Origin of the sequence: Aureispira sp. CCB-QB1, from assembly GCF_000724545.1 — a bacterium.
In the GTDB taxonomy this organism is placed as follows: Bacteria; Bacteroidota; Bacteroidia; order Chitinophagales; family Saprospiraceae; genus Aureispira.
Genome location: NZ_JHBV01000039.1, coordinates 115,344 through 230,686 on the forward strand (window position 1 = coordinate 115,344; position 115,343 = coordinate 230,686).

General features: G+C 36.4%; 68 protein-coding genes (2 of these 68 cut by a window edge). 40 read left to right on the plus strand and 28 right to left on the minus strand.

Annotated elements, in window-relative coordinates:
- Both CG11_RS19905 and CG11_RS19910 read left to right on the plus strand, forming a co-directional pair.
- Positions 1–367, plus strand: the 3' portion of a protein-coding gene (locus CG11_RS19905; RefSeq protein ID WP_052598597.1) for a (Fe-S)-binding protein. Its footprint begins 353 nt before the window's first position; 367 of the gene's 720 nt are visible here — the last part of the coding sequence; its start codon lies beyond the left edge, outside the window; the stop codon is at positions 365–367.
- A 41-nt stretch (positions 368–408) separates the two neighbouring features.
- The gene (locus CG11_RS19910; protein WP_052598598.1) at positions 409–1,308 is read left to right on the plus strand and encodes a hypothetical protein; all 900 of its coding nucleotides are present in this window, start codon (positions 409–411) and stop codon (positions 1,306–1,308) included.
- Positions 1,309–1,310: 2 nt separating this feature from the next.
- Here the strand turns inward: CG11_RS19910 and CG11_RS19915 are convergent, their stop codons facing one another.
- The gene (locus CG11_RS19915; protein WP_081909607.1) at positions 1,311–4,595 is read right to left on the minus strand and encodes a CRTAC1 family protein; all 3,285 of its coding nucleotides are present in this window, start codon (positions 4,593–4,595) and stop codon (positions 1,311–1,313) included.
- Between the two features lie 1,307 nt (positions 4,596–5,902).
- On the opposite strand from CG11_RS19915, the gene CG11_RS19920 reads away from it, so the two are divergent.
- The 5 genes from CG11_RS19920 to CG11_RS19940 all read left to right on the plus strand — a co-directional run bounded on the left by CG11_RS19920 (position 5,903) and on the right by CG11_RS19940 (position 33,645).
- Positions 5,903–16,306, plus strand: a complete 10,404-nt coding sequence (locus tag CG11_RS19920; RefSeq protein ID WP_052598599.1) for a choice-of-anchor D domain-containing protein — start codon at positions 5,903–5,905, stop codon at positions 16,304–16,306.
- A 275-nt stretch (positions 16,307–16,581) separates the two neighbouring features.
- Positions 16,582–17,961 carry a T9SS type A sorting domain-containing protein gene (locus CG11_RS19925; RefSeq protein ID WP_197043889.1) on the plus strand — a complete coding sequence of 460 codons (1,380 nt, stop codon included), beginning with the start codon at positions 16,582–16,584 and terminating at the stop codon, positions 17,959–17,961.
- A gap of 136 nt (positions 17,962–18,097) precedes the next feature.
- Complete coding sequence (locus tag CG11_RS19930; RefSeq protein WP_197043890.1) at positions 18,098–19,561, plus strand: FG-GAP-like repeat-containing protein; 1,464 nt, start codon at positions 18,098–18,100, stop codon at positions 19,559–19,561.
- A 107-nt stretch (positions 19,562–19,668) separates the two neighbouring features.
- Positions 19,669–21,126, plus strand: a complete 1,458-nt coding sequence (locus tag CG11_RS19935; protein WP_052598602.1) for an FG-GAP-like repeat-containing protein — start codon at positions 19,669–19,671, stop codon at positions 21,124–21,126.
- A gap of 81 nt (positions 21,127–21,207) precedes the next feature.
- A complete protein-coding gene (locus tag CG11_RS19940) occupies positions 21,208–33,645 on the plus strand; it encodes a T9SS type A sorting domain-containing protein (protein WP_052598603.1) in 12,438 nt (4,145 codons plus the stop codon).
- 117 nt (positions 33,646–33,762) lie between these two features.
- Here the strand turns inward: CG11_RS19940 and CG11_RS19945 are convergent, their stop codons facing one another.
- Positions 33,763–34,821 carry a hypothetical protein gene (locus tag CG11_RS19945; protein WP_052598604.1) on the minus strand — a complete coding sequence of 353 codons (1,059 nt, stop codon included), beginning with the start codon at positions 34,819–34,821 and terminating at the stop codon, positions 33,763–33,765.
- Between the two features lie 89 nt (positions 34,822–34,910).
- Positions 34,911–35,771: a M48 family metalloprotease gene (locus CG11_RS19950; protein WP_052598605.1), complete on the minus strand. Its 861-nt coding sequence runs from the start codon at positions 35,769–35,771 to the stop codon at positions 34,911–34,913.
- Between the two features lie 477 nt (positions 35,772–36,248).
- On the opposite strand from CG11_RS19950, the gene uvrA reads away from it, so the two are divergent.
- Positions 36,249–39,068 (plus strand): excinuclease ABC subunit UvrA, encoded by a 2,820-nt coding sequence (uvrA, locus tag CG11_RS19955; protein ID WP_052598606.1) that lies wholly within the window; start codon positions 36,249–36,251, stop codon positions 39,066–39,068.
- A gap of 394 nt (positions 39,069–39,462) precedes the next feature.
- On the plus strand, positions 39,463–40,437 hold the full coding sequence (locus tag CG11_RS19960; protein WP_052598607.1) for a fatty acid desaturase: 975 nt from the start codon (positions 39,463–39,465) through the stop codon (positions 40,435–40,437).
- 131 nt (positions 40,438–40,568) lie between these two features.
- Here CG11_RS19960 and CG11_RS19965 read toward each other — a convergent pair whose 3' ends face one another.
- The 6 genes from CG11_RS19965 to CG11_RS19990 form a co-directional block, all read right to left on the minus strand.
- The gene (locus CG11_RS19965) at positions 40,569–41,486 is read right to left on the minus strand and encodes a DUF4835 family protein (protein ID WP_052598608.1); all 918 of its coding nucleotides are present in this window, start codon (positions 41,484–41,486) and stop codon (positions 40,569–40,571) included.
- Positions 41,487–41,683: 197 nt separating this feature from the next.
- Entirely contained in the window at positions 41,684–42,892 is a 1,209-nt protein-coding gene (coaBC, locus tag CG11_RS19970) for a bifunctional phosphopantothenoylcysteine decarboxylase/phosphopantothenate--cysteine ligase CoaBC (RefSeq protein ID WP_052598609.1), read from the minus strand.
- A 91-nt stretch (positions 42,893–42,983) separates the two neighbouring features.
- Entirely contained in the window at positions 42,984–43,343 is a 360-nt protein-coding gene (locus CG11_RS19975; RefSeq protein ID WP_052598610.1) for a DNA-directed RNA polymerase subunit omega, read from the minus strand.
- Positions 43,333–44,151 carry an outer membrane protein assembly factor BamD gene (locus tag CG11_RS19980; protein WP_052598710.1) on the minus strand — a complete coding sequence of 273 codons (819 nt, stop codon included), beginning with the start codon at positions 44,149–44,151 and terminating at the stop codon, positions 43,333–43,335. The genes CG11_RS19975 and CG11_RS19980 overlap by 11 nt, the downstream gene beginning before the upstream one ends.
- Positions 44,152–44,673: 522 nt before the next feature.
- A complete protein-coding gene (locus tag CG11_RS19985) occupies positions 44,674–45,009 on the minus strand; it encodes a lipopolysaccharide assembly protein LapB (protein ID WP_052598611.1) in 336 nt (111 codons plus the stop codon).
- 309 nt (positions 45,010–45,318) lie between these two features.
- Positions 45,319–45,795, minus strand: coding sequence for a hypothetical protein (locus CG11_RS19990; RefSeq protein ID WP_052598612.1), 477 nt, complete (start codon positions 45,793–45,795; stop codon positions 45,319–45,321).
- Between the two features lie 369 nt (positions 45,796–46,164).
- Here CG11_RS19990 and CG11_RS19995 point away from each other — a divergent pair, with 369 nt between their 5' ends.
- The gene (locus CG11_RS19995; RefSeq protein ID WP_052598711.1) at positions 46,165–47,121 is read left to right on the plus strand and encodes a threonine/serine dehydratase; all 957 of its coding nucleotides are present in this window, start codon (positions 46,165–46,167) and stop codon (positions 47,119–47,121) included.
- Positions 47,122–47,165: 44 nt separating this feature from the next.
- On the plus strand, positions 47,166–48,713 hold the full coding sequence (locus CG11_RS20000; protein WP_052598613.1) for a DUF4403 family protein: 1,548 nt from the start codon (positions 47,166–47,168) through the stop codon (positions 48,711–48,713).
- An 80-nt stretch (positions 48,714–48,793) separates the two neighbouring features.
- Here CG11_RS20000 and CG11_RS20005 read toward each other — a convergent pair whose 3' ends face one another.
- Entirely contained in the window at positions 48,794–49,345 is a 552-nt protein-coding gene (locus tag CG11_RS20005) for a glucosaminidase domain-containing protein (protein ID WP_052598614.1), read from the minus strand.
- Between the two features lie 672 nt (positions 49,346–50,017).
- Between CG11_RS20005 and CG11_RS20010 the strand changes: the two genes are divergently transcribed.
- The 4 genes from CG11_RS20010 to CG11_RS20025 all read left to right on the plus strand — a co-directional run bounded on the left by CG11_RS20010 (position 50,018) and on the right by CG11_RS20025 (position 55,630).
- A complete protein-coding gene (locus tag CG11_RS20010; RefSeq protein ID WP_052598615.1) occupies positions 50,018–50,698 on the plus strand; it encodes a hypothetical protein in 681 nt (226 codons plus the stop codon).
- A 150-nt stretch (positions 50,699–50,848) separates the two neighbouring features.
- Positions 50,849–52,825 carry a DNA topoisomerase (ATP-hydrolyzing) subunit B gene (gene gyrB / locus CG11_RS20015; protein WP_052598616.1) on the plus strand — a complete coding sequence of 659 codons (1,977 nt, stop codon included), beginning with the start codon at positions 50,849–50,851 and terminating at the stop codon, positions 52,823–52,825.
- 206 nt (positions 52,826–53,031) lie between these two features.
- Positions 53,032–54,051, plus strand: coding sequence for a bestrophin family protein (locus CG11_RS20020; protein ID WP_052598617.1), 1,020 nt, complete (start codon positions 53,032–53,034; stop codon positions 54,049–54,051).
- Positions 54,052–54,160: 109 nt separating this feature from the next.
- The gene (locus tag CG11_RS20025; protein WP_052598618.1) at positions 54,161–55,630 is read left to right on the plus strand and encodes a hypothetical protein; all 1,470 of its coding nucleotides are present in this window, start codon (positions 54,161–54,163) and stop codon (positions 55,628–55,630) included.
- A 114-nt stretch (positions 55,631–55,744) separates the two neighbouring features.
- On the opposite strand, the gene CG11_RS20030 is transcribed toward CG11_RS20025, so the two are convergent.
- The gene (locus tag CG11_RS20030) at positions 55,745–56,125 is read right to left on the minus strand and encodes a nuclear transport factor 2 family protein (protein ID WP_052598619.1); all 381 of its coding nucleotides are present in this window, start codon (positions 56,123–56,125) and stop codon (positions 55,745–55,747) included.
- Between the two features lie 132 nt (positions 56,126–56,257).
- Entirely contained in the window at positions 56,258–57,181 is a 924-nt protein-coding gene (gene rlmF / locus CG11_RS20035) for a 23S rRNA (adenine(1618)-N(6))-methyltransferase RlmF (RefSeq protein ID WP_052598620.1), read from the minus strand.
- Between the two features lie 186 nt (positions 57,182–57,367).
- On the opposite strand from rlmF, the gene CG11_RS20040 reads away from it, so the two are divergent.
- Positions 57,368–57,835 (plus strand): DinB family protein, encoded by a 468-nt coding sequence (locus CG11_RS20040; RefSeq protein WP_052598621.1) that lies wholly within the window; start codon positions 57,368–57,370, stop codon positions 57,833–57,835.
- Between the two features lie 58 nt (positions 57,836–57,893).
- Here the strand turns inward: CG11_RS20040 and CG11_RS20045 are convergent, their stop codons facing one another.
- The 6 genes from CG11_RS20045 to CG11_RS20070 all read right to left on the minus strand — a co-directional run bounded on the left by CG11_RS20045 (position 57,894) and on the right by CG11_RS20070 (position 64,103).
- A complete protein-coding gene (locus CG11_RS20045) occupies positions 57,894–58,628 on the minus strand; it encodes an ATP-grasp domain-containing protein (RefSeq protein ID WP_052598622.1) in 735 nt (244 codons plus the stop codon).
- Positions 58,629–58,905: 277 nt separating this feature from the next.
- Complete coding sequence (locus CG11_RS20050; RefSeq protein WP_052598623.1) at positions 58,906–59,256, minus strand: hypothetical protein; 351 nt, start codon at positions 59,254–59,256, stop codon at positions 58,906–58,908.
- A 207-nt stretch (positions 59,257–59,463) separates the two neighbouring features.
- Positions 59,464–60,693, minus strand: a complete 1,230-nt coding sequence (locus tag CG11_RS20055) for a cysteine desulfurase-like protein (RefSeq protein WP_052598624.1) — start codon at positions 60,691–60,693, stop codon at positions 59,464–59,466.
- A 185-nt stretch (positions 60,694–60,878) separates the two neighbouring features.
- Positions 60,879–62,096 (minus strand): class I SAM-dependent rRNA methyltransferase, encoded by a 1,218-nt coding sequence (locus CG11_RS20060; RefSeq protein ID WP_052598625.1) that lies wholly within the window; start codon positions 62,094–62,096, stop codon positions 60,879–60,881.
- Between the two features lie 92 nt (positions 62,097–62,188).
- Positions 62,189–63,478, minus strand: coding sequence for a hypothetical protein (locus CG11_RS20065; protein ID WP_052598626.1), 1,290 nt, complete (start codon positions 63,476–63,478; stop codon positions 62,189–62,191).
- A 133-nt stretch (positions 63,479–63,611) separates the two neighbouring features.
- The gene (locus tag CG11_RS20070) at positions 63,612–64,103 is read right to left on the minus strand and encodes a YkgJ family cysteine cluster protein (protein ID WP_052598627.1); all 492 of its coding nucleotides are present in this window, start codon (positions 64,101–64,103) and stop codon (positions 63,612–63,614) included.
- Between the two features lie 214 nt (positions 64,104–64,317).
- On the opposite strand from CG11_RS20070, the gene CG11_RS20075 reads away from it, so the two are divergent.
- Positions 64,318–65,577, plus strand: coding sequence for an exo-beta-N-acetylmuramidase NamZ domain-containing protein (locus CG11_RS20075; RefSeq protein ID WP_081909608.1), 1,260 nt, complete (start codon positions 64,318–64,320; stop codon positions 65,575–65,577).
- A 23-nt stretch (positions 65,578–65,600) separates the two neighbouring features.
- Here the strand turns inward: CG11_RS20075 and CG11_RS20080 are convergent, their stop codons facing one another.
- Together CG11_RS20080 and CG11_RS20085 are read right to left on the minus strand one after the other, a co-directional pair.
- Positions 65,601–66,380, minus strand: a complete 780-nt coding sequence (locus CG11_RS20080) for an SDR family oxidoreductase (RefSeq protein WP_052598628.1) — start codon at positions 66,378–66,380, stop codon at positions 65,601–65,603.
- A gap of 226 nt (positions 66,381–66,606) precedes the next feature.
- Positions 66,607–67,059: a DUF1569 domain-containing protein gene (locus tag CG11_RS20085; RefSeq protein ID WP_052598629.1), complete on the minus strand. Its 453-nt coding sequence runs from the start codon at positions 67,057–67,059 to the stop codon at positions 66,607–66,609.
- Between the two features lie 934 nt (positions 67,060–67,993).
- On the opposite strand from CG11_RS20085, the gene CG11_RS20090 reads away from it, so the two are divergent.
- Both CG11_RS20090 and CG11_RS20095 read left to right on the plus strand, forming a co-directional pair.
- Entirely contained in the window at positions 67,994–76,561 is an 8,568-nt protein-coding gene (locus CG11_RS20090; RefSeq protein WP_081909609.1) for a choice-of-anchor L domain-containing protein, read from the plus strand.
- Between the two features lie 480 nt (positions 76,562–77,041).
- On the plus strand, positions 77,042–81,835 hold the full coding sequence (locus CG11_RS20095) for a T9SS type B sorting domain-containing protein (protein WP_052598631.1): 4,794 nt from the start codon (positions 77,042–77,044) through the stop codon (positions 81,833–81,835).
- 157 nt (positions 81,836–81,992) lie between these two features.
- Here CG11_RS20095 and CG11_RS20100 read toward each other — a convergent pair whose 3' ends face one another.
- Positions 81,993–82,835 (minus strand): peroxiredoxin, encoded by an 843-nt coding sequence (locus tag CG11_RS20100; RefSeq protein ID WP_052598632.1) that lies wholly within the window; start codon positions 82,833–82,835, stop codon positions 81,993–81,995.
- Positions 82,836–83,098: 263 nt separating this feature from the next.
- Between CG11_RS20100 and CG11_RS20105 the strand changes: the two genes are divergently transcribed.
- The 10 genes from CG11_RS20105 (at position 83,099) to CG11_RS20150 (ending at position 92,517) form a co-directional block, all read left to right on the plus strand.
- Positions 83,099–83,638, plus strand: coding sequence for an RNA polymerase sigma factor (locus tag CG11_RS20105; RefSeq protein ID WP_052598633.1), 540 nt, complete (start codon positions 83,099–83,101; stop codon positions 83,636–83,638).
- 140 nt (positions 83,639–83,778) lie between these two features.
- Positions 83,779–85,101, plus strand: a complete 1,323-nt coding sequence (locus CG11_RS20110; RefSeq protein ID WP_052598634.1) for a hypothetical protein — start codon at positions 83,779–83,781, stop codon at positions 85,099–85,101.
- Between the two features lie 258 nt (positions 85,102–85,359).
- Positions 85,360–85,932, plus strand: a complete 573-nt coding sequence (locus CG11_RS20115) for an RNA polymerase sigma factor (protein ID WP_052598635.1) — start codon at positions 85,360–85,362, stop codon at positions 85,930–85,932.
- A gap of 185 nt (positions 85,933–86,117) precedes the next feature.
- Positions 86,118–87,122, plus strand: coding sequence for a FecR family protein (locus tag CG11_RS20120; RefSeq protein WP_052598636.1), 1,005 nt, complete (start codon positions 86,118–86,120; stop codon positions 87,120–87,122).
- Complete coding sequence (locus tag CG11_RS20125; RefSeq protein ID WP_052598637.1) at positions 87,085–89,001, plus strand: DUF4974 domain-containing protein; 1,917 nt, start codon at positions 87,085–87,087, stop codon at positions 88,999–89,001. Before CG11_RS20120 ends, CG11_RS20125 begins: the two co-directional genes overlap by 38 nt.
- A gap of 248 nt (positions 89,002–89,249) precedes the next feature.
- Positions 89,250–89,693: a DUF2141 domain-containing protein gene (locus tag CG11_RS20130; RefSeq protein WP_052598638.1), complete on the plus strand. Its 444-nt coding sequence runs from the start codon at positions 89,250–89,252 to the stop codon at positions 89,691–89,693.
- A gap of 64 nt (positions 89,694–89,757) precedes the next feature.
- Positions 89,758–90,408: a hypothetical protein gene (locus CG11_RS20135; protein WP_052598639.1), complete on the plus strand. Its 651-nt coding sequence runs from the start codon at positions 89,758–89,760 to the stop codon at positions 90,406–90,408.
- Positions 90,409–91,192: 784 nt separating this feature from the next.
- Positions 91,193–91,537 carry a 2Fe-2S iron-sulfur cluster-binding protein gene (locus CG11_RS20140; protein WP_052598640.1) on the plus strand — a complete coding sequence of 115 codons (345 nt, stop codon included), beginning with the start codon at positions 91,193–91,195 and terminating at the stop codon, positions 91,535–91,537.
- A gap of 107 nt (positions 91,538–91,644) precedes the next feature.
- Positions 91,645–91,884, plus strand: coding sequence for a Fe-S cluster assembly protein IscX (gene iscX / locus CG11_RS20145; RefSeq protein WP_052598641.1), 240 nt, complete (start codon positions 91,645–91,647; stop codon positions 91,882–91,884).
- Between the two features lie 90 nt (positions 91,885–91,974).
- On the plus strand, positions 91,975–92,517 hold the full coding sequence (locus tag CG11_RS20150; RefSeq protein ID WP_052598642.1) for an HAD family hydrolase: 543 nt from the start codon (positions 91,975–91,977) through the stop codon (positions 92,515–92,517).
- 204 nt (positions 92,518–92,721) lie between these two features.
- Here the strand turns inward: CG11_RS20150 and CG11_RS30395 are convergent, their stop codons facing one another.
- On the minus strand, positions 92,722–92,925 hold the full coding sequence (locus CG11_RS30395; protein WP_052598643.1) for a hypothetical protein: 204 nt from the start codon (positions 92,923–92,925) through the stop codon (positions 92,722–92,724).
- A 31-nt stretch (positions 92,926–92,956) separates the two neighbouring features.
- On the opposite strand from CG11_RS30395, the gene CG11_RS20160 reads away from it, so the two are divergent.
- Positions 92,957–94,003, plus strand: coding sequence for an MBL fold metallo-hydrolase (locus tag CG11_RS20160; protein WP_197043891.1), 1,047 nt, complete (start codon positions 92,957–92,959; stop codon positions 94,001–94,003).
- A 50-nt stretch (positions 94,004–94,053) separates the two neighbouring features.
- Here CG11_RS20160 and CG11_RS20165 read toward each other — a convergent pair whose 3' ends face one another.
- The 3 genes from CG11_RS20165 to CG11_RS20175 form a co-directional block, all read right to left on the minus strand.
- On the minus strand, positions 94,054–96,579 hold the full coding sequence (locus CG11_RS20165; RefSeq protein WP_081909610.1) for a DUF5686 and carboxypeptidase-like regulatory domain-containing protein: 2,526 nt from the start codon (positions 96,577–96,579) through the stop codon (positions 94,054–94,056).
- Positions 96,580–96,772: 193 nt separating this feature from the next.
- The gene (locus CG11_RS20170; RefSeq protein ID WP_052598646.1) at positions 96,773–98,113 is read right to left on the minus strand and encodes a 1-acyl-sn-glycerol-3-phosphate acyltransferase; all 1,341 of its coding nucleotides are present in this window, start codon (positions 98,111–98,113) and stop codon (positions 96,773–96,775) included.
- Positions 98,114–98,278: 165 nt separating this feature from the next.
- A complete protein-coding gene (locus tag CG11_RS20175) occupies positions 98,279–98,848 on the minus strand; it encodes a hypothetical protein (protein WP_052598647.1) in 570 nt (189 codons plus the stop codon).
- Between the two features lie 437 nt (positions 98,849–99,285).
- On the opposite strand from CG11_RS20175, the gene CG11_RS20180 reads away from it, so the two are divergent.
- The 8 genes from CG11_RS20180 (at position 99,286) to CG11_RS20215 (ending at position 107,160) form a co-directional block, all read left to right on the plus strand.
- Positions 99,286–99,747 carry a hypothetical protein gene (locus CG11_RS20180; RefSeq protein WP_052598648.1) on the plus strand — a complete coding sequence of 154 codons (462 nt, stop codon included), beginning with the start codon at positions 99,286–99,288 and terminating at the stop codon, positions 99,745–99,747.
- Between the two features lie 79 nt (positions 99,748–99,826).
- A complete protein-coding gene (gene glp / locus CG11_RS20185; protein WP_052598649.1) occupies positions 99,827–100,996 on the plus strand; it encodes a gephyrin-like molybdotransferase Glp in 1,170 nt (389 codons plus the stop codon).
- 18 nt (positions 100,997–101,014) lie between these two features.
- On the plus strand, positions 101,015–101,767 hold the full coding sequence (modA, locus tag CG11_RS20190) for a molybdate ABC transporter substrate-binding protein (RefSeq protein WP_063833153.1): 753 nt from the start codon (positions 101,015–101,017) through the stop codon (positions 101,765–101,767).
- A 166-nt stretch (positions 101,768–101,933) separates the two neighbouring features.
- Complete coding sequence (modB, locus tag CG11_RS20195) at positions 101,934–102,608, plus strand: molybdate ABC transporter permease subunit (protein WP_052598651.1); 675 nt, start codon at positions 101,934–101,936, stop codon at positions 102,606–102,608.
- A gap of 8 nt (positions 102,609–102,616) precedes the next feature.
- Complete coding sequence (locus CG11_RS20200) at positions 102,617–103,471, plus strand: sulfate/molybdate ABC transporter ATP-binding protein (RefSeq protein WP_052598652.1); 855 nt, start codon at positions 102,617–102,619, stop codon at positions 103,469–103,471.
- Positions 103,468–104,049 carry a molybdenum cofactor guanylyltransferase gene (locus tag CG11_RS20205; RefSeq protein WP_052598653.1) on the plus strand — a complete coding sequence of 194 codons (582 nt, stop codon included), beginning with the start codon at positions 103,468–103,470 and terminating at the stop codon, positions 104,047–104,049. Before CG11_RS20200 ends, CG11_RS20205 begins: the two co-directional genes overlap by 4 nt.
- A complete protein-coding gene (locus tag CG11_RS20210) occupies positions 104,033–104,272 on the plus strand; it encodes a MoaD/ThiS family protein (protein WP_052598654.1) in 240 nt (79 codons plus the stop codon). The genes CG11_RS20205 and CG11_RS20210 overlap by 17 nt, the downstream gene beginning before the upstream one ends.
- Positions 104,273–104,628: 356 nt before the next feature.
- A complete protein-coding gene (locus CG11_RS20215; protein ID WP_052598655.1) occupies positions 104,629–107,160 on the plus strand; it encodes a hypothetical protein in 2,532 nt (843 codons plus the stop codon).
- 75 nt (positions 107,161–107,235) lie between these two features.
- Here the strand turns inward: CG11_RS20215 and dapB are convergent, their stop codons facing one another.
- From dapB to CG11_RS20230, 3 genes are all read right to left on the minus strand, one after another.
- The gene (gene dapB, locus CG11_RS20220; protein ID WP_052598656.1) at positions 107,236–107,964 is read right to left on the minus strand and encodes a 4-hydroxy-tetrahydrodipicolinate reductase; all 729 of its coding nucleotides are present in this window, start codon (positions 107,962–107,964) and stop codon (positions 107,236–107,238) included.
- A 136-nt stretch (positions 107,965–108,100) separates the two neighbouring features.
- On the minus strand, positions 108,101–109,732 hold the full coding sequence (pruA, locus tag CG11_RS20225; protein ID WP_052598657.1) for an L-glutamate gamma-semialdehyde dehydrogenase: 1,632 nt from the start codon (positions 109,730–109,732) through the stop codon (positions 108,101–108,103).
- A gap of 573 nt (positions 109,733–110,305) precedes the next feature.
- Positions 110,306–111,553 (minus strand): transposase, encoded by a 1,248-nt coding sequence (locus CG11_RS20230; protein WP_052598658.1) that lies wholly within the window; start codon positions 111,551–111,553, stop codon positions 110,306–110,308.
- A 101-nt stretch (positions 111,554–111,654) separates the two neighbouring features.
- Here CG11_RS20230 and CG11_RS20235 point away from each other — a divergent pair, with 101 nt between their 5' ends.
- The gene (locus CG11_RS20235) at positions 111,655–113,121 is read left to right on the plus strand and encodes a PKD domain-containing protein (RefSeq protein WP_052598659.1); all 1,467 of its coding nucleotides are present in this window, start codon (positions 111,655–111,657) and stop codon (positions 113,119–113,121) included.
- Between the two features lie 266 nt (positions 113,122–113,387).
- A protein-coding gene (locus CG11_RS20240; RefSeq protein WP_052598660.1) for a PKD domain-containing protein crosses the window boundary here: on the plus strand, positions 113,388–115,343 show its beginning. The gene runs 2,793 nt beyond the window's last position; 1,956 of the gene's 4,749 nt are visible here — the first part of the coding sequence; it begins with the start codon at positions 113,388–113,390; the stop codon falls past the right edge of the window.

A 115,343-nucleotide genomic window follows, 5' to 3' on the forward strand; every position in this document is an offset into this window, starting at 1 on the left:
TTGTAATATAGAAAACTTAACTGTTGAGTTAGAAGGAAGGGCTATGTACCACGATGCTTGTTCTGCTCTTCGAGAATGTCAAATAAAAGAAGCTCCAAGGCTATTGTTATCCAAAGTAAAGGGATTGGAGCTCCTTGAAAATCCTAATTCAGAGGTTTGTTGTGGCTTTGGAGGTACTTTTTCTGCTAAGTATGAACCTATTTCGGTAGCAATGGCAGAAAAAAAGGTGGAAGAAGCTTTAGATCTGTCGGCAGAGTATATTATTTCAACGGATTTATCTTGTTTAATGCATTTAGAAGGTTATATAAAGAAAAAGAAAGTACCACTAAAAACATTGCATTTGGCAGATGTATTAGTAGGAGGGTAGGAGTTTAGGTTGTAACGAGGTACTTTAAGTAAAACGTACGTATGAGTAAAAAGAAGGTCGTTAAGACGAAAGAAGAATTATTAGAAGAATATCATCAACTAAAAAAGCAGAAAAATAGTTGGTGGAATGTATTGGCTAGTGAAAACAATTCTGTAAAAACAATTGTAGGTGGGTTTATTCTATATATAGGTTATCTCATTGTTGCCTCACTCGATGTCAATGCACTTTTATTGGTGTATACGGTTATTGTAGTAGGCGTAATTTGGTATTGGGTCGATATGTTGCGGGTACAATACGAGAAAAATAACAAAGAATATAAGCAAAAAATGCGCGTGTTGAGTGGAGAAATCCGCCGATGGTCTAAAAAAAAAATCGTAGATAAACACAATGATCTAAAAAGCATCGATCAACGAAGTTTTCATATCGTAAAAACGATGTTACCTTATATTTGGGGATACACTCCTGAGGCAATTCATCAGGTAGATTATTACAATTATAAAGCAGTAAATATTTCTACCATTCAAATTAAACAAGAAAAAAAAATACAAGAATATTGGTTCTTTGCAATAAGACACGAACAACAACACAGCGAAGAAAGTACGGCCTTGATTCCCAAACCTTACCAACACGATAAGTGGCAACAAGTAGAATTTAATCAACAAATAGAGCTACCTGAATTTAAGGAACAATTTACGATTAATAGTTCCTTATTTATGCATAGTTATTATTTGATTAATCGGCATTTGATTGCTCAATTTTTGTCTTTGCCTACATTGGATAAATGGTTGATTTTTAGACAAAATATTGCTTACTTGATACTGCCTAAAGCCTCTATTAGTCTCGATGTTCAGAATTTAGATCAAGTCCAAAAAGAGGCTGAAAAGCAAGCTTTGGAAGCGATAGAACTAAGTACTGTTTTCTTGCAGGCACTTCAAAAATAGCTTTATCTTATTTTTTCAAATGCTATGAGTTTTCCATTGTTAACGGCTAGAAGATAGACTTGTCGTTTCCCAATTTTTATTTTTCGAATTTGTTTGACATTATCCCAAGCAAAAAAACCAGATTCTACAGGAGATAGTGGGGCAAAGCTTCCCTTACCATTACCCAGCAAAACTGTTCCACGACCAGCGTCATATCGAACCGTTTCCACCTCGGTATCATACATATTGCCAACCAAAATTAGATCAATATGGCCATCTTTATTAACATCTTCTACTAAAATATCTTTAGTTGGTGAAAATTGTGCTTCGTTTGGTAGTTTTTTCATCGTAAACTGCCCTTTGCCATCATTTAAAAATACAGAAGTATAGAACCCACGAGCTGTTAAGTGTAGCGCTGTATCGATTTTGGGACCACATATTTCAGTGATTTCAGCAATTGCATATGCTTTGAAAGTTGGAAAGCTATCTGTGATAAATGGCATTTGCTCTGAGCTACAGTCACGACCTCTGACAGGGTAATTCTTGTCACCCTCATAACTACTCATCATCATGTCCCAAGTACCATTATCATCAAAGTCGTCTGCATAAATATTAAAAGGTTTTTCTAAATTTCCTTTAAACTTGCAGTTTTTGCCTAAGTTCCCTCCTACAAAATCTAAATCCCCATCGTTGTCTAAATCGACAGCCTTTAAGCTAAACCAAAGGCTTTCACTTTCTTGTTGTATGGGCATTTTTTCAAATGATTGCCCCTTGTTGAGAAATGTCATCATTGGCATCCATTCTCCAAGTAGTGTTAGGTCTAGGAGTCCGTCTCCATTTACATCTCCAAATTCAGCGCCTGTAACCATGCCTGGGTACATTAAATCTTGACAATATTTTTCTGTAACATCTATAAATTGCCCATTGTTGTTTTGAAGCAAGTAACTACGTGGTGCTGATGGGTATTTGCCTGGGACTAAGCGTCCTCCAACAAATAAGTCCAAATCCCCATCTTGATCAAAATCAGCTGCTTTGACTACCTGTGTGCTTGTGTGCATTTTAGGAAGATGATCTATTTTTTTGAACTGACCGTTGTTGTTTTGATACAAACGATCTTGGAAGCGATAATCGTCAATATAATATTCATTTCCCCCACTACATACGTACAAATCTAAATCATTGTCATTGTCATAGTCAAAAAATAGAGCACCAACATCTTCGCTAACACTATTGGGTTTTAATGTATGAATGATGGAAGAATCCATGATAAAAGATGCGTCTTTTTGAAGAAATAAAGCCCCTAATTGTGTGCGAGCTCCTCCTATAAAATAGTCATCTAGTCCATCGTTATTAATATCTCCAACAGCCAAGCAGGGACCTTGCGCAGACAACTTGTGAGGAAGCAGCACTTCTCGTTTAAAATCAGGGTAATAGTTTTCGGTGTGTTTAAATGGTAGTTTTAACTGGGATGATACATCTTTAAAAAAAGGATTATTCTTAGGAGATTTTACTTTTCTAAATGAAGATTTGTTATAATCAACAGTTATAGTCTTGTTGGGTTTAATATTTTTCAAAACAGTTTTTTTTGTGTCTGGCCACTGTACAACTAGTTGGTTAATTTTGTTTTGCTGACCTAATCCAAAATGTAATTTATAGTCAACAGAAGATTGAAAACCACGTGTAGGATATAATTCTAGAGTTTGAGTCATACTATCACTATATACTGTTACTTTGCTACCAATTGCAAATCGATTTTTTGGAGGACCAATTAGTTGAATACCAAGGTAATTATTGTCATTGCCATTGTTTCGATAGATACTTGCAATTGAATCTAAATTATTGACAACTAAATCAAGATCACCATCATTATCTAAGTCTCCATAGGCAACACCATTAGAATTAATTTTCTTATTAAACCCCCAATCTTCAGTCTTTTTTTCAAAAGTCAAATCTCCTTTATTTCGAAAAAGATAATTATGCTCTTTGGTTCTTGGTGAAATACTCACAGCCTTTAAAATAATTTGCTCAAAGTTTTTATCCTTGAAAGATATACTATTGTACATTTTTTTGTGTGTATCTCTATCTCTTACGTCTACTTGATAACCGTTCGTAACTATAATATCTTTAAAACCGTCGTTGTCAAGATCTGCAAATAACGCTCCCCAACTCCATTCTGTTTTTGCTACCCCTGCAAGATATGCAATATCACTAAATGTATTATTACCATTATTAAGTTGCAGTGCATTAGACATATACTGGTAATATTCTCCATTTTTAACTCGATTATAAAAAAGATTGGTAGACATACTCGGCATTTTTCTTTTAGAATCAATGTGTTTAGAAAAGGCCATATCAACTTGGAATATGTCGGGATATCCATCATTATTAAAATCTGCTATATCAACTCCCATTCCAAAATTAGGAACATGTCGTGTGAATTGTCGAACAGCATTTTCAAAAGAATCTTTTTTATTAATAAATAAATTATCACACTTCTCAAAATCATTGGATATGTATACATCAGGATATGAATCGTTGTTTAGGTCTGAAATACCTATTCCCAATCCGAAAGCATGGTTATTAATGCCTGTTTTACTAGATATATCTATAAATTTCCCATTTTTGTTCTCTAACAATCTATCCGACATACTCCTTTCTGTGGTAGGAATGCTACTATTTGGGTCAAGAATACTAGAGCCTAACTCAGATATTGGAGTATTCATGATGTAACAATCTAAGTCTCCATCTAAGTCAAAATCGAAAAATGTAGTCTGAGTAGTAGAAGATATATCTGCTAGACCATATTCTTCAGCTTTATCTGTAAAAGTTAAATCGCCATTATTTATATAAAGTAAATTTTTCTTGAAATTATCATTAGAAGGAGCTCCTGCTCTGCTAACATAAATATCTAAGAAGCCATCATTGTTAAGGTCAACCATTGTTACCCCTGTGTGCCAGCCCTCTTGCCCAGACCTAATTGCATTGTTTGTAATGTCTTCAAATAAAAAATCTCCTTTATTGATATATAATTTATCTTCAACCATGTTGCCTACGAGATAGATATCAGGCAGGTTATCGTTATTGATATCCCCAATTGCAACCCCGCCACCATTATAAAAATATCCATCTCTAAAAATATTTATCGTATCATTAGAAGTTAATTGATTATTAAAGGTAACTTTTGTTGATGCTGGTTTTAATAAGCTGAATAATGTAGGAGGAGACTGGGCAACTGATTGGGAATATAAGACGGCTAAAAAAACAAAGCATAGATATCTTTTTGGGGCTAGAAAAAATGGCATATTCATTTGTAGTTAAATGTTAAATATGTTTTTAATATAAAGTCGAACTTAGCCTGCATGTTAATACTGAAATAAATACTAAGGTAAAAAGGAATATGGAGTGATGTTGAGATGAGTATCAACAGCAAGTCTTAGAATTCACAACTAAATAAAAAAGTTGCGTAAGCTTTGAATGAGTGCTTGATTTAAATAACTGATAAGGTGTTGCTGGTTAAATCTTGCTCCTAATTTCTTTAAAAAACTTTGCAATAGCTTAATTGTAGGTTATGATTAGGTGCTAAAATTTATTGTAAATTTACTTGTCATATTATTATAACCATTCATTTATAACCCATTATGTAGAGTAATTCGACTGTAGAAAGTAAATAAGGTAAAATAATTATAGGTGAATTGTGTTATTTTATGTTGCGCAAAAATTTGAATTATTTCATTGATAAAGGTTTTAATACTTGTTAAAAAGAAGATCTATATTTTGCCTTATTTTTGTTGGAATGCAGTGGTTAAAATACTGTTAGTTTTCTATGTTTATTCGAATTTGATATTTTATTTATGTATTCAATGAGCTATTTATTTTAGATTCAAACTTACTAATTTTTATTCTTTTATTTTTGTCTAATTTTTCAATGAAGTATTACTTTAAACATCTCCAATAATATTAGTTGACGGTTAATTGCACATACATAAGTAATCGTTCAGCAAAAATTATATAAACGACGAAGTAGTAGCGCAACTAACTAAGCAAAGCGACCTCACGAGGTAAAGAACCTTCTTTTTGCGCTATTCTTTATCAGAAAAATTTGCTTTAACTCGCTACCACGAAGTAGCACCGTAGATAAAGCCGCACTTACCTTCTTCGATTAACACTAAAAATAAGGCTATTTTTTAATTATATTTTTTTTTGCCCACTTACTTAAATTTTTATCTCTTTTGTTAGTATATAACCTCAATAAGCTTTTAAAATTAGTAAAAAATGAAAACACTAGCTTTTTTAATATTTTTTGTATTGACGATATGAAAAGTACTACATCTATGACTTTTTAAATTAGATAAAAGAACAATTATCTAAGATAAATTTAAAAAAAATAAAAAATCATTTTTTTTCTCTTTTTATGATTTTTTTATAATTTAGTATAAGAATTTTGATATACTTGTAATTGGGCAATTACAAGTTTTGTTGTGTATTACATTAATACACAAAAACTTTAATTAATAAAATTCTAAAAAAATAACCTAGATACTAGCTAAAAAATCGTATTTTGTTTCGCCAAAATATGAAAGGACTTCCCATTTAAAATAGTTTAAATGTTACCACTATGCAGCTAAAATCTTTACGTTATTTTTTTTTATCTTTTCTTTTTACATCCTTTTCCTTACAAATATTTGCTCAGCCAGAAATTGATATTTTAGGTAATGGTATTTCTATAACATCAGGGGATGTTACCCCAGATCTTACAGATGATACTGATTTTGGAACTGTTTACATTGGGGGGAATGCTGTGCATACCTTTACCATAGATAATACAGCAGGTTCATCGCCATTGTCAATTAACTCAATAGTAGTTAATGGGGGGCATTCGGGAGATTTTGTAATAGGAGGAATTTCTTTACCTATTTCTATAGGAGCAGGAGCAACTATGACATTTACATTGACGTTCACTCCAAGCTCTACAGGTAGTCGAAATACGACAGTTCGTATTGATAATAATGATGCAGATGAAATGGTTTATACGTTTGCAGTGACTGGGATGAGTTCTATCAATCCATGTTTCCCTACAATTCAAAGTACCAACACCAACAACCAAAATACAACAGTTATATGTAATGGAGATCCTTTAACTTTAAGACCATCTGTTTCATTGGCAGATTGTCCTAACTGTACCTATGTTTGGAGTGACGGAACAACAGGTCCTTTTGCATTTGCTTATTCTCCTGGATCTTATACTGTTACGGTTACAGATAACTCTCCGAATGGGTGCACAGGTGTTTCTTCTTCACTTCAAGTAACCGCTACAACTTTGATGCAACCACAAATAAGTGGTGATTCATTTTACATTTGCAGACCAGTAGGTTCTTCTACAGCACCTCCAATCTCAATATCTGTATCAAACTCTTGCCCAGGTTGTTCTTATCAATGGTTCAGACATGATTCATATAATAGCCCAGATAGTTTAATGACAGGCGAAACTAATACGGTTTTGATGACAGATGTTCCTGGTGAATATTATGTGGAAGTGACTAGCCCTGGGGCGGCACCAAATTGCCGAGAGAACTCAAAAATCGTTATTGTTAAAACAACCACTGTAACCAAACCGTTTTTAACAGCTTCTACTATGGGGATTTGTGATAGTAATACATCTGTTTTGACAACGATTGACTGTAATGGTTGTAAGTATGAGTGGAATTATTATGATTATCCAGAAGAAGGAAAATTGATAATATCGGGTGTTTTTAATGGAACAAGACCTGATGGTGGACCTAATGGTGTTGAATTATATGCTATAGGGAATATCCCAGATTTAAGTCGTTATAGTTTTAATGTATGGAGAGATGGAGGTGCTGTTACAGGAGGATTAAGTACATTTTCTTTTCCCGCAAGAGCACTAGCTTCAGAAACATATATATATATAACAGATGACCAAGATGAATTTGCAGAGTTTTTTGGTTTTTTGCCAGATTATGAAGATGCTACGGCAAATATAGATGGAAATGATGTTATTGAAATTTATTATAATAATGGGGGAGCATTATCGCTAGCAGATGTTTTTGGAGATACAAATGCTGTAACAGCTGCGAATGTTTATCCTAGTGCTTGGACTTATGATACAGGATGGGCTTACCGAAGACCTAACGTCAATCCATCAACTACTTTTGTGACTACAGAATGGTTGTTCGGACAAGATCATTTTAATGTAGATAGAGATAATAGTTTTTGGGGATCGGATAGTATGCCTGTAGAAACGTATTCAACACCAGCAACTCCAGTCAATGGCTTAATTCTATCAGCTGTATTTTCAGATACTACAGGAGGTAATAAGGTTAAAGGAATAGAGTTTTATGCAACAAACTACATTCCTGATTTGAGTATTTACAGCATTAAAACTGTCTTAAATGGTGCTGGTCAAGTTACAACAGCACCATCCTATACTTTTCCCAATACTGCTGTCAATGCAGGTGCTTATGTTTATTTAACAGATGATTTGGGAAGGCTAAATTCTTTCTTCCCAAGCTTAGGTGGAGTTCAACATAGTGACCCTATTATTGATTCAATAGATGGAAATGATGCTATTCTTCTTTATAGAAATGGTACTGTTTTAATAGACTTATTTGGAGATACTACTTATACAGGATCCGTAACATGGGACTATACTGTAGGGTGGGCTAAAAGTAATGATAATCGTTCCTTTAGCCCTTCTTTTGTAGAGAGTGATTGGCTTATATCTCCAGGAGCTTGGACCAGTTGTCCTACCAATAATACTGGAAATTGTGGGCAATTAAACTCTGTTGTAGATTTAGAAGTAAAAAGTGTTGTTTTTGAAACTCATGCATCAAGTTTAATTATTTCAGGTATTTTTGATGGTAATAGACCTGGAGAACCTAAGGGAATAGAATTATACGCAATAGATGACATATCCAATCTTAGTGCTTATACTTTGGAGATATATGAAGCGGGGACAGCTACTTCTGTCTTATCGTACCCTCTTTCTGGAGGAATTACTGCTGGTAATTATATTTATATAACAGATAATAGTGCTGCTTTTACAAATTTATTTGGTTTTGCACCTACATTATCAAATGCAGGATTTAATGTATTAGATGGTAATGATGCAGTAGAAATAGTGTTTAATTCGCAAGTTGTAGATGCTGTTGGAGACAAAAATGCTATTATTCCAATAGCTCCTAATAATTATAGTATACCTTGGGCGTACCAAGATGGTTGGTTGTATAGATATAATAATACATTTCCCAACCAAGGGCTTTTTTCGGATGCTAATTGGAGATTAAGGAATCATATATATCGTGCAAGAAATAGTGCATTTACTGCCACAGGAGAATCTATGCCTATTCAAAGTTATAGTAATAGTTATGCAGGAACAGTATTGAATGTAATTCAAGGTCAAGACAGCTTTACTTATGAAACAAGTATAACAGGAGATTACATTGTTCGTGTAGAATATCCTAATGGTTGTATTGCTGAATCTGATACAGTAGGAATCGATACGCTCATTTTTACTCCTCAAATTCAGGCTTTAATTCCTAGTGCAAATACTAGTTCAACAGATACTGCTTACTTATGCTCAGGAAGTACAGTTGAGTTATATATGATTGGAGTATATGCATTGCCTCCGAACTGGTCTTATCAATGGTCTCGTAATAACATAAATATCATAGGGGCTACTGGTTATAACTATTCTGCAGCTAATCCGGGATTATATAGAGTAAAGGTAATAGACGATAATGGGTGTATAGCATTTTCAAATACTATTGTAGTGATCAATTCGACTAATGGTGCTAATCCTAGTATTTCTGCTAGTTCATTGTATCTGTGTTCTTCTGATGCAACATCTGTACTGACTACTTCTGCTTGTACAGGTTGTATTTATTCTTGGAGAACACAGGCTGATGGAATTCCTAGTTCTGCTATTACAGGAGTTAGTAATAGAACTTATACAGTTCCAGGTACGGAGTCTGGAGGGTATTTTGTTCGAGTTACAGATGATGCATCAGGATGTATATACCAATCTTCAATTATTTTAATAAAGGATACGACATATTTAGCTCCAACGCTTACGACCAATGGTGCAACTGTATGTAGTGGAACACCAATAGACTTAGTTACCTCTCCTTGTGCAGGATGTGATTATATTTGGAAAGTAGATGTAGGGGGGACGTTTGTCTCTAAAGATACTACTCAACAGTTTACGTATCAAATAGATACTTCTGGAAAATATAGACTTGAAATTATACACCCTGATGGATGTCAAACAAACTTTTCTAATACAATACAAGCAACTTTTCAAACAGTGAATGCTGCAATTGCATCATTACCTAATAGAAGCATTTGTAATGGTCAACCTGTAACTATTAACGCATTACCAAATCTAACATCTTGCCCAGATTGCTCTTATTTATTTTATAGAGATAGTGTTCCCATGCAAATTACAAGTCCGTTAGATGAACAAGTAATTAGTCTTGAAGGTAACTATCATGTTGTGGTTACGAATAAAGATAATTGTGCAGATACGTCTATAGTACAAGATTTTAAAGAAATATCAATTTCAACAGCAATCCGACAATCAACAGGAGTCGTTTGTAATCCTACAGCTTGTGTTGATTTGGAAGTAGATTCTTGTGATCAATGTACGTACGAATGGCTATATGAGGGAAGTTCAATTATTACCAATCAAGATACTTTTTATACCGCTTGCGGATATGCCTCAACTGGACGCTATAATGTAAAAGTTAGAAAATCAGGTTGTTTAGCTCAGGATTCGATTGTTTTGACTTCTGTTCCTGAAAGAACTGTAACAATTGATATTAATACTAATGTCTCTCAAACACCAACTATTTGTAGTGGTTCTATTGTTGAATTAACAGATACTTGTCAAAACTGTATCAGTAATAACCAATACCAATACCAATGGTTTATGGGAGGAAATCCAATAACAGGAGCAAGTTTTGAATCTTATCAAGTTGATACTCCAGGATTATATCATGTTTTCACAGTTGATAATAACAACTGTACAGCAGTATCCAATTCCATTACCGTACAATCATTTGCACCACCGACAGACTTTCTATTAGATTTTGATACTTTGTCGGTGCTTCCAATTACATATGGAACATTTAGTTTAGACGATTATTTATATCCGACCAGTTTGCGAAATACAGGAGGGTATACCTCTCTGACGGCTAACGGTGCTATTATAACAAATGGTATAAATGATTCCTTGAATGTAGGTGCTGCTGGGTCAGGTTATCACTATATAACCTATGCTTATACAACAGGGAATGCACAAGGAACTTGTACATTTAGCACGACAGATACAATAGAGGTTTTGGGAGCTGTAGCCATGGATATACTAAACAAAAAACAGACTTATTTGTCTATACCTGCTTCTGAAGCTTGTTTGTACGATACCTTAGTGATTACAGTAACGAATTTTACATTTATACCCAATGAAGTGATTTTTGTAGCAGGGGGAGGAAATACTATTTCAGTGCCTGTTTCTCCGTCGTTAAACCTATTTGCTGGTGTTTATACAGGGTCATTTGAAGTTATTGTTCCTGCTGGAGCTCGAACAGGCAAAATTACTTTATCGGACGGAACAGATAGTTATGAATCGCCTAATTTCTATTTGATTAATAATCCCGCTGTAACAATTAATTTGTTGACAGGAGCACAGCCTATTTGTTCTAATATAGATACAGCAGAGTTTGTAGGACTACCTTTGGGAGGAGATTTTTCAGCCCATTATCTTGGTATGTCAAATAATGCTAGTTTATTATCAGATAGCTTGTTGTTGTTAGATAGTGTGACAGGTTATGTGAATGGAATCCAGAATGTTATGATGGTGTATACTTATACGCCTCTTTATACAGGAACAACAATTGAATGTAGAGATTCTGTTGTAGACTCTTTACAAGTAGAAATTAGAGATGTCAAATTAGATAGTGTAACCTATACGCCAATATCAAGATCTCAAACTACAGAAGATTTGAGTAATTTAACGTTGATTACGCATCCTATTACAGCTCAATATTATCCTAATAATTATACAGGAACCTATGTGTTAGGTAGTGCAATTTTACCCAATACTATCCCCGATACTCTAGATGTAGATAGTATCACTTATCAGATTAATAATGGGGGATGTTTCAATGAATCAACAGATCCAATTGATATCTGGGAGGCTCCAAGAATTTTAGACGCAATTCCTTCTTATCTTTGTAGTAAAGATGACACCGTTTTCATCCAGCGAGATCTAGATAGTATATGGGTTACTTATAGAGGCAATATTATTTATAGTAATACTCTTTATAAATATACAGAAAGCCCTGTTACTACAGTTGGAAACCCTGCTGTATTGGGAGTTCGTTATGTGGAAAAAATTAATTTGATGGAAATTACAACGACTAACGGAGGCGTTGATTCTCTCAATTTCTTTGCTCCAAATGATGAGTATTATGTTGTTCCTGCAAACGTAGCAAATGGAGCAACAACATTGAATTTGAAATTTAGTTACGAACGAATTTCAAACTTTTTTGTTGGCGGTGTGCTGAGTTCGAGAGACACGACAAGTTATGTTATCGCTGAAGTTAGCAAAAACTTTATTATAGAGCAACCTCCCGTCGTAGCGATAAATCCAGTTATCTTGGCGGATACTATATTCTGTCCTATTAATAATAACAATCAGTTTTTAGGTTTGCCAGCAGGTGGACAGTATTATATTAGTGGAGTAGGGATAGGGTACGATTCCTTGCGGAATAATATATTCAATCCAACCAACTATCCTACAGGTGTTTCTTATGGATTAACATATGTTTATGAAGGTCAAGCTTGTGTCGATTCTGCGTATACAGGAATTTATCTGCCAGATCCTTTCTCTATAGGGGTATTGCCTAATAATGGAACAGGAGAGTACTGTAAAACATCTCCCAATGATTCCATTTTCTTTAGTTTATTAACACCTGTTGTTCCACCACCAACATTCGGAATCGATACAGCATCTGCACAATTCTTTATTAATAACATTCAATCAGGAACTGTATTTTCTCCAACACAAGTTGGTCCACCTGGTCAATACAATGTACGATACGTTGTATCTGATATCTATGGCTGTCAAGAAGAAGCAACAGATATTTTTGTTGTACATCCTATCCCTAACTTGGCTATATCTCCAATAGATCCAATTTATTGTTTGAATGATGATACGACACAAATTCACCTGTATCAAATTGATACAGCCAATAATACCCATACTTTAACAACTTGGGCAGGATCAGGAGGAATTGGTTATGTACAAAATGAGACAGTAGAATTCACAGGGGATGGGATTATCAATGGAGGTACCAATCCTGCTATGCCTTATTTCTATCCAAGAGACGCAGGAGTAGGAGTGCATGATATTCGTTATGTTTATGCAGATTCAAATGCTTGTGTCGATTCTATTAACTTTACGATAGAGGTACTTTCTTTACCAAATGTTTCTATGTTGAATGCTGACGGTAGTGCTTTAAAGCGTTTTTATTGTGAAAATGATTCTATTTCTTTGCAAGGTTTTCCAATTAGTCAAACTACTCCAAGTGGTTACGGTACGGATACTTCCGCTTTATACGGAAACCCTTTAATTAACTCTACTTATCCGACTAGTTTAGACTCTTTAAATAAAACATTTAAACCCCATATTAATGGACCACTTCCAGGGACACTAGATGAAGTGCTTTTTTATTATTATGAAAATCCACAAGGGTGTAGAGATACTGCTAGGTATAGAGTCACAATTCGAAACTTTACAACAGATCCAATATTTAAAGGATTTCCTACGGATCCTATTTGTGCAAGCGATACTTCTGTTCAAATTTGGGCAGATACTTCAAATGGAGGATTTGATCTAGATTCTTTAGCCTCTTTTACTTGTACTTATCCTAGTGGAATTTACCACATACCTAATACGGATACGATTTATTTTTATCCTGATTCGATGGGAATTCAATACGCAGGGAGAGAGGTTGTTATTACGATGAATTATACGGATACCTCTAAGAGCTGTTTCAACTCTATTTCCGATACTGTTTTAGTGCGGGCTTTACCACATTTGACGCTATCTGAACAAATAGTGTCTCCTTTAGCACCAGTAATGGATTTGCCTGGAGAGTTATTAAACTTGCCACAGACCGATACCTTCCACCATATATGTGAAACGGCTCCAAGAATGGCAATCCATGCTTATAACACAACAGGATTATACAATCAATCTACAGGAACCTATAATTTATTGTATACACATATTACGCCCGATACAGGAAACTATGTAATGGGTCGAGGGATTCAAGATAATGGTAGTAGTACTAATATTGCCTATGGATACATCCCTAGTAATGCTGGTTATGGAAAAGATACAATACGATATGTTTATACAGATATTAACGGTTGTACGGATTCGGTAGATCACTATATGTTTGTGGATAGCTTACCTGTCTTAGCTTTTGCAGGTTTGGAAATTGCAAATTATGACGCCGATCTAAACCGCTATGTCTATTGTGAAACCGATCCAGCACCACCTAGAATTAGTGCAACCCCTTCTGGAATTGCAGGTTCGACATTAATATTCAATGGTCAGAACATCTCTTTGGGAGCTCCATTTAATTTAATACCTGACACCCTAGCTGTGCCAGGAGTATATGTAGATTATCCAATACAGTACAATTATATAGGACAACGTTATGTTAATGGAGATGTTTGCGCTTCTTCATTGTCTGATACAATCCAAATTCGTCCAGCACCACAGTTGGCTTGGGTTAATGTTCCTACAACCTATTGTATGTTAGATACTTTAGAGCGTTTGCCATTGTCAGCAACGCCTTATGGAGGACAGTTTGTTGATGCAACCAATAATTTCCAAGTTATAGCAGGTATCGTGGGAGATTCTCTCTTTAATCCATCTGCTCAACCTGGAAAACGAGATATTTATTATTATTATTTGGATACAGTATCTGGTTGTGATGATACAATACAACATACAATATATGTTTACAGTAAACCGAGAATAAATTTCGAAATTAATGGAGGTTGTTCAGGGGCACAAGTAGAGTTTATCCCTAAAACGGCTCCATATGGTTTGGAAAATAATGGAGTAGCTATTGATAGCATTACAATGGTAATTTGGAATTTTGGAGATGGTGTATCAGATACTTTGATAGGTGCAAACTTGCCAAACACACTGGGCATTCCAGTCGATACCCATACCTATTTTCATTCAGGAATATTCTATCCTTCTTTAACCGTCGTCAATCAAGGTATTTGTGATACGACGTTTATAAGAAGAATTATTATATCCCCTCGAGTGCATCCAACAGACAGTACACCTTATGTTCAAAATTTTGACTTAGCTGCTAATGGATGGATGCAAGAGTCATCAGATACAACTAGTATTAATGGAATTGTCCAAGACTCCTTGTGGGAATGGGGATCAACTATAACCGCTAATTTTTCAGGAACAACTTTTTGGGGAACTCGTTTTAAAGGAACTAATCCTGGGTATAGACCAGAAGAAAGTGCTTGGGTATATAGCCCTTGTTTTGATCTAACTTCTTTAGATCGACCAATGATCAAAATGTCTATATGGAAAAATACTAGGAGAAGTGTTGATGGTGCCGTCTTGCAATATCATGACAACGCAACGAACACATGGCAGGTCTTAGGGCAGTCTGGAAAAGGTGTTAATTGGTATCAAGATGGTTATGTTGTCAGTAATCCTGGAAACCAAATAAACATACCTGTTGGTTGGTCTGGGTCTAGTTCTAATTTCGACTGGGAAGATGCGCGATACCGTTTGGACAATATTGGCAATGATTTAAGAACTAGAACGGATGTGCGTTTCCGTGTGGCATTTGCTTCTGCTAAAGGACCTACGCCACCTGCAGGAACTGCGTTTGCTTTTGATAGTGTTAGAATAGGAAATCGTACTCGAAATGTTTTAACAGAGCATTTCTCAGGTCATGGATATGCTGCAATAGCTCAAATTGAGGATCAACTGTATCATACTATATTTAACAATTTATATGGACGAGATGTGAGTTTGGTTCAATATCATTTGAATATACACGCCAATGATATTTATTATAATTACAATAACATGGGCATTATTAACGATACTCGAAAGTTGTGGTATGGAGTAGGAGATGTAAACCGTGTGCGTATAGATGGCAAAAACCTAGTTAGTAAAACGAGCGATTTGTTGAATTACCCTCAATTGGAATACTTAGACATAGAGTCGTTGCAGGATCCTTTATTTAAATTAGAATTTGTGGGAGTTCCAGCAATTCGATTTAATGGAGCGTCTGGTTTAGAAGCAACAGTTCGAATTACAGCATTAGAAGATTTGCCCATCAAGAACTATGCACTACATGTCGTGGCAACAGAGGACTCTTTGACTAGTAATGGACATACAAGAATGGCTGTGTTGCGTGACAAGCATATTAATGCAACAGGGCAAACTTATCCTCAAGCTTGGACAGCAGGAGATAGCTATGATTTGGTAGTGCAATTGCCAAATATTAATATCAATAACAACCCTATTCTTTCTAGAATACAGTTGGTAGCTTTTGTTCAAAACATGGGGGATACCTCCTCTGTTAAGGAAGTATACCAAACCATAAGCTCTAGAAACTTAACGGTATTTAATGGACCTGTAGATACCTTAGATGTAAGCGTAGATAATATAGAAGATCAACTGGGGTACGAAGTAGCAACACTAAAACTTTACCCAAATCCAACACAACAACTATTTAATGTAGAGTTTGAAGCAGCTTTAGAAGATGATTATGAGTGGCAATTGGTTGATGTAGTAGGACGTGTCTTGAAAAATGGAAAGGTAGAGGCAGGAACTTCTTTAATGCAAGTCAAAACAGAAGATTTAACAGCAGGAATGTATATTTTTATTGTTAAAAATAAAAATGTCTATACCCAGCGAAAAGTCATCGTACAGCAATATTAATCTAAAGGTTAGGTATTCAGTAGTTTATGTCGGCTACTGAATGCCTGCGTTTATATCAACTAATAGAAAATTTGTTCTGATAGACCCTTTTAGGAATATTGAAAAAAACGCTGTATCTTAGATATGTTATGATTATTTGAAATATAAGTAATAATAGTGGTAAGAAATGAATACTTATTACTATTAAGAAACGTCCCCTTATTTAAAAGCATTTATTTTACAAACCAAATTTAGGGATGCAAGACAATATTTTACTGATTAAACCAATAAAAAACATGAAAAAACAAACTATGTACAATCGCTTAAAACAAGAATACACCAAATTGAATCAACGGATTCAAAAAGCCATGCAAACGGGACGTTTTTATAGATATACGGAGTTTAAGCAGCAGCAATTATTGGGGCGTTTGAAGCGCTTCTCTTTTCAAATAAAGCAACTAGGAGCTGGCGTAGCAGTAGTGACTGCTTTGGGAATGGCAACGCCTGCTGTTGGTCAGGTAGCGAATCTCGTGGAACGGACAGGAGCAGATAATCCCTTTGATGGTTTGTATGGGATGCAAACTTATATTAGACCTAGTTTTGTAGATATAGATGGAGATGGAGATTTAGATATGTTTCAGAATAGCACCGCATTAACAACTGATCCACAGTTTTTTAGAAATACTGGTTCGGACACCAATGCTGTTTTTAGTTTGGTGACAGCTGCTAATAATCCTTTAGTTGGTTTACATGCAGTTATATATAATTCTTTTGTAGATATAGATGGGGATGGTGACATGGATCTATTTGCAGGGAAGATTAATCATTATTATGGGGATAGGATAGAATATTATGAAAATATAGGAACTGCCTTGGTCCCCCAATTTACAAAAAAGACAGGCGTAGATAACCCTTTAGATACTGTAATGAGCCTTACGCTTACTATGACAACGCATCCATTCTTTGTGGATATAGATGATGATGGTGATATGGATTGTTTTGTTGGAGGAACAGAAAATTATAAAGCAGACATACTTTTTTATGAAAATGTAGGAACGGCAACAGCACCTTCTTTTTCTATTCAAACAGGAGTAAATAATCCATTGGATGCATTTACAGACACAACTAACGGTAGCGCAATATCAATTCAGTTTGAAGATATGGATAATGATGGGGATAAAGATGCTTTTATAAATTCACCAGCAGTAAATAATAATATTTTTCAGTACTACGAAAATACAGGAACGGCTACCAATCCTGTTTTTTCTATGAATTTAACTACTCCATTGGACTCTATACCATCTATCAATTCTAAATTTGCTATAGCGTTGGTCGATATAAATGGCGATGGGGATATAGATGTGTTAGAGAGTACAACTTCTTTTCAGAACAATTCCTTTGGATTTTATGAGAACTGCGATATAAAATTAGATTTGGTTAACATAAAAGAACAAAAACTATTAATATATCCCAATCCTTCTAAAGGTGTCTTGTATTTTGATAAGCCATTAACAGGAAACTGTGAATTGATGACAGTAGATGGCAAACAGTTATTTACCCAAGACCTAGAGAATGCCCAACAAATAATACTACCCAAATTGAATGAGGGGGTATTATTTCTAAAAATAGAAACAGAAAATAAACGAATTGTAGAGAAAATTTTGATTAGAAATTAGAAGTATATTTATTTAATAAATAAAGTTTAAGAGTAAAAATTACAAAAATAAACGTCCCCTTATTTAAAAGAATTTATTTTACAAACCAAATTTAGGGATGCAAGACAATATTTTACTGATTAAACCAATAAAAAACATGAAAAAACAAACTATGTACAATCGCTTAAAACAAGAATACACCAAATTGAATCAACGGATTCAAAAAGCCATGCAAACGGGACGTTTTTATGGATATACGGAATTTAAGCAGCAGCAATTATTGGGGCGTTTGAAGCGCTTCTCTTTTCAAATAAAGCAACTGGGAGCTGGCGTAGCAGTAGTGACTGCTTTGGGAATGGCAACGCCTGCTGTTGGACAATCGTATGATTTTGATCGAAAATTCGGTGCTGATAATCCTTTTAATGTTTTTACAACGTCAACTTCAATTAAAGGACTTTCCTATATTGATTTAGACGGAGATGGAGATCAAGATTTATTTGTCTTTAGTGAGCAAAATGCATATAACTTAAAAGTGGATTATTATGAAAATACAGGAACAGCAACAAGCCCTTCGTTTACCTTACAAAGTGGTTCTAATAATCCTTTAGATACGCTCACAGGGAAAAGTGATTTTTCTTTTGTAGATATAGATGGTGATGGCGATTTAGACTTGTTTACATCTACTACTCCATTTAACTATACGACGGAAGAGTTTAATTATTATGAAAATACAGGAACCTCAACAAGTCCTTCGTTTACCTTACAAAGTGCAGCTAATAATCCTTTGGATAGTGTATTAACACATGTGGCAAATTTGAATTTAGGCAATGAAGCGTTTGGATTTTACCCTTCCTTTGTAGATATAGATGACGATGGCGATTTGGATTGTTTTATGGGACTAGTTTCATATGAGATTAGTACAGGAAATTCATCACTAGTTGATGGCGATAAATTATGGTACTACGAGAATACAGGTACAGCAACAGTTCCCAACTTTCAACGTCAGAATTCCTCAAACAATCCTGCTGCTAGCCTCTTTTCGACATCAATTCCTACAACTAGAATAATGAATAAAGCTCAGTTCTATGATATTGATGCTGATGGAGATTATGATATGATCACCAATTTTGAGTTAAATCAAAATTCTGGGGATAATCAGCCTAGATATTTTCGTAATGAAGGTAGTTCAACTAGCCCTAATTTAGTCTCTTTGGGAATGACAGGAACGCCTTTAGATTCTTTATATGCTATATTCGATAAGAAGGTATTTTATGATTTTGCAGATTTAGATGGTGATGGCGATTTAGATGCTGTTGGGAATGTAACAGGATTTGGATTCTACTATTATGAAAATCTAGGACCTGTCGTGGGGATAGATTTAATACCTAATATTGCAGAAGCTATAACTGTTTCCCCTAACCCTACAACAGGACAGGTGGCATTAGAAAAAGCACTAACAGGACGATTACAGATCTTTAATAGTGCAGGACAAGAGGTTTATTCTAAGGAATTGGAGCAAGAAAAAAATCTAGATTTATCTGATCTAGAAACAGGTTTATATTTGTTGCATATTAAAGAAGGAAAAAGAAACCTCCAACAAATAATTATCATTCAAAAATAAGTTTTAACAAAAAACAAACGTCCCCTTATTTAAAAGAATTTATTTTACAAACCAAATTTAGGAATGCAAGACGACATTCCTACCTGATTAAAAATCAAGTAAAAAACATGAAAAAACAAACTATGTACAATCGCTTAAAACAAGAATACACCAAATTGAATCAACGGATTCAAAAAGCCATGCAAACGGGACGTTTTTATGGCTATACAGAGTTTAAGCAGCAGCAATTATTGGGGCGTTTAAAGCGCTTCTCTTTTCAAATAAAGCAACTGGGAGCTGGCGTAGCCGTAGTGACTGCTTTGGGAATGGCAACGCCTGCTGTTGGGCAGTCGTATAATTTTGCATGGAAACAAGGTGCTGATAATCCTTTTGATGGTTTTACAACGTCAACCCAAATTAAAGGTCTTGACTTTGTTGATTTAGACGGAGATGGGGATCAAGATTTATTTGTCTTTAGTTATCGACCATCTAGTACTAATATTCAGTCAGATTATTATGAGAATACAGGAACAGCAACAAGTCCTTCGTTTACACTGCAAAGCGCAGCTAATAATCCCCTAGATACTCTTTCAGATAAAAATACTTTTTCTTTTGTAGATATAGATGGCGATGGCGATTTGGATTTATTTACCTCCTTGAGTCCATTTAACTCTGCTACAGAGGAACTTAACTATTATGAAAACACAGGAACATCAACAAATCCTTCGTTTACATTGCAAAGTACTGCTAATAATCCTTTGGATAGTGTATTAACACATGTAGCAAATTTGAATTTAGCCAATGAAGATTTTGGATTTTATCCTTCCTTCGTAGACATAGATGGCGATGGCGATTTGGATTGTTTTATGGGGATATACTCGTATAGTTATTCTATGGGGGGAGCTCCAGCTATATCGGACAATGATAAATTATGGTACTACGAAAATATAGGTACAACAACAAACCCTGTTTTTCAGCGTCAAAACTCCTCTAATCATCCTGCTGCCAGCCTTTTTTCAACTTCAATAGTAACTGGTAAGGTAATGAATAGAGCTCAGTTCTATGATATTGATGCTGATGGCGATTATGATATGATTACCAACTTTTTTAATACTAGTAATCAGCCTAGGTATTTTCGTAATGAAGGTACTTCAACCAGTCCTAATTTAGTTTCATTAGGAATAATGACTGGTACACCTGTCGACTCTCTATACGCCGTATCTTATAGCAATACGTATTGGGATTTTGCAGATTTGGATGGTGATGGAGACTTAGATGCAATTGTTAATCGGGGGTTTACTCTTCAGTATCTTGAAAATCTAGGACCTGTCGTGGGGGTAGATTTAATACCTAATATTGCAGAAGCTATAACTGTTTCCCCTAACCCTACAACAGGACAGGTGGCATTAGAAAAAGCACTAACAGGACGATTACAGATCTTTAATAGTGCAGGACAAGAGGTTTATTCTAAGGAATTGGAGCAAGAAAAAAATCTAGATTTATCTGATCTAGAAACAGGTTTATATTTGTTGCATATTAAAGAAGGAAAAAGAAACCTCCAACAAACAATTATCATTCAAAAATAACTACCCAGCCTAAAGTATGTAATTTACATACTTTAGGTTTGTTTTCGAATCCTCTATTACAAGTTTTACAACCTATTTTGTATGAAATATCTAGACAATTTACATCCCACCTTATTCTTTGTATTTGTTCTAATCTTTTTTTCAAAAGACATTTTAGCATCAAATTTTACGTATGAAATAGAAATTGGTGGTGTCTATCAAGATTTAGTAAAAACTAATACTTTATCTATTTGTCCCAATACGAATTATAATATTAGAATCAAAACAGCTACAGCAGGTCAAATAGGGCATTTTGTGTCTAGTAACCCAGGAGCAATAGAGTTTAGTAATAATGGAGGAGTAACATTTAGTACTGGGCCTCTTTGTACAGATGGGGCAACACAGGAAATAATGGTGGTTCGTTTCTTAAGTGCAGGTTCTCAAGGGATTGTGATTTATGATTATACGGGGGGGCCAATAGGTGACTGTGCTAGCCTAGGAACTGGAACTTTAGGAACTGGATCGACATTTAATTTTACCGTGCAAGAACCTGTTTCACCTGTACTAGATACGGATATAGATGCCTGTGTCAATAGCGGTGATTTAATTATTACAGGAGGGTGCTTAGCAACGGGAGCTCTTTGTACAGGTAATACGGTTACTTATGAATGGTTTCAAGGTGCTTCTTCCCTTGCTGGACCAAGTACAGCAGCAAGTTCAGGAAATGAATTTACAGTAACAGCAGGTACTATTAGTGGACTTACAGCAGGAACAGGAAATTTTACGTTGACAATGGTTATCTACAAAGACCATACAGGAATTGTTTGTGCTGATCAAGCTGATATTACTGTTCATCGTAGAGAATTACCCGCTTTAAGCAGCTTAACCTTTGATAAAAGCATGGCTGCTGGAAATGCATCGAATGCTTATACCTCTAACAGTACAAGTCCTGCAACAGAAGCAGAAATATGTTTAAATGAAGATCAAGATGTTTCAGTAACTTGTACGGGAGCTTGTCCTCCTAACGCATCAGTAAATGGAAGTAATTATGAATGGTTTATTCGCCCAAGTACAGAAACACTTTTAACAGGTCCGAATGTTCAATCAAGTGGCGCTACTAATGGAACAACAGGTTCAACAAATGCCAGTGGTACTGGGGAGTTTACAATAAACCCATCTACCTTGAGTATCAATCCAGGGATACATGATGTTCTTGTTGTAGCAACCAACGAATGGGGATGTACAGCACAACTGGAATTAGCAGATGAATTTATTGTTAATGATCTGCCAGGAGTAGAGCTTCAGCACGATGGTAGTTTGGGGGGAGCATTAACTTCTTTGGATGGTGTTACCGTCTGTCGAGGAAGGGAGATTGCGCTTTCACCTTATGTTTGCGATGCCAATAATTATACGACCAATCCAGCAACAGTATATACAAAAAACTTAACAAATAATTCAGATCCTAATAATCCCTCTTTAGCATCAGCGGGGGCTTATAACTCACCCTGTGGTGGAACTAATAATGATTATTTTGCTTATTTAGAATGGAGAGCTTTTAATGGTGCGACCCAACTAGATTTTACAGGTGGCTCAAATCCTTTTACTGCAGTAGCACCTACAGGAGGCTCTACAATTTTATTTTCTAATAACCCTAGTTCTGCAAATACAGCGGTAATTCGTACCGAAATAACAGGAACAATTACTTACGAGCTTACAGCAATAGGTCATAATGGATGCTCTAATACAGATGAAATAGATGTTGTTGTACAGGATCCAGAGATTACTTATCGAACTCCAGATGGCACTATTCACAATCAAAATGGAGTAATAAGTGCTTGTGAAAATACGACTATCGATGTAGAAGCTCTTTGTGATTTGTGCGAAAGTTCATTTAACGTTTCATGGGGTAATAATGGAGGACCCAATCCATTAAACCCAACACCAACGTCGAATGCAACTAGCAATCCCGTGACTTCAAGTACTATAGTGGTAAGCGGAGGAACCGATACAAGATATTATGCAAATATTTCAGATAGCAAAGGTTGCGTTAATCAAAATAACACTAATTCTTTTCGTTTACGAGGAGTTGAAGCACCAAGTGTCACTTCTATAACTTATGCGAACCCCTTGTGTAGTGGAGATGATTTTAGAATAGAGTTAAGTGGTCCTGCTGCAACTCCTATGGCTGGTTACCGTTATGATTTATATGACGGAGACCCTAGTGCTGGAGGAGTACTAGTTTATAGCTGTTCTGGAAATTGTGACATACAAAATGTAAATACAACAGCCAATACAGTTGACTTGGTTACAAGTGCCATAAGTGGGCAGACGGCTTATCAGCCAGTAGATGGCAAAACGTATTATTTGGTCGCCAAACAATCGGGAGATTGTGAAACTACTGTAATGGGAGCTACCGCTGTTGTTAATGAATCTCCTAATACTCTTGTTGGAACAGGTTCTGTTTTTGATAGAAATCCGAATAATGAATATTGTAACAATCAAACAGGTCGCTTATTTTTAGATTTGAATGGAGGATCTACTTCTTGGAATTTTGCATGGAGTAGAACGAATCAAACACCTGCACCTTCAGGACCTCCTACCAATATTCCTGCTGTTGATATCGCTGGATTTACGGATGGAGGGCAGTCAAGTGGTTCATTTTGGGGATTTTTAAATCCTCCAATAGGAGCTTCTATTATCAATAACCCTCCTATTTCTGGGAATTATACAGTTGATTTTGAGGTAGTTGTTACGAATGGGGGCTGTTCTCAAACCGTACCATTTACTGGTATAGAAATTATTAACTGTGAAGCTCCTGTATTGCAGGCAGAGCTTTTAGATGAATTTGGGGCACCAGTGAGTGGTTTTTCTTTGTCGGATATAGGTACACCAGCATACAATTATGTCTGTGAGGGAGGATCTTTGCGTCTTAGAGCAGAAAAAGGATCGTCTAGCTATTCTGCTATATATTCATGGAATACAGGGGAAAATACCGCTGAGATCATCGTTCCTACATCGCCTTCTAGTCCTGATACTTTTTATCGGTCAGTTTATGTAATGAGAGATCTAGGAGGAGGGGTTTTAGATACAACAGGTTTTTTGGAACATACTTTTGTCGTGTCAAGAGGTAATGTTAACTTTTACCCACAAGGAGATAATAGTAGTACGATTGACACCTCTATATGCGAAACAGAGCAGTTGTTTGCACAAGCTAATTGCCCAACCTGTTTAGGAGATTTATCATATATTTGGGATGTTAGTACAACAAATGATACCGTTCATGCAACAAATGGATCAACTTATCAATTATATGCAACGGGACCTCCTGTAGGAATGCCTCTAGCGAACTTTGATGTAAACCTGACGTTGAAACATGGAGAATTGGGTTCGTGTGAAGAAACTGTAGTACGACAGATTTCTGTTAATGACTTACCAGTGGTAAGTTTAGTTTATACTAGTTCTGCTTATAATGGAGGAAGTTTGCCAAGTCCAGCTTATTTATGTGATGGAGATGTAGCAACTCTTACTGCAAATTGTTTAGGTTGTAACCCTACTTTATCTACTTATACTTGGAATACAGGAGCAACGACACCATCAATTAATATAGCGAGTCAAGGGGGGTATTATGCCCAAATTACTAACGAGGATGGGTGTCGCCAAATAACTCAAGTTGCAGTAGTAGTTGATGCATTAGATGGTTTAAATTCTCCTGTTGTTGCTAATCCTTCTGAGATTTGTGATGGAAATCCTGTTGCTCTAGAAATTGCTCCTTGTGTAGGGTGTTCTTATCAGTGGATTGATCAAACAACAGCAGCTACTATCCCTTCAGGAAGAATTCACTCAACAGTAGATACGGGAGTATACTATGCTGTAGTGACTAACGCTCAAAATTGTACTTATCAAACAGCTCAATTACTAATTAATGAAACAACACCTGCTGTACCTAGTATATGGGGAACAACAGATTCTGTTTGTGCTAACCAAACTGCTAGACTCTGGACAAACTCAGGAACGGGCTTTCGATATCAATGGTATAAAGATGATGGTAGTGGTTTTTATCTAATTAGTGGTGCAACTGATTCTAGCTACACGACGATACCTGGCGAGATAGGTACTTTTAAGGTTGCTGTTATTTATCCTAATGGTTGTATAGAAGAGTCTAACCTCTTTATTATAAACTCTGCTACATTTACGCCTAATATATATAATAATGGTATTAATGAAATTTGTAAAGGTGCTACAGTAGAGCTCTCAACCGATTTATATGCTAACTGGCAATATCAATGGTATCGAGATGGTATCTTAATACAAGATACTTCAGCAACAGGATCAATTTATTATGCTGATTCAGCAGGTTCGTATTATGTAGAGGTAACTAATTATAATTTGTGTGTTGTTCAATCATCAACTATAAATCTAATAAAGACAACATTATCAAAACCTACTGCAACAACAACAACTCCAACAATTTGTCCTGGAGAATTGGGTAAGCTTTCTGTTTCTCTTTGTACAGGATGTAGGTACGAGTGGTTTAATACTACCCCAACTTCTTTAGCTCCTAGCTCTGTATTAGGTTTTAACTATAATAGTGTGACAGCATCAGGAGACTATTATGCTGTTGTATCCAAAGGAATTTGTTCTGAGACTTCGGATACCGTTAACATTACTGTAAATCCAGTATTTACCCCTGCAATAACCTCTTCTTCTAATGTTGTTTGTGATGGGAGAAATGCTCTATTAGTAACTCCAGGATGCACAGGTTGTTCTTATAGTTGGCTTAAAGATGGAGCACCTGTGTTGGGAGCATTAAATGACACATTCCATAACATTACTAGTATTATTGATACAGGAGATTATCAGATAGCTGTTGACTATCCAAATGGTTGTAGTGATACCTCAATTACCTTAACAGTTAGTAATGGATCTTATAATATAGATTTAGTCATAGATACTTCAAATAATAGACCTTTAGATTCTGTTATTTGTAATGGGGTAGGAGAAGTATTAACTGCTTCTACTTCAATTACTCGTACAGGAACTTATTTTTATACGTTGTATTTAGATAATACTCCCGTAACCAATTATTCCAATGTGACATTTTCTAGTTTCCCTGGAGATTCTGCTGGAATTTATACTGTACAAGCGATAGACCCATTAGGATGTAGGGCTTTATCTAATTTACTGCCTTTAAGAAAAGTAGATGTTGTACCAATATTAACTTCACGTGCAACTGCAGATCCTAACTCTGTGACTGCAAGTGCGATTTGCACAGATAGTGGAACAGTGCATTTAGATGTTTCGAATTGCACAGGTTGTGATTTTTTATGGGTACGTAGTTCTAATTTAGTAAGTGATACAATTACTTCTATAGATACTTTATTAATTGAAAATTTTGAAACAGGTACACTAGCAACAGGATGGACTCGTCTTCCTACTACAGTAAGCCTAACTACAGGAGGTTGGGTAATCGACTCTTCTCATTATTTGTCATCAACAGGATTTCCCATTCCATCAACAGGTCGTTCTATTATAGCTGCTTCGAATGATGATACTTGTAGTTGTAACATGATTGAAGATCGGATTATTACAGATGGAATTGATTTATCCATAACTTCTGTTTCCCTATTAGAAGAAGCTCGTCTTGCATATGATGGATATTATATAGGAACATCCGTTGCAACTGTAGATGTTAGTACAACAAGTGCTACAGGTCCTTGGACTACTATATCAACAGTAAATAGTAACCCAGAATGGCAAACAAGATATGTAGATTTAACAAATTATATTGATAGTGGAACAATTTGGTTATCCTTCCATCACAGCGATACAGGAGTCAATGTTATTGGTCCTAATGCAAAAGGATTTGCTATTGACAATGTATTGATAACTAGACATAAGAGGACAACCTATATTACTTCTGAAGGAACAGCTGGTACAGGAGGTTATACAGTTACAGCAACTAATGATGGATGTTCTGCTATATCAAACTTAGTTACCATTGCTGATTTAACAATTATTGCTAATCCACTGAATTCAGAAGCCAACACAACAGATACAAGTATTTGTAATGGGCAATCTGTTACTTTAGAGCATGCAGCATCCATGGGCAATCCTTCGACACACTGTTCGGGATGTTCTTTCAGATGGTTGCGTACATTAAATCCGATTAATGGGGCAAGTAATTATCAATATGTAACTAGTACACCAGGGACTTACAATTTAGAAGTAACGACTTCGGATGGTTGTGTAGATACCTCATCTGTGATCAGTATTCGTCAAGTAGATCCACCATCAGGGTTGACCTTGGATTTTGATAGCTTAGTATATGTAAGCCCCACTGTTCAAGCGACAGGAACACCGTTAGCCTCTAATGGTGATTCTATAGATATGAATAACTGGATTTTCCCTGCTTATGCAAGACATGATTTGGCAAATACCAATTTCTCAAGTTATTTTAGAAGTGCTCCATTTAACGGTGCACTGGCTGCAAATGCAGGATTGCAAGGCACGGATAGTATTAACTTTCACCCAGCAGATAGTTTGTCTGGTTATCATTTAATTACCTATTATTATGATACCTTGGGATGTGTCTTTACGGTAAGCGATGTTTTAGAGGTATTACCACCCGCAGCTATTTCTGTAACCAATCTTAACCCATCCTCAGTAGCTTATGAAGCCTGTGTAGGAGATGATTTGGTAATCAATGCCGTAAATTTAGATTTTGCTATCGATCAAGTATTCGCTTTTGATGCAGATGATAATTATCAATTAATCGGTGCGAATTCAATTACCAGTACCTCTGATACTTTTGGCACTAATGTCCGTTGGAATACAAATATTAATTTAACGGTACCTGGAAATGCCTATGCTTCTTATTTAATGTTAATAGGAGATAACTTAGTAACAGGAAGAAGGGATACATTATTTACTTCATATGTTCTGATTCATAATACTGATTTGAGCTTTACAGGGTTGCCAAATATGTTGTGCTCTAATGGAGAGGGGATTACATTATTTGGTAGTCCAACAGGAGGCTCTTTCTCAGCTAGAGATATCTCAACAGGAGCATTAATTCCAGGAGCTTTTGTTGGTGATACATTGTACCCGCAACAATTTAATCAAAGTGCCTATGTGGATGGCAATCAATATGTTGATATCTATTATAGCTATACAGAAACGTATACGAATGGTAATTTATGTCCAGATAACGATACTGTTTCCAAACGAAAAGAGGTAAAAGATGTGCGCTTGACAGACGTTCAGTTTAATACTATTTCGGTTTCTCAGACAAGAGAATTGTTAACCAACTTAGTATATCAAACAACGCCTTATGCTGCTCGTCCGAACAAACAACCTCTGTATGTAAGTACGTTTAGTGGTAGTTTTACAAATCCTGCTGGGCGTCCAACAGAGTTTTTGCCTGCCAATGCAGGAGTTGGAACACATGCATTAACTTATAGTATCAAAAGTGGTGATTGTATCAATTCGGTAGAAGATAGTATAACGGTAGTGGCTGCACCAACGCCAATACCAATGCCAGATACAATTTGTCGCAATTATGGTACAACTCCTTTTGCTAGAGAAATAGCGAGATTCCCATATAGTCCACCATCGGTATCTTATCCACCCAATACAGCAGTTGCTTCTTATACAGACGAATTAAATATAATTAATGTAACGGGAGCAGGAGTAACAGCTGTTAGTACGGTTCCTGGAAATGAAAGTTATACTTATGACCCTACACTTGTAAGTGGTAATTATGATACATTAATCATTGAATATGGGTTTTACAGAGATGAAGATACATTAGATGTTTATGGAAGTGGAAATCCTGTTGACTTTGATACATTAGAATATGTAGTGGCAAGAATTGTTAAGCCTATATACATTGAGGATTTGACACCTGTAAATATTATAGATACAATTGTTTCTCCTTTCTATTGTCAAGAAAATATCTTGCATCTATTAGCAGGAAACCCTTCTAACAATTCATTTGGAGGCGGAATATTTATGCTATATGGAGGAACGAATCAATATCAATTTGGAGACACATTATTTAATAGTGTTATTAACCCTTATGATGTTAACCACCTAGAAAATGCCATTACTACCTATGATTTAGTTTATATCTTGGATGGTGTAGTATGTAATAATTCTGATACCATGAGTATTACAATTAACAGAGGGTTAAATCCAACATTTGCTACTGCAAATGGATTAGATGAGTTCTGTGATACAGATCCTAATGTCCAAATAATACACAACGTATCGTCTCCTGATACAGCTATATGGACCATTGGAGGAGTACCGCAACCTTCATATGTATTTGGTCCAGATCCATTAGATCCAGGGCTTCACGTAGTAGAATTGCAACAACTATCAACTTATATTCAAGGAAATGATACCTTTGTCTGTTCTGCATCAGCTATTGATACATTTACAATTCATGCATTACCTGCATTGACGATGTTACCGCCTTTAGAGACTCAATACTGTGCAAATGATACAGTAGTAGATTTAACAGTATCTCCAACGCCAAGTTGTAACGTTTATGGAGCTTCTGGGCATATAGTTTTAGATGAGAAATTTAATTCAGGTATTCCGCCAAGTTGGAATTCAACCTATAGTTTTGGGGGTAAAAACTGGACAGGAGCTACGTCATTGCCACAGGGTGGTACAGGAGGAGCTGCATTTATTGATACTAGTCATGTGTTAACAGATTCTTGGTTGATAACAAAATCATTGAATCTAGTTGCAGGGCATCGATATAGATTGACATATATGGTTCGTGCAGGTGAGCTTGACTCCACTTGTTCTGGTTTCTGTGATGCAGCTTTGGTTGTTGCTATGGGACCAGCAGCAAACCCTGCTAATATGGGGGCACAGTTAGATTTACAACTTGCTATTAGTGAGGATCGGACTTATGTTCGTTATGTTGTTGATCATTATCACGATCCCCTTCTTGGTTTTACTACAGGAACTTATCATTTAGGTTTCCGAAGTGCTACTCCAGCTTATGGACGCTCTTTAAGACTAGATAACGTTAGAATGAGAGACATGACTATTGCGGACTGTTCTCTTACTGGAATTGGGTATATGGATGGACCGGGTGTACACCACGTAACAGATTCTTCTTATCAATTTAATCCTCTAGCAGTTCCGACAGGAAATGTAGAAGTGAAATATGTTTATACCGATGTTAGAGGTTGTCAAGATAGTTTAGTTTATCCAATTACAGTAGATACAGCACCAATTGTTAGCTTTACCGATTTGCCGCCAACATATTGCGAAAATGAGCCAACTTTATTGTTAACAGGTACACCTCTAGGAGGGCAATTTACTAGTACGATGGGGACGAACTTGGTACCAGTAGGTTTAGCAGTATTAGATACAGCCAACTTCCCTGTAAATTACCAAACAAATACAACAGGCAACGATATTGTTACCTACCGTTTTGAAGATAACAATGGTTGCGTGGAAATTGTACATGATACGATAGACATTGTACCATTGTTGGATAGTGTGTATATTGCTAATTCTTTAGATCCATTTGGAAATGGCCATTGTGTGGATGCAGATTCAACAATATTAGATGTGAACTTATTCTCTGGAACATTAATTACGAATGGTACATTCTATGGTGCAGGAGTTCGGAATGGAACAGCTGGTGCAGGTGGTGCAATTTTCTATCCTGATTCAGCAGAAATAGATATGGGGCATACAGGTGATGTGACAGTAGAATACATCTACAATACAACGACAGGTTGTGCAGATACAACTAGATTTACAACTAGAGTACATGCTTTACCAGATTTAACTTTTATGAATCTGCCAGATAGTCTTTGTCTCAACGCAGATTCGTTCCAAGTAGTTGCTATCAATCATGTTGTGACTGGAGCGATGGGACAAATAATGTATGCGGATACCTTGATTAATGAAGGAACATATATAGCAAGAGATACTAGTGGTAATAATTTACCAAACTTCATACAACTATTTGATACTTTGTATCCTTATACAGCAGATGGATACAGCCAAGTAAATGTTACTTATTCCTACACAGCTCCTAGTTCATTGGGATTATGTTCTAGTACAATATATGATAGTGTAAGGATAGATACGGTGCCTATTGTGTACTTTGAAGATTTGAGACCTTATTATTGTGAAAATGAGCCTCAAAGTATTTTCTTAGCATTCCCTGCATTTAGTGTGGGTTCAGGATATTTATCAATTGATTCGACACGAATTGATAGCAGCTTCTTCTGGATTGATCCAAGCACAATGGTAGGCCCAGGACAAACAACCGCTGTTTACCCTGTTTATTATACATTTACAGATACAAGGGGGTGTAGAGGCGAAGGCTATGATACCTTTGAAGTAAGACCTTATCCAAGAATCGTGTTTGATCCTATGGCGCAAGATACATTCTGTCGTCAAGTAGGGCGTTATGATTTAAGACAACTAGTCGTCGCTCCTACAGGAGGATACTTTACAGATAATTTAGCATTGACAAGTATTCAAGACAGTTTCTTTTTGAATTTGAATGCTTTGGCTGGCCCTAGATTGGTTACTTATCATTATGTAGATCCAGCAACACAATGCGAAAATCAAGATTCTATTTGGCTCTATTTGTTTAATGCCCCTGAGATTGACTTTACTGTCTATGGAGGGTGTGCTCAAATGGATATTACGTTTGATCCAGTTACTAATAATTTGGTAAATGGAATTGACTCGATTACTAGTATTTGGTGGGATTTTGAAGGAAATGGAATGATCACAAACTCTCCTTTGGATACTTCGGCAATAACAATGCCCGATATGCTATATCAATATACGGCAAGCGGCACTTACAACGTAACTTTGAATGTTCAAAATCAAGGTAGTTGTCCTGCAAGTCTTACTAAACCGTTGATAATATCTCCTTATCACGACTTAGCTTCTGATTATTTTGAAGATTTCAACAGTGGTGCTGGGGACTGGTATGATGATCAACCGATAGATGTAACTCCAAGCAATGTTTGGACTCATGAGAATAGTTTGACAGGCAATCATATTAGTAATTCCAATGGATTTTGGGTAACAATGGCCGCAGGTCCTCTTTATGAGGTCAACCAATCGGCTTGGGTTTATAGTCCCTGTTTTGACTTTACCAATTCAAGACGACCGATGATTGCATTGGATTTATGGAGAGATGCATCTCCTAGAATTGATGGTGCTGTGCTAGAGTTTTATAACAACACTAGCAACCAATGGGAGTTAGTTGGGGATGTTGGAGAAGGAATTAATTGGTATCAATATGACTTTGTTTTGAGTCAACCAGGTAACCAATTGAATATGATTAATCCCAAAGGATGGTCGGGACGTAGTAATGGTCCAGAAAGTGCACGTTTGCGTTTGGATCAATTTAAAGGACAGAGAGATGTTCGCTTCCGTATCGCCTTTGCATCGGCTTTACAATCTGTAATTGATTCTTTATCAGGTAATGATTATGAAGGTGTTGCGTTTGATAATGTATGGATTGGAGAGCGAACTAGAAATGTATTGGTAGAACATTTTGATCATGTTAATTATGTGAATAGTAATAGCATTCCTTCTTCTGTTATCAATCAATCTGTTTACAATAAGATCTTTAACTCTTGGAATGGTTTAGATGTTATTTTGATTCAGTATCAAACAGAAGATTTAAGCTTGACCGCTGATCCATTGTATTTAGATAATGAGCCTGATTTGAGCTCACGTCAGTATCAATATTCTGCTCAGCCTAATAATATTTTTATAGATGGACAAACGGTGGGAGATGGCTTGTCAGAATCATTAAGCCAGTGGCATCTAGATCATGATATGTTGCAGTTCCCTGATTTTGATATTCAAATTACGACTCCTGTTAGTATTGTTAATGGCGTATTGACTGCTGAGGCAACTGTGGAAGCATTAACAGCAAAAGATTCTAGTATTATTTATACAACACGAGTAGCTGTTATTCAAGATAGCTTTACCTATGTTGGAAACTCGCATATACTTAGTGCCTTCCGTAAAATGTTACCCAATAATGCTGGTATCAGAAAAACAAATGGTTGGCAGCAAGGGGAACAACAGCTAATTAATGAGCCTTTGACGCTCTCAACATTAGGACAACGAGTGCCTGTTGATGAAACACAGTTAGAAGTTATTGTTTTTGTACAAAATGCCAATGATAATTCAAGAGAGGTGTATCAAGCTTCTACAACACAGGATTTGAATAGGTATACTGGAACAATAAAAGTAGAAGATGACGAGGCAACAGAAATCTTTAGCTTAAATGTTTATCCAAACCCATCTAGCAATTTATTTAATGTCTCATTTGATAAAGCGTTAGAAGGGGAGTATAATTGGCGATTGGTTGATGTTACAGGACGTGTTCTCCAAACAGGACAAACGGCTAAAGGAACAGAACAATTTACAATTAATGCAGAGCGATTAGTTGATGGTGCTTACTTCTTTATTATTAACAGTGATGATAATAGAGCATACGCACAACGAAAATTAATTGTTATTAAATAATATAGCAGAAGATACCGTTTAGGTAAGAGGAGCTAGGCTGATATTTTAGTCTAGCTCTTTTTTTTTGCGTTTTACAAGATTTGTCTAAGAAATGCTCCGATTAGAAGTAAGTGCTTCTTAGCTAGATTTTGAGATTTGTCTAAAATGAATTAAAACCAACAGAAGAATATAGAGGCAAGCACTAATCGTAATCAAACCAGAGATTTGATATTGGTAAATTAAGAAGGTAACGATTAAGTTCGTGGCACCTGCCAATAAAACTAGAGGTAGTGCTAACTTTTTAAAGTGATGAGCACCAAAAGCCACCCACACAATCAAAAACGGAACTAACATAAATAAAATACGGTCGTAGAGGTAAGGCCAAAAGAAGGGAAGCAAAAACCATCCTGTAACAAAGGTTAGGAATAATGCAGCGTAAATTTGCGTCCATTGGCGAAAAGCAATGTTTTTAAACAAACCAACTAAAAAAAGAAACCAATATAAATCTATTGTATGGTAACTTTGGGCAATAAAACTTTTCCAATAAAAGGCTGGTGGATCACTATGACCAAACTTAATCCAGTCCCAAATGGATATTCCCCAAATACTGTCAATTAGGTAGTTTCCAATTAAAAATGTGCCTAAAAAAAAACTTCCAAGGACAGCATAGATTGTTATTTTTATTTTAGGAGTATGATGAGGGTGGAGGAGGATCAAAAAGAAAGTAAACATGCCTGTAATAATAATAGATTCTTTGATAAAAAATCCGATTCCCATAAATCCCCCCAAGAAAGCGATATGTCTCCAAGAGAGTTTGGGAGAACAGAAACATTTTAGGCTCCACAAAACACCCCAAAGCATCCAAAACCAGCCTAATCCATCGGTAAGAATAGCTAATCCGTAGACTGCCATAGGTTGGCATAGAGTATAAGCAAGCATTGCCAAGTAAGCCAAATAGTCTTTAGAGGTAACAAAAAAAACTATTTTATACAATACAAAAGCACTCAACCAGTAGGCTAGAAGCTGCTGAATGAAAAAGCCATATTGGATGGGGATTTCAAAGAAATAGTATAGACAAGTTGGAATGAATAAGCTAAGTGGTTTGCTCAATCGAAATAAACGATCGGGCTGAGAGGACTCCCCAAGTAATAATTCAACTGCATTAATAAAACTTGGAGAATCTGTCTGAAAAAACATAAAATAAAACAAGCATATCGAAAAGACACTTGTTCCTAATAATGTAAAAATTAGCTGCGTTTTTGATATGGTAGCCTTAGACAAAGGTTTTAGTTTAGCAAGCTCTTGAATTGAGGATAACCTCCTTCGTCAACTTCTCCACTACAAGATAAAGAATCCTTTACATCATTAAAAAGATGAGAGGCATAATCGTTTGAAGACTGAGTGCGAGGAAATAATTGATACCAGTTAAGATTACTATTTCGGTTGTGAATAAACCAATCAGAGTAAGTTTGTACATCGTACCCCAGTTCACAAATCGCCTTTTCTGCTTCATCATCCAACAACTCAACAATACTCGTTTGATACGGTTCGTTTTCTAAAACATCCAAAATAGAACAAATATCAGCCCCTGACCCTGCATTAATTTTACCTCCTAAAGCTAAATCTAGTAAAAAGTTAGTAGAAAAACGTGCTTCTAATTTTTCGATATCATAACGATTCTTAGAACAAGCCATTAGATGTGCTAAAACAGGCGCAAATTGAGCTTCATAATTAATGTTTTTCAAAAAATCCTTGTACAAGTAAATATATCCTCCAGGAACCACAAAAGCACCAGTATAACCCGCCTTGTGAATCACACGAACCGTTGGAGTCGCAGAGGGGGAGAGAGCGTTGGATTGATTGGCACCTACTGTCAAAAAACCACTAGATCCATTGATAGATTGACTAATTTGATAAATATAATTATAAATAGCTGGATGAGACTGTTGATTGAGCAGGGAGAGGTCAGAGGAGGTGTCAATGTGAGTTAACAAAGCCCGATCGATGGCACGTCCAATATTGGCGTCGTCTTCAGAAGTAATGATATGTTTGGCTTCGACAGCTTCCTTTTCGCAACTAATTGTTAATAGGACAATAAAAAATGCAATTGTAGCAAAATAGAAATTACGCGTAAAAAAAAAGTTCATACTTATAAATTAAGTCTGTTGTATTCAACAATAGTTCGTTGAAAAACTTTATTTGATTGATAATCAATAAATTGAAGATTTATTGCGTTTTGTGTTAAGGTTTTGATTATCAAATTAATATAAATGTGTTTTTTTGTCTTTTTGGTAACTGAGCTTGCGATCTCACGAGCGTAGCGAGCTAAAAAAGTAAAAAATCAACGAACTACTAATTCAAGGTCTTTTTCATTAAAAAACGACAATCAAAAAACTAATCTACAGCCTACTGATTGTATACAGAATCTTTAAAAACAATTAGAATAATTGGGAGTTTATCTCTATCATTGTGTTATCATTTGGGGTAGTTTTGGGCAAATATACTATTTTATTGATATAGTGCAAATGCTTCAATAAATATACCACCTAACAACTATTTTACATTAATTACTGTTTTAGGTGTGTACTTTAACATTTTTGCAAGTCTTGATTCTAAATTAAACAATGGAAAATTCTCAGGAATTTATACAAATTTTTGGTGCCAAAGAGCACAATCTTCAAAACATAGATTTACGAATTCCACGCAACCAAATGGTTGTTATTACGGGGGTAAGTGGTAGCGGCAAATCTTCTCTAGCATTTGATACCATCTATGCAGAGGGGCAGCGGCGTTATATGGAAACTTTCTCTGCTTATGCCAGACAGTTTATTGGGGATATGGAACGACCTGATGTAGAAAAAATTACTGGACTGAGCCCTGTCATTGCAATTGAACAAAAAACAACAAGTAAAAATCCTCGATCAACAGTAGGAACTGTCACTGAAATTTATGATTTCTTGCGTTTGTTGTTTGCCCGTGCTGGAGAAGCTTATTCTTACAACACAGGCCAGAAAATGGTTCGTTATACAGAAGAGGAAATCCAAAATCATATTTTTGAAAACTTTGAGGGCAAAAAAGGAATGATCTTAGCTCCTTTGGTGCGTGCTAGAAAAGGACATTATCGAGAGCTTTTTGATCAAATGCGTAAGCAGGGCTTTTCAAAAATGCGTATTGATGGATTTATAATTGACCTTTCGCCAGGAATGCAAGTAGATCGCTATAAGGTTCATGATATTGAACTGGTTGTAGATCGTGTCGTAGTAGAAGAATCGAGGCGGGATCGTTTTGGGGCATCTATGCAAACGGCTTTGCGTTTGGGCAATGGGTTTATGATGTTCATGGATTATGAGACGGAGGAAGTGTTTCAATACAGCAAGCACTTGATGTGTGCCGAAACAGGACTTTCTTATGAAGAACCTTCACCCAATAGTTTTTCCTTTAATTCTCCTTATGGTGCTTGTCCCAATTGTAAGGGTTTGGGCTCTGTTCATGAAGTAGAGTACAAGCGCATTATACCAGACGATAGCAAAACAATCAATCAAATTGGTATATTGCCTTTGGGAGAAGTTCGAAATAATATGACGTTTAAGCAATTGCGTGCAATTGCCAAAAAATACGATTTTACATTTTCAACTCCTATCTCGGAATTATCAGAAGAAGCCTTGCATGTTATTTTGTATGGTGGAGATAATACATTTGAGGCTCGAAAGTTTGGAAAGGAAGAGTTTTCGCACAATTTAGCAAAAGAGGGGTTGATTCAGATGTTGAAACGTTATTACAAAGAATCTACATCTGAAAAGATTCGCCGTTGGGCAGAAGAATTTATGGTGGTAGCGCCTTGTTCGGAATGTGATGGAACGCGTTTAAAAAAACAAGCCTTGTTCTTTAAGGTTGCCGAAAAAAATATTTCAGAGTTAGCACAAATGGACATCCAAAATTTATACGATTGGGTGGGCTCTATAGGTGATCAACTCTCTACTCGTCAAATGGCGATTGCTAAAGATATTTTGAAAGAATTGCGCTTGCGTTTAGGCTTCTTACTAGATGTTGGGCTAGATTATTTGAGCTTAAACCGTCCTGCTAGAACGTTATCAGGAGGAGAGTCTCAACGGATTCGATTGGCAACGCAAATTGGGTCTCAATTAACAGGGATTACATATATCTTAGATGAGCCTAGTATTGGGTTGCATCAGCGTGATAATGAACAGCTAATTAAAGCATTGAGAGACTTGACGGATATAGGGAATACGGTCTTAGTGGTAGAGCACGACAAAGACATTATGATGGCAGCTGATTATTTGATTGATTTAGGACCTCTTGCAGGAAAATTAGGAGGAGAGGTAGTGGCAGCTGGAAAACCAGAAGAGTTTTTAACTAAAAGTAGTATTACAGCTACTTATTTGAATAATACAGAAAAGATAGAAGTTCCCAAAGAGCGTCGCAAGGGGACAGGAGACGAGATTGTTTTGAAAGGGGCGACAGGAAATAACTTAAAGTCTGTTGATTTAACCATACCTCTAGGAAAATTTGTTTGTATTACAGGGGTTTCAGGTAGTGGTAAATCGACTTTAGTGAACGAAACTTTGTATCCTATTCTGAGGCAACATTTTTACAATAGCTTGAAAAAGCCAATGCCTTATGAACAAATAACAGGAATCGAGCACGTCGATAAAGTGATAGAAATTGACCAAGCGCCAATTGGTCGTACCCCTCGTTCTAATCCTGCGACATACATTGGTGTTTTTGATAATATTAGAAAGTTATTTTCTAGCACGCCAGAGTCTAAAATTAGAGGTTACAAGCCTGGTCGATTCTCCTTTAATGTAAAAGGAGGGCGTTGTGAGGTTTGTGGTGGTTCTGGCAAACGTGTGATTGAAATGCAGTTTTTGCCAAATGTAGAGGTAGAGTGTGAGAACTGTAGTGGTAAGCGTTACAATAGAGAAACTTTAGAAATTTTATACGCAGGACAGTCAATTAATGATATCTTGGATATGACGGTTGATGAAGCAACTGATTTCTTTGTAAAAGTTCCTCGAATTCATCAATATATTAGCACGTTGCAAATGGTCGGCTTGGGATACATCACCTTGGGGCAGTCTGCTACAACGCTTTCAGGAGGTGAAGCGCAACGTATAAAGTTGGCGAAAGAGTTGGCCAAAAAAGATACAGGAAATACCTTGTATATCTTGGATGAACCTACTACTGGATTGCACTTTTCTGATATTAAATTACTACTTGGTGTATTGGATGAGTTGGTCGATAGAGGAAATACCATTGTTGTAATTGAGCATAATATGGACGTTATCAAAATGGCAGACTATATTATTGATATTGGACCAGAAGGAGGGAAACGAGGTGGAACGGTGGTGGTTGAAGGAACTCCTGAGGTTGTTGCGGCTCATCCAACTAGCCACACAGGGCGATTTCTTAAATTAGAACTATAAGAATTAAGACATTTATCTTATTCGTGGACAAAAACTCTTTCTAAGGTTGTACTTAGGAAGAGTTTTTATTTTTTGAGTACTTAAGGATTTAATTGCTCTTTGGAGAAAATTTAAAGTGTTAAAAAAAAATACAGAAGGAGGTCCCTAAGAGCTATTTAAAAGCTTATAATATTTTGGAAATTAGATTTTTGCACCTTATAAAACGTTGAGGTTTAATTTAATAGTTAAATTTTTTGGCTGTTGATTTTAACAGAAAATATTCTTAAAGCGTCATTCTATTATCCTATTTTGGGACAAATAGTGCAAAGACTTGAATCACTAAAGTGCATCTAGATTCAATTTCTTTCGCTATGACAACAATCATATTTTTTAAATTCCAAAAAAGTTTAACAGAATGAAAAATGCAGATCCAATTCCGCAGAAAATGCAGGGATTGCTCTTCGGAGTATTCCTATTTGTTTTAATTCCAGGACTTTCAATTTATTATTTTGCTACAGGACAAGCCGAGGTAACTTGGTTTTGGGTAGGTGTCGGCTTAGTTTGCTGGTACTTGCAGATGGTAGGAGTATTAATTGGATACCACCGTTACTTTTCGCACAAATCCTTTGAGACAGGACCCGTTATGCGCTTTGTACTTGGTTTTCTAGGGTGTATTAGTGGTCAAAAAGGGCCTATTTTTTGGGCTTGTCATCATCGTTTTCATCACAATAGTTGTGAAGAAGATCATGATGTTCATTCCCCTTATACCTATGGTAATTTAAAAGGCTTTAATCTTGTAAAAGGCTTTTTATGGTCTCATTTTTTACATTTAGTAGAAAATGGTCCTATGCCAGTAGAAGATAAGTGGGTAAGAGATTTACTCAAACAACCTGAGGTTGTCTTTTTAGAAAAACAAGCAACGCTTATTTACTATTTGTTTGGTTTAGCAACTTACCTTTTAGGAGGTATAAATGGGTTAGTTTGGGGCTTTTTCTTGCCTTCTTTCCTTTCATGGAACTGTGTTATGTTGGTCAATTCAGCCGTACATATTTGGGGCGCACGTCCATATATTTCTAAATTGGCACCTAATTGTAATGCTAGAAATATTTGGTGGTTATCGATCCCTATGTTAGGCGATAACTGGCACAACAATCACCATGCTGATATGAACAGTGCTAGAGCTGGCTTTTACTGGTGGCAGTTGGATTTGAACTATTGTCTTATTTGGTGTATGAGCAAAGTTGGATTGGTTTGGAATGTCAGACAGCCCGATTGGAAAAACTTAAAAGACATGGAAAATCAAGATAAAGATTCCGAAAAAGCATTTTTAGTAGAGTTAGATAAAAAAGAGAAAGGCAAAAAAGAGCAAGAACCAAGTTTGGTTAATTAACGAGTAGTTGAAACAACTTGATGTTGCAAACCACATTTTTTTTGCAAAAAAAACAAAAACGCTTTGCCGATTCAATTTTTGGCAAAGCGTTTTTCATTCAGGTTAAACGAGTAAAAATAGCAAATTACGATCTATTTTAATAAGACTCGATAATCATTGGCACGAGTACCATCTAGTTTAACCATGATACCATATACTTTGCGTTTGGTGTTAAAATCAGCTACTTTGAAGAGATTAATAATTTCATCTTTTTTTGCATCTGAAAATATTTGAACCCACATCGAGTTGGGATTAGATTGATTGGCTGCATCAATAGTTTCCAATGCTTTTAAGACCGCTGTAAGTCCTTTCTCGGTTTGATCTTCTTGAGCAATTCTATCCAAACCTAGCATATAATATTGATACATAGCACGACGCATATCTTGCATACGAGGGCTTAGTAAGTTTTCGATAATCCAATAGCGACTTCTATTCACAATTCCACCACTTCCAGCTGTCCAGCCATCAGCGGTACCTCGTGGAACGGCATTTAGTATATCTTGTGCTTTTTGTAAGTGATCTTCTCCACCCAATTCAGAAAATGAATCGTAGTCCATGCCTAAAATTACATAAGCATAAAACGCTAGGGTAGAAGTAAGGTTAGAGGTAAACGTATTTTCAGAAAAATCTAATCGTTCGTATTCCCCATAAGTGAATTTAAATTGTTTGTCTAAGTTTTGAAACAAAACAGAGTTGTAGCCACTATTATAAACAGGACGACTGGCTTGAATTGTCATTTGCCCTTCAAAATCTGTTTGAGAAAGCTCTTTGTCAATTGTAATAACAATATTTAATTCAATGCGTTCTTCGGGTTCAAAGTTATCTTCTACCCAATTTCGTGTATTCATGAATTCTTCAATGGCTGTTTCTAAATTTCTAAAAATTTTAGGATCTACCGATTGAATTTTAGGTGTATTAATCGTCACCTGAGTATTAAAGTCTTGAGCAGTAGCGGAAAAACTTAGGCAAGTTGCCAAGAACAAACCACTTAATTTTTGTATTAATCTCATTTATTTTTAATTGTATGTTATGATCTTACCAAATCAACTTTATTATAACAATAATCCGACAAAATAGAAAGCAACCGCTTGCAGAACTTGTCAGAGAGTCAAGACTAGAATAGTTGCCTGCTTACTTGGGATGTTTACTATAAAGAACGCAAAAAGTTATAGGGAATTGAGTCTACTTTGTGTATTTAACAAGATTTTTAGTCTTTATCTAATAATTGAATCACTTTTTGGGTAATATCAGCAGCAACTTCTAGCTTTGTTTTTAGACTTTGGTGTGCAATACTACCATCTTGCCCCAAAAAAGTCACCTTATTGGTATCATGTCCAAATCCTGCTCCTTTATCAGATAGGTCGTTTAAAACAATAAAGTCAAAATTCTTTTTGGTTAGTTTGCGTTGAGCATTTTCAACAGCATTATTGGTTTCTAAAGCAAATCCAACCATAATTTGATGGGCTTGTTTTTGTTGCCCTAGTGTTGCTGCAATATCTGTCGTTCTTTTGAGTTCAATATTTAAGTCTCCTTCCTTTTTCTTTAATTTATGATCTGCTTTTGTTTTGGGCGTATAATCCGCTACTGCCGCTGCAAGAATAGTTACATCGGCAGTTGGAAAGTAAGTAGCGGCGGCTTGGTACATTTCTTCAGCAGACCGCACAGGAATTCGCTCTACAGCGGGATGATTGGGAAGAATTGATGTGGCACCACTAACAAGAATCACACGAGCACCTTGCTGCGCCATTTTGTCTGCAATTGCTGTACCCATTTTTCCTGTAGAATGATTGGTAATGAATCGTACAGGATCAATTGCCTCTTGAGTAGGACCTGATGTAATTAAAACTACTTTACCTGCTAAAGTATTTGTAGTATCTCGTTGAACGAAAAAGCTTTCTAAGTGGGAGAGAATTGCTTCAGGTTCTGACATTCTTCCTTTTCCAACCAAGCCACTAGCCAACTCTCCATCTTCAACAGGCAATAAGTGATGCCCAAAGTTGAGCAATTTTTGTACATTATGCTGAGTTGCAGGATGCACCCACATATCTAAATCCATCGCTGGAGCAATAAAAACAGGGCAACGACTAGATAAATAAGCAGCCAACAGCATATTATCGCAAAGTCCGTTGGCCATTTTTGCTAAGGTGTTAGCCGTTGCTGGAGCAATCAGCATGGCATCCGCCCATAGTCCTAGTTCTACGTGATTGTTCCATGCCTCGTCAGAGCTGACATCGCTATACACGGGATTTTTGGAAAGTGTAGAAAGAGTTAATGGAGTAATAAAGCCTTGTGCAGCAGGTGTCATGATAACTTTAACTTCTGCTTTTGCTTTGACCAACAAACGAACCAAGGTGGCAATTTTGTAAGCAGCAATACTACCTGAAACAGCGACTAAAATTTTTTTTCCTAAGAGCATTATTTGATGTTAATATCCAAATTAAACAAAAAAATCCTGACAACTAACAGGTAATTATCAGGACTATATCTTACAATAAACAAACTGTTTACTATTCTTCTGTATTTTTAACTTCCTTAAATCTATGGTAAACCTTGCCATCAAAAAACTCGTGGAGAGCAATGATACTAGGGTTTGGTAAACGCTCATAGAATTTAGAAATTTCGATTTGCTCTTTGTTTTCGTGAATCTCTTCTAAAGTATCCGTAGTAGAAGCAAATTCATCTAATTTTGCATGCAACTCTTTTTTCAAATCAACACCAATTTGGTCCGCACGACGCGCAATGATATTTAGAGATTGATAGATGTTACCACCACCAAGCGCTGAAATTTCATCTGAATTACGAGCAACAATATAAGGATTGATGCCTTGTGCTTTTTGTTTGATTTCGTTATTTCTGTTAATGTTCATTGCGTATTTTTTTGATTTTGTTATTGGCAGTTTCGTAAATGGTATCTACTTCTTTTATGTATTCGCTCTCACTATGTCTTTTCTTAAAATCGACACAAGCTTTCATTGTTTCTTCGTAACGTTCTATTTGTTTTGAAAGAACAGATTGTTGCGCATATTTCAAAGATGAACGAATAACCATATAACGGATGTATTCTCCTTCTTTAGTATCTGGGTAATCAATTAATAAGTTTTTAAACGTATACGTAGCCGCTTTATAGTGTTTGCGTTTGTAGTACCCTTTGGCACTATCCAAAGCTTTTAATTCTAGTTTGGCTCTTAATAAGTCAATTCGCTCATTGGAGGCAGATACCTTATCGCTATTGGGATAGGTGTTGACAAATACTTGCAAACCTTCTATGGCACTTTCTGTATCTTCTTGTGTTAACCTAAAATTAGGAGACAATTTGTAATAAGAATCTGCACTCATGAATAAGGCTTCTTCAGCATATTCTCCATTGGGAAATGTTGTCGAAAATTGTTTGAAGTAGTAAGAAGCAAAAGAATAGTTTTTTAAGTGATAATGCGTATAAGCATAATAAAAATAAACTTTCTCTGCTTTATCTGTCAATCGAACAATTCCAATCAAATCCTCTAATAGATATTGAGCTTTTAACCATTCTTCGGCTTCATAAAACTCAAAAGCCTTTGTTAGCTTTAAATCATTGTCGCTAGATAAACGCAACTTTTCGTAACTACTTTTGCAACTTGAAAAAAGAAGCATTAGTACGAGTAAACCATTAATTAATATTCCTTTCTGTTTTAGCATAGCTGCAAATGTACGGTTTTTATACGGTTTTTGAATGAAAATTGCCAGTTTTTTAACAAAAATCTGATTTTTTTTGAGCAATTACTTACCTAGATTAAGTGATTGCTCAACTTTAAATGTAACACTAGTGCGCTTGAAGGTTGTATTAGGTTGATAATTAGTAGTCTACTTTTTAAGTGTGTAGCTTTTAAAACGTTTGATTAACAATTAAATACAAGCTGGTTTTTATTAAAAACTAAAAATAAGCGAACTAAGTAATCGTTCATAAAAAATTATAGGCAAAATAGAATTCTTTTTGCACTGTTCTTCATCAAAAAATCTCGTTTTAGCCCGCTACCACGAAGTAGCACCGCAGGTAAAACTTCAATTCTTTTCTTTGAACAGCACTAAAAACAATTACATTTTTAACTATACTTTTTTCTGTCCACTTACTTATTGATGAATACCTGTTAGTATAACTAAAATAGAAAACGGAAGAATAAACCAATGGGTTGGTTTTAATTGTTTTGGTTGTATTGTTATTTAGTCTTCGAAATCATCATCATCTCCTAATTCTAACTTGGCACCTGCCAACTCCGATAAGCTATGCGTATCGCCAGCTTCTCTTGCTTTTTGCATGCCTTTTTTGTAGGTGAAAAATGCCTTAGCATCTTGTCCTAGTTGTTCGTATAATTTGCCAAGGTGATAGTAAGTGCCAACATAATCAGGAACATGATGTTCAAGCTCTAAGTAATATTTTAATGCATTATCTTGATCGTTCAAGCCTTCGTATTCTTTGGCAATAGCGAAAAGGAGAAATGGTTCTTTTGGACTAGCTTTCAAAAAGCCCATCAATTGTTCCAGTCTTTGACTGCTCATGATTTAGTTGTTTTTTTATGTAAGTGAGATTTCAAAATTCAATACAAAATATGATTTAAACAAATCCTGCCTTCTTGCTGAACCCAATTAGTATTTATACAATAGTTAAGGATGCTTCTACTGTGGTAATTGTAGAAACAGACAGTAACTGTTAGAGGGAAATAGCTGTTAAAAAGAAGGACAAAGATAAACTAAATACGTAGGAAGAGGAATTTATTCTGATTTTTTACAAGCCATCATTTTATTCCAACAACCTACCACTTTGGGGCTTCAGATAAGTATTTAAAAGCATATCCGACTAAGAAAGTACTACTGAGGATCAGTTGGTAATAAAAGACAATCAATAGTTTTAAAGTTATAGTTGGCATCAAATGTTAATTCGCAGGCACGTCCAGCACCAATAGAATCGTATGTGAAATTACCACTAGTAGATTGGATGCCATCATCCATAATATCCACGATGTATTTATTGTCCATTTTTTCTACCTCAATAACAAAAAATCCAATCTTTTGACCTGTTTTTTGGGTGCTGTAATTTTGCAATTCTTTTTTTGTTTTGGGAACAATAGTAGCACTGCCAATTTTCTTTGAGACATTTTGATAAATAGATTTATCTGCTACCTCTATAATGAATTCCGAAGGAACAATTTTAAACGTAGTTTTCATTTCCTTTAAATATTGTTCAATAGCAGCATTTAATAATTTAGCATCAGGTTTGGAGATGGTTTGACCAAAGCTTAATGTGGTTGTAATTAATAGAAACAGCAAGAGAGATGATGTTTTCATAGTTATTGGTTTTGTATTTTAAATAATAGTAGCTAGGTGCAGCTATTGCGTAGTACTTTGCGAGCGTTGCACAGTTGAGAATCAAAAAATAGTGCAAAATGCCACAAAATGGCAATTTACGGTTTATAAATCATTGAGCTTAATACAAAATGATTGCCAATCTAAAAGTATTTAATAGAACGATGTTATTGGGTAGGAATGATTTAGTTGTGTTAAAACATAAAAAAAACTACTAAATCTCTAAAGAAACCTAGTAGTTGGATGTTATTATAGTGTGTGGTATAATAATACCTACAATATAGATAAAAAAGTTAATTTAGCCCCAAACTCTCTCTTTAATTTTGTTTTTTGGACATAAAAATGAAAACTATGCAAAAAATAACAAACATTCCAACATTAGAACAGATACAAGCAGCACACAAAGCAATAATGCCCTATGTCCATTATACACCAGTATTGACCAACTCTAGTATTAATGAGATGATAGGGGCGTCGCTTTATTTTAAGTGTGAAAATTTTCAAAAAATTGGTGCATTTAAAATGCGTGGGGCAACTTGTGCAGCATTAGCCTTAGATGAAGAGGAAAAAAAGAGTGGCATTGCAACACATTCTTCAGGAAATCACGCACAGGCTGTTGCTTTGACAGCACAGCTACACGGGCTTAAATCGTATGTGGTTATGCCAGCAACAGCACCCACAATCAAAAAGAATGCAACAAGAGGGTATGGGGCAAATGTAACCATTTGTGAGCCGACCATAGAGAGTAGGCAAAATACTTTGAGTAAAATCATAGCCGAAACAGGAGCAACATTTATTCCCTCTTACGATCATTATAATGTAATTGCAGGGCAAGCAACGGTTGCTAAAGAATTGATCGAAACTATAGAGGCTTTGGATGTGGTTATGGCACCTGTAGGAGGTGGTGGATTGATGAGTGGAACGGCATTAAGTACCCATTATCTATTGCCTAATGCACAAGTTATCGGCGCAGAGCCAGAGGTAGTTGATGACGCTTATCAGTCTTTTCAATCAGGGACAAAACAAAAACATACAGGGGCTTCTTCTGTTGCGGATGGTTTGTTGACGAATATAAGCGACCGAACATTTGAAATTATCAAAAAATACGTAACGGACATTATTACAGTAAGTGAAGAAGAGATTGTGGCAGCAATGCGACTAATTTGGGAGCGTATGAAAATTATTGTAGAACCTTCTTCTTCGGTTCCTTTGGCTGCAATTTTGAAACAAAAAGAACGTTTTAAAGGGAAGAGGATTGGAGTTATTTTAACAGGTGGTAATGTAGATGTCAATCAATTGCCTTTTTAAGTGTATAGACAGAAGAAGTGATTACTTAATACTATATTGTTTTTATGAGGAATTATCTGCGGTTTTTTGTGCTTATCGGAATTGCTTTGGTATTGGTGGCTTGCCCAATCAAAAATGAGCGGTTGCCCAAATTTGCACTCCCTATTGAATTACCAGTAATGCCAAGTTCTATCGTTCAAATTCCTTTGGTTTTAAAATCGAAGGACTTGAAGCAAGCATTTTATCAGCACTTCCCCAACCCTGTATTAGAAGGAAAAACCGAGGAGTTGAAGTTGCAGTTGTCAGGGCGAAAAAAAGAGACCGATAAGAATTTTTTAGACAAACTAGCGAGTCCTTTGTTGAAATGGGTAGACAAAACATTTTATGTTTCTTCTAAATTAGCGTATGCGCTCGATTTGTCAAAATATGATTTTTGGTTTGAAGGCGATCAATTTTATGCAGATGTATTGTTAGATGCTAGAACGACCATGCAGCTTAGAAATGAAGCCAAAATTTTGAATGAAAACATTCGATTAAACGGCGATTTGAATTGCCCAATGCAAGTGCGTGTGGTATTAAATGGCAAAATTGAATTGACTAAAGAGGCAAGTATTAACATCCTCTTGAATGACGATGATGCAAAAATAAAATTTCAAAAGGTTTGTTCCTCTAAGGCAATTCAAAACATAGATTTTCCTGAGTTGTTACGTCCCATTGTAGAACCAGTGAAAAGGCGGATTAGCAAGACAATTAATAAAATTATCACACAGCAACTACAACGCCTATTAAATCATGATCAAACAGGGAGCTATTTGAGTTTTAAAGAAAAAATTGACGCTGCTGCTTGGCAACTAGGCAAACCCTATGAACTTACGCAAGGCATTTGGTTGGTGCCCAAAGTAGAACAAGTATTTGTATCGCCTGTATATGGTGTAGGGTTGGGCGTAGAAAATCGCTTGGAATTCTGCATTGGGGTAAAAGCAAAACCTGTTGTCACTTTGGCAGAAAAAGCCCCTAATGTAGTGATTCCTAAGGAAGTAAATTTTGCTGTAAATCGTTATCCTTCAGGGACTTTGGTTTGTGTGAATGGAAGTGTGCCTTTGACGTATGCTGCTAAAGAAGCACAAATATTTTTAAAAAACTATGTCGATCAGAATTATGCGCAACATGGCTATACGATTGGAAACGTTTCAATTTATCCTAATGGCAATAGAGCGGCTATTGCCATAGAGGTTTTGAAAGCTAAAAACAACCAATTGAAAGCGACTCTTTATCTTTCTGGTGTTCCAAAGTATGATACCTCCACACAAGAAGTGTATTTAAGTGATTTAAAATTCACAACCCAATCTAAAAATATACTACTTCAAGTAGGAGAGTGGTTGATGCACCCTAAAATTATGAAACAACTCAAAGAAAACCTTCGGTTTGGTATTTCAAGTGAATTAAAAAGGTTGCAAAAAGAATTAAATTACTTTCAGATAGAGGAACATATGGGAACCTTAACAGGTCGTTTCCCTACTTTGGATGTGCAAGAAATTTTTATTAGCGAGCATTACTTTGAAGTGTATTTACAAGCAGAAGGAGCTTTAGATTTTAAGATTAAATGGCAATAGGTTGGGAGTAAAAAAACGTTGGTTTTTGTCAAGAAAAATACAAAAACCAACGTTGGGAAGAGTGGCATCAATAAACTCCATTAAGCCATAGGATATTCCAATTCTTCCAAATGTAAAAAATCAATCATGACGGTCAATTTTTTACTGTATTTATCTCTATGATTAAAACCGCAATCTTGTAAGCCTTTGATAAAACTAGGCAAGTCGTCAATTGCAATTTCTTTTAAGGGAGCATAACGCTCCATGTTGAACATATTGATATAGTAATCAAAACATTCGTCTAGAGATGAAAAATCTCTGTAACCTGCTTTCCCATTTTTATAAATGCGTATGCCCAAGTGATTGTTCTTTTTTTGTGCATAAACACTACGACCATAACCTGTTTCTAAACAAGCAATAGCAATAGTTATAGGAGCTGGAATCGATTGCTCTTTTTGAGCCTTGATGGCATAAGGATAAATTTTCTCAACATATTCCCTAGCATGATCAATTGTAATGACAGAGAAATCAGGAATAAATTCCTCGATAGGCTCTGGTGCTAAATTTTCTTCTACTCCAGAAGCAGGGATAGCTTCTGTGTGTTGTGTGTGTGTTGCCACACAAATCGCCAATGCTGCAAATAGATGCTTCATAACGGAAAAAGTACGGTAACATTACCCAAAAGGTTTCTGAAAAGAAAAAATGTTTATGTACTTGATTTACCTTAGTATGTTTCTTTGTTCCGAGCTTGTAAAGCATTGATTTGAAATCAAATTCAATTGCTTTAAGGTAAATATAGTTGTATTTTTAGTTAACAAAACTACAAGCTTTGTCTGTAAAAGACCGTTTTTACTTTTAGCAATAATTATGCCTTTTGTGTAAGTTGTTGATTTGTAGTTATTTGTGTTTGTTTTGTGTCTTCCTTGTAACAAAAGAATAGAAGTTATTGATTTGTTAAGAAAACCTTATTTTATAAGGTAAAAGAAAGAGAATCGAAATTTTTATTTGTTTGGGAAAAATCTATTTTTTGACAAATGGATGGTTCTATTCTGACAGATTGGGTTCTAATTTGGAACAAAAGTCTCAAAATGAGTTTTTTTATCTCCATCTGACAGGCATTGGATAGGCAACGTATAATCATCAATAGTACCACTTGCTAAGGCGCTTGTTTTGATCGTTATCGTGCTAAAAAGAAGCATTACCTTGTGTCAATACTGTGTGGTAAAATAAAAAAATCTACAACCACATGATGCGATCCATAGTAGGAGCCCCGCTAAGTATGATTGTTGGTAAGTTTCTTATGGAAAAATAATCCGTTTTTTATTATGAAAATGAGAATATATAGCTGTTTAAGTTTGTTTGTGACAGTTCTTTTTTTGGGAAATTCGTGTCAAACTAAGAGAGAGGGTAAAGTTTATAGAGTAGAAGAACGATTAGTAAGAGATACTGTTTATTTGTCAATGCCAAGGAGAGACTGGCAAAAAGATTTTGGTTTGAGTCATAATCCTAATGAAGATACAATTTTGGGAAATCCAGCGAGTATGTATCTAAATAATGTTCATTGTTCAGGATTAGCAAAGGCTTTTTATTATGGGCAATACAAACCAACCGATGACTTTATAACACCCGAATTATTAAATTTAGCCTTGACAGAACAAGATAGTTTGAGACCATTTTATCTTTGGTGTTTGAGTAAAACAATTCTTATATCTGATGGTGCACTTGGAGAATATATAGGCTCTCCTGCCAGAGCATTTATAGAGCAGTATCCCAAAGCATTTTTTGAACTGATGGATAAGGAAAACTCGCCCCAGTTGTATAACAAATGGGTTAGTGGTATTCGTTATAGCGGTCTGCTTGATTTCTACTATACAGATAAACGCTTTTCCCGTTCGGAAATTCAGCAAATATTAGAAAAAGAGATGCTAAAAAATTGCGTGTCGTGTTCTGCTCAAATAAAGCAAAGAATTAGTCGTTTGACGAAGGATATAGTGGCGGTAGAGTAGCTTGTTGAGGAGACGAATAAACTCAAATTTTTTTAATTTGTTCTTCTTTGAGTTGTCCTTGTTTTTGGGGGATAAAAAAAGCAAAATAAGCCTTATTTTTGTGCTGAAAAATATTATCTAATTTAGGGATTTTTTTGTATCTTTGTAGTTATGGAAAACGATAAATTAAATGAAGAGGAAACAGCTCAAAACAATAGTCAATATGGGGCAAACAATATTACTGCCCTTGAAGGATTAGAAGCTGTACGCTTGCGTCCCGGAATGTATATAGGGAGCACCGATGAAAAAGGGTTGCATCACCTTGTTTACGAGGTTTTGGACAACTCAATTGATGAGCATTTAGCAGGTCACTGTAGCCACATTCAAGTTATTATCAATGATGACAATTCTATAACTGTCAAAGATAATGGTCGTGGTATCCCAACAGGTATGCACCAAAAGCTCCAAAAATCAGCCTTGGAGGTCGTTATGACTGTACTTCATGCTGGAGGTAAGTTTGACAAACAAACTTATCAGGTTTCTGGTGGTTTGCATGGGGTAGGTGTCTCCTGTGTTAATGCCTTGTCTATAATGCTTCGTGCAGAAGTGCATAGAGAAAACAAAATTTTTACACAAACGTATTCTAGAGGAGTACCTCAATCGCCTGTAGATATTATTGGTGATACCGATATTACAGGAACTATCATTACATTTAAGCCTGATTCAGAAATCTTTTCGGAATTGGAGTATAGTTATGAAACACTGGCCAAACGATTGCGAGAATTGGCTTACTTGAACAAAGGCTTGCATTTGACCCTTCAAGATTTGCGCACACCAGACGAAAAAGGAGAATTTCCTACTGAGACCTTCTTTTCGGAAGGTGGTTTGTTGGAATTTGTGCAACATATAGACAAGCAAAGCGGCCGTGAAGTATTGGTCGATGTTCCCGTTCATGTTCGAGGAGAACAGGATAACGTACAAGTAGAGGTAGCGTTTCAATACAATCGTTCTTACCGTGAAACATTGCGTTCTTATGTCAATAATATTAATACGATAGAAGGTGGAACACACGTCAATGGGTTTCGTCGTGCCGTTTCTCATGTATTAAAGAAATATGGAGAGGCAAAAGAACTTTTCTCTAAGGCAAAAGTAAAAATATCTAGCGAAGATTTTAGAGAAGGTCTAACGGCTGTTGTTGCTGTAAAAGTTCCTGAACCACAATTTAAAGGTCAAACAAAAGGTGAATTAGGAAACTCTGAAGTAACCTCAATTGTTTCGGCTTGTGTACGTAATGCGTTGGAAATTTTCTTAGAAGAAAATCCGAATGCTGCCAAAATGTTGATGGATAAAGTTATTCTAGCAGCAAAAGCTCGTAGTGCCGCAAGCAAAGCACGCGAAATGGTGCAGCGTAAAAATGTTTTGACAGGCTCTGGGCTTCCTGGTAAGCTGGCTGATTGTTCCTCTAAAGATCCTGAAAGATCGGAAATATACTTAGTAGAGGGAGACTCGGCGGGAGGTACTGCCAAACAAGGTCGTGATCGTGAATTTCAAGCCATTTTGCCTTTGAGAGGTAAAATTCTAAATGTAGAAAAGGCATTGGAATATAAAATCTATGAGAACGAAGAGATCAAAAATATGTTTACAGCACTTGGCGTTCGTATCGAAGAAAAAGATGGTGAGCGTGTGTTGAACATTGAAAAATTACGTTATCACAAGATTATTATTATGTGTGATGCGGACGTAGATGGAAGTCATATCGTTACCTTAATTTTAACGTTCTTCTTCCGTTATATGCGTCCATTAATCGAAAAAGGGTATATTTATATTGCAGCACCACCATTGTATCAGGTTAAAAAAGGAAAACGTTCTATCTATTGTTGGAACGATGCGGATCGTGATCAAGCAGTTGTTTCTTTGGGAGGTGATAATTCGAGTGTAAATATTCAACGTTATAAAGGTCTTGGAGAGATGAACGCAGAGCAGTTGTGGGAAACAACCATGGATCCTGTTTCTCGTACATTGCGCCAAGCTACTATTGAGGATTTTGAATCTGCTGATGCTGTATTCTCTATGCTCATGGGAGATGAGGTTCCGCCTCGCCGGGCATTTATTGAAGCCAATGCCAAATATGCTAATGTGAATGTTTAAAAAATATCAGAAGCTGCTTGTATCAATTCAAGCAGCTTTTTTTTTATATTGAATTAAGAATAGTGATTACCTATGGTGCTACTTCGTGGATCGTTGATTCATCGTTTGTTGCTACTACGTGCTGCTTCGTGAGATCGCCAGTTTAGTTAGCAATGCTGTTAACTATTGTTAGAAAGAAATCGACTAATTTATAAAACAACCCAATTATGCACGCAGGAAGACAATATTCCCTTTTACATACCTTGTTTTGGACTAGTAAATACATTCTTATTTTTGCAATTTGGTCTACTATTGTAGTGCTTCTTTATTCTACTTTAGAAATAAAATGGATTGGAATACCTTGGCTACCGATAGCTTTAGTTGGAACAGCAATTGCTTTTTATTTAGGGTTTAAAAATAATTCGGCATATGATCGCTTGTGGGAAGCTCGAAAAATATGGGGCGGAATTGTTAACTCTAGTCGAACATTAGGAGTCATGGCACGTGATTTTGTAACCAATGAATATGCCAATGAACGCCTCTCTCAAACCGAATTACAAAAAATACACCGTCGCTTAATCTACCGACATATTGCTTGGTTGTATGCCTTGACGTTTCAATTAAGAGAGCCCAAGCCTTGGGAGCACAACAATAAAAAATCAGCCAAAAATAGAATGTCTTTTGATACGGATCCTAAGCCAGAACGGTACGATTATCTCAAACAATTTATTAGTACAGAAGATTTTGCCTACATCAGTTCCAAGACAAACCGAGCTGTTCAATTGTTGAGTTTGCAATCTAAAGATTTAAAAGAGTTGAAATCCAAAGGGTTGATTGATAATTTTAGGCACATGGAAATGAAAGGATTAATTGAAAAACTCTATGCTTTACAAGGAAAGTGCGAGCGAATTAAAAATTATCCTTTCCCTCGCCAATACGCTTCTGTGAATGTCTTTTTTGTTTGGTTGTTTAGTTTCTTGTTGCCCTTTGCAATGGTTCATGAATTTAGCCAAACAGGTGGTTGTTTTATTTGGTTGACTGTTCCTTTGTGTGTCGTTGTTTCGTGGGTTTTTCATACGATGGAGGTTATTGGTGACTTTAGCGAAAATCCATTCGAGGGCTTGTTTAATGACGTACCAATGACTTCTTTATCTAGAACGATTGAAATAGATTTGAGAGAAATGCTAGATGAAACGGATCTTCCTGTACCTATTAAGCCTGTGACTAAGTTTAAAATTTTGTTGTAACCTTACTCTAGATCGTTAGTCCCTGTGGTTGTGAGTTCGCATAGCTCGATTCGCTATTACTACATGGTTTCAATGGAGTTTGTCTAGAGCCTTTTTAATAGTTATAATCATGAATAGAATAGCCAAGGTAGGCGATGTATATGCTTTATGGAATGAAGTGTTGCAATTATGGACGTTAATACAAGTGATACAAGAGAATGAAAAGGGCAATATAGCTCTTTTAGATCTAGAAAATACCTTTGATGAAATCCCGACGGTTACCAATTTGGTTGATTTGAAACCTTTGATAATTAATCATCATAATTGGAAAGGAGAATATAGTTGTCGATATATTGGCACCAAAAGAGTACCCAAGCGGATTATATACATCGGCAATAATACTCCTATTTTAGATTTAGAGATTAGAAGTTATTCCATAGGTTGGCCCAAAAATGTATTACAAGTGATACTACAACATCAGTGGAATCAGTTGCCTAAATCGCTGCGAGTTGCTTATAAAACGGCGAAAGCATCTAAGGAGACTGTGGAGGTAGGAGGACGCTCAAGACGTATTGATTCAACAACAGTTTATATAGAACCAGAAGATGAAATACTTCTTACCGAGCTTCAAAAAATGCCTGCATTAACAGATATTTATTATAGGGGGACAAGCAATGAGTTAATTCCTTTGGTAGAAAAAAATCCGTTAATATCTACCTTAGAATGGAAAGAACATCGACAAAAAGTAGTGGACATTAGTAGAACAAATATTAGGAAATTAGAATTGGATGTTACGTTTCTCGAAGAGCTTATATTGAATGCATCTATTCGTTCGGTGTCTTTTATAGGAGATTTAGAGCAATTAAACAAGTTGAAAATTCATCATCCTTTGGGGGGAAAGTTTTTAGAAGTGGATATGTATCTTGTTAAGTCAAATATTGAACTTCCAAATTTGAATTTGCCCAATCTAGAAGAAATACGTTTGGTGGTCAATCAAATAGACATTAAACAGTTGGTAAGTTTTTATCCTAATCTTCGAACTATAGCTATTTGGGGAAATCCTGGAATCATTCACCACTTCAATTATTTTGGAAAATTTAAGCACCTAGAACATCTACAACTAAATGATTTGTTTGGTTTTGGTAAGCAAGATTTTCCTGCTCCAGAAATGCTGCCTCATCTAGAGTTTTTATGGTTGACTAGTATTCCTAAAGAGGCGGGAACGTATGCAAAAAAGCATTTTAAAGAAATTTCTTCTTTGAGTGTAACCAAATTACGTAATGAAAAATGGTTGGCAGAAAATTTAAACAACCCTTTTCGAAGTTGGGATGGTAGAGAAGGCATCTCTACTGCCAATGCCAAGAAAGCATTCAAAGCTTTTAAGGTACTTAATTCTGGTATTGAAAAACAGTCGGACAAAGAAGCTATAGTAGTGTTGTTTTCCAACTTTATTGATGTTTTTAATAAGATGGATACTCACGGAGTGATAGATACGATGGCTCGAGAGGAAATTTATGAGGTTTATATGGAGTTGGCTAAAAAGTCATCTATCAATGAACAAGAGCTATTTGAAATTTTTGAAAAAAATAGGGATTTTTAAAATAATCAATAGTTCGTTGAAACCACGAAGTAGCAGCGCACCCAGCTTGCTGGCTCATGACCGCAGGGAGTAACTAAGCTAACTACTAAATAATAGAACTCTAAGATATTTTTTTTAAAACATAGTGTTGTTGTTGGCAGATGTTGGGGGAACCTGCTGAATAGCATCCCAGTGTTCAATAATTTTTCCTTGTTCGTCAAACCTAAAAAAGTCCATTGTTACGTATTCTTTGTTTGCATCTGGCCAAACTTGATGAGTATGCAACGCTACCAAGTCTCCTTCTGCAATAGCTCGAACAAACTCAATAGATTTGCGAGGATAATTTTTTGCTAAATCTTCGAAATAGGCAATAAACGCTTCTTTGCCATCTCCAACGGAAGGGTTATGTTGAATATATTGTGCTCCAACATATAGCTCGGTAGCTTTTTGGGGATTACCCTCATAGGCCATTTTATAAAATTCAATGGCATTTTTTTTATTATCTTGTCTGCTCATATTTTCAATTTATTTTTATAATGCTCTCAACACATTTATAACTAAAGAGGTTCAAAAAAACATTATTTAAGTAGGACTTTTAGGTCTCTGTCTTAAGCTTGTTACAAAAAAGAAGATCATTAAATACACCAATTAATCCATTGTTTGGGGTATAAACGACCAAACTAGAAGACGACTTTTTTTATTGCCTTGCCCCATGGAAATCGTATTGGTATATGCTACACCTACTTTTTTTAATAGTTTATAGGTAGGCTTAAGATGCGCTTCTTTAGAAACTAAGGTTGTAAACCAACGCACAGAACTGGCAACGCTTTTGCTTTGTGTTATCATTTGCTTTAGAAATTGCAATTCTCCTCCTTTGCACCACAATTCGTGCTGTTGACCACCAAAATTCAAAGTTGGTTCTATCACATTTTTTTTGCCTAAGTTCTTCAGTTTTCTGAGGGCTTCCATTTTGGCTTCTTCCGCAGAGGCATGAAAAGGTGGATTACAAATAGATAGGGTAAAGTTATCTTTGGCTGTGATAATGCCTTTTAAAATGTGTTCGCTATGCTCTTGCCAACGAAGTTCTATGTTAGATCGTAGTGTCTTATTATTGAGAACAATAGCATGTGCATTTTGGAGAGAAGCTTTATTGATATCTACTCCAACAAAAGACCAAGCGTATTCTTTTACTCCAATAATTGGATAAATACAGTTGGCACCAACTCCAATATCCAATACACGAATTTTTTTTCCTTTGGGGATAAGACCATCATTTTCCTTGGCTAATAGATCGGCAATATGGTGTATATAGTCGGCACGACCAGGAATAGGAGGGCAAAGGTAGTGGTCTGGGATATCCCAGTTTTGTATGGCATAGTAATAACTCAGCAAGGTTTTATTAAGCATTTTTACCGCAATGGGATCAAAAAAATCAATGGATTGTTGCCCTTGTTTGTTTTTAATGATAAATGCTTGCAATTTGGGATTGTGTTTTAATAACTCATTAAAATCATATTGCCCTTTGTGCTTGTTGCGAGGATGTAAACCTGATTTATGTTTTTGATTAGCCATTGATTTAATTGTAATGCTTTAAAGGTAAAGGGTGGAATAGCTGGTCGTTACTAGTTGTAGTTTTTTAGATCGATAATGTAGGTTGTAAAAAAACTAAAAAATAAGCGGACTATTAATAACTAAGGTATAATTTATTTAAATTATTAATTGATGTAAAAAAGTTACATTTGTAAAAAAAATAAAACAATGACGAATACAGAATTCATACTTCTTAACTTAAAAGAAATTCGGAGACGAAGCATTAAACTATGGGAAGGACTTCCAAGAGAACGTTATTTTTGGAAACCAGATAAAGAAGCCATGACAGCCATCGAAATGATTCGACATGTTTTGGGAGCAGATCATGGGTGGAATATTATTATTAACCAAGGAGATATGTCGAGTTATATTTCTCCTTGGGAAAATCGACCGTTTGTAAGTTTGCAGGATGAACTTGAATTTGCAAAACCGTATCGCCAGCAATTTTTAGAAAGTATTCGCCAATTTTCAGCAGATGATTTAGCCAACAAAGAAATTACGCATCCAGGTAATGGTAAAGTAAGATTATTAGGAGATTATTTGCTTCGGATTGGCTACCATGAATCTGTCCATGCTGGACAATTTATTTCTTATTTAAGAATGATGCAAGTTGAGAGACCATTTATTTGGGATTAGTAGGAATGAATATTATTCAGTGCTTGAAAGGAGAGTTTACAGCCACTTAGAATACGATTTAAAAATTACAATAATCCTCAACAGAATTTAATTGAGCCCATCGAGCAGACAGTAGTTTGGCATAATCAATATAAAATAGACCATAAGAACCTAAGCTAAAACCGTCGTTTGCCTCAATTAAAATTGTTTCTCCTTGTTTGGTCACTCCTACATCAAAAGCATAGCCATTAGGTGCATTTTCATATGCTTTAGGAATTGCTTCTACAACGTTATAATCAAAATGCTTCCGCCAGTTGCCCTTATAAGGTCGAACTCCGACAATTTTATTATAACGAACAAAGCATCGCCATTCGGTTTCAATTTCTAAAGCACCCGATACCCAAACAGGCACATCAAACGTCCTGTCTCCACAGCCAATTAAATCATTGGTTCCATGAACTACACGCCCAGTAAATTTTTTAGCAAAACCTTTGGGTTTTACAAATTGTCCCCACTCCGAAGGGGTAGAGGCGATGGTATTAATCGTAGATTCTTTGAGAGGACGTTTTAAGAAATGACGCAAAGAAGGGGGATAATCTAATGGTTCAGGAGGAACAATCCCATGACGCTCCAAAGCTTGGTAAACAACCCCAATGCCTGCTACTACTATTGCTTCTTGCTCTAAATTCTCAATTTCTTTTATAGATTCAAAATGAACAATTTCAAATCCCATTCTGCGAAACCCTTCACAGGCAATGTAACAGTTGATATTTAAAGGTTGATTGGTATCTCGATGTTGAATATACGCTTTCATAGTGGTCGTTGTTAAGAGAATACACTGCTCATTAAAAGCTATTGTTTTAACGTAGTACTTAGCTGCACTGCTACTTCGTGGTAGCTCCCAGCGGTCGTGAGAGCGCAAGCTTAGTTTTTTAGCTTTTTTGTAAAAAACTAAAAAAGCACCTTTTTATCAGTTTGATTATCAGTTCTTTAAGGGATTAAGCAGCGAAAGTGTACTCTAGTGATAATTAAACTGATGCGATTTTCCCACGAAGTAATGTAACGAGCAGCGCAATTTTTTTCAAAAAGTATTAAGATTTAAACTCTGAAATAACTTCAATTTTGCCAACAATATTAGCATTCAAGTCATCCATCAACTCAGCAGGAATCCACAACTCGTTGTGTTGATGGGCGCCTACATTTTGGATTTCAAATTGCTGCAAAAATGAATTCTTAACCTCAAAACGAGTCACATACCCAATACCATATTGTTTTACGTTCCAATCTTTTGTAATCTGAGTAGCGTAAGCTTCATTCATAACTGGATAGAAGAACGGCTGTTCTGGTTTTCGAGGAGGAAAACCACGGTGGTCAAGCTCTTGAATCAAGAATAGTTCTTTGTCATTGACAGGACGATACAAGGTTGTAGTTAGTTTTTTCATGTGTTGGTTAGTTTTGAAATTAAAATAAATAGTAGTTAACGGTGTTGTTATCATCTGATGATTGAAACACCAATAGAGCAACACCGCTAACTATTGCTAAAAAGGAATCTACTTTTAATAGCTGTTAATACAATAAGTTAATAGAAAGAGTTCCACATCGACTTTTTTTTGTCAAAAATTGTATGGTACAAGTTGTGATAACTTATTCTAAAAAATGTCATCCAAAACAGCTATTAAGCGCTCCAATTCTTCAAAGGTATTGTAATGAGCCATGCTAACTCGAACCACACCTCCTTGACGATCTAAATCTAAGGCTTTGGTGATGCCATTTGCATAAAAGTTGCCCGTTTTGATACCAATATTGTTTGCTGCGACTTTGGCATCAATTTCAGGACTATTTATTCCTTCTACCACAAAGGCAATGGTACAAACACGAACATCCTTATCAGCTGTTGTTTCTCCTATGATACGTACCTTATCTTTGGTCGCCAAAAAGTTTAGTAGATGTTGAGCTAATGCTTCTTCGTGAGCATCAAACAAATCATAGGCGAATTGCATCTGAGTTCTGATCGGGTCGTTCGCATTCATGCCGTGGTGTTGTGCAACTGCTTGCAAGTATTCAGAAATTCCATTCAAGGCGTAAGTTAACTCATAATTAGGACCGCCAGGTTGAAATTTGTACGGCAAATCATCGTTGGGTACAATTGAGTGATTGATGCCTGGAAGTCGCAACAAATGTTCTTCTTTGCCATACAAAACACCAATATGAGGGCCAAAAACTTTGTAAATGCTATAAACATAAAAGTCAGCATCTATATCTTGTACATCTGGCAAGCGATGTGGGGCATAAGCAACACCGTCTACAAAAGCAAGTGCTCCTTGACGGTGGATATACGCATTGATTTCTTTGGCGGGATGAATCGTTCCAAAAATATTGGAAACATGACAGTAGGCAACTAATTTTGTTTTTGCTGACATTAGTTGTTTTAAATCTTCCAATTCTAATTGAAAGGTTTCTGTATTAAACTCCCAAGTTTTGATAACAATACCCTGCTCTGCAAGACTTTGCCAAGGGCTAATATTGGCTTGATGGTCTGCATTGGTAATAATAATTTCGTCTCCTGCTTGTAATGTTTTGCCAATGACAATAGAAAACAAACGAATGAGAGCAGTCGAAGAACTTCCTATGACTGCTTCGTGAGGAAATTTAGCGTTTAAGGTTTGTGCAATCTGAGCCGTACCACTGTTTACCCGTTCTCTGGCTTGAGTAGAGATGCTATAAGTTCCTCCAAGTTGGACATCTGAGGTCATATAATACGCTGTAATTTTATCCATGACCCTTTTTAGAGTTTGGGAACCACCAGCATTATCAAAAAAAACATAATCTTCTCTTAAAGAGGGATATTCGTTGCGAATAAAATCTAAGTCAAGTTTCATTATAATTGAGTGTTAAGAAATGCATAGAATAGATATTTAGCAATAAATTGTTCTTTATTTTTGGGTAGTAGTTAGCTACGCTGCTACTTTACCAAAAAGATAAAAAAGTACATTTATTTAACCGCAAGATTTTGGTCGTATAATAAAACATGTGAAATATACTTGTTAAATGACGTTTCCACAAACTATTGCAAAAGATAATAACCACATTTTAGGTAAGCCCCTTCAGGAAAAGAAATGGGATGGTCCAAATCATGGTAGGTCTTTTCTTGAATTTTGAAGCGTTTCCCACTAGCTTTTAGGCTCTTTTCAACGGCATCAAAGAAATCAATAGCTTTGATTCTTGCGGTACAAGAAGCCAATACCAATAGACCGCCTTTGGAAACCAATTGACTGCCTAATGTTGCTAGGCGTTTATAACTGTTGATGGCACCAGCAACCTCCGATTCTTTTTTGGCAAAAGAAGGAGGATCAATGACTACAATATCATATTTTTGACCTTGTTGAATCAAATCTTCAAGCCCTTTGAAGGCATCCACGGCTAGAGTGGTGTGTTGACCAGAATGAGGATTTAAAGCCGCATTTTGTTGGGCGACAGTCAATGCTTGGGCACTAATGTCAATACTGACTACTTGGGTGGCGCCTTTGGCTAGTGCATGCACTGAAAAACCTCCAGCATAAGCAAAGACATCAAGCACAGATTTCCCTTTTGATAAGTTTCCAACTTTTAAACGATTGTGTCGATGATCTAAAAAATAGCCTGTTTTGTGACCATGAATTACATTGGCAGAAAAGTTAACACCATGCTCTTTAAATACAACGACCTCATTTTCTAAATCGCCATAGACAACTTGACCATCTTCCAAACCAAAATTATTGGGATTTTGTTGCAACAAACGACTCATACGAAGTACCATTGTTGTACAATTACTGATTTCTAGTAAGATCGGTAGAATATCATTCAAATAGGGAAACCAAATTGATGCATAAAGTTTGACGACAATAACATGTTTATAAACATCAGCAATCAAACTGGGTAAACCATCATTTTCGCCATAAATCAAACGATAACTATTGGTATCTGTAGCCAAGAGTGGTGCCCGTTTTTCATAAGCGGCTTTGATTTTGGCTTCAAACCATGCCGCATTAATGGTAGCAGCTTGATGCGTTTGTAAAACTTTAATACGTATGGGAGAATCAGGGTCGTAGAGACCGCAAGCTAAGAACTTATTCTTTTTATTATCATAAATAATAGCTAGATCACCCGCATTGCCAGTAGTACTTAATTTAGTGATTCCTCCTTCAAATACCCAAGGATGCCCTTTTTTTACCATTCGTTCGGCGGCAGGTTTGAGTTTAATAGCAAGACGTTTGATCTCAAATTTTGGAAATGTTATTATCATGAAATATTGGTCTACGTACAAGACGATATTAATACAAGAAATGCTCTTATCGCTCCAAAGGTAAGGAAGTAAATTGATTAACGTAGCACCAGTTACTTAACTTTTTTTAAGGCATCCTTGATCGCTTGATACGAAGAAGAAGAAAATTGTAATTGTTCGATAACTCCATCAGAAGAATTGGCTTTGGTCGAAGCCAAGACGGGTTGTTTGTCTTTTTCTCCAAAAGCAATAATTTGAATGGCTTCATTCTTGGGCAAGTCAGAAAAGCTGACTTGATTGCCTTCTCGTTTTCCTGTAAGAATAATTTTTGATTTTTGAAGCATCAATTTTACTTCTGCTAAAAACGTAGGTTCTACTTTTACAACCAAGTTAACAGGATCTGGACTATCTATTGCTTTGGCCGCAGCAATCCAACCCAACTTACTAATATTAAAAATATGATATTTAAATTCTAACTGGTCTATGTGACTAATTTTTTGTGTCTGTAGTTTAGGATATTTTTTCCCTAGAATATTGATGTAGTGGATGTCTTTTTTGTAATGTGGTTCTGCCTGATGGACATGAAAAATATATTGACCACTAACAGCAGTAGGCTGTCCATTGACTAAAAATGGTTTGCAAATAGGGTAGTTTTTCATTACCTTTAAAATTCTCTTTTGGAAATTGGTATTGACTTTTTCTTCAAAAGCAACATTTTCTATTTTTCCTAATTTATTGATGGTATAGTCTAGGTGCAAATGCTGTTCGTTGTCCCAAAGTTCTTGTTCTTCTTTTTCTTTACGAATGGTGAGATTTTTGTCTTCCCAAAGTTCAATAGAGCTGCCATCAGCAAATTGAGCTTCCTTATACTGACCTGTTTTTAGGCGATGGTTAAACAGACGGGGCTGATCAAATTTTATAGGTGTCCAAGCTTGTGGGTGACCACTCCACAAACCAATTTCAGGAGTGTTTTTATCTTTCTTAAAATGTATTCTCAAGTCGTGTTTGGGGGAAATGGATAGGGTGTTAATACCTTGTTTGGCTTCTAAGTAAATAACTTTGCTAGCAGCTAAAAGGTGGTGATCCAAACTTGCATTAGAAATACTTTGTGCTAGAGCAGCAGAAGGAGAGTGGTATTCTTTTAGATACAAGTCTACCATGGTATTACTACCTCTGGCAATAAACGCTTTGGCTGGCACATAAATAAAAAAATCATTTGCTCCAAAAACTAGGGTGTCTCGGCTGTTGTCAATTGTAAATTTAGTTGGTTCTATGTCAATAGAAGCATAGGCAAACGGCTTTAATCCACGATTGCTATCTGGGTCAAGTTTTGGGGGCTTATGATCCCCACAAGAAAGGACCAAAAGACTTGCAGCTAAGATGATGAAAAATGTATGTTGCATAAGACAAGATATTATAATAATTAGAGTAGTAAGGATACCTAATGCAAATAGGATGCTAGAAATTTTTTGAAACAATTACTGGTTGTAAAAAGAAGCAAAATTACTAGAATTTGGTCGATTAATCAAGCCAATTTTAAACGGGAACATTTTTCTTTAATTGTTCCAAAATATGAAAGGTTGCAGGGCAATACAAGGCATTCTTAGCGTGATAACTCAAGTTTTTAGAAAAGTTGACATCAGTATGTGGGTATTCACGGCAAGCCTTTGGGCGAAACTCATAGATAGAACATTTGTTGTCTTCTAATAGAAATGGGCAAGGGGTTTGCTTTAAAACAGTATCGTGGTCTTCGTCTGTAGTCAAAAAATCTTTTTCAAACGTAGCTAAAGAAAGCCCTAATTTTTTAGAAATGCGTTGGGCATCTGTTTTGTTAACAATGGGCGGCAAGCCCGAACAGCAACCCGCACAATCTAAACAATCAATTTTTTGAAAGACTTTTTCATGTGTTAAGCTTGCAAATTGGTCCAAATGTTTGCCACGGTGTTGATGCAGTTTTTTGGTGAATTTTTGGAGTGATTTTTTTGCTCCATCCTTTTTGTTCTTCCAACTTTGAATAAGATCTTCCATAAACTAACTGTAAGTATTGATGTCGTTAAATACATTGCCAATTCAACGATCAAAGGTCATATACTTTATTGATGCGATTGAATTGTATTGCTCTGTGATTGCATTTAAGTTTTGACCATTGTTATAATAAAAATAGCTGTTGACAAGTTATCAATTTCTAATAAATACTTTGTAATTTTTCGTTTTTAAAGTAGATCTAAAACAGAATCCATCTATGCGCTCAATTCTTTTTATACTCGGAGTTATTATTCAAGTACCATTAGGATGGTATTTTTATGCGACAGAATCTACTGATTCTAAGCTAGAAACAAATGTTGTTCTTCCAAAAATACAAAAAGTAGATGGTTTTGATATGGATATTGTTCCTGCTGCGGCTCAATTTCATAAATATGTTGATTTCTTAAAAGACAAACGTTTGGGATTGGTGGTTAATCACACATCTACTGTAGGAACACACCACTTGGTAGATACTTTGGTTAGAATGGGGTTTGATATAAAAAAAATATTTGCCCCTGAACACGGTTTTAGAGGAAAGGCAGACGCAGGAGAAAAACTTAAAGATGGTCTAGATGCTCGTACTGGTATTTCAATTGTTTCATTATACGGCAAAAACCGAAAACCCAATGCGACACAATTCCAAGATTTGGACTTAGTAATATTTGATATTCAGGATGTAGGAACTCGGTTTTATACCTACACTTCGACGATGACCTATGTGATGGAAGCTTGTGCAGAAAACAATGTGCCTTTGTTAATTTTGGATCGCCCCAATCCTAATGGGCATTATGTTGATGGTCCAGTTTTAGAAAAGGATCAAAAGAGTTTTGTCGGTTTACATCCTGTGCCCGTTGTTCATGGCTTAACGGTAGCGGAATATGCGCATATGATAAACGAGGAGGGTTGGCTAGAAAATGAGGTGCAGTGTGAATTGTATCATGTAGAATGTTTGAACTATGACCATACTAAGTTTTATCAATTGCCTATTCCACCTTCGCCTAATTTACCAAATATGAAAAGTATTTATCTGTATCCTTCCCTGTGTTGGTTTGAAGGCACAACAGTTAGTGTGGGCAGAGGAACTACCAAGCAATTTCAAGTATATGGTCATCCAGATTGTTCTATTGGAAACTATAATTTCAAACCCATACCCAGAGAAGGAGCGAAAAAACCTAAGCACGAAGGATTGTCTTGCAAAGGGTATGATTTGAGCCAACTGACTATTGAAAAATTGCAAACAAGCACCCAACTTAACTTGAATTATTTGGTCGATTTTTATACTCATTTGAGCGAAAACCAACAAGCTGCATTTTTTAATAAAAACAATTTCTTTGATAAATTAGCAGGTACCAGTACCTTGCAAGCGCAACTCAAAGAAGGAACGAGCATTTCAGCGATTCAAAAAGAATGGAAAGCGGCTTTGGACAACTATAAAAAGTTGCGAAAAAAATACTTATTGTATAAAGACTTTGAATAATTGAAATGCTTGAACCATAGGTGTTATTGTATCTCTTGCATTTTTCGGATCTGCGTAAGAAGCATTTTTTTAGGCGTGATAGGAATAGCAGCCATCATCATTTTTTGTGTAAATGTCAATCCTGAAATAACATCTAACTTCCCTGCTAGCATTGCATTGTAACCATCCAAAGCGACAGACCTAGCACTAGCTGCCTGTGCAAACAAATCTGTTTTGTCCATGCCAGATGTATCTGCAAAACCTGTTTCTGTTGCACCTGGCAAAAGCGCTGTAACTGTGATATTGGTATCGTGTAACTCTTCGGCAATTGCATTGCTAAAGGAGGTTACATAAGCTTTTGTGGCATAATAAACAGCTTGCAAAGGACCTGGTAGCAAGCTTGCTGTAGAGGAGACATTGAGTATTTTCCCGTTGTTTCGAGCAACAAAGTCAGGTAAAAAATAACGGGTTAAAGAAGTTAATGCGATGATATTCAAATGAATCATTGCCAAATCGTCTTTCCATGCCCGTTCGTGAAATTTGCCTTGTCCTCCAAAACCAGCATTGTTAATCAAATAATCTACCGTTATGTTATCGTCCTTTATCTCGTTATAAATATCTAAGGTCGCATTGGTTTCTGTTAAGTCTTTGACAATGATTTTAACGTTAACAGAATATTTTTGTTCCAACTCAGCTTTTAACCGATTAAGTTTGTCTTCACTTCTTGCAATGAGAATCAAGTCACCTCCTTTTTCAGCATGAATAAATGCAAATTCTTTTCCTATGCCACTAGAGGCTCCTGTAATTAAGGCTACTTTTTTCATAATAATTTGTGTTCAATACTTAAATAATAAGACAAAGATAAGGCAAGAAACAAGAGGGATGTTTGTTAAAAAAAATCAAATCTACTTGTCAAAAAAAGTCAATAAATATTGCTATTGTCTAGTTGCTTATCGTTCTGTAGTACTTTTGAATCTATAAATGAGGTAAATGTTTTGTCGATTGGTAACAAACTAAAGAATTAGACTACAGATACTTATTATAATAAAATCAAACCCCAAATTGTTCTAAATGATGGCTGTGATGTTTGTAAATTGCCCAACTGCGTTCGGAGGGAGATAGTTTCCCAAATAACGTATGTTCTGCACTTCCTGTATGGCGAACAAAGGCATCCATGGATGCCAAAAAGCGTTCTTTTTCAGCATCAAAATCTTTTTGACTACTAATTACATATTGTTGATGAGTGGGAGAACTTTTAGGGTAAGGCTTATCGTTAAGAACGGATTTTTTGATAAACCCTTTGAATAACTTTAGGAAAAAAGGAGTGTTTTTTAGAGCCTTGCCATTACAAGCTTCTTGAACTTCGGTGCAATGAGCAAACATTTGAGCTGCGTTCATCGTCCCCCAAAGAGGTCGACTATCGGCTTTGATACGCTGAAATCTAGCCTTGAAGTCCTGATAAACTTGTGGATCAAATAGATTAGGATGTTTGGTAGTCGCCATAGTTGCTTATTTGATAAAATGCGTTATTGATGCTACAATAGTTCGTTGTAAAACTTTATTAGTTTGATAATCAATAAGTTGTATCTTTGTTGTGTTTTGTGTTAAAATTTTGATTATCAAACTAATATAAATGTGCTTTTTTATCTTTTTGGTAAAAAAGTAAAAAACTAAGCTTGCGCCCTCATGAGCGTAGCGAACTAATCAACGAACTACTAATGCTAAGAAGGTACAAAAATTTATATTCATAACAAAAAGTAGGGTAGGGTAATTCTCAAACGGTTAAGAGCTGAAGAAGCTATTAAAAATAACTTGCTTCTGCAAAAAAACTATTTGAATTTTTAATCCCTTTGGGAGATGATTTTTATCTATAATTTAGGCTTATAATAAACTAAATACGGAATTAATTGAATGAATAGAATCTATAAATAGGAATTTTTGTCTTTTTTTTTATCAAAAAAACGTTTTTATCTTGTAATTTATGAAGACCAGTTCTATTTAGGATATAAAAAATGTGATTTTTTTAGAAGAATTAAACTTTTTTTAACTGTTTTTATATAACTTTGTTGAGTAGAAGCACTTCTATTTCAGTTCATAAAGTTATTATTAACTGAATGTTGAAGCTAGTCCCCAGCTAGTATTTAACTTAGATAATCCTCTTATCAAAGTTGACTTATCTAAATATGATTCAAAGAATAATTGAATAAAATTTAAGTTAGTGAATTGCGACTAATTTAAGAAGAACTGATGGCTTAGTTAAAGTGATTTTTGACAAAGATAAATTTTCTATTTCTCCTTAATTTTAAGTAATTTACATACACATTAAAATCAAGGTACACCACATCCTTTCTTGATTCATCTACTTATAATGACAATTAATAAGGTTAATAGTCTATGATCTTATTAGCACATTGTCGCTTCTTAAAACACGTACAAAATGATGAGATTAACATTAATGCTCGCCTTTTTGTTTGTTTCTGTCGTTACCCATGCACAGCTGTCGGTCCAAAAAGGACTTACAGCACAACAGCTTGGGAATAATCTGGCAGGGGCAAACATTAACATTATTAATCCAACCATTACGGGAGATACGAGCCAATATGGCTTGTTCAATTTTACTGGAACTGGTTTAGGTTTATCTTCTGGAGTCATATTATCGACAGGAGATATTGATAATGCTGTGGGACCTAACAGCAATCCCAGTACCTCAACCTCTTATGGGTTGCCAGGAGATGCCGACTTGACAGCTCTAGCAGGTTTTGCAACACAAGATGCGGTTGTTTTCGAATTTGAATTTGAGGTTCAAGGGGACGAACTCGAATTTAATTTTGTATTCTTATCAGAAGAATACAACGAATTTGTCAATAGTGGATTTAATGATGTATTTGCTTTTTACATCAGTGGTCCAGGTATTGTTGGGCAAGAAAATTTAGCAGTTGTGCCAGGAACAACAACTCCTGTTACGATTAACAGTATCAACAACGGCTCTTTTTTCCAGTTTTATAATGACAATGATGCTAGTGTGACGAATCAAGTTAATGTAGAATTTGATGGTTTTACAACCTTGATGAAAGCGAGAAGAACCAATCTAACACCTTGTAGCGTATACAAGTTATCGCTGCGAATTGCCGATGGTTCTGACGATCGTTTAGATTCTGGGGTATTATTACAAGAAAACTCATTGGTTTCTAATAGTATTGCCGTTAACTCTGCAACAGTTAGCACCGATACTACAGCCTTAGAAGGTTGTATCCCTGCAACATTTACGTTTAATTTGGGAGCAACGGCTGCGACGGATCTCAATATTCCAATTCGTTTGGGAGGCACAGCGTTAAATGGTGTCGATTACGCATTCATAGATTCTATCATTACAATTCCTGCGGGACAAACTTCTTCAACCGTTATTATCAATGCATTAGCAGATGGTATTACAGAAGGTAGAGAAACGATTGAATTATATTATAGTCCGTCTTCTTGTGCGCCTGAAGATACTGTTTTGTTGTATATAGACGATGCAACTTCTATTACATTTGATGCTTTGGGTACCAATTTGAATTGCAATGGAAATAGCTCAGGAAGTATTAATGTAAATATAACAGGGGGAGCACCACCTTATAATGTTACCTATATTGATACGGCAACGGGTGTCTCTAACACCGTTCCCGCAACGTCCTTGCCAATAACAGGCTTGGATGCTACTTCTTATTTATTGCGTATTTCTGACCAATACGGATGTACGGCAGATGCTATTGTTGTTGGAGGAAACTTCAATGCAGGACAAACATTTTTGCCCGATGGTACAGGAGCTTCGTATACATCAGGTATTAATATAACAGGTTTTAATGCAGGGCAAACGCTTAACTCAATTAATCAAATCAACTCTATTTGTGCAACAATGGAGCACTCTTATGCTAGTGATTTGACAATAGAATTGGTCGCGCCAAGTGGACAAAGCATTCAATTAAAGAATGTAGGAAATACAGGAACAGGTGTGAATACTTGTGACTTGGGAGAGCCAATTGCCTCTGGACCAGTTGATAACTGGAGTACTTCAAACACTTTGCCAGGGGTAGGGTACCAATATTGTTGGACCAATAACCCAACTTATGCCACGATGAACGATATGGTTTCGCCAGCTCCTCCAGGCCCTCCACCAACACATACCTTTACAACATTGGCAGGAAATACTTATACGGATTACTACTTGCCAGCGGGCTCTTATGCTCCTCGTCAATCTTTCTTTGGTTTGTTGGGAACTTCATTAAATGGAAACTGGACGTTGAGGGTAACCGATAATTTTGCACAAGACAATGGTTACATTTTTGATTGGTCAATTAGTTTGCAAACTGATTTGCCAGACTCTATTGTTACCTTAACCGAGCCGCCAGCACCTACTATGGCACACACTACAACAGATCCAGCTTGTGGTATGTCGAATGGAGCAATTGATTTTTCTGTAACAGGAAATGGACCATTTACGTATCTATGGTCAAATGGCGCAACGACAGAGGATTTGAATAACATCACAGCAGGTTCGTATACAGTAACAGTTACGGATGGAACGGGGTGTACTTATGATTATACCGTCAATTTATCAAATACAGGGTCAGTAACCCTAAGTGCTGTTGTAACCGACGAAGCGTGTGATGGTTCCAATGATGGTGCGATTGATTTGAGTGTAGGGGCAGGAACATTTACCTACGCATGGTCAAATTCAGCATCTACAGAAGACTTGACAGGTTTGGCACCTGGAACATATACTGTAACCGTTTCAGATGGTACTTGTGTAGGGGTAGCTAGCTATACGGTTGATCCAGCTAGTACAATTGTAGTTACTTCTTCTATTACAAATGAAAATTGTGGAGATCAAGAAGGAGTTATAAATATTTCTTTGCAAGGCGGAGTAACACCGTTTACCTATATTTGGTCGAATGGTGAAACATCACAAGATATTGATGATTTGCAACAAGGTAATTATTTTGTAACAGTGACCGATGCCAACAACTGTACAACAGTAGATTCATTTACAGTAATTAATTTAGTTGGAAACTGTGTGCCTAGTTGTGATTTAGATATTACAAGCTTCTTAGCGTCTAATGAAAATTGTGCAGATGGTACTGGTGCTGTAGATATTACCGTTTTTACAACTAGTGGACCAATTACTTACTTGTGGTCAAATGGAGCAACAATGCAAGATATTAGTGGCTTATCGGCAGGATCTTATGCCGTTACGGTGACAGATGCTATTAATTGTGTGGATACGATGAGTTTTAACATTATCAATCAAGCAAGTGGCTTGAGTATAGCATCGATGAATGTGACGAATGAGTTCTGTGGTAATGGTTCTGGAGCTATTGATGCAACAATATCAGGAGGTTCTTTGCCATATACTTATTTGTGGTCAAATGGTGCGACAACCCAAGATCTTTCGAATGTTGCGGCAGGAGCTTATACGTTGACAGTAACCGATGGAAATGGCTGTCGTTATGTAGATAATGCCACTGTTGTTAACAATACAGGTGGTTTTGTTCAAACATTTGGGAATGCAGTAGATGAAGTTTGTTCTAATGGACAAGGTTCTATTGATATTTTATTTAGTGGTGGTCAAACGCCTTATTCTTACTTGTGGTCAAATGGGGCAACAACAGAAGATTTGATAGGAATTAGTGCAGGAACGTACACTTGTACTGTAACCGATAATGCAGGATGTGTGCTCATTACACCAAGTTATGTCGTTAATAACAATGCAGGTGGTTTGACATTTAATAACATAGATGTTGACAATGAAACTTGTGCCAACGGGCAAGGAGAGATTACCTTGAGTATTACTGGCGGACAAGCACCTTATACCTATGCTTGGAATACAGGAGCTAACACAGCAGCCATAACTGGTTTGTCAGCAGGAGCGTATACTGCAACGGTAACCGATAATAGTGGTTGTGCTATTTTTACCAACACCTTGAACTTAGCGAACAATAGTGGTAACCTTTCTTTAGATGCAGTACAAGTGATGGACGAAACGTGTGGTAGCGGAACTGGTAGTGTAGATATTACGGTATCAGGAAATACAGGTCCGTTGAGTTTTGCATGGAGTAATAGCTCTGCTTCTGAAGATTTATCCAACTTATCGGCAGGAAATTATAATTGTACGATTACAGATTCTGTCGGTTGTGCAGTATATGCCAATGCAACGGTCAACAATGATCCAGGAGCCTTGAGTATTGATAATACAATTATCAGCGATGAAACTTGTGGTCAAAATGATGGTTCGGTAACTATTATTGTTTCTGGAGCCAATGCACCTGCCACTTATGCATGGTCAAATGCTAGTGCGACACAAAATCTATCTAACATCGCAGCTGGAACATATAGTGTAACAGTAACCGATGCTATTGGCTGTACGGTAACATCTAATGCTAATATTCAAAATAATACAGGAACGCTAGCTTTAGCAGGACAAGTATTAACGAATGAAGTTTGTGGGAATGGACAAGGGGCGATTGATATTAGTATAACGGGGGGAACCGCTCCACTAACTTATTTGTGGTCTAATAACGCCACAACAGAAGATGTATCAGGTTTGACATCAGGAACGTATACTTGTACAATTTCAGATGCGTCAGGTTGTGATTTGATTGCAGGTCCTTACGTTATTAATAATAGTTCAGGAACATTAACACAAGGAACGCATCTAGTAACAGATGAAACGTGTGGGAATGGACAAGGGGCGATTGATATTACTGTAACAGGTGGAACGGCACCATTGACTTATTTATGGTCTAATAATGCCACAACAGAAGATTTGACCAACTTGTCAGCAGGAACGTATACTGGTACGGTTAGTGATGCTTCGGGTTGTTCGTTAATTATTACAAGAACAGTGAACAACAACGCTGGTGGATTGACGATCTCGAATGCTCAAGTCGTAGATGAAAACTGTACAGACGGACAAGGGTCAATTGATATCACAATTGCTGGTGGTACTCCTACCTATACCTATGCATGGTCAAACTCAGCAACGACAGAAGATTTGACAACTTTAAGTGCTGGAACATATAGCGTAACGGTGACCGATGCCAATGGTTGTGCTGTTTCTAATAGTTATACAGTTAATAATAATTCTGCCAACTTCCAATTGGCTAACATCAATACGACAAATGAAAATTGTGGAGATGGAACAGGGGCTATTGATGTGACCTTCACTGGAGGACAGGCACCCCTTGTATATGTATGGTCAAATGGCGCAACAACCGAGGATTTAACAGGATTAAATGCAGGCGTGTATGCTGCAACAGTAACAGATGCCAATGGCTGTGTAATTACACATTCTTCTAGCATCCAAAACGATCCAGGGTCATTAACAGTTTCTAATGATAGTATTGTTGATGCAACTTGTGGAGCAGTTAATGGAGCTGTTTTCCTCACGATAAGTAACGGTACACCAGGATATACTTATCAATGGTCGAATGGTGCTACTACTCAAAACTTGACAGGCTTGTCAGGAGGGACGTATACTTGTGTCATTACGGATGCAAACGGATGTACGACAAACTATACGGGAACAGTACAGGATTTGGGCGGTAATTTGCAAATTGCTAATAGTTCTACTGTAGACGATGCTTGTAATCAAGGAACTGGTTCTATTACAACAACCGTGACAGGTGGTGGACTGCCGTATACTTATAATTGGTCAACGGTCTCATCTAATCCATGTTGCAACTATGAGCTGCATATGTTTGATTTAAATGGCAATGGATGGGGAGGTACACCTGCTCCATTTGTAAATGTATATGTCAATAATAATTTAATTGGTGCCTATACAGTGCCAATAGGTCCAGGAAACTCATTCAATAGCGTTGCTATACCCGTATGTACAGGAGATGTCATTGCTGTTGAATACGTTGCTGCGGCTCAAAATGGTAATAATGCCTACTTATTGCTAAATGCTGCTGGCGATACTGTATTCCAAGATGGTCCTAATCCATTCTCGGGAGGAATTGCCTATACAGGAAATGTAACTTGTTCTATCAATGGTCAAGGAACCAATAGTATTTCCAACTTATCGGCTGGAAATTATGGTTTAACGGTTACGGATAATTACGGTTGTTCTGTAACACAAGCCTACACGATTAATAACTCTAGTGGAGCAATTAATATTAGTTTGAATAATCAAGTCGATGAAACTTGTGGTCTAGGAAATGGAGCACTTGATGTCACCGTAGGAGGGGCAGCGAATCCAACTTACTTGTGGTCGAATGGTGCAACAACAGAGGATATTACAGGTTTGTCTGCGGGAGCATATACAATGACTGCAACAGACCCAAGTAATGGCTGTACAACAGTAGGAAGTTATACGATTGTCAACAATGCCAATGGCTTGGTGGTTACAGATACCTTAGTTACAAATGAAACTTGTGGGAATGGGCAAGGAGCAATTGACCTTACAGTTAGTGGAGGGGCAACACCTTATTCATTTGCATGGTCGAATGGATCAGGAACAGAGGATATTATTCTGTTATCAGCGGGTACTTATATAGTTACTATTACAGATAATACTGGCTGTGATTTAGTAGAAACGTATACCGTTATCAATAATGCCAATGGTATTACAGCATCAGCCGTTACAACAGACGAAACTTGTGGTGATGGAACAGGTGCTATTGATATGACAGTAACAGGAGGAACAACACCATATACTTTTGCATGGTCAAATGGCGCAACAACAGAGGACATTACAGGTCTATCTGCGGGCATATATAATACTACTATTACCGATGCCTCAGGATGTGTTATTGTCTTTGCGGATACAGTCAACAATACAACTAGTACCGTAACGATTACAAATGTAACGATCGATACTGCTTTCTGTGGTAATAATGATGGAGGCGTTACATTAGCTTTATCTGGTGGTGCATTGCCATTGAGTTTTAATTGGAGTAATGGAGCAACGACTCAAAACCTTACCAATGTAACTCCTGGGACCTATACTTTAACTATAACAGAAGCCAATGGATGTATGTTGGTCGATTCTTTTGTAGTGGAGAACAATGCTTTCTTTGATGTGACTGCTACCGTTACCAACGAAGCCTGTGGTGATGGAACGGGGGCTATTGATTTAACAATAGCAGCTGGAGGACCTCCTCCATCCTTTGTATGGTCAACAGGAGCAACAACAGAGGATTTAGCCAACCTTTCCGCAGGAACATATTCCGTAACCATGACGGTTAACTTTGGACCTGGCGGGGGTGGATGTACTCATGTGGAAACGTATCAGGTAATTAATGATTTAGGACCTGTTAATATAGATAGCTTAGTTGTTACCGATGAAACGTGTAATCAAGCGAATGGTGAAATTGATGCGTATACGTCGATCGATAGTTTCTGTAACTATACCTTGAATTTGTATGATGGCTTTGGCTTTGGTTGGCAAGGTTCAAGTGTGACTGTTATCGTTGATGGAGTAAATGTAGGAAACTATACTGCGACAGCGGCTGTTTCTTCCTTTACGATCAAAGTTCCTAGCGGGCAAAGCATTCAATTTATTTATAATGAAAGTCCATTTGCACCAGGGCAAGATAGTTATGATGTAGTCTTAAACGGAACGACCGAATTTATTTCAGGGCTAAATCCAGTAAATGGCTCTGGGTATACAACTACTTGTACCAGTCCTACGACCTCTGTAACTAGTTTTACCTACTTATGGTCAACAGGAGCAACAACTCAAAGTATTTCTGCTTTATCAGCAGGTACGTACACCTTATCTATAACCGATAATAATGGTTGTGTAACAATTGATTCCGTCTCTATCCAAAACAACACATTCGGATTTGGTATTGCTGGTGCATTGCTGACAGACGAACAATGTGGTGACGGTACTGGTGCCATTGATTTGACAATAGGAGGCGGAGCGAGTCCATATACTTTTGTTTGGAGCAATGGAGCAACAACAGAAGATTTGACAGGTCTTTCAGCTGGAAGCTATGATGTTACGGTAACAGATAACTTAGGTTGTGCCTTGGTACAATCGTATGTTATTAATAATAATACCAATAATTTTGGAGTTACTGGAACAACAACAGCGGCTAACTGTGCGGCAGCGGATGGTAGTGTAGATATTACAGTAACTGGAGGAACAAGCCCTTACACTTATGCGTGGAGCAATGGAGCAACAACAGAAGACGTGAGTGCCGTTGTTTCTGGTACCTATGCTGTAACGATAACAGATGCAGCAGGTTGCATTATTAATGCTACTTATACTGTTGGAAATACAGGTGGTGGTTTAGGATTGACCTCTACACCAACAGCTGCAACTTGTAATCAGGCAAATGGCGGTATGATCTTAAATGTAACAGGGGGAACAAGTCCTTATACTTATGCATGGAGCAATGGAGCGACAGGAGCTAGTATTTCGGGTGTATTGGCTGGAAATTATGGTGCAACTATAACTGATGCCAATGGCTGTCAATTATCTGTACCAATTGTAATTCCAAATATCGGAACTCCTGTAGACTTTATTTCTGGAGATACAACTTCAACGTCTTGTTCTAGTTGTAGCGATGGTGCGGTTGACTTAACTCTAGGAGGAGCTGGTGCACCTTATACCTTTGTTTGGAGCAATGGAGCAACAACTGAAGATTTAATAAATGTTGTTCCTGGAGTCTATAATGTAACGATTACAAACGTGGATGGTTGTACAATGGATACTGTATTTACAGTTGATTTCTCTACGGCAATAGTGGAATTAGAGGGCATGGAACTGAGTGTGTATCCAAACCCATCTAATGGAAGCATTTATGTAGAATTTGCACAACTACCAATGGAGCCAATCCAAATTGAAGTGTTCAATGCACTTGGACAACGTGTTATGGAGCGTACTTATGCTCCTCAGTTGATTCAAGAACGTATTCATGTAGATGTACAAAATGCCAGTACTGGAACTTATATGATGAAAATCTCTTCTGCTGGAAAATACATTACCAAACGAGTGGTTATTTTGAAAGAGTAGAGTAATTTATAAATGCCATTTCTAAACATAGGCTAACCTTTTATAGTTGGATTATGTTTGGGAATGGCTTATTTATTCAAAACAACACATTGTCCCCACCTTTGTTATGAAGTTATTTGAGAATTAATTTTTTTTAAATAAGTTCAACTCATCAACTATTTGTAATGCAAATGTTGCCCAAAAAACATACTTTTGTGGCGTAAAATTCGAGCAATACGTTTTTCTAGTATATGCTTGGGATGCTTATATCTTATTTTAGAAGAATAAGATGGGGGGATCTTTAAATTATGTAGTATTGATTATGAGAAAGAACTTGCTTTTTAACTTAAAATAAGTTGTTCTTATCTAAGAAGGAGGAATTGAATTTAAGTCATTTTGGCAAAATATTACTCTGAAAAACGAAAACAACAATGTGTTAAGTCAAAGAAAGTTCAATAACAAAACAAAAGAGTCAACCATTCATTATAAAAAACAATTAAAATGAAATTTTTCATTAAATGCTGTTTGTTGTTAGTCCTTGTGTGGTCATTCAACACTCAAACAAAGGCACAAGCAATTATAACAGTAGATACCATTATTAATGCAACATGTAATGCTTCGGCAGATGGAGCCATTCAGATTAGTGTTGCAGGAGTACCACCATTTACCTATCAATGGAGTAATGGAGCAACTACAGAAGATGTAACAGGTTTGTTTTCTGGTTCCTTTGTTGTGACTGTTACCGATGGTTTAAGTGGGGTAACCGTCTCTAACGTCCTAACGGTTACAGCACCACCTGTTATTAATGTTGTAGCAGACACGATTATTAATATCTTATGTGCAGGTGATTCGACGGGATCTGTTGATTTATCCGTATCGGGAGGTGTACCTGGATATACTTACATTTGGGACAATGGAGCAACCACACAGGATGTGTCAGGTTTGCCCGCAGGACCAATGAATGTAACGGTAACCGACGCCAATGGATGTACGGCTTCGGCTAAAGCAATTGGAATAGATAGTGTACCTCCGATTATTGTGACTTTGGATTCTATCGACAATGTTACTTGTAATGGAGCAGCCAATGGAGGTGTTTTTATTAGTGTGACAGGAGGAAGAGGAGGAACCTACAACTATTTGTGGAGCAATGGAGCGACTACACAAAATATAACGGGTCTTAGTGGCGGTGCCTATTCGGTGACAGTGACTGATTCTAGCAATTGCGTCATGCTTTCGGGACCACATATTGTGAACGAACCGAATATACTTGCGGTAACGTTTGATTCATTGCAAAATGTAGATTGTAATGGAAATGGTAATGGAGCCGTTTTTATAACTGTAACAGGAGGAACTGCGAATTATAATTTTAATTGGTCGAATGGAGCAACAACAGAAGATATTACAGGATTATCTGGAGGTACTTATTCTGTTGTGGTAACGGATGCCAATGGTTGTGTAGATAGCACAGGACCTCATACTGTAAATGAACCAGCTGTTTTAACGTTGACCCTAGATTCTATTCAGCATATAGACTGTAACGGTGATGCTGATGGAGCTGTCTTTGTAACCGTGACAGGGGGGACTACCAATTATACTTATGCTTGGTCAAACTCAGCCACGACTCAAGATATTACAGGGCTAAATGGAGGAAATTACACCATTACAGTAACGGATGCGAATGGTTGTACAGTAAGTGATACAGCTTATGTTGTAAATGAACCACCTGTATTAGTGGCTACTTTAGATTCTATTGTAGATGTGAGCTGTAATGGTTTTGGAGATGGAGGTGTCTTTATTAGTGTAACAGGAGGAACGACGAATTATAACTTCTTATGGAGTAATGGAGTAACAACAGAAGATAATCCCAACATAGGAGGAGGTAGTTATACCGTTACGATCACGGATGCCAATGGTTGTTCTGTTACATCTGGTCCACATATCGTTGTGGAGCCAGCAGGAATGACGTTGACCTTAGATTCTATTAACAATGTGAGTTGTAATGGGGCAAATGATGGAGGCGTGTTCATTACAGTAACAGGAGGAGCACCAAACTATACTTATTTGTGGTCGAATACAGCAACAACAGAAGATATTACAGGTTTAAGTGGAGGTAGTTATATTATTACGGTAACGGATGCGAATGGTTGTACGGTTAGTTCAGGACCTCATGTAGTAACCGAAGCCCCTGCCTTGGTCATCACTTTAGACTCTATCGACAATGTAAGTTGTAATGGAGCAAATGATGGAGCCGTATTTATCACAGCAACAGGCGGCACAGGTGGGTATACCTATGCATGGTCGAATACAGCAAGCAGTCAAAACATTACAGGTTTAGGCGGTGGTTCATACACCGTTACAGTAACAGATGCGGCAGGCTGTACGGCAGTATCAGGACCACACGTTGTGACGGAACCTACGCAACTAGTAGCGACTTTGGATTCTATTAATAATGTCAGTTGTAATGGCTTGAGTGATGGTGGTGTATTTGTAAGTATTACAGGTGGAACAGTACCATTCAGTTATTTATGGAGCAATGGAGCGACGACAGAAGATGCAACAGGTTTAATTGCAGGATCGTATACCTTAACCGTAACGGATACCAATGGTTGTACGGCAACAACAGGACCACATATAGTAACAGAGCCAACTGCTTTGGTTATCACCTTAGATTCTATCGATAATGTAAGTTGTAATGGAGCAGCTGACGGAGGTGTGTTTATCACAGCAACAGGCGGAACAGGAGCATATACTTATGCATGGTCGAATACAGGCAGTAGCCAAAACATCACAGGTTTGAGTGGCGGTTCGTACACCGTAACGGTAACAGATGCCAATGGATGTACAGCGGTATCAGGACCACATGTAGTAACCGAAGCCCCTGCCTTGGTCATCACTTTAGACTCTATCGACAATGTAAGTTGTAATGGAGCAAATGATGGAGCCGTATTTATCACAGCAACAGGCGGCACAGGTGGGTATACCTATGCATGGTCGAATACAGCAAGCAGTCAAAACATTACAGGTTTAGGCGGTGGTTCATACACCGTTACAGTAACAGATGCGGCAGGCTGTACGGCAGTATCAGGACCACACGTTGTGACGGAACCTACGCAACTAGTAGCGACTTTGGATTCTATTAATAATGTCAGTTGTAATGGCTTGAGTGATGGTGGTGTATTTGTAAGTATTACAGGTGGAACAGTACCATTCAGTTATTTATGGAGCAATGGAGCGACGACAGAAGATGCAACAGGTTTAATTGCAGGATCGTATACCTTAACCGTAACGGATACCAATGGTTGTACGGCAACAACAGGACCACATGTAGTAACAGAGCCAACTGCTTTGGTTATCACCTTAGATTCTATCGACAATGTAAGTTGTAATGGAGCAGCTGACGGAGGTGTGTTTATCACAGCAACAGGCGGAACAGGAGCATATACTTATGCATGGTCAAATACAGGCAGTAGCCAAAACATCACAGGTTTGAGTGGCGGTTCGTACACCGTAACGGTAACGGATGCCAATGGATGTACACAGACAAGTGGACCTCTTAGTGTAAGTGAACCTACAACTTTAGATATTGTCATAGATAGTTTTAAAAATGAAAGCTGTTTTGGTATTATTGATGGATTTATCAGTACGACAGCTACAGGAGGAACAGCGCCATATAGCTACTTATGGAATACAGGTGCTACCGTAGATGATCTTACGAACTTAATAGCAGGAACGTATACCATTACAGTAACCGATACCAATGGCTGTACTGCTATAGATACTGTTACGATTAATGATATTCCTACAATAACCGTTACACTAGATGGAATTGATTCAGTTTCTTGTAATGGATTGAGCGATGGAGCTGTTTCTATAACAACGACTTTAGGCGCACCTGGCTACACTTGGTTGTGGAGTACAGGAGCAACGACGGAAGACTTAAGTGGCGTTTCAATAGGAAATTATACCTTAACTGTAACAGATGCATTGGGTTGTACCATAACCGCTGGAGCTTATACGGTGGAGGAACCAGCCATTCTGGCAATTACGTTAGACAATAGTACTGATGTCAGTTGTAATGGGGCTGCAGATGGTGCTGTCATGATGACAACAACAGGGGGAACAAGTACCTACACGTATGCTTGGTCTAATGGTCAAGTGACAGAAGACATTACAGGATTAAGTGGTAGCTCTAATACGGTGACCGTAACGGATTTTAATGGTTGTACCGCAACATCAGGACCACATATTGTAAATGAGGCAAGCGCAATTGTTGTCACAATAGACAATATTGATTCGGTAAGCTGTAATGGAGCAGCGGATGGAGCGATTGCTATTTCCGTATCAGGAGGAACACCTGCTTATTCTTACAACTGGGATAACGGAGGAGGAACAACTGAAGATTTGACGAATTTGAGTGGTAATACTTATACTGTAACGGTGACGGATGGAGCTAATTGTACGGTAACATCAGGACCGCATGTTGTCTTAGAACCAGCAGCATTAAATGTAGCAATAACAGCAACTGTTCCTTTGGAAGGGTGTCTGGGAGAACCATTTGGTGCTTTGGATGCAGCGGCATCAGGCGGAACGGGAACCGCTACTTATCAGTGGTCAAATAGTATAACAACGGCATCTAATGCAGGTTTAAATACAGGAATTTATACTGTTACAGTAACGGATGCGAATGGTTGTACTGCAACAGCGGTAGATTCTATACAAGACCCTGTTCGACCAGTTGTCAATCCATTTGTTGGGCAAGCATCTGTAACCGATACGACAGTTAATTGGGGAGATATTATTAATATTAATGCAGGAAATGACCAGACATCAAACGGTGTTAATTATACTTGGGAAGATGTTACTAATTTGGGTGATGTGAATTTTGGTAGTAATACAGTGCCTGCCACAAGTATTCGACCAGAACCAACAACATCAGGAACATATACTTTATTAGTAACAGCAACATCAGCCGATGGTTGTGTGGATACAGGTTCGGTTTATGTGACTGTTAATATCAATGATTTGTTGGGAATTCCAACTGCTTTTACTCCTAATGGAGACGGTGTTAATGATTATTTCCGACCAGCAAACTTAGATCCACAATTTATTGTAGAATACAAGATTTATAATCGTTGGGGACAATTGCTCTTTGACGATACGAATACAACGAATCAGTGGGATGGTCGTTTTAATGGAGTCGATCAGCCGACAGAAGTATACATTTATTTATTGCGTTATCAGGTTCCAGGGCAAGATGCGCGTATATTGAGAGGCGAGTTTACATTACTTCGATAACTGTAAATTTTATAAATCTCTTAAATTAAGAAGCCATTTCTCATCTGAGAAATGGCTTCTTGTTTTATTAGAATCAATTAAAAAATCAACGGAGCATTAACAATCAAAAGATATAGTAACTGTTCTCATAACTTTTTACATGTATAACCTTTTATATTTATAGCTGTTTCAACAAGTCTAGATATTGGCTAGGTTCTGGTCGCAAGCGATAATTATCCGTTAGGTCTGCAAAACGAATGATTCCTTCCTTATCTGTAACAACCAGTGTTGGCAAAACATTGTCAGAGTCGTATCCTAATACCTCAAAGCCAGCAGGAGTACCCTTTGAGTGAAACAAACCAAGTTTTTGGGCGGCTTTTAAATCTTCATCAATTAAAAATTGAGCTGGGATGTCAAACTTTTTAGCTAAACTTTTGGTGTGTTTAGGAGACTGAGGGCTGATAAAAACTAAAGCAGCACCTTGAGCTTTTATTTGCTGATACTCTTGTGCCAATTCTTTGATTTGTGCCATGCAGAACGGACACCAGTTGCCACGATAGAATAGAAAAATAGCTGGAGCTCCCAAGAATTGTTGGATAGAAACTTCAGCGCCTTCTGGGGTTTTAAACGAAACCAAAGGCATTTTTTTCCCAATTTTGAGTAAGGTTTTGTCTCGACTAGAAAAATCTGTTGCCCAATATGTATACAAGCACCAACAGCCCAACATACATACATTTAAAATTAGTGCCCAATAATTACTCGAGAGGGCTATGGTGCTGTATATGACCAAACTAGTTCCTAATAATAGCAATAACCAAGTCGACCACATATTTTTACTTGTTCTTGGTGTGGCAACTAGGTAAATACCTGCAAAATAAATGGAGCCTGTACCAAAACTAATAAGATTACCAAGCCAAGCTAGTTGATTGGTATGAGTTAGATATGTATAGCCAGAATAGAGTGTGCCAATGACAATAAAAGTGACGCTGAGGCTAATAAAAAGACCTTTTAAAGAATCCATAAAATCTCTGATTTAAATTGCGTTATAACTTGCTAGGAAAATAAATTTACTTTATTGAGCATCAAAGTACACCAAAAAAATTGTATTTTGCATCTTAATACTTGAATAGACTACAAAAAATAGTAATTCAATCTGTTGAGATGAATTATGATAATGGGCAAAATTAAAAGAAGAATTGTAAGTCTAGGAATAATACTCTACTGTTGACCTTAAAACCACCACAATTTGTTTTGGGTTAATAGCATCATTTAAAACGAAATCATTTGACGGAGCAAGAACTCATAGAAAGATGTAAGCGCAACGATAGGTTGGCGCAAAAGGCTTTGTACGAGCGGTTCTCTTCCAAAATGTTTGGGGTCTGTAGGCGTTATGTCAAAACAGTCGAAAACACAGAGGAAGTGTTAATGTTAGCTTTTTGCAAAGTGTTTAAAAAAATTGATACCTACTCAGGCAATGGAAGCTTTGAGGGGTGGATCAGACGTGTAATGGTAAATGAATCATTGATGTTTTTGCGAAAAAATTATCGTTTTAATGAGCATGCTGATATTAGCGAATTGCCTGTGAAGGCAGTGGAAGTAAATGTAGAAGATGAATTAGCAGCACAAGATATTTTGAACTTATTGGAACAATTGCCTACTGGGTACAGAACCGTCTTTAACTTGTACGTTATAGAAGGATTCAAGCATAGAGAAATTGCAGAACAACTTGGCATTAGTATTAATACATCTAAATCGCAGTTGATTTTGGCGAAAAAGAAACTACAGGAAATGATTAAAAAATCAGAACAATTGGGAAGCAATTAAAAAAATTAAAAAATAAGAAGATTCAGAAACATATTACAAATAAATTGGGTTTGAACCCATAAAGGAAATAAACATCAACTTGTTAGACAAGAATAGAACTAAATGATTAAAAGAAACCAACCAAAGATAATTAATTAATTATGAGCAGAGATGATTACATTTCTAAACTGTTTATAAAAAATCAGGACAAGCTAGAACAACCGCCTTCTAACGACCTTTGGTCTAAATTAGAAATGCAGTTAGATCAAGAGCTACCTGTCACTGAAAACACAACTGGAGGTGCCACTTCGGCTACTAAGGTGATCGGTTTATCAAAGTATTTAGCAGCAGCCTCTGTATTGGTTGTTTTGGCTAGTGTCGCTTATATGTTCCGATCTATAGAAACTTCTAATATGGATCAAAAAACCTTAGAAGCTCCCTTGGCAATTTATACAGATGTGGAAGAGGAGACAGAAGAAGAACCTTACGAGTCGTACAAAGATTTTCCTGCTAAAACAGAAGCAGAAAAAGCAAAGGAGGAAGTACAACAAGCAGAAAAAATTGTAGAAGCGGTGAACGAAAAAGTATTGAAGGAAAATATTGTGGTTCCTAATACAGTGAAAAATTCTACTTCTTCTTCTAAGAAAATTGAATTGGACGATATTGAAATTGTAGATGAAAAAGAAGTCAATGACTTGATTGTCATCGAACCTGAAATACCTGATGAAACAGTTTTGGCAAGAACGACAAACATACCAACGAATACTAGAGCAGATTTGTACCAAAATGATGTTCCTGTGGAGCAAGAGGATTTAAATTACAACAGAAATTATATTCCTCAAATTGCTAACACGATAGACAATAATAGCGTTGTGGAAGAGGTCTTGAATCAATCAAAAGATAAAGAAACGATTAGTGCTACGAAAAAATTTAAGTCAAGTACTCGAAAAAGAGGTGCAGGAAGGGGAAAAATTGTCGGAAAAGAAAAGAAGGCAGTAAAGAAAATAAAATCTCCGATGGCATCAGCCCACCAACGTTTATATCCTTTTGGATTTTTGTTGGGTAAATGGGAGGACGATAATGAGATAGGAGGGAAGTCTTACGAAATGTGGACACTTAAAAACTCGACCACTCTAGTTGGCAAAGGATATAAATTGTCTAACAGCGCAGAACGAATTTTTGAAGAAGTTATGCGAATCGAATTTAGAGACAATCAAATCTTTTTAGTAATGAGCCTAGATGAAGATAAAACAACTGTAGATTATATGCTGTCTACTTTTGATAATGAACGCTTTATTTTTGAACAGCAGATGTCTAAAAATTATCCAGATAAAGTAATTATTCAGAAAAGTGGTTTGGATGGTTATTCGGTTATTATTACCAATAATCATAATTTTCTAACAACCGACCAACAACGCTATTTGGAGAACCGAAATAGAGTATCGAATGTTCAGTCTATGCGGACCATGCATTATAAAGATTAGGTTCATGCAATACTAAATTATTAAATATACTCGTTTTACAAAAGTTGTTATCTTTCTGAGATAACAACTTTTGTATTTTAGGACGTTGCGCATTTCCTCCTCAATAAAAAACTAAGCTTGTACTTTCTGCCCCTGAATGATTATAATTAATGGGTGATTATATAAAAAGTCTATAGGCTTTTTTTGCTGTATAAAATTACGTAACTTTGAAGCTTTATAGTTTATTACAGTTAGTCTTGTAAGTACCTAATTCACTAAATGACACAAGAGAATAATAACGACTTATTACGACGTTTAAAAGAGAATGATAAGACTGCTTTGAAAGAAATATTTCAAGAGCATTATCCTATTGTATATCGTACCATATTTCGGATTGTATCTGACCAGGGAATAGCAGAAGATTTGGCTCAAGATGTATTTATGCGATTATGGGAAAAGCGGGATAGGATTGATATTCAAGGAGCATTGGGTGCTTATATTCGCAGAATGGCAGTAAACGAGGCATTGGGGTATTTACGTAAAAATAAAAAATACACCATAGAGGAAGTGGCGGATTATCACAGCCCTCTAACAATTAGTGGTGAGGATACTTATCTTGATAACGAGTTGCAGGCAGAAGTTAATAGGGCAATCGAAACCTTACCGCCAAGGTGCAAAGCGGTATTTATGTTAAGTCGCTTTGAGGAATTGTCTTACAAAGAAATTAGCCAAAAATTAGACATTTCTCCTAAAACTGTCGAAAATCAAATTTCAAAAGCTTTAAAAACGTTACGAAAAGCCTTAAAAAGCTATTTAAGTAGTTTTTTAATTTTTTGTATGTGGTATTTTTAGCAATTGCCTCAACCTTACGTTACGCATTTTACACTTCTTTTTACTCTTTGGCATCCTTACCAGCACATTTGACTTCCCACTACATTAGATAAAACTATAAAAAAGTATTTTTTTTCTAAAAAAAATATTTTGATGTAGGGGGGAGGGCTGAAAATAGCATCATCATTAATAGAAAGCAGAAAAATATGGACTCTAACAATAACAAATATCTTACACTCCTTAGCAAAGTACTAACAAAAAGCGCCTCTTTAGAAGAGAAGGAGCAGTTAGAGCAATGGGCAAATGAGAATGATGCACAAAAAGCATTTGTAGAGGAAACGCTAGAAGTTTGGAATTTATCTAAAAATTATGCAGAAGATTTGCCAGTCGATACCAATCGTGCTTGGGATAAATTGGAAGCAAAATTAGAAGTTAAAACACCTCAACCTACTATATGGCGAAGTTTGGCTTCTTATTGGAAGGCTGCGGTAATCGCTGGTTTGGTAGCAACGTCTGTATTTTGGATTGCTTCTCGGAATGCGGTAAGTGTGGAAACTGTTTTGGAAATTGTAGAAACAGGAGAGCAAGAGCAAAAAGAATTAATTCTGCCCGATGGATCGTTGGTGTTGTTGAATGAAAACTCTTCTTTGGCTTATGCTAAAGATTTTAAGGTTCGAACAGTTGATTTAAAAGGAGAGGCATTTTTTGATGTGACAAAAAAGAACGGTCAGTCGTTTGAAATTAATACAAGCACTACAAAAACTAAAGTGTTGGGTACGTCGTTTAATATACGTGCTTATGACCAAACTCCAGTGGAGGTAGCTGTCGTGACAGGAAAAGTTGCTGTAGAAAGCGTTCAAGAAGGAAACAAAGAGTCGGTTCTGTTACTGCCAAATGAAACGGTTGTTTATGATGCAACAGTTAAAAAAATGGTGAAAACGGTTGAACCAACCAATAATTCAGTGGCTTGGAAAACACAAGAACTAGTTTTTGATAATACGGAATTGGGGAGTGTGATTAAAACGTTGGAACGTTATTTTGAAGTAAAAATTGAGGGAGATCCTAAGATATTAAATTGTCATTATACAGGAACCTTCAAAGAACCAAAACTAGGAGAAGTATTTAATACCATAGCTTTTACGTTTCCAACTGATTTGGAAATCAAGAAAGTAGATGAGAAATATATCCTTATTGGTCAAGGATGTGAATAAAATTTTACGAGAAACAAGCATTCACATGATTAATAAGAAAAATATAGTAACAGTAGTTTTGCTGTTATCTTTTTTGGGATTGTATGCACAGAAACCCTCTGATGCACAGAGGGTTAATGTGCATTTTTCAAAAGTTTCTTTAAAAGAAATTTTGGCGCAAATTAGTGCTGATTATCAGGTACATTTTTCATATGGAAATGACCATTTAGCACTCAATGAAAAAATATCGTTTCACAGCGAAGGTAAAAGCCTAGAAAAAACCTTAGAACAGTTATTTGAGGATAATAATATCATATACAGAACTATTGGTTCTCAATTGGTACTCAAACCTGGCTCGAATAAAAATAAAAAAAGAAACGAACGCAAGAAACGTAAAAAAAGAAGAGAAGCGATACGAGAAGAACGGGATAAAGAAACTCTAGAAAGGGGAACACTGTTTGATTTTGATATTCATTCTGAAATCATTGGAAACAAAGATTTATCCTTAGAGGAAGAAGAGCTTCGTAGAAGCCCTATTCCTACCGATCCTATTCAGGCAATTAATACAGAGGAGATAAATGGGGTTTATTATCGAGATACGCTACAAAAAGAAGAGCCTAACCATGTAGACCCAGGTAAATACCGAAACACAAAAACTTCCTTTGGGCAATTTTCTGTATTGCCTTTTTTGTCTAGCAATAGACATCGAAGCCGATTTAATGTTTTCTCATTTAATTTGATTTGGGGCATTAATGGTGGTGTGAATGGATTTGAATTTGGTCTAGTTGGAAATAGTATTAAGCGTCACGTACACGGTTTGCAAATCGGAGGCTTTTTTAACAATGCAGAAGGGCATTTGTATGGAGCGCAAGCTTCAGCTATTCTAAATGTTGTTAAAGGCGATATTGTCGGGCTTCAATTTGCAGGGTTGTGGAATTTGGGAGGAAATATATATGGATCTCAAGTCAGTATTTTAGGTAATATAGCTAGAGATTTGTATGGTATGCAGTTTGGAGGATTGAGTAATATCGCAACCGATGTATATGGTTTCCAAGTTTCAGGTTTGTTCAACTTTGCGAATGGTAAATTGTACGGGTCGCAAATTGCTGGCTTTGGCAACATTGCATGGGGAGGGAAAAGTGCTGTTCAGTTTGCAGGTTTGTTTAACATTAGTGCCAAAGCACAATTTCAAATAGGTGGCTTTTTTAATTCTGCTCAATCGGTTGATGGGGCGCAATTAGGAGGTTTGAATATCGGAAAAAATGTTAAAGGGGTGCAAATGGGGGTTATTAATACCACCAAAGAACTGGAAGGTTTCCAAATTGGATTAATTAACCATGCCAAAAAAGCTCAAGGTTTGATGCTTGGCTTAATCAATATAGCAGATAGTATTAAAGGAGCTCCTATTGGACTCATTAATATTGTCAATAAGAACGGATACAACCGAATAGAAGTATTTGGTACGGATGCGATGTATGTTAACTTAGGAGCAAAATTTGGCTTCGAACGTTATTATCATATTTTACAAATAGGATGGCGAGTGAGTGCTGATAATGTTTTTACTTGGACGGCTGGCGTAGGTGTTGGTACCAAACTTAATTTAAACAAAGCGCTACATCTTAATTTTGAATTACTTACTTCTCATGTCAATGAGAATGACTTATGGACGAAAGAACTCAATTTACTCAATCAGTTTAAAACAACCTTAGATGTTCGAGTTCGAGATCGAGTTAGCTTTTTTGTAGGACCTGTTTTTAATGCATTAGTCTCTGGTTTATACAATGAAGAAACACAACGATATGGCTCTAATATCATGCCTTACACTTTGTTTGACCAAACGAACCAAAAAGGAACCAATCTTAAATTATGGATAGGTCTTACTGCTGGATTAAGATTCTAAGTATATTCCATCGTAATAGTAGCAGTGCATAACTATTGTGACTTAGAAATATCTTGTTAGCCAGTAGGTATATTTTGTAGCATAATTACATCTGTTCATTGATCCTAAGACACTACTAAAACTTGTTGTAAAGTAATGTTAAAGTAGATTTTTTAAAATCTGCTAATGGGAAAGCTATGCCCTAAAGGGACTTATTAAAAGAAAATAAGGACTTGGTAGGGAATTATGAATTATAAAATATATAAAATATGGGAAGGAGAACAAAAATAGACATCTACATAACACTATTGTTGCTATTAATAACGGGAGTTGGTATGGCGCAAGTAGGGCAGGATGTCAACTTTACGATTCAAGTAACAGGATTTCAGCAAAATGCTGGACAAATTAGAATTGCTGTATATAATAATGAAAATGGCTTTTTAACACCAGAACGTGTTTATAAAAAGATTGTATTGGATGTTAACAACAGTATTTTAAGGCATACGGTACAACTTCCAAAAGGAAACTATGCTGTGGCTTTGTATCACGATAATAATTCGAATGGTATTTGTGACAAAAACGTATTTGGTATTCCAACAGAACGTTATGGTTTTTCTAATAACATTCGACCCATCCTAAGTGCGCCTTCTTTTAAAAGTACCGTCATCGAAGTAAAAAAAGATTTGGAAATAGAAATTGCCTTACTCAAATAAAAGGTAGTAAGGAGATTGGTTGAGAAGAATTTATCAGCCAGTTGATTGGTTAAAAAATAACAATATGAGATGCTTAGCGACTGGCTTGTGCTTATTATGGACAACTTTATTTTGTCATGCTCAAGACGCAAGAGAATTTTTTACTTCTGTTGATGCCGAGGTGGAATTTATTGGTTTGGACTTTTCGGAGGCAAAAATGGTGGGGTTAAACACCAAAAATGCTCCCCAAGAAATTAAGGTAAAGTATTTTAAAGCTTGGAATGACTTGTTGATTAAAGAAGCCAGAAAATATGATGTTAAGAGAGCATTTATGAAACAAAACCTAAGCTATAATTTTGATGTTGTCGATCATTTGAATCAACAGACAAAATCAGAAACGCTACTTACCAATGCCTCGCCACAATCTTTTTCTGAAAAAAAATTACAGGGCATTGTCAACCAATACAATACCCAAACAATGAAAAGCCAATATGGCGTTTCGTTTGTCATTCACAGTTTTAATCAGTTTCGAGAACGAGCCTATGTATATATCGTTATTTTTGATGTAGCAACTAAAGAGGTTCTGTTCTCCGCTCAAACATCGGGAGAAGCAGGAGGGTTTGGTTTTCGGAACTATTGGGCAAGGACAATTTATAATATTTTGGAAGATATTAGAGATTATAAATTTAGAAGATGGAAAGAAGAAATAAGAAGGCAACCTTTTGCAAAAAAATAAATCTCAAAATGCTCAAAAAAAATGATTTAAAGCTATCTTTTATGGCAAAAAAATTAATGTGTTAACGCTTTTTTTAGTAGAAAAAAATAGGTGTTTTGTCTATAAAATTTTTAGACTGATAATTAGTTTTACCTTGTTTTTGTTTGAAAAAACGCACTTTTAAAGTGAAAAAGTACGATTCAAGTTGGATACAAAAACTAAATAAATGTTATAGAATTATTAAAGTTCAAAAAAAAGTATTCAAAGACTGCCTTTTTTAACCTAGAATTAAATTTTAATTGTACATTTGTCGATATGAATATCACTACCAAAAATCTAAAAGAGACCTCCCGACACTGGGTCGGTTTCGGAAGGTAATAAAAATGTACCCTATACATTTCATTAATACCCCAAGAACCTAACCTTGAGTTTTAAATAAAAACAGTTTGCACACTTGTCAGGAGCTATATAGAGTTGCTACTTTTGAAGTAGCAGCTTTTTTTTTGTATTTCTGCGAACAATTTGGCTTGTATGGCATTAATAATAAGAATATTCAAAAATAAGAGGTGACTAAAAACAAGTGTGCTTTAGAATATTGGCTTATTTTTAAACAACTTAAATAATAATGTAGTAGCTTTGCAGCCTTAAATGAGTTTTATGAATAAAATAAAGCTTTAAATGGTTCTTTGGAGAAGATGGTCGGATACCAATTGGTTCTACAAAGAATATTATTTTTGGAGCATGGTTACGCTTATCCTAATAATGGACGTTAAACTAGCTCTTCAATTGAGCATATACATACAAAATGGCAATAGTAAGATTTAAATTTGAAGATAAGAATATCCCAACACAAGAAGTGAAAGGAATGGTTGGGGATAATATATTGGATTTGGCAGAAGATAATGGGATGCACATTAACAGTAACTGCGGAATGGTTTGTGCTTGTAGCACTTGCCATGTTTATATTGAGAAAGGAGAGGATTTTCTGACAGAGATTTCTGACAAAGAAGAAGATTTTATTGATCGTGCTTTAGATCCTCGTATCGAATCTCGTTTATCTTGTCAATGCAACCTTTTGGAAGACGATGACAATGTGGTTATAGAGGTATTGGTGCCTGATCAATCTAGAATTATTGGACACGAACATTAATTAGTTGGATAGGAAGAAATGAGCGTGCCAATGCTCTAATAAGAGGTTTGACCGCACTTGAAAGATAGTGTCGGACTATTATGATAAAACACTATAAAAAATTTAAAATGAGTTTTGAATTAAACTTGCCCATTCACTGGTCAGATCATGAAGACATTGCAATGGGATTGTATGAGAAATTTGGAGATGAATTTACAGAATCCAAAATTTATCGTATTCGTTTCACAGATTTGTTGGAATGGATTTTATCCCTGCCCAACTTTGAAGGTAAAAGAGAAGATTGCAACGAAAATCACTTAGAGCAAATCCAAGCAAAATGGGTTTATGAGTGGCGTGACAATCAATAGCCAAACTATTTGCAAACGATTGGTAATTTTTAACTTTATCAGGATTCGTGTGTAACTTGTTGTACGCGAGTTGTTAATATTGATCTCTTAATGTCTTTCTTAGATAAATTACATGATATTGACACCATTATTTTAGATGTGGATGGTGTGCTGACGGATAGTTCTGTCTATATTTTTGAGGATGGTGTACTAATGCGTAAAATGAACGTACGAGATGGCTATGCGATTAAGTATGCCATTAGTAAGGGATACCGCCTTATTATCATTACGGGAGGAAAATCAGAAGGGGTTATCAAGCGTTTGCAAAACTTGGGTGTCCAAGAAATTTATAGTGGCATGCAAGACAAATTAGAAGCGATGGATGAGTTGATAGAAATTTATGGCTTGGATTTGTCTTCTACCGTTTATATGGGGGATGATTTGCCAGATTACGAACCGCTTCGTCTAGTCCATTTGCCTACCTGCCCTGCGAATGCTGCTCCTGAAATTCGAGAAATTTGCCAATATATTTCTCCTTTCAAAGGAGGCGAAGGCTGTGTTAGGGATTTGATTGAGAAAATATTAAAAGTACAGGGCAAATGGATTGAAACCGATGTGGTCAATTTGACGAAAGACAAACCCAGCGAATTTTAACGAAGGCTTCCTTGGTACTTTGTTAAAAGTCAGGTTAGTATGTTTTTTTTGCCAATGGTTTATATAGAATCTTTTAAGATGAAATGCCAATGGGTTCTATTTTGGATGTCCAATTGTTAAGAATTTGGACGCTCCTTCTTATTTCGTTCCGCCGATTGGAAAATACTACCTTCCTTTTGTAGCAACTTGATGACAAGAAAGTTATCAAACCTCTCCTTTGGTGCCTACCAACTTAAAAATAAAAGTACTTCCATTTGGCAAAACCTTTTGGGAAATATCTTTGTTCTTAGCAATATAAATTGTATTCAAATCCAACTTATTTGAGGAAGGAAACAATTCCTGATTACACAACCAACATATTATGCTCAAAATACTAGGAACCATATTGCTTTCTTTACTAATTCTCATAGTTGTTTTAATTATAATACTAATGATCTTTGTGAAATTTGCGAAAGTATTTGGAGGAAAGCCAACAAAAGAACAAAAACAAAAATATAGTCAATATCCGAATCATAAGAAAGGAAAATTTACAAATCTGATGCCACAGTTTATGGTAACAGAAGCACCAGATTTTATAGATGATTCGTTGCATCCCAAGTCAACACGACGACCAAATTTTGATATTCCTTACGTCAAAATAGACCCAAAATCTTTGGAACAAAAACCAAAACACACTCGAGTAACTTGGTTTGGGCATTCCACCTTGTTGTTGGAAATGGATGGCAAAAATATTTTAATTGATCCTATGTTTGGAGATGTACCGTCGCCTGTATCTTTTATTGGCGATAAACGTTACAGCAAAGGATTGCCACTAACGATAGAAGAATTACCAACGATTGACGCTGTATTAATGACACACGATCATTATGATCATTTAGACTATCCCTCTATTCTCAAATTAAAGGATAAAGTAAAGAAGTTTTATATGCCTTTGGGAATGAACATTCATTTTAGAACATGGGACGTACCTGTTTCCAAAATTGAAGAATTAAATTGGCATGAGACAGCAACCTTAGATAGCATTTCATTCACTTTGACACCTTCGCACCATTACTCTGGTCGTAGTTTGAATGATCGTTTTGAATCGCTGTGGGGAGGATGGGTTATAAAAGGAAGTTTGGATAATATTTATTTGAGTGGAGATGGTGGATATGGACCACATTTTAAACAAATAGGAGCTGAGTATGGACCGTTTGACTTTGCACTAATAGAATGTGGTCAATACAGCCGTTATTGGCGCCAAAATCATTTGTTTCCAGAGCAATCAGTTCGTGTTGCAGAGGATGTTAATGCGAAATTAATTATGCCAATTCATTGGGGAGCATTTACACTGGCCATGCACAGTTGGACGTCACCCGTAGAGCGTTTTTTAGCAAAGGCGAAAGAGTTTGATATTCCTGCAACGACACCAATGATAGGAGAGCAAATTGTGTTGGGAAAAGCAACAGCAACATATCCTACCAAAGCTTGGTGGGAAAATAAGTGATATTGTTTGTTCCCCAATTTCAACAAACTACTACAATTAAAACCCATGCTTTAGAATTTGGGAACAATGCTAATATTGACACCAAAAGGACGCACCTCAGGTGCATCCAGTTGTGTTAAACGCCACATAAAATCTACTCGAAGTATTTTTAAAATATTCTCAATACCAAAACCAATTTCTGCATAATAGTTAGGTGCAGAGATTCCTTGCGGAATATCATAAGGATTGTTGTTATCACTAGACATGACGCCATACAAGCCTTTAAAAATAAAAATAGACCGCAGTTTTAGTTTTTTGATCAAAGGAATGCTGTTAAAAATCCACCCATCAAAATGGTGGGTAATCCAAATAGAAGCATAGGCATCGCTAACAAACTCAAATTCATTCATCATCGCATAAGCAAATCGGTTGCCCATAATTGATTCATTCCCTAAGTGTACGGTCATAACAGGGTAGGGAGCTTCCCCGAATATTTTGCTGGCTTGCAATTGATATTTGGTATAACCAATTAGTGAACTCAAGCGTTGTTTGATGCTGAAATCTAGTTTGTGATAATTATAATCACTTTCAAAAATTCCTTCTACACCAGCGGTATATTCTAATTCAAGAATAGGAAAAGGAGTACCCAAAGGCTCTCTGCGAAAGCCAGCATTATCCGTCCAAAAACGTTCTTGATGTCCCCAGTGTAGTTTCACTTTAAACTCAGAAGTAGTAAAAGAAGCAACAGGAAATTCGCCATTATTTTGAGTAAATTGAAAGCCTCCTTGAGTAGAGTAAAAACGCCGCCAGCGATAATCTATTTTGCTGTAGAAACCCATGAACCAATCTCGTTCATAACTAAGCTCTGCTTCTCGAATTTTCATCAAGCGATCCATAGGAGTAGCCCGAGATAAAGAATTCATAATATTATCGTGCTGCATAGAAATCTTACGTTGCCCCATCATCTGAAAATCATACTGATAATTTGCTGAGAGCATATTCCATTTTCTATTTTTGGAAGGGAGATGTACATTGAAACCAGAACCATATTTCCACTCTTTATCTCTCAAACCATAGGCAGCATAACCGTGTACTTGGATTTTATCACTAAGGGATTTGGTTGTTCTTAAACCCATTTTGAACCGAACGCCCTCTATTTCATTCCAACTTACAAACTCAGGATATTCTCCAAATTCAATAGGACCAACTTTGATGTAAGAGGTTATCATTGTATAGACAATGGCATCCATTGTTTTGTAAAAGCGAGTGCGCTGTATGGAATCAATCATTTCGTAAACTCCCAAACTCATGCTATCTAGGGGAATGGGGCGAATAGAGTCCCATGTTTCGTCGCTTAACTCGGCTGATTGTTCGGCAAACTGTACGTCTTCAACTTGAAAAGCATCTGCTTCAAATACAGGATTGATAGCCACTTCGTGTCGAGATAGTTTTTTGCGAATCCTCATTTGATTTTTGCGTTTTTTAGCTTTTTTTCTACCAAAATCAAAAAAATCAATGGCTACGGTAGCTGTTAAGTTTTCAGTTGTTTTTACCCAAACACCTTGCTCCGTTGGTGTGTAGTATTGAACCGCATTTAATTTTTGAATAAAGTTAAGGGCAATGTAGGGCGAGATTTCAAGATCAATGGACTCTATAGCAGAGGTTGGCTTGTGAATCCATGCACCTCCTAAAAACGTATAATCCTGCTGGCGTTTTCCAACAAATGTTAGCAAGTAATATTGATCACCATTACGTTCTACACTATCGGTAATAAAGAAATTATAATTAATATTTGCAGTAGCAGCAAAAGGACTTACAAAAGACTTTCCTGTTAAGATAATCATGTCTTTGTACGGGTCTATTTCATCCAACTCATTTCCAATGAAATCGGAGAGAGATTCGTTGTCAATCCCAGAAAAACGATCGGCGATAATTTTTACTTTCTTGTCCTTTGGTTCTTTTTGATACTTAACCTCTTTAATCGTTTCTTTCATCAAGACAGGCAAAAAAGGCTCTCCCGTATCCTCTGTTCGGATATAATCATTGATAACACTAAAGGGCTTTTGTAAGAATTTTAGTTTGACAATGTTAGGATCAGGATTGTACCAATCAAAGCCAGTTTGGATGTAGTCCTTGTATTGATAACTGGTTGCATTATCTATACTATTGGTACTTCTATTAGCTACAACATTGCGCCACAATGCAATGGCTGCGGTATCTTTCTTGGATTTGCCTCGTTTTGCTGTAACAGTAGCTGTGACTAGATTTAAACTAGATTCAGAAAGCTGAACATTAATTTCTTGTGTTGTATTGGTCGTGATGCGCAAATGTTTGCGTTGGTATCCCAAATAAGAAAAGCCAATGCTATCGACAGGTTCCTTGGTGGTTAGGACAAAGTAGCCATTTATGTCAGAGGTGCTTCCAATGTCAGTTCCAACAAAAAATACATCTACAAATGGTAAAACTTCCCCTGTCTCTGCATCTTTAACAACACCAGAAACCTTTGTATTAGGGATTAGATCTTGCCCCAATACTGTTTGGAGAAGGCTGCTTAAGATGAAGTAAAAGCAAAAGAAGTGTCTTTTTTGAAGATTCATAAATTAAAATAATTTTCAAGGACTGTGTGGCTCAACTATTTGTTATTCTAGTATTTATGCTAACAATAACCACCGAACTACTATACTAAGGAATGAATGAATAAACGGTTGAGGCGGTAATTCAAATTTAAACCTTAGAATTAATACAGCATTGAAAACTATTTGTTTAGAACTTTTGAAAATTAATTTGTTTTTAAAGGTTTTTTTGGTCTTGAGATGAGGTTGAGAGATTTGATAAAATAAGATACTCGGTAGCGACAGCTAAGGCTTTTCTTTCGGTTTGCAAAGATTGTATTTGTTGAGGTTGTTGTTGTAATAATTGGCGATAGGTTCTGTTATTAAGAAATTCACTTAGGTACTCTTGGTGTAAAAAAGAAATATATTGTAATACGACCAAAAGTGGTGGAATCAAAATAGCTTTCCAATCGAAGAAAAAAGCACCCAAAAAAGCAATAAATAGGCTATATACCAACCAAGTAAGTAAGCTAAATATCATAGCCATTGCTGCCCAGAATTGAGGATCTTCAACATTCTGATTGCGCAAATATCGGGCACTAGTAACAGGAAGAAAGCCACCCATCCACCCCAGTAAAGCAAGAGGAGCTAATAGGACACTCCTTAAAAAATTCGACCAAGAGAATTGCCCTTTTTGTTGCACAGCTTGGTCGGTTAGTTGGAGTTGTTTGAGTTGTGCAAAATAATGATTGGTTTGTTGGCTCAGTTCTATTTTTTGAGATTTAGACAATTGGTTACAAGTGGTAGCAACACTTTGCTCTAGTCGCAATCGGTGAGGATGGGTATTATAAAAAGAATCATGATAATGTTGTTTTTCGTTGCGCATTAGAATAAGCAACTGCTCAGTCAAAGCCTCGTCTTCTTTAGAATCAATAATGATTACCTCTTGGGCAATGGCTGCCTTTAAATCTTTGGTCAACTGTTGAGCTGCAAGAGAAGGACTTTTATGATATAAGGTTTGATAATTTTTTAGAGGGATAGGAGTGCCAAAATGAAGCATTACTTCACTCCTAAAATCACAATGATAGGTATAGTTCACGCCAGTAGGGCTGATGAAAACCTCTCTTTCAAAATCATGCTCTGCTGCTGCTAATAGAGCTAACCTAGCTGTTCCCGTTTTAAAAGGACGCAGGCGTTTTTCAGGAACAGAGTTGCCCTCAGGGGCAATAAAGAATAAGTTGCCTTTTAAAAGTATCTCTTTAGAGTCTTTGAAAATTTGTTGGTTCTGTTGCATCTTTTTGAGACCTTCTTGTGGACGCCAAATAGGTATTAAATGAACTTGGCGAAATAACTTTGGAAAACTCCATTTTTCCTCAAAAACAGAGCCTCTTGCCCAAAAAAATACAGAACGTTTCTGTAATCCTGCGACCAAAATTTGCTCTATAAAGGCGGTAGAATGGTTGCTGGCAATAATTGTGGGGGCTTGAGAGGGCAATGCTGCTTTTCCTGTGATGTAAATTCTCTTATAAAAAACAAAAAAAAGAATAACCAACGGGAATCTAAGTAGTTGATAAAGCATAAAAGTTGATTTTTATAAATTGAACATTTGTTTAGTTTATAAATAATTGATTCAATAATCATTCAATTTATTATAAATGCCAACACCTTAACAACCTTTTAACAAAAAAAAACGCTTTCTCTTTTGAGAAAGCGTTTTGAAAATAACCAAGTTATTTTAAGTATATTATTCTACAATTTGAATGGCACGATTCAATTCACGTCCAGCGTCATCTTTGATACGGAAGTTGTAAGTTCCTTTATCTAAAGAAGAAACGTTAAGTGCTTTGTAGTTTTGTCCTTCGTTGATTTTGAAGGCATTATTAGCTACCAAAGAGAAACCTTCCTCATCACGCATTTCTAAGATAAGTTCTTTAGCATCATCTGTTTCAATACCAAAAATGAACATGCCATTTTCAATTGGTTCGTCAGACATTGTAAAATTGACATCTAATAATTGAGCTTCTTTTTCTGCTCCCATCAATTTTTGATTGACATTCATAATGTCCATTGCATCTTGATCTTCTGCGCTCATTTTTTCAGAGATGTTGATGATATCATCCATTTTGATGGAAATAATTTGACCACCAAAATTTACATCCATAGTAGCTACTTCTGCTTTTACTTCTCCACCAGCTCTTACTTGAGTTGGGTTTTTAATTTTTAGATCTTTTTTATCATCTGTGTTAGGACCACAAGATACAGCCATTACAACAATAGCTAGACCTAATAGAAATACATTTGCAAATTTTTTCATAATATTGTTTTTGTGGTTTTAATTTAGACTAAGGAATGTTGTTCTATGTAAAAAACATTAAAAATGTTACCTTCAAACAACATTTGTTTATTATCTGAAATTTGATTTTCTATAAAAAGGAAAAAAGATAAACCCAAGCACTTCGCAAACTGGAAGTTATCTCGAATTTTAAGGATCGCAAAGGTACAGATAATAATGTTAGTATTTGAAATTAATAGCCTGCTTATTTTTTAGTTTTAAAGCCCTTTGCATTCAACGGTTATTGCGTTGACTGTCGGTGTGCTAAGAAAAAGTAACATTGTATAGTGATAAATTTATTGATAATGAATGCTTTAAAGTAAGTAGATGCCTTGTTGCTTATCAACGATGCAACATTAATACTATACCAAAAATATTCTCAATAGACCAACCACCAAATTTATTAAAATAAAAGAAACATGATTCAATCTATAGAATTAAAACATACCAATCCCTCTATGGGACCTTATGAGCGCATTATAAGTTACAGTTTAGAAAATGCAGCCTTGCATAAGACGGAGTTTGAGCGTTTATTAAACGAAACAAAAGTAAATGGGAGGTATGATTTAAAGGAATTTTTAATAGCCTACAAAAACAAGGACAAAACAATGATACAACAAGTTCTGAATTTGAATTCCAATAAAGATTTAAGACAGGGCGAAACGATTTCGGTATTAAGTATCACTTTAATCGGAGGTGTTGTTGTTCAAATACCAGATTTGAGAGTGACAGAATTATCAGGATATTACCCTGATTTTATCCGATATTTGGTTGAACATGGGAATCGGTTTGAATTTTCAGAAGGAGATATTGGTTCTATGATGAAAAAAGAAAGCAAACAGGGATTGGATAATATAGGCGATACAGATATTTCGATTTAAAAAATCCATGATCAACAGAATCTAGTGCGCTTATCTAGCGCCGTATTAACTTTTGTTACAGGGTAAAAAATTCTATAGAATGATAGAAGTAGCCAAGGCAAAATCCATTGTCAGAGCATTAACATATACACCAAAGACAGTTCAATTGCCACTCCATGCATCGCTTGGTTATGTATTGAGTGTCCCTATTTATTCACCAATTCATATGCCGCCATTTGATCAATCTGCAATGGATGGTTATGCTTTGAAATTAGGGGAGGAATTACGTTATACAATAGTTGGCGAAGTACAGGCGGGCAGCGCAAAAAATCCTTCTATGAAAAAGGGGGAAGCAGTGCGTATTTTTACAGGAGCGGCAGTTCCAAGCGATGCAGATGCCGTTATCATGCAAGAAAAAACAACCGTAGAGGGTGAGCAACTGGTTTTGGAAGAACAACCTTTAGTTGCGGCTAATATTCGTCCACTAGGAGAGCAAATAAAAAAAGGAGCCATTGCTTTAGAAAAGGGAACTGAACTTAGTCCTGCGGCAATTGGTTTTTTAGCTGGTTTAGGTATATCAGAGGTACAGGTATATCAAAAACCTGCGGTTGCTATTGTTGTAACAGGGGATGAGTTGGTGGCATCAGGGCAAAATTTGGAACGAGGACAGATTTATGAGAGTAATGGCATTATGTTGTTAAACGCATTACAAAAAACAGGGTTTGATGCTGCTGTTGTTCCTGTAAAGGACGATTATACCGCTACAAAATTGTTGTTGAAAGACTTGTTAGAAACACGGGATTTTGTAATTATTTCTGGCGGAATTTCTGTCGGTGATTATGATTTTGTTGGCAAGGCATTATTGGAATTGGGAGTAGAGCAACTTTTTTATAAAGTACGTCAAAAACCAGGCAAACCCATGTTTTTTGGGAAAACAGCTACTAGCGTCGTCTTTGCTTTGCCAGGAAATCCTGCGGCAGCATTGTCTTGTTATTATCAATATGTTCTAATCGCTCTAAAACAAGCAATGGGCATTGAGAATTATCATTTGAAGCAGCTGCATTTACCTTTGGAAGAGGCATATCATAAAAAAGGCGATCGAGCACATTTTTTGAAAGCACAATTAACTTCTAATGGCGTAAAAATATTGCATGGGCAGAGTTCCGCCATGTTGTTTTCTTTTGCTTATGCAGACGCACTAATTTATATTCCACACGATCAAATGCATACAGCAGCAGGCGCATTGGTCGAAGTACATTTGCTGCCTTAGTAAGTTAAAGAATTTGTAATGAGGAATTATTTTTTAGGACTGTTCTGTATCATACTATTGGGCGGATGTCAGACATTGACACCTAAAAAACAGACTATAAAAATAGCTGCCGCTGCTTCTACACAGTATGTTTTAGATGCTTTGATAAAGGCGTATAATGCACCAGATAGCATTCAGATAGAAACTATCATTAGTTCTTCTGGAAAATTGACCGCTCAAATTGAACAAGGCGCGCCTTATGACCTTTTCATTTCTGCCGATACCATGTATCCTAACTATTTGTATCAAAAAGGGCTTGGGCTTGCAAAGCCTGTTGTTTATGCTTATGGGCAGTTGGTATTGTGGACCTTAGAATCTTATGACTTAAGCCAAGGGCTGCGTGTTTTGGAGGATGAAGCAGTTGAGAAAATAGCTTTGGCAGACCCTAAAACTGCTCCTTATGGAGAACTGAGCAAGGCTTATCTAAACGAAGCAGGAATATACGAAACGTTGAGCCCCAAACTAGTTTTGGGAGAAAGTATCGGACAGGTGAATCAGTATATTCATACTCGAACGGTAGAGATTGGTTTGACAGCCAAATCTGTTGTCATGGCTCCTCAATTAAAGGAAAAAGGTCAATTTGTGACCTTACAAGGCGCTCAACTAGCACAAGCGATGTTGTTACTAAGAAAAGCCACCTCATCAAAAGCAACAATGAGCTTTTATGAATTTTTGCAATCATCCAAAGCAAAAGAAATTTTTAAGCATTATGGCTACGTTTATCAATCGTAGATATTGGTTTTCGTTGGAAAAAAATATGCTTTCCTTTAATGTTTTTTAATAACGCTCCGTTGATTATTTAGTTTAGCTGTGTTGCTACTAGGTGGTTTCAATGGAGCAATATTTGAAACAAATAATAATTTATTGTAGTGTACTCCGATTAATTAATCTTAAAAAAATGGATTGGTCACCTTTATTATTGTCCTTGCAATTGGCTTTTATAACAACACTTTGTTTGTTAATTATAGGAATTCCTATCGCAACAAAATTAGCCTTTAGTTCTGCTCGATATAAGTTCTTGGTAGAAGCTGTGGTTAGCTTGCCTTTGGTTTTGCCACCAACTGTTTTGGGATTTTATTTATTAATTGCATTTTCTAAACATGGCGTTTTGGGGAGCTTTTTGGATCGTATGTTTGATATTCAGTTAGTATTCTCGTTTGGAGGATTGGTCATCGCATCTATTCTATACAGTCTGCCATTTATGATACAACCGATACAAGCAGGGTTACAAAACTTGCCTGCTTCTTTTAGAGAAGCCGCTTATACGATGGGAAAGACTCGTAGAGAGGTGCTTTGGCGGGTATTGTTACCCAATATAAAACCTGCGTTATTAACAGGAGTAGTATTAAGTTTTGCGCATACGATAGGAGAATTTGGTGTTGTATTGATGATAGGAGGACGAATTCCTGGTCAGACCTTGGTGGCGTCTATTGCGATTTATGATGAAGTAGAGTCTTTAAATTATACGCAAGCGAATGTTTATGCTTTGGTTTTGTTGTGTACAAGTTTTATCATCCTAGGAATTACTTATTATATTAATGCGCAAGCTGACTCCAAAAGGAAAAACCACTAAAAAAAGAGATGTTATTAAAAATAGCCTTAGAAAAAAGGATAACACCAACAAGGAGACTTCAGGTAGACTTGAAGTTAGAACGAGGGGATTTTGTCGCTATTTATGGAAAATCTGGTATAGGAAAAACAACCTTGTTGCGTATGATTGCTGGTTTGAGTCAAGCGGATTCGGGGATGTTGTCGGTGGGGCAGAAAACTTGGTTTGATAGCAAAAAGAATATTAATTTACCTCCACAGAATAGAAAAGTAGGTTTTGTATTTCAAGATTATGCTTTATTTCCCAATATGACTGTTGCCGAAAATTTGCAATTTGCGAATAATAATCCTGCTTTAATTCAAAAACTATTACAACAAACCAACTTAGCACCATTAAAAAACAAGAAGCCCAATCATCTTTCTGGAGGTCAACAGCAGCGGGTTGCTTTAGCCAGAGCCTTGATGGTAGAATCGTCTATTTTATTATTGGATGAGCCTCTTTCTGCTTTGGATTATGGTTTGCGACGAGAAATGCAACATTTGATTGCTGATTTACACGTTCAGTATCAACGAACAACATTGATGGTCAGCCACGATGTTCCCGAAATTATTAACTTGGCGAATAAATTGTTGGTTATTGATGATAATAAGGTAGCCTTATATAGAAATCCAAAATTGTATTTCGAAGAACAAGAACTGTTGGATGAGGTGCTAGAAGAAGGCGTTGTGCTGGAAATCAATGAGAATGAATTGCTCCTTCGTATAGGTGAGAAACGGCGAAAGCTACCTTATCTAAAGGGGGATTTAAAAAACATAAATGTAGGCGATACCTTAACTGTTAAACGTTGGGTACTTCCGTCTGATATGTATAAAATAGAACCTAAATGATTGCTAAGGACAAGATAACGACTGTAATTTTAGCAGGAGGAAAGAGTCGAAGGATGGGAGAGGACAAAGCTTTTTTGGACTTTAATGGTCAGACATTCTTAGAGCATATTTTAGAAAATGCAAAAGGATTGACAGCTGAGACTATGATTATAGGTGATCCCCAAAAATACAGCACTTTTGGAGTCGAAGTATATTCTGATGTTGTAATGGATAAGGGACCTGTTGGTGGAATATATACTGCTATGACGATTGTACCAACACCGTATTTGCTGGTGTTAAGCTGTGATGTTCCCTTGCTTAGAAGGGAGTTGTTGGCGTATTTAATCCAAAATAGTATGGTTAATAAGATGAATTTATTGATGCTAGAAGATGTTTGGCAGCCTTTGACAGCAATCTATTGTAAAGAACAATTACCTATTTTTGAAAATGCATTAAACGCTAATCAACTTCGATTGCGTACCGTACTAAGTTCACTGCAATTAAATAAAATACAATGTCCCCAAAATTGGGAGTTTTGTTTGAGTAATATTAATACACCTATCGATTTAAAAAAAATTAGAAATGGATATCGCAATTAAATATTTTGGTCAACTGGCTGAGGCAATGGGAAAAGAGGTGTCTACTGTAACTGTAGTCGACCATTGTTCGGTTCAAGAATTAAAAAGTACTTTGTTGAGTATTTATCCTGCTTTGGAAGGAAAGGAATTCAAGGTTGCTGTTAATAAAGCTATCGTCACTGATAAAGCAATTTTGCTGCCTACAGATGAGGTTGCTCTATTGCCTCCTTTTGCTGGTGGGTAAGAAGGCATTTTTCTAGGGAAAAATCAACAATTATAGATCAGCAAAATGGCTCATTTATATGACAAGAATTAAAATTATAGAGTTAAAAAAGTATGGTTTTTTGCTTGATAAAATAAGCCAAAACTAACCAAGATAGGCATTAAAAATTGCTTATCAAAATGATTTTAAGAAAAACCTTTCTTGACGAGTTTTTTGTAAAAAGGACTTGTTTTTTTACTTTTTTTGTTGTACATTGTCTCGTCTAGTAAAATCAACCTGAACCGCCTGTTTAGGTTGGTTAAAGACATACTATTACTATATAACACATACACATTCTATGTTGCGTACAAACGGAACAAATCTTAAAAATACAAACTATGCCAACTAGTAATTTGTCATCAGAAGCTGCAAAGGAACTCTTGGATTTCCAAAAGGAATTGCGCCGATTTTTGAAACAATTTGAAAAACTTGAAAAGGGGGGGGCAGAACGCAGTCAATATTTATCAAATGCTAGAAATGCAAAGGATTTGTACTTAGCACTTGATTTTCTAGACCTTAAGGATATTGTTAAGTCAGCTAAAAAGAAAGTTGTTGACGAGGTAGAAGAAAATGGAGACGAAGCACCCAAAACAAAAAAAGAAGAACGAAAAGCTCGTCGTGAAGCACGTAAAAAAGCACGCAAAGATAATCGAGAGAAACGTAGAGCAGAACGAAGAGTGAAATCTGTAGAACGAAAAAAACAGAGCAAAGATAAGTCTGGTGCTAAAGAAGAAAGTCAGTTCCGTTATGATAGCCTGAAAGCTTTGTGGGATGCGTATAAATTTGATGAAATTACATCAGATTTTAGAGACTACTTAGATAAGGGAGAGCAGTTTTTGACAGATGCGCAGAATTTTATCGATTTTGCACAAACTTTTGCTCCTGGTATTTATATCAAAGAAATTGAAGAGATTGAAGAGCTTATTGAAAAAGCACAAAGCTTCTTGGCAGTTGCTCGCAATGTAAGCAAACAAGTTGATCGTTATGCAAAATTGGCGCAAGATGTAGTTAATATTACGTTGAGTTTGCCGTCAAAAGCAGAGGACTTGAAAGATGGAATTGTAGAGGAGGCAACCAAAATATTTGCAGCAGCTAAGAGCTTCATTGCTACAGCAGACGTGACCGATGATGAGATTGAGTTGAATGTTGAAACATTGCAAAAGTATTTGGCACGAGGAGAGGAAAAACTAGGAAAGCTAGAAGTTTTGTTGGGAGCTGTAATAGGAGACGAAGATGGCGACAATCTTCCTGATTGGTACAATAGACTAGAGGCTAAATTTAATGAGTTATTAGGTGATTCAACTGATTTGATTCCTGGAACTAAGATTGATGATAAGCTTTTGATTCAAATAACGGGACTCAAAAGATCAGTAGATCAATTTATAGCTGCGGCTTCAGATAAAGTAGAAGAATTAGGATTAAAAGAAAAAATACAAAATGCACAACAATGGTTGGGCAAATTGAGTGAATTTACGCAAGCAATTACAGGGTTTGTTGAAAATGTAAAAGAAGGAGACTTAGCGAATATTTACGAAGATTTGAAGGACTTCAAAAACTTTATTGATTCAGATGAAGATATTTTGAAGGGAACAGATATAGATGATAAAATCAAGAAAAAGCTTCAAGAGCATAGCGAAAAAGCAAGAACTTGGTTAATGAATAAGTTAACAGGAGGGGATGCGAGCAAAGAAGGAGAAGTGCGTGAGATTTTGGGAGCTATTGATAAGATTATCTTGAGTACAGGTGGAGTAGTAGATCATTCGTCTAAGTATGAGAAAGATAAAAATAGAATTACGATTCCTAATATTACAGATGTTGCTACCAATGTAATGCGTAATGTATTGGCTCAATATGGGATTCGAAAAAAAGATGCCTCTTTTGAAGGTATTCTTTCTGATATGAAAGATCAAGCAGACGATGTAAAAGCTGCTGTTGGTCATAAGTTCAAGGATGCTGTAACACGTGGAGCGCAAGCTTCAGATGCTTTTAGAGATGCCAAAGATGAATATGACCAAGCCGTTAAAAAACACAACGATTACTTTAAAGCAACCAATACATTAGCTAAGAAAATTATTAATGGGTTGTTGTCTGTAGCTGGTGTTGCAGCTAACTCATTTGCTCCAGGTTCTGGATCTATTATTAATGCTGTAGGTGCTGCTTTATTGGGCGAGTTTGATGCTGTTAATGATCAAATTGATGATTTAATGCCTGATGGTTTAGAATTTATTGGCGATTTAGCAAAAGATGTGCTTCCTGGCGTATTGCCTCAGTGGGGAAGTGAGCGAGGTATTATTCAAATAGAAGGAAAAGAGTTGTTGGAAGGATTAAATGAGTTGTATATAAATGGAGTTTCTTCTAGGTATCAAGAGGTCATAAGCATATTAAATTTAATGAAAGCAAAGTCTAGAAATCTAGGGAAAAATTTGCGTTCGTTGGAACAAGCAGAGACTGTTGATCAAGAGGCTTTAGAAGCTATCAAGAAAAAGGTAATTATCTTAGAACTGAAATGGTCGGGACTAAAGAAAGATGTTAAGAAGAAATACATTGACTTGCCGTTTCCTCCCATCAATCAGCAAAAAGCTTACCATAATGCAAGCCGTTACTTGTATTCTGTATGGTTGATTCGATTCCCTAAAAAAGAGATTCGTATTGCCAATGCCATGATTGACCAGTTAGAAAAATTTGGAATTATGTCTGAAGCCAAAGCAGAATGGGATACTGGTTTCTGGGCTGGAGTGGGACGAGGCTTCTTCGGATTCTTTGGTGGCGATCCTTTTGATTACAGAGGAGAATTGAAGAAAATGAAAAGATGGGCTGCAAAAGAAAGTGATGCTCTTAAATCAACAAAAGCTTGGGCAGAAGTATTCTAAAAACAATATACTATATTATTATACTAAGAGCTCCAACTCAACTGAGTTGGAGCTCTTAATATTTAAAAACAAACCTTAACTTAGTTGCAGTAAATCACTCATACCAAAAACACCTTGTTTTCCTATTAACCAATGAGCCGCCATAATAGCTCCAGAAGCAAAACCTTCTCTACCTTTGGCAGTGTGTTTAATTTCTAGTTCATCAATAGATGAATGATATTGAATAACATGTGTTCCTGGAGTATCTCCAATACGTTTGGAGGCAATGGGAATGCAATTGTCTGGAGTGTTTAGATTATCTTCTTGCAATTGATATTCTTGTAAAGTATCTATTTTTTCTAAAATTCCCTCTGCTAAAGTAACTGCTGTTCCACTAGGTGCATCTAACTTTTGAGTGTGATGAATTTCTTCCATCCTTACTTGGTAAGCGGGGTGTTTGCTCATGATAGCAGCTAAGTGCTTGTTGAGCTCAAAGAAAATATTAACTCCTACACTAAAATTAGAAGCATAGAAAAAGGCACCATTGTTATTTGAGCACCAGTCTTTGACCATTTCAAATTTGTCTAACCATGCGGTAGTACCTGATACAACGGGCAAACCTGCTTTAAGACAAGTCATGATATTTTTGTAGGCAACATCTGGTTGTGAGAATTCAATGGCAACATCTGCTTGCTGTAAGTTTTCAGTTGTAAATGCATCTAAATTGTCGGCATTAATTTTTAGGACAACCTCGTGTCCTTGCTTGGTTGCTAAATGCTCAATGGTACGCCCCATTTTGCCATAGCCAATCATTGCTATTTTCATACTTTTTATAAAAAGTTTTGTGGCACAAATATTAAATTAAGAATAGTGTACCCAATCTATTAGGTACACTATTCTTATTGAAAAAAACTTTAAATTTTGTTGAGAAACTTCTGTCTCTTGGCTAAAAGTTTTTTATTTAAGCCTCGTCTAAAAAAGGGTAGCGGTAATCTGTTGGTGGTACAAAGGTTTCTTTGATCGTACGAGGAGAAACCCAACGCAACAGATTTAAAACAGAACCTGCTTTATCATTGGTACCAGATGCACGACCACCACCAAATGGTTGTTGACCAACAACCGCACCTGTTGGCTTGTCGTTGATGTAGAAATTACCAGCTGTATGACGCAAGCGATGAGCTGCTTTTTCAATAACTTGGCGATCTACGGCAAATAACGCTCCTGTCAAGGCATAAGGAGAAGAAGCGTCTAAAATATCCATTGTTTCTTCAAATTTATCATCTTCGTAGACATAAATTGTCAAAACAGGTCCAAATAACTCTTCACACATAGTTGTGTACTTAGGATCTTCTACTTTTAAAACCGTTGGATCAATGAAGTAACCTTCAGATTTGTCATAAGTACCACCAGCAACTACTTCTACATTATCATCTTCGTTTGCACGATCAATATAGGCTGCTAATTTATCAAATGAGGTTTCGCTGATAACAGCATTTACAAAGTTAGAAAAGTCTTCTACTGTTCCTACCTTCATGGAAGCCAAATCTTTTACCAAACTCTCTTTGATACTTGGCCACAAGCTTTGTGGAATATAAGCACGAGATGCAGCTGAGCATTTTTGCCCTTGGTACTCAAACGCCCCACGAGATAGTGCTGTTGCTACTTCGTTGGCATTTGCTGTTGGATGAGCAATGACATAATCCTTTCCACCTGTTTCTCCAACAATACGTGGATAAGACTTGTATTTAGAGATATTATTACCAATTGTTCTCCATAAATTTTGGAAAACACCTGTTGAACCTGTAAAATGAAGACCAGCAAATTCTCTATGATTGAAAATAACGTCTCCTGTTGCAGGACCATCTGCCAAAACTAAGTTGATGACACCATCAGGAAGTCCCGCATCTTTGAACAAGTCCATAATAACTTTTGCTGAATAGATTTGAGTCTCAGCAGGTTTCCAAACGACAACATTTCCCATCATAGCAGGAGCTGCACATAAGTTAGCACAAATAGAAGTGAAGTTAAATGGAGTAATTGCAAAAACAAAACCTTCTAAAGGACGGTGTTCTAAGCGATTCCACATACCTGGGTTCGAATCTGGTTGTTCACTGTACAACTCTGTCATGTATTGTACATTGTAACGGAAAAAGTCAATCAACTCACAGGCAGCATCAATTTCTGCTTGGAAAGCATTTTTAGATTGTGCTAGCATAGTAGCAGCATTTATCTTAGCACGGTATGGACCAGCTAATAATTCTGCAGCTTTTAAGAAAATAGCAGCACGATGCTCCCAAGAGGTATTTTCCCAAGCTTCTTTTGCTGCCAATGCAGCATCAATAGCGTCTTTTACATGAGAGGCGTTACCTTTGCTGTAATGTCCTAAAACATGTTTTCTTTCATGAGGAGGATGCATCGATACTTTATTATCAGTATGCACTTCCTTTCCATTTATAATCATAGGCACATCAATTTGAGTTGCCTTATAGACAGCCAATTGTGCTTTTAATTCTGCTCTTTCTTTGCTACCAGGAGCATAGCTTTTTACGGGTTCGTTAATCGGTGTAGGCACCTTAAAGAATGCATTAGCCATAGTGTGTTATTGTTTTTTTTATTCTAAAATAATACATAACAAATTCTAAGAAGCTCAAAGGTAAGAAATGGAGTGCGAATTCAAAAATTATAACTTAGTTTGAATCTGTTGTAGTTTGTGAGGGGAGAAGATTTTGTCGTATGTTATAGACAAAAATATTTATATCGGTGGTTTGATTTTGTAGCAAACAGTATAAAAGTTTTGAGTATAGAATTGCCATATAAATTTTGTATTATTGTAGTTGTATAAAACAATATTTCTAAAAAGGCTCTGTTTGGTTCTTTTTTGAGCAAATGATTACTAACAATAGTTCGTTGAAACCACGCAGTAGCAGCGAAGCTAAACTTTATTAGTTTACTTCGTGAGTGCTGCGCAGTTGATAATCAATAGGTTGTAGATTTGTTGCGTTTTGTGTTAAGATTTTGATTATCAAATTAATATAAATGTGCTTTTTTGTCTTTTTAGTAAAAAAGTAAAAAACTAAGCTTGCGCCCTCATGAGCGTAGCGAACTAATCAACGAACTACTATACTAAATAAAACCATATATTTTATGCCAATACTTCGTTGAAGTATTAAGCGGCAATTTTGCCTTTGTTATATAATTGAATAATACGAGGGTTATTTTTTATCACGTTAGGGGAAATCCCAGAAACCGAAATAAATAAATCAAAAGCCTCGTCTAGTAAAAGTTTATTGACATATTGGGTTTTAATATCTGCCATTGAAAAGGGTTTTACATCGGTTTCAAATGGAAGGTAGTGCATCGCTTTAGCAATATTTATGGTTGTCAAACTCATATTAATATGAAAATCAATTTTCTCTTCTTTCGTAGATTGGCAATGTTGCAAACCTACATGCTGTTTGGCATCTCTAAACAAAAATTCTTGTTGGAATCTCAGCCGATAGTAAAGTAATATATCTATTCCCATTCGATTGAGATTGGTAGAAAAGTAAACTTTTGCACTGCTGATACGACCATCTTCTTTTAATCTGTGAACTACCAAAACTCGAACTTTTCTTTTCAATGCTTTGCTATACACAACAGCTTCATAGCCACGTTCATTTTCATCAGCATAGCATAGTTGAAAATATTGCTGAGATAAATTTTTAGTATTTACTCTTCCATCAAATTTTTTAGGACATCCTCCACCAGAACCTTTGCCTTTACCTAAGTTTTTGCCCTTGCCTCCTCGTTGTGGTCCAGCGTACAAATAACATAAAGCTACATCGCTTCGAAAACGACTGATAAATTCAAAATTTTGCGCTGTCACCGCTTGAACAAAGGGAGCTTTTGAGAAAAAGGCATCTGCTACAAGGATTGATGAAATAGAATGTAATTGCTGCTTCTCATCCAATATCAATTTGTAGTAAAATTCCAACATTTCTTCTTTTTTCAAACCATTTGGTGTTTGTTTTGCCAAATAATGCATTGATGTTTGTTGTTTTATATCGACAGCTGCAAGACTGCTTATTTCCATACCCCATTTTCTAGATTTTGCACAACCAGACCAAAAATAACCAACATGGGCTGTCTTTTTGCCGCTTTTGCTAATGAAACAAGGGTCAAATGCCCAGATTATCTCATCACTTAAATAGCTTTGAATAAGTTCGAAATTAAACTTTGCTAGTTCATGAGATTTTCCAGCATTTCTTCGATAAGTACTTTCTACATAACTTCCATAACGTCCCATGTTTAGATAGGTGTAACGAGATGGTAAACTTAGATAAAGTACAAAAAGATGAACTAAAAAATCGTTATACCATTTTCCTTTTTCAGATATTTTACTCAATATTGCTCTTGTGAATGTTTCAGCATTCATAGGGTAAATGTTTTGGTTTGCTAATCGTAAGACAATTTTCAAACTTAAAAACTTTTACCCATTTTTATTTAAACCTATTAATACTTCAACGAAGTATTGTTATGCGCAACTTTACAAAAATAATTACAATTCTTTTATTGAGCAGCTTCTATTGTTTGGGCGTAAAGGCGCAAATAGCAGATTTTAAAGCTGATCTTACCTACACTTGTGTAGGAACTGTACAATTTGAAGATTTATCAACGAATGCACCTACAAGTTGGTTGTGGCAATTTGGAGATGGCGGTTTGTCTACGCAGCAAAACCCAACCTATACTTATGCCAATAGTGGCGTTTATACTGTTACCTTACAGACAACCAATAGTCAGGGGGCTGATACAATTGTCAAAACAGGATATATAAGGGTAGAAAAAGCAAAGGTCACCTCTGTTACCAATGCCGAAACTTGTGTTAATACATCGACTACTCTTTCCGCAACGAATGGTACGGGAGTATTAAGATGGTATGATGGTGCCAATACATTGGTACATACAGGCAATACATTTACAACACCTACTTTGACGACAAATACTACGTATTTTGTAGAAGATGTAACAACTACCGATGTGACCGAATATGCGGGACCAATAGATGGGAGTTCTGTGGGAAATGGAGGTTATCATGGAGGAAATTTTACTGGAGGGGTCAACTTTACAGCTTATCAAGCGTTTGACATTGTTTCTCTATGGGTCGATGCCGATGGGGCAGGACCTAGAACTATTTATTTATACAATGGACATGTTCTTAATGGTAATAATGTTAATAATACAGTTATTAGTCAAGTGACGGTTTATATTCCCGATGGTCAATCTAGAGTCCAAGTCAATTTACAAGTTCCAGGAGCTGGAGATTATTCATTGGCAGGAAATGATATGGATTTGTTTAGAAACAACAATGGCTCTGCGGTTTACCCTTATAGCTTGGCAGGAGTAGTAGATATGGTTAGTGCAACGACTACAAGCGTTGGGTTCTATTATTATTTTTATAATTGGGAATTGAATTTATCAACAGAATGTGTTAGTGCAAGAGAAACAGTAGAGGCAAAAGTAGTTGATGCGAATTTTACAAGTGTTATCAATGGAGGAACAGCTAGCTTTTCAGATGCATCTATTGGAGCGACTAGTTGGCTGTGGGATTTTGGAGATGGGACAACATCTACACAGCAAAATCCTACTCATACGTATACAACCAATAATGGTCCGCACATGGTTCGCCTAACAGTCAATGGCATTTGCTCCTTTTCTGATTCTGTAACGGTTTCTGTTGGAATAGAGCGATTGGGGAACGATATGACGTTAAGTATTGCTCCTAATCCTGCAAAGGGGTATACCAATTTATCCTTTAGTCAACAACTACCTGAAGACCTAACGATGGAATTGATTGGCATGGACGGAAGACTTATTAAAAAAGAAATTCTTTTGGAAGGAACCACAGATTATACCTTGGATGTAAGCAATCTGAGTTCTGCTTTATACTTGATGCGTTTATCAACAAAGGAAATGACCGAAATTCGGAAGATTATAATTAAATAATCCAAATATTTTAGTACCATAGTTCAAGGAACTATTGTTAGTAGATATTACTACTTGATACAACGGTCAACAATGACTTTATAGAGCCTTCTTACTCAAGAAGGCTTTTTTTATGGGGCATTAAAACATAGAACCGTTAATTTTACAAAAAACTGAATGGTTTTCCTACTATAATTTTGTATTATTATGAATGTTTAAAATTTTATTTTCAATAAGAAGCTATAGATTGTAGAAAAATCTATACTTTCTACTCAAAAAAACTGTATATGAACCGTATTTCTATCTTAACAATGGCATTGATAGGAATATTGATGGGGAACCTACACGCACAGGATTACACCATTAATTTTCTCAAAGGTGCCAAACACTTTGAGTCCAATATATCGGACTTCAAGTCTATTCGCCAACTGAATCAGAACGAAATTTTTTCAAACCGCTTTTATCGTTTTGTTCAATTTAATGCAATTCCTACACCTTCTTTACAAAAGCAATTGGCTGCTGCCGATATAAGATTATTGGAGTACATACCCAATAAGGTATATGTAGCCTCTATCCCCATCGGAATAGATATAAATCAGTTGCAAAAACTGAATATTAGAAGTATCGTACCAATCGAAAAAACGTATAAAATAGGACAGCGCTTAGAGGATGAAGATTATCCTGATTGGGCAATGGAAGGAAATTATATTACGGTCACAATACAATACTATCAAGACATTAAGCCTTCTACGGCTAAAGAGGAGATGAAAAAACTAGGCTTGAGTATCAATCAATCAATGGATCATGCCCAAATGGTTGTTGCTCAATTATTGCCTACTCAGATCAGCAAAGTAGTGGATGCTTCTTTTATTCGTTATGTGGATATTATGTCAGAACCAGGAAAACCAGAGTCTGATGATGGTCGCCATTTGCATCGTGCGAATGCAATTGATGGCGATTTTTCAGGAGCTAGAAACTACGATGGGACAGGAGTGACCTTTGCTGTTAATGATGATGGTTTTGTAGGACCTCATATTGATTTTAAAGGACGTACCAATCAACAGGATGTAGCTGGTGATTTTGCAGGAGACCATGGGGATATGGTAGCAGGAATTGCTGGTGGTGCTGGAAATTTAGATCCTCTTATGCGTGGGATGGCAACGGGGTCTTATATGCATATTCGTCAATATGTAGCTTCGATGGCAGGAACACTTCCCTTGCATCAAGATAGTGCCGTGTTGATTTTTTCCTCTTCTTATAGTAATGGTTGTAATGGAGGGTACACCAACACAACTGTTTTGGTAGATCAAGAAATTTATAACAACCCCACCTTAATGCAAACGTTTTCGGCAGGAAATAGCAACAATCAAGATTGTGGTTATGGTGCAGGAACGCAGTGGGGAAACATTACTGGTGGGCATAAAATCGGTAAGAATGTTATTGCGACAGCAAATTTAAATGCTTCAGACGGGATTGCAAACAGTAGTAGCCGTGGTCCTGCATCAGATGGGCGCATCAAACCAGATATTTCTGCACATGGTGTTTCACATATGTCTACCGACCCTAATAATGCCTATGCACCAGGAGGTGGAACGTCTGCTGCTGCTCCAGGAATTTGTGGTGTAATGGCACAGATGCATCATGCTTATCGTGATTTGAATGGAGGAAACATTGCACCATCGGCTTTGCTAAAAGCTGCCTTACTAAATACAGCGAATGATTTGGGCAACGATGGACCTGATTTTATTTTTGGTTGGGGAAAAGTGAATGGTCTCAAGGCTGTTCAACTGCTAGAAGACAATCGTTATTTTAATGCAACATTAACCCAAGGGGGGACGAATAGTCATTCGATTGCAATACCAGCAGGAGTACAACGTGCAAAAATTATGATTTACTGGGCAGACAGAGAAGCATCTACCGCTGCGGCAACGGCATTGGTGAATGATTTGGATGCAACTGTTACCGATCCTAGTGCAACGGTACATTTGCCTTGGTTATTAGATCATACGCCTAACGCAACAACGTTGGGTTTACCAGCAACCAAAGGTGCAGACCATTTGAACAATGTAGAACAAATAGCAATTGATAACCCGGCAGCAGGTACCTATACATTGGATGTAGCAGGAACAACCATACCTATGGGAACACAGGAGTATTATGTTGTGTACGAATTTTTGATGGACGACATTACGGTAATTCATCCAATGGGAGGAGAAGGATTAATCCCTGGCGCTAACGATAGA

Bases quoted from the DNA above. Each gene is read 5' to 3' on its own strand.
- CG11_RS19910 (WP_052598598.1), top strand. From the start codon at position 409: ATGAGTAAAAAGAAGGTCGTTAAGACGAAAGAAGAATTATTAGAAGAA.
- CG11_RS19915 (WP_081909607.1), bottom strand. From the start codon at position 4,595: ATGAATATGCCATTTTTTCTAGCCCCAAAAAGATATCTATGCTTTGTT.
- CG11_RS19920 (WP_052598599.1), top strand. From the start codon at position 5,903: ATGCAGCTAAAATCTTTACGTTATTTTTTTTTATCTTTTCTTTTTACA.
- CG11_RS19925 (WP_197043889.1), top strand. From the start codon at position 16,582: ATGAAAAAACAAACTATGTACAATCGCTTAAAACAAGAATACACCAAA.
- CG11_RS19930 (WP_197043890.1), top strand. From the start codon at position 18,098: ATGAAAAAACAAACTATGTACAATCGCTTAAAACAAGAATACACCAAA.
- CG11_RS19935 (WP_052598602.1), top strand. From the start codon at position 19,669: ATGAAAAAACAAACTATGTACAATCGCTTAAAACAAGAATACACCAAA.
- CG11_RS19940 (WP_052598603.1), top strand. From the start codon at position 21,208: ATGAAATATCTAGACAATTTACATCCCACCTTATTCTTTGTATTTGTT.
- CG11_RS19945 (WP_052598604.1), bottom strand. From the start codon at position 34,821: ATGTTTTTTCAGACAGATTCTCCAAGTTTTATTAATGCAGTTGAATTA.
- CG11_RS19950 (WP_052598605.1), bottom strand. From the start codon at position 35,771: ATGAACTTTTTTTTTACGCGTAATTTCTATTTTGCTACAATTGCATTT.
- uvrA (WP_052598606.1), top strand. From the start codon at position 36,249: ATGGAAAATTCTCAGGAATTTATACAAATTTTTGGTGCCAAAGAGCAC.
- CG11_RS19960 (WP_052598607.1), top strand. From the start codon at position 39,463: ATGAAAAATGCAGATCCAATTCCGCAGAAAATGCAGGGATTGCTCTTC.
- CG11_RS19965 (WP_052598608.1), bottom strand. From the start codon at position 41,486: ATGAGATTAATACAAAAATTAAGTGGTTTGTTCTTGGCAACTTGCCTA.
- coaBC (WP_052598609.1), bottom strand. From the start codon at position 42,892: ATGCTCTTAGGAAAAAAAATTTTAGTCGCTGTTTCAGGTAGTATTGCT.
- CG11_RS19975 (WP_052598610.1), bottom strand. From the start codon at position 43,343: ATGAACATTAACAGAAATAACGAAATCAAACAAAAAGCACAAGGCATC.
- CG11_RS19980 (WP_052598710.1), bottom strand. From the start codon at position 44,151: ATGCTAAAACAGAAAGGAATATTAATTAATGGTTTACTCGTACTAATG.
- CG11_RS19985 (WP_052598611.1), bottom strand. From the start codon at position 45,009: ATGAGCAGTCAAAGACTGGAACAATTGATGGGCTTTTTGAAAGCTAGT.
- CG11_RS19990 (WP_052598612.1), bottom strand. From the start codon at position 45,795: ATGAAAACATCATCTCTCTTGCTGTTTCTATTAATTACAACCACATTA.
- CG11_RS19995 (WP_052598711.1), top strand. From the start codon at position 46,165: ATGCAAAAAATAACAAACATTCCAACATTAGAACAGATACAAGCAGCA.
- CG11_RS20000 (WP_052598613.1), top strand. From the start codon at position 47,166: ATGAGGAATTATCTGCGGTTTTTTGTGCTTATCGGAATTGCTTTGGTA.
- CG11_RS20005 (WP_052598614.1), bottom strand. From the start codon at position 49,345: ATGAAGCATCTATTTGCAGCATTGGCGATTTGTGTGGCAACACACACA.
- CG11_RS20010 (WP_052598615.1), top strand. From the start codon at position 50,018: ATGAAAATGAGAATATATAGCTGTTTAAGTTTGTTTGTGACAGTTCTT.
- gyrB (WP_052598616.1), top strand. From the start codon at position 50,849: ATGGAAAACGATAAATTAAATGAAGAGGAAACAGCTCAAAACAATAGT.
- CG11_RS20020 (WP_052598617.1), top strand. From the start codon at position 53,032: ATGCACGCAGGAAGACAATATTCCCTTTTACATACCTTGTTTTGGACT.
- CG11_RS20025 (WP_052598618.1), top strand. From the start codon at position 54,161: ATGAATAGAATAGCCAAGGTAGGCGATGTATATGCTTTATGGAATGAA.
- CG11_RS20030 (WP_052598619.1), bottom strand. From the start codon at position 56,125: ATGAGCAGACAAGATAATAAAAAAAATGCCATTGAATTTTATAAAATG.
- rlmF (WP_052598620.1), bottom strand. From the start codon at position 57,181: ATGGCTAATCAAAAACATAAATCAGGTTTACATCCTCGCAACAAGCAC.
- CG11_RS20040 (WP_052598621.1), top strand. From the start codon at position 57,368: ATGACGAATACAGAATTCATACTTCTTAACTTAAAAGAAATTCGGAGA.
- CG11_RS20045 (WP_052598622.1), bottom strand. From the start codon at position 58,628: ATGAAAGCGTATATTCAACATCGAGATACCAATCAACCTTTAAATATC.
- CG11_RS20050 (WP_052598623.1), bottom strand. From the start codon at position 59,256: ATGAAAAAACTAACTACAACCTTGTATCGTCCTGTCAATGACAAAGAA.
- CG11_RS20055 (WP_052598624.1), bottom strand. From the start codon at position 60,693: ATGAAACTTGACTTAGATTTTATTCGCAACGAATATCCCTCTTTAAGA.
- CG11_RS20060 (WP_052598625.1), bottom strand. From the start codon at position 62,096: ATGATAATAACATTTCCAAAATTTGAGATCAAACGTCTTGCTATTAAA.
- CG11_RS20065 (WP_052598626.1), bottom strand. From the start codon at position 63,478: ATGCAACATACATTTTTCATCATCTTAGCTGCAAGTCTTTTGGTCCTT.
- CG11_RS20070 (WP_052598627.1), bottom strand. From the start codon at position 64,103: ATGGAAGATCTTATTCAAAGTTGGAAGAACAAAAAGGATGGAGCAAAA.
- CG11_RS20075 (WP_081909608.1), top strand. From the start codon at position 64,318: ATGCGCTCAATTCTTTTTATACTCGGAGTTATTATTCAAGTACCATTA.
- CG11_RS20080 (WP_052598628.1), bottom strand. From the start codon at position 66,380: ATGAAAAAAGTAGCCTTAATTACAGGAGCCTCTAGTGGCATAGGAAAA.
- CG11_RS20085 (WP_052598629.1), bottom strand. From the start codon at position 67,059: ATGGCGACTACCAAACATCCTAATCTATTTGATCCACAAGTTTATCAG.
- CG11_RS20090 (WP_081909609.1), top strand. From the start codon at position 67,994: ATGATGAGATTAACATTAATGCTCGCCTTTTTGTTTGTTTCTGTCGTT.
- CG11_RS20095 (WP_052598631.1), top strand. From the start codon at position 77,042: ATGAAATTTTTCATTAAATGCTGTTTGTTGTTAGTCCTTGTGTGGTCA.
- CG11_RS20100 (WP_052598632.1), bottom strand. From the start codon at position 82,835: ATGGATTCTTTAAAAGGTCTTTTTATTAGCCTCAGCGTCACTTTTATT.
- CG11_RS20110 (WP_052598634.1), top strand. From the start codon at position 83,779: ATGAGCAGAGATGATTACATTTCTAAACTGTTTATAAAAAATCAGGAC.
- CG11_RS20115 (WP_052598635.1), top strand. From the start codon at position 85,360: ATGACACAAGAGAATAATAACGACTTATTACGACGTTTAAAAGAGAAT.
- CG11_RS20120 (WP_052598636.1), top strand. From the start codon at position 86,118: ATGGACTCTAACAATAACAAATATCTTACACTCCTTAGCAAAGTACTA.
- CG11_RS20125 (WP_052598637.1), top strand. From the start codon at position 87,085: ATGAGAAATATATCCTTATTGGTCAAGGATGTGAATAAAATTTTACGA.
- CG11_RS20130 (WP_052598638.1), top strand. From the start codon at position 89,250: ATGGGAAGGAGAACAAAAATAGACATCTACATAACACTATTGTTGCTA.
- CG11_RS20135 (WP_052598639.1), top strand. From the start codon at position 89,758: ATGAGATGCTTAGCGACTGGCTTGTGCTTATTATGGACAACTTTATTT.
- CG11_RS20140 (WP_052598640.1), top strand. From the start codon at position 91,193: ATGGCAATAGTAAGATTTAAATTTGAAGATAAGAATATCCCAACACAA.
- iscX (WP_052598641.1), top strand. From the start codon at position 91,645: ATGAGTTTTGAATTAAACTTGCCCATTCACTGGTCAGATCATGAAGAC.
- CG11_RS20150 (WP_052598642.1), top strand. From the start codon at position 91,975: ATGTCTTTCTTAGATAAATTACATGATATTGACACCATTATTTTAGAT.
- CG11_RS30395 (WP_052598643.1), bottom strand. From the start codon at position 92,925: ATGAGAATTAGTAAAGAAAGCAATATGGTTCCTAGTATTTTGAGCATA.
- CG11_RS20165 (WP_081909610.1), bottom strand. From the start codon at position 96,579: ATGAATCTTCAAAAAAGACACTTCTTTTGCTTTTACTTCATCTTAAGC.
- CG11_RS20170 (WP_052598646.1), bottom strand. From the start codon at position 98,113: ATGCTTTATCAACTACTTAGATTCCCGTTGGTTATTCTTTTTTTTGTT.
- CG11_RS20175 (WP_052598647.1), bottom strand. From the start codon at position 98,848: ATGAAAAAATTTGCAAATGTATTTCTATTAGGTCTAGCTATTGTTGTA.
- CG11_RS20180 (WP_052598648.1), top strand. From the start codon at position 99,286: ATGATTCAATCTATAGAATTAAAACATACCAATCCCTCTATGGGACCT.
- glp (WP_052598649.1), top strand. From the start codon at position 99,827: ATGATAGAAGTAGCCAAGGCAAAATCCATTGTCAGAGCATTAACATAT.
- modA (WP_063833153.1), top strand. From the start codon at position 101,015: ATGAGGAATTATTTTTTAGGACTGTTCTGTATCATACTATTGGGCGGA.
- modB (WP_052598651.1), top strand. From the start codon at position 101,934: ATGGATTGGTCACCTTTATTATTGTCCTTGCAATTGGCTTTTATAACA.
- CG11_RS20200 (WP_052598652.1), top strand. From the start codon at position 102,617: ATGTTATTAAAAATAGCCTTAGAAAAAAGGATAACACCAACAAGGAGA.
- CG11_RS20205 (WP_052598653.1), top strand. From the start codon at position 103,468: ATGATTGCTAAGGACAAGATAACGACTGTAATTTTAGCAGGAGGAAAG.
- CG11_RS20210 (WP_052598654.1), top strand. From the start codon at position 104,033: ATGGATATCGCAATTAAATATTTTGGTCAACTGGCTGAGGCAATGGGA.
- CG11_RS20215 (WP_052598655.1), top strand. From the start codon at position 104,629: ATGCCAACTAGTAATTTGTCATCAGAAGCTGCAAAGGAACTCTTGGAT.
- dapB (WP_052598656.1), bottom strand. From the start codon at position 107,964: ATGAAAATAGCAATGATTGGCTATGGCAAAATGGGGCGTACCATTGAG.
- pruA (WP_052598657.1), bottom strand. From the start codon at position 109,732: ATGGCTAATGCATTCTTTAAGGTGCCTACACCGATTAACGAACCCGTA.
- CG11_RS20230 (WP_052598658.1), bottom strand. From the start codon at position 111,553: ATGAATGCTGAAACATTCACAAGAGCAATATTGAGTAAAATATCTGAA.
- CG11_RS20235 (WP_052598659.1), top strand. From the start codon at position 111,655: ATGCGCAACTTTACAAAAATAATTACAATTCTTTTATTGAGCAGCTTC.